Below are 109,897 nucleotides of genomic sequence, written 5' to 3'. Positions count from 1 at the left end.
CGGCCCTCGAGCTGGCCCTGCGCCCCCTGGAAGCCGACTACGACGTCATCATCGTCGACTGCCCGCCCAGCCTCGGCATCGCCATGGACGCCGCCCTCTACTACGGGCGCCGGCGCCGCGGTGAGCCCGTCGGCGTCTCCGGGGTCGTCATCCCCGTACTCGCCGAGGACTCCTCCGCCACCGCCTACGGCATGCTCGCCCAGCAGATCGAGGACCTCTGCGAAGACCTCTCCCTCGAGATCGACTACCTCGGCCTGGTCGTCAACCTGTACGACTCCCGCCGCGGTTACGTCGCCACCTCGTCCCTGGACAACTGGAAGTCGCTCGGCGACCCGAAGGTCCTCGCCGTCATCGGCGATCTGAAGGAACAGCGCGAAGCGGTCCGCAAGCGGATGCCGCTGCTGACCTACGCGCCCCACAGTGACCAGGCCGAAGCCATGCGGCAGGTAGCGAAGGGAGCAACCCGTTGAGCAAGGCCGACACCCTCGGATCGGCACCCGCGTTCGGCGCGGCCCGCGGCGCCCGGTCCTCCCGGCGCAGCCTCATCGACAAGACCATCGCCGGCGAGGAAGCGACCGCAGCGGCCACCACAGAGCTGCCGGTCACCCTCATCAGCGACAACCCCGACAACCCGCGCAACCACCTGCGCAACCTCGACGAGACGGTACAGACCGTCCGCGAGGTCGGCATCATCATCCCCATCGCCGTGGCGACGGTCGAGGCCTACCTGCGCACCCGGCCGGACCGCGCCGACGAGCTGGACCCCGGGACGCAGTACATCGTCGTCGACGGCCACCGCCGTCTCGAGGCCGCCCGCCGCGTCGGAATGGCCACCATCCCGGTCCGCGTCGACAACGGACGGGTCGCCACCGACGAAACCCTCCTCGAGGCCGCGTTCGTCGCGAACTACCACCGCGACGACATGACGGACCTGGAGGAGGCCCACGCCCTCAAGGCCCTGGTCGACTACTACGGCTCCCAGACCAAGGCGTCCAAACGGCTGGGCATCCCGCAGAACACCATCTCCAGCAAGCTGTCCTTGCTGAAGCTCACTCCCGAGCTCCAGAAGGACCTGGTGACCGGGACGCGGAAGGTCGAGCACGTCCGCAACCTCGGCAAGCTGTCTCCCGAGGAGCAGAAGACCAAGGCGGACGAACGGGCGGAAGCAGCCCGCAGGAAGGCGGAGGCCCGACCGCAGGAAGTCGTCGAGCGCTCAGCGGGCCCCGCCGATTATCACGGCGTGATAATCCCGGAGGCGCCTGCCGAGCCGGCCGCTCCGCCGTCCCCTCCGGTCCGGCCCGATGCGGCCACGCCGCCCGTCGAGCGCGAGCAGGCTCCCGAGTCCATCCCGGAACCGCGCGCCGGAGCAGGGGAACCAGGGACGGCGAACGCAGAGGCAGAACAGCCGAAGCAGCCGAAGCGGCTCCCCTACGACGACGCCTTCTACTGCGTGCACCATCTCCACCAGAAGATGAAGCCCGAGACGTTCGCCCAAGGCGCCCGGGTGTGGATGGACGTCCTGCGGGAGCAGCACCCGGACGAGTACAAGGCCCTGCTGACCGAACTGGGAACCCGATAACAGAACCCCACCCGTCGGCCCCGCTCGCCTTCCTCCGCGGCGGTGAGCGGGGCCGCGTCCGAGAGCGTTTCCCGTGCACGGGTGTCCTTTGAGAGCCAAGTTGGTCCGGTGCGATGTCCTGACCTGGGGCGACTGGGTTGGATGTCGAAGGACAGCTGTCGGGCGGGAGCAAAGTGAGGACCGCGACTGGGCGGTTCAGCGCTGGCCGGAACCGCGTACGCCACCTGTCACGGGCCTCCCCGCCCGCCAGAAGTCCGGCCACGCGACGTCGTCGATCGCCAGCCACGGCGCGACGGCGACAGCAGTCGGCGTGAGCCCCGTGAACGCCTTCACGTCGCGGTGCAGATGGGACTGGTCGACGTAGCCGCTCTCGGCGGCGACACCGGCGGGAGGGACACCCGCCGCGAGGAGATGGGCCGCATGGTCGAACCGCACCAACTGGGCGGCCCGCTTGGGGCTGACGCCGAGCTGCGCCCGGAAACGCGCCCACAGGCGCTTGCGGCTCCAGCCGACCTCGTCCGCCAGGCCGTCGATACGCACCCGGCCACCGCCGGCGACCGTCCGCCTCCAGAGGTGGGCGATCTCCGGATCGACCCGCGGGCCGTCCCCGATCCGTCGGCGGATGATGTCCGCCGCCATCGCGAACCGCTCGTCCCACGACCCGGCTGTACGCAGCCGCTCCTCGATGAGCCCGGCGTCGCGGCCCCAGACGTCCGCCAAGGATTCCACACTCCCGCTGACCCCGGCCGACGAGCCGAGCACCGCGGCCGCCACACCCGGTTGCAGCCGGACCTGCAGGCACTCGCCCACCCGGCCGGACGCCCGCAGCTCCCCGGGGGCCAGGCCGATCACGACACTGCCGTGTCCGTGCCGGCCCTGCGTGTCGTAGACCAGGCCGCCGTCGTCGCTCAGATCGATGAGCAAGGTGACGGACGGATGCGCGACCATCGCGATACCGGCGGGCGCGGGGACACGCTGGCGAAATCCGGCCATGCTGATTCCCGGCAGCCGGTCCGAAGCCACCGGTACCGCGATGTCGATGCCCGCCCACGCGGACAACACCCCCCGTGACGACACGCCACCATTCTAGGCCGGGTCTGCAGACGAGGTTCCGGCGCAGCGGGCCGTGAAGTCCAGCAGCAGCCGGCCCACTTGCTCGGGCGCTTCCAGCGTGGGCATGTGCCCGACGCCCGGCAGCATCTCGACCCGCACGCCCGGCACGACGTCGTACTGACCCGCCGACGTGGGATCCCACCGCGGATCGGCGGCGCCGAAGAGTACGAGCACCGGGACCCCGAGGACGGCGAGCCGCTCGGGCACGGGCTGTTCGGCGAGGTACGCGGTGTTCTCACGCAGCGCCTCGCGGAACGCGCGGTACGTGGTCCTCCGCGCGTCGGCGACCATGCCGGGCGGAATGGTCGCAGGCCCGGCGAGCGTGGCGCCGATGCCTTTGCGGATCATCGCGTCCGAACGCCGCCACCACAGCAGCGGCCCGAAGGGCGGTGCCAGCAGGGCACGCAGGATGGCCGGCTGCGGCAGCAGCGCGTCGAGGCGCGGCCCGGTGCTGATCATCGCCAGCGAACCCACCAGGTCGGGGCGCTGCTCCGCGAGCGCGGTGGCGACGTATCCGCCGCTGGAGTGGCCTGCCACGGTGACGGCGCGCAATCCGAGTTCGTCGAGCAGCGCCGCGACGCGGCGCGCCTGCGCCGGAACGTCGTAGGACGTGGCGGGCGGGGACTGGCCGCAGCCCGGAAGGTCTATCCGGACGACATGACGACGGGCGGCGAGGGCCGGGACCACCGGCCCCCAGGAGGCGCCCGAGGCCCCAGATCCGTGAATGAGCAGCAGCGGCGGCGCGTCCCGCGGTCCGTCGCGGTTTACATGCATCGGCTGCGCGTGCTGTGCGTCGTGGTCGTTCATAGGGCGATGGTGCGGGGGCGGCGGCTACCGGTCTTGTACGAATGTCGCCAACGGCCCGCGGCGGGCGCGCCCCGCGTCTGGATGTCAACGATTCTGCTCGTGCCGGCGCTGTTCGGGATCGTGGAAGAGACCCTGATCCTGCACGATCATCCACCGCGCCGGCCCCATGAAGCCGACGCGGAAACACGGTGGAGCCCGTTCCACCCCAACTGCCGCTCCTGAGCTTGAGTACAGCCGGGTCGTGAGGTGGCCCGGAGGGGAGTCACACGGTGAGGGCGCCGCCGACGAAGGTACGTTCTGGCGGTGACGCCACGAGTTCGACCATGGTGCCGGCGCGGAGGTCATCACCGACCACGCGCGTGATCGCGTCGGTGAGCGCAGTGCCGAGGCGCGCGGTGATCTGGGCGGCGTCGGGGCGGTCGAAGACGCCGGCGCGGACGCCCAAGGTCACCGAGGCAGTGGTGTCCACGGCCTTGCCCCCCTGCGCGAAACGGCCTGCGGGGACTCCGGCCAGGCGGACGCTTACGAGAGCGCGGGCCCACTCGCCGTAGACGTCGACGACAGCGTCGGTCAGTGCGGCGACGAGCAGGGGTTCGTTCCCGGTCAGCCTGTTCTCTGGAAGGTGGACGGTCAGATGAGGCATAGTGAACCTCGTTCCCTTTGAATCCAAAGCCTTTGTCTTTAAAGGTATCTGGAAGAGGTCGCTGATGTCCACGGAATCGGACGGTCCAGCCGTCGATGAGGCCGTCCGCACCCTGCTGTTGCTCATGCCACGGCTCGTGGGCCGCGCCAAGCGCCTGCCCATACCTCCGGCGCTCCAGGGTCTGGACCTGGCACCGCGACACCTCGCACTGCTGGCCCACCTGGAGTACGACGGCCCCACCAGCATCAACGAACTGGCCGCTCGGCTGGAGGTGGCCCCGACGACCGTCAGCCTCATGGTCAGCGAGCTGTCACGGCCAGGCGTCCTGCAGCGCACCGCCGATCCCGCCGACCGCCGCCGCCGCATCATCGCCATCGCCCCCGCCTACGCCGCACCGATCGGCGAATGGCTCTCTGGCAGCGCCTCTGCCTGGGAAGGCGTCATGCGCGGTCTCGCCCCTGCGGAACGCGCCACGGTCATCGCCGCCCTGCACGCCTACGAGGCCGCCTTGGAGCAGGCGGGCGACCAGCACCGGAACGCGCGGCTGCGTTAGCGGGCCGAGATTTGTCTCGGCGAACCAAGTCCCCGCGTCCCACCCGATCCAGTCCACGCGGGTCGGCTCAGGGATGGACGACCGACTTCGTCGACACAGGACATCTGTGCTACCCCAAGACCGGTGACGAAGCGGAACGGGTTCGCCGGTGTCGCGTCCCGCGGGCAGAACTGAAAGGCCGTCGCCAAGGTCGGGGTGCTGGGCGGTGCCCGGCTCTGCGGACGGTTCGCACCGACAGAACCGGAGCGACAGGCGGCACCAGCTCTGCGGTGGAGACCTCTACGAGGTGTGCGGGAACGACATCCCCGTCTTTCGGGGCGGTCACGTACTCGATGACCTGGGCGTGGGGGAGTGCCGGAACCCTCTGACGCAGGATGTGCACGGCATGGGTCCTCCCGCGAGCGTCCGCCACCGCCCGGACTTCATCGTGCAGATCGTCCACGGCGGTCCGTACTGCCTGTCCTCGGACACGGACTCGGCAGTCCGCCTCCCACGCGCCGGTCGCTGTGGTACGGCGGTGGTGAGCGGAGCCGGAGCGGTACGGGCCCAGCCGGACGCCCGGCCCCTCGCACCGGGGACGGCGGGCACCATGCATGGGAGACTCGGCGGCCGACTCGCTGAACCAGAAGGGACATGTGCCGTGTCGGACGCCGCACCGCCGCCGGTCCACCTCGACAAGGTGATGGAAGGACTCGCGGAGAACCCCGCGCTGCCGCCCGAGTTCATCCGCCGTCTCTTCGCCCACCGCAAGAGCCATCGCGGTGTCGCCGGGCGTCCGGATCTGACCGACGGCATGATCGCCGAGATCATCGCCCTGGACGAGCACTGGCTCACACACTCGCTCGCGCTCAACCGCAGCCTGCCGGACGCCTTCCGGATGACGCTCGCCGAGCACCCGGATCCGGCGATACGGGCGGCCGTGGTGGTCGGCGCGGACGGCGGCGGACCGCGCGAGCTGTTCGAGCGGCTGCTCGACGACGCCGACCCGACGACGCGCGAGTACCTGGCGCGGAACAAGCACATGCCGGCGGATCTGCGCGCCCGGCTGGCGGCCGACCCGGAGCCGAAGGTCAGGGCGATGCTCGCCCAGTGGTGGACGCGGGCCCCGGAACCGACACGCCGGCTGCTGCTGACGGACCCCGAGGACACGGTGCGCGCGGCAGCCTGCGCGACCTACTACCCAGGACGTCCCCATCCCGTCCCGCCCACCGACCTGCTCCCGGCACTGCTGGCCGACCCGGTCACGCGCGCCGGGGCGGTGCGCCACTGCGCCCTCGACACCGACACGGCCCGCCGACTGGCCGACGACCCGGTCCCTGAGGTGCGGGAGGAACTCGCCGGACATCCCGATCTCCCACCGCCGCTGCGCGACGTCCTCGCCGGAGATCTCAACCCACTGGTCGGACTCCGCGTCTTCACACGCCAGGACACCCCTGAGCCGACCCGCGCCACGATCCACGCACGGCTCCTGTCCGACGTGCCCCCGCGGGACTGGCTCACCGATCCGCACGCCGACCTGGACGACGACGTGCTCGAGCACCAGATCATGAGCGAGATGGCGCGTCTGCGGCTTCGGACACTGCGCCTGCCGTGGGTGACCGCCGATCCCCTGCCGTACGTGGACTCGCCCTACGCCTGCTTCCGCGCCTCGGCAGCGAGGTCCGACGACCTCCCCGCGCCGGTCGCGGCCCGGCTGCTCGACGACGAGGACAGCGGCGTCCGTACGACCATGGCCCTGCGCGCCCGGGACCGGATCGACGCGGCCACCGCCGAACGCATCGACCGCACCTACCGCCCGGCGAAGAAGACCCGGTGGCGTCCGGCCGACGACCTCCCCCTCCCGACGGACGTTCTCCGGCGCCTGGCCACCGACCCCGACCCGAGGATGCGACAGCTGGCCCCACGCGACCCCGATCTGCCGGTGGAACTCGTCCGCCACCTGGCCGCCGACCCCGACCCCACCGTGCGCCACACGATCGCGACCCATCCCCGGCTTCCGGTCCGCGAGCTGACGCAACTGCTGGCCGACCCGTCGGAACGGGTCGCGACCGCCGCGGCCGGCAACCCCGGCCTGCCGCCCGAACACATGCAACGGCTCCTCACCCTGGCGGGCCTGTGAGACCGACGTGTGCACTGCGAGCAGTTGGCCGAAGACCTTTTCTTTCAGGCCCCGGCTCGGCCTTTCACCGTTGCCTCCTCCCGTGCACCGTTTTGTCATCACAACCCGGTCAACTGCTCCCCGCACCCGCGGGGATGGTTTTCCGGTACGTCAACGGCGTGTTCTGTGCAGGACTGCTGCCCTGGCTGCCCAGGCCAGAGTGCTCTGGCCCCGCATGGACAGCCCGAGTCGGTTCCAGTGGAAGAGCACGTGGTAGCTGAGTACCTGCCGTAAACCGCGGTCGAGCGTCCCCGATTCGACCGCACTGCTGAGTTCCTGACCGGTGGTGCGGAAGGCGGTGGCCCACTCCGTGACGGGCTCAAGCCGACCGCCGGGGTGTAGCAGGACGTCGCTGTCGGCGCAGAGCAGGGGCAGGATTTCCTGGGCGAGGGCTTTCAGACGGTTCTCCGGGACATCGCTGAGGGCTGACCGGTGTTCGTCCGTGATGACGCGGTGCCAGACGTCCCCCTGTTCGTACCACTCCAGTCCAGCGGCACGCATCATGATCGTGCAGAGGAGGACGGAGAGTTCCCGGGGGCCCACCGCCAGGTTGCTCCGGTGCGGCAACTGCTGCGCCTCGCGGCTGTCGGCGATGAACAGGGCGTGCGCGGCCCTCATGCTGGTCGCGCCCCCGAAAGCCGCGGTTTCCGGCTCGTAGATGCCCGGCCACCACCTTTGCAGGTGCCGCTCGGCGACGAGGCGGTCGAAGCCGTCACCGATGGGCAGCTTGGCCCCGATACCAGGGCGCAGGCGCAGGCGCCAGCAGGGATGCTTCCTGGTGTACCACCAGCCCTCGATCGTGCCGGTGGCCTCCGCATCCCGGAGTACGGGCAGCACGTGTGTGGTGAAGGTGGTGTCTGCGTTCGCCCAGTCCGTGAAGTGGAGATATACCTGCCACCAGTCGGCGGTGGCGGCCTGACGAGCGAGGGCCTCCCGGCCGGCCTGGTCGTAGACCGCCACAGCCTCGGACAGGACCGCGAGGTCGATCCGGTACGGGCCGGCGACATCGGCAACCGGCAGGCCGGTGAGGACGGCGGACACCGCGCGCTGGACCGGGCTCGGCTTCGCCTGGATCAGTTGATCAAGAGACATGCGTCCCATCCGGTGGTCGGGGCCTGCTGAGAGGCGTACGTGGTGAGAGCGAGCGCAGTGCCGGCGTCACCGTTGATCAGCCCGGCCACCGGAAGGCTGCCGGGCCGGGCCTGCGCGGCGAGGATGCCGCCGAGTCGATCCGGAAGGGCCTGAAGGCGAGGGTCGAGGGCATCGGCGGCAGCGCGGACGGCCGTCTGGTAGACGCCCGCCCAGCCGTGGCACAGGCCGGTGTCGGTGATGTGGGCGAGCTGTGCGGGGTCGGTCAGGGCCCGGTACAGGGCGTCCTCGTAGAACTCCTGGAGGGCGGGGGAGTGGAGGGTGAGCCCGGCGAGTTGCCCTGCCCGCGCGATGCCCGTCGTTCCGTAACACCAGCTCGGCCGGGTGGGGGTGTCGTGGTGAGGGCGCCCGCGGTCGAGGTCGCGGCGCGAGATGTGCTCGGGCCACCAGGGGCCGGTGGGCCCGTACTGGCACCATGCCTCGAGGTGCGCACAGATCGCCCACATGGCGTCTTCGTGGCCGCTGACGGTGATGCCTCGGCGCAGGGCCTGGGCCAGGAGGAGGAGCGGGCCGGTGATGCCGTGCGCGGCACCGAAGTTGCCGTGTCCGCCGGGGAAGCGGGGTGATTCGCCGCGGGCTGGGTCGTGACGGACCCACCAGCCGGGCAGGCCGCGACCACCGGGCGCGAGCGGGCGGGTCAGAGCGACGAGGTACCGCAGGACCCGTTCCAGGTCGAGCCCCTCGGGGTCGGTACGCAGAAGGTAGGCCCCGATGCCGGTGAGACCGTAGAACAGGTCGTACTCGGCGAACGTGGGGAGGTCGCGCTTGCGGATGCGAGTGAGCGCGGCGTCCACACGGCGGTGGGCGAGGTCGGTGATGTGCCGGTGGAGAGTCTTCTGCGCCGGCTCGTAAAGGTGTTGGTGGGGCGGCGGGACGGTGGTGAGGAGGAAGCCGACGGCCGGGGCACCGAGGAACAGCCCGGTGGTGTCGGCCGCGCTGATGTGTCCGGCTGCCGCGGCGGTGATCCACCGGTGGGCGGGCAGCCAGGAGCCGCCGTAGCGGCTGGCCATCTCGACGTGCAGCAGGCTGATCCCGGCAGTGCCGTCGGCGAGGGACTGCACCGCCCAGGGCTCGTCCGGGGGTGGAGGAGCGGGTTCCGCCAACTGGGCGATGTACTGCTTCAGGATCGCTGCGGCGGCGGTGGCGGCCGGCGCGGTCATCGGTTTGCCATCCGGTGCTGGAGGGCCACGGTCCGTACGAGCCGCAACGTGGTCACCTCGGCGCTCGGGCTCACGCCCAGTGTCCGGACGTGATGTTGGTGCAGCAGAGTCCGGGCGACGGCGAGCGGGTCGCGCTCCCCGGCCAGGGTGTTCCGGTAGGTGCTCAGGGCCGAGGTGCGGGCCTGCCACGCATCAGCGACCTGGGAACCGCCTGGAAGGGGCGTGAGAGCAGATACACCGCCGGGGGCGGCGAGCTCGAGCACTTGGTTGCGCAGTACCCGGTCCAGCCGGCCCTTGCCTCGGGGAAGGTTGCGCACCAACCACTCCTCGGCATCGGTGACGCTCGCGGCGAGGTGGGTGACGAGGTGCAAAGCGCCGGCTGCGGCGAGGGCCTGCGGGGCGAAGGCGTCGGTGCGCTCGGTGAGCTGGATCTGCGCGAGCGCGGCGGCGGAGTCCGCAGCGAACACCCGGTACGCGGCGGCCATGGCCGCTCCGTGGCCGAAGCGTCCGGTCTGCGGCTGGTGGGGAGCCAGGAGCAGACCGGACGCCAGGCCGAGTCCGTGGAGGCTGTCCGCCCAGGCACGGGCGTGCTCCGCCCCGATGCCGTACGTGCCCGGAGGTAGGTGCAGGGTGACATCGAGATGCTGGTCGGCGTCCGGGCGGGCCATCTCCCGGTGTCGGATGAACCACCAGGTCGGCGGGGTCTCGCCGAAAGCGGCCAGCAGGCGGGGCAGGTGCCGGCTCAGGATCTCGTCGTAGCGGCGCGGGTGGGCGTGGAGCTGTGCGTGGAGAATGTCGTCGGCGCCGGGAAGATGCCGCCCGGTAGGGGCCGGGGGTACGGCGCGCGGCCGGGGCATGTCGACGGTCTCGGGCCGGGACCGGCCGAGGGCGAGCCAGATCTCGTGCGCGCGCCCGATCCAGCCGTGGGCGTCGCCTTCCGGGACCTCTCGCAGCTCCAGGCGCCGGGTGTTGTCGAGGTGCGCGCGCAGCACCCGGCGGTGGACCGGGTGGGACAGGTCGAGGGGAAGGCGCTGGTCGTACTCGATCATGGCGACCTGCATCGGGACCCGCAGCCGGTTCCGCCAGGCGTCGAAGGAGTGCTCCCACTGTTCCATCGGGGCTTTGCGGCCGGGCAGCTCGTCGGCCATCAGCAGCCACCGGGCATGAGTGAGGATGGTGCGGCGGTAGCGCACCCGCGGCAGGAACGGCAGCCGGGACCCGGCACCGAAGTCGAACGGCTTGTAGGCGGCGTACCGCGCGTGGGCCACCTCGGCGAGGAAGCGGGCCAGCGGCGGGGTCTGGGTCCCGCCTTCCAGGGCGTGCAGGACCCGTACGTCGATGCGTCGGCCGGTGGAGAACCGCACCAGGTGGAAGCTGCGGGCGTCCGCGGTGACGGCGATGTCGGCGAGCGGGATCACCGCCTCTTCCGCCTCCCGGTGGCCGGACAGCTCGATGACGTTCGGCAGCAACCGCCGGGTACGGGTGACGTTCTCGCTGCGGCGGCGGCGCGGCGGGAACACGAGCTGCGTGAGGAGTGCGTCCGGAGCTCCGAGGTACGCGGCGGCGAGAGCATCCTGTTGTTCGGGCGGCAGGACATGGGCGAACCGGCCGGCCATGCTGCTCCCGGGCCGCGGCACCGCGGTCAGCAGCACGTCGAAGGCGCCGCGCGCCAGATCCGTGGTGCTGGGGGAGTGGACTTCGAAGGCGACCTCCACCCGGGGTACGAACAGCCGCTCGTCACTTCCCGCGGCCCTCTTCAGGGCATCGACCATTGCGTCCGTCAGCCGGAGTTCGTCGCGGCCGTCCACGAGAACTTCCTGCACCAGGGCGAGCAGGAGTTCGTCGCGGTCGGTGAGCGGCTTCGGAGCGGCGCCGCGCTCCGAGCCGAGGTAGCCGGCGGGCAGGCCCAGGCCGCTGTCGGAGACCAGATCCCTCACCGGCACCAGGGCGCCGACGCCGTACCGGGCCCGGAACCGGTGGTGGTAGTCCCGCCAATGCCGGTAGCCGTAGGGCTGCGGGGTGGTCCGGTACAGGGCCGACACGGCTGCTTGAACTTCCGCGATCACGGACTGCGGGAGCTGCACGTCACAGTCGAGGACGGTGTCGACGAGCAGTGGTGTGGGGGTGACGGGCGTGAGGTCGCGCATCCGCGCGGCGACCGCGCTCACGCTGGTGTCGGAGAGCGCCGGCTGATGTGCGGACATGTCCTCGCGCACCGCGTACAGCGCGTGGACCAGGTCCCGCACCTCCGGGACGCTGTCCGCCTGGTGCCGGTCCAGTTCGTCGCACAGGTGCTGGAAGGAGTCCACGGTGGTCGCGGACGCCCACAGGCTGCTGATGAGGAACTGCTGCTCGACCAGGCCCGTGAGGAGAGTGTCGATCTTCTCCGCGGTGGCCTGCGGGAAGTTGTCGCGCAGGTGTGCGTGGAGGTCACCGTAGGTGATGGGTGTGTCGGCTGCGTGCATCGTGGCGGCCACCGGCCGGGTGTTGCGGACGGACACCTCGACCGGGGCCAGGAGGTGGGCGTGACCGTCGGAGGGTGGGCCCGGTGCCACGAGCCGGTCACCGCGGACGCGCGCGGCGTTGTTGGCGACGAGCGGCAACCGCCTCAGTAACGCGGGACTGCGCTGGAGCCGCAGGACCATGTCGGTGACCCATTCGGCATCCGGCCGGATCGTCGCGCGGTGCTTGTCGCGCCATCGCACGTTCGCCCGCGGCCCGACGGACACGGGGGCGGTGCCGGCGAACAGACCGAGCGGGGTCGGGCGGTGCTGCCACCGCAGAAGGTAGGAGACCACCGACAGCGCGGTGCGGCGAACCTGACGAGGCTCGGTCTGCCGGCCCCGGAGGACGGCCTCGATGGCGTCGGAGAGGACGGGGGTGGCCAATTGCAGCGCGTGGCGGAAGTCTTCGCGCTGCCAGACGCGGTTCAGCCATCCGCGGGTGACGGCCACGTCGTCCAGATTGAGCGTGCGGGGTACGTCTGCCGGTCCGGGGCTGGTGGTGGCGCGCAGCATCGCGGCGCCCTGCCACTGGTAGTCGGCGACTGCTCGGGAAGCCATGAGGCCCTTCCTTCAGGCGGCGCGCGGGAGGGGAGGGAGGCGGCTGGTGGGCCGAACGCAGCGCTACGTCCGGCCCACCAGCCAGGGGGCCTGGATCAGGCCGGGTCCTCCACGAAGGAGTTGCAGGCGGAGGAGCCGGTCGCGCAGGTGGTGCCGCAGCCGTCGCCGGTGGTGCACATGAGCTTGCCGTGTGGGTACTCCGCGACGACGACCCTCACGTCCAGGGGCGCGAAGTCGTCGTCCACATCCGCCGGCGCGGCGGGCGGGGTCAGAGTGGCGCTCGTCATGATGGTGTCCTTCCTCTTCTTCGGGTGGTGCGGGACGGCCTGACTCCCGGCGTTACGCCGAGGGCCAGGAGAGCGAGATCCGGCTGTGCACCTTGTCGATGACCCGGGCGGCGCGGATCCGGTCGTCGGGGGTGCCGGCCGGATGGACCCGGATGACCGGGCCGGGGCCGCCGCGGCGGTTGGTCTGCCAATCACGGAGCACGTCGGCGACCTTGTCGGCGAGCTGCTCCGCGCTCGGGCCGAGGGCGTGCACGCCGTACTCGACGTGCTTGTTGTCCTCGGTGCGGCGGGTGACGAGGTAGGCGAAGGTGTCGTTCTCGACGGCAGCGAGAGCGAACCGCTTGTTCGAGGGGGCGACCAAGCCGGTGTCCAGGTCGTCATCGACGGCCATCGTGCAGAAGCCCGGCAGGCTGATCGCCATCGTCATCTGGAGGGTGTCGAGGAGCTCCTGAAGACCGATGGTGACGCCGGTCCACAGCTCGTGGCGCGATGTCGTGACGGCGTTGTCCAGCCGGTGCGGATCGGCCGGCAGGCCGTCATCGAACCGCAGGCCGATCTCCGGGGTGCCGTTGACCAGCAGAAGTTCTTCCCGGTGGGCGGTCGAGCCCTGCATCGGGACGAAGCCGCAGATCCGCGCCGACTCACTCTCCAGGTAGGCGCCGTGCTCGCCCGCGACCTGTACGAAGGCGACCGAGCGGGTCAGACCCCGCATCCTCAGCGGCACCACGAGCCGGCCGCCGTCCTTGAGCTGCGCGGTCCAGGCCGGGGAGATGTCCCAGGCTCCGGCGGTCACCATGACGACATCGACCTCACCGAGGTCCGGGATCGGTTCGGCCGCGTCCGCGGTGACGACGCGAACCCTGGCGTAGCCGTGCTCGTCCAGGAGCCGCCGAGCGCGCTCGGTGACACCGGGGTCGATGTCCACCGTGACGACTTCACCGTCCTCACCGACGAGTTCGGCGAGGTAAGCCGCGTTCAGCCCGCCCGAGCCGATCTCCAGCACCCGCATCCCGGGCCGCACCCGGGCCTGCTCCAGCATCATGGCCTGGATCTGCGGGGCGGAGACGGAGCTGAGCTGCACGCCGTGCTCGTCCGTCTTGGTGATCACAGCGGTGTAGGTGTCGTACGCCTTGTCCAGCGGCGTGTCGGGGGTGAACTCATGGCGGGGGACCTTGCGCATCGCCGCTTCGATCTCCGGGGAGGAGAGTGTGCCGTCCGCACAGAGTTCGTCCACCACCTTGTTCCGAAGACGGATCGCCTCGTCGGGCTCGACGGTCGTATGGGTCATGAACTTCCTTGTCTTTCGTTGGGGAGCCATCGGATCGGTTGTGCAGGGAGGTGGGAGCTTGGCGTTCAAGCACGGTCCCTCGCAGCGCAGTACTGCCACACCATGTGATCCAGCTCGGCAACGCAGGTTGCGCAGCCGTGGAGAGGAGCCTGTAACCCGGAGGAGACGACGGGACCGATCCAGGCCACGGTGACGTTCGAGCGCCGGCAGTACAGCCAGCACGTGCCGGTGCTCCAAGGGCTGACCTCCCGTCGGCGGCCCTCAAGGGCCGGGCCGTCGCATGCGATGAGTCCGGGAGCGCTCATCGGGGTGCGGCGGCAAGACCGGGGAGACGGTGCAGAGGACATCTGCAGGGCGGCCAGTTGTCGGTGAGCGGGATCGTCTTGATCGGCGTCACTTCGTGCTCCTCGCGGATCACGATCCTCTTGCCGTCCGGAGTCACCCGGTACACCGCCATGGTCATCATGTCAGTCCTCAGCTCGCGGACGTTCCGTTGTTCGCTGTCTGTAACCAGTCAACGACACACTGAGTGAGTGAAGGTGCACAGGAAGTACACAAGAGCGTCGCGTGGGTACTCGTGGCTGAGAACATGAGGAGCGGAGCATCCGACTGGGAAGACATCACGTATGAGCGCGGAGAGCACCACGCCTGGGCCGGGCGCCAACGTCAAGGTCCTGCGCGTACAGCGCGGCTGGCTGCAAGACCATCTGGCCGCCAGGTCAGGCATGTCGAAGTCCATGCTCGGCAAGATCGAGCGGGGTGAGCGCCCGCTGACGCAGGGCATGGGCGCGGCGTTGTCGAACGCTTTCGGGATCACGCTCGACGAACTACTCGGCCAGAGCCCGGTTGCCCCTGGTGAGGAGGACCGACTGAAGGAGCTGCGGAGCGTCATGCGGCGCTTCGATCTGCCCACGGACGAACCGGTGCGCGCCGAACTCCTGGAGCAGGGCCTGACGGAACTCTTCCGACTCCGCGGTGACGCCGATCTGGCCGGGGTGACGCAGCGGTTGCCCGGTCTGCTGCGTCGGGTGCAGGACCACGCACATGCGACGGGTCTGCCGGAGCACTGGGCGCGGGTGGCCGACGTCTACAGCGCGGTCTACTGGCTTGCCGCGCGGCACCGCTGGATGACGCTGGCGGAACTGGCGGTGGTCAAGCAGCGGCAGGCGGCGGAGCGGGCGGACGCGTTGACTCGCGCCGTCGCGGCCCGGGACGAGGCCGGTACGTTCCTCAACGGAGGAGACTTCGCGGGCGGTCTTGCCGTGGTCGACCATGCGGTGGTGGAGGTCGAGTCGACGCTGTCGGGCCGGGCCCGCAGCCTCGGGCTCGGGCTGCTGCATCTGCGGGGGATGACACTCGCCGGCCGGCTGGCGGACAGGAAGACCGCGCAGCGGCACATCGTGGCGGCGCTGAAGGCGGCCGAAGTCGTCGACACCGATGTGAACGTCAACGGCATGCACTTCGGGCCGGAGAACACCGCGACGCATGTGGTGGCGACCAACGCGGACCTGAACAGGCACGCGGACGCTCTGGAGGCCGGGGAGAGGTACCTACGAGAGGGCCCCACGCTGCCCGCGACGCGTATCGGACCGCTGCACATGAACGTGGCCCGGTCGAAGCTGGCGCTCGGGGACCGCGACGGGGCAGTGGACTCTCTCGCCGACGCGTGGAAGGCGACGCCTCAGATGGCGAAAGTGCACCCGACCTTCCAGGAACTGAGCCGGGTGCTGGTATCGCTGCACAAGCGAAGCAACCCGAAGGTGAGTGCGCTGGCGAAGCGGGCGGGGATCGCCCTGTAGGGCACGGTCGACCGCCGAGGCGTTGGCCGAGGGCGGAGTGAACCGTTCCGGCTTCGATCGAGACTCCGGAGTGCTCTGAGTTCGGTGGAACCGTGCAGCCCCTGGCAGTGGGGCACGAGCGAGAATTCGTAGAAGTCCCAGGCGCGGCCGGCAGCCGTACTCGATGTGCGGGCACCTGACGACGATGTCCTCGGTCCAGCGGCGGAAGAACTGAACGCCTTGACGGCCATGGACGACACCAGGGGAGGTCACGAAGACCTGGGGCGGGCCGCGTCGGTCGGGGCCGCCGAGGCCCTGGAGAAGCAGAAGTTCGGTGCCGCGCAGCGCATCCGCCTCCGGATCTTCTCTGTCGCTACAGGACTCGTAGGGCCCGGCGGGCTGTCGGCGTGCTGGCGGTCAGGGGACGTTGCGGCTGGTCAGGCCGGGCGGGCTAGGGTGCTCGCCATGGCATTGGACCAAGACGGCGTGATGTTGCCGCGGCTGCGGCCGGCCGACGTTGCACGGCGAGGCGTGACCTTCGGTCTGCTGGGCGTGGTGCCGCTCATGGTGGCGGCTTTGAGCATCAGCGGCCACAGCGACCGACGAGATTTTCTGTCCGTCGTCAGTGCTCTGGCCCTCTTCGGTGCGATCTTCCTTGTGATCGGTGCCGGTTTTTGGTGGGCCAGTGCGGGGGACATCCGACGTGTGCGGGACTGGCGCACCCTCACGGGACAGGCGGCCTCAGTCACCGTCGTGGGTCCGGTGTTCCTGCGCTCCGGGCTGTTTCTCCTTGTCCTCGGAGCTGCCGCTCTCGGGCTGTACCAACTCGTGGACGCTGCGTCGTACGGCAGCTGGTTGTACAGCTAGAACCTGCCCTCGACCACTAGGCCGGCGCTCTCGGCGAGGGCCTGCGTCTGGGGGCTTCAGCCTTGCTGCGGGGTGACTCCAGGTGTGACCCGCACAGTGTCCGTCTGCTCGATGCTGCGGCCCAGAAGTCTCCTGCGGGGTCCGGCAGGTGCACGGGTGCGGGTCACCGAGCCGCAGGTCGGTTTCGCTCCGGTCCGTCCCGGGAGTGCGGGGCCGACCATGGATCCCCTGATGGCTGAGCAGCGTGGTACCAGGGGCCTTCGCCGGCCCCTGGACCCCGCTGCCCCGCCGCTTCCCGGCGCGAAGCCCTTTCGTCGTGGTGCGGACCGTGCGCGCCGGGAAACGGCGGGTACGGGGTGCGGTGTCCTGCGAGGCGGGGGAGTCCCGGCCCCACGCGGCTTCGAGGTCGGCCGCAGGTCGTGAAGGGGTTCCGCCATGGGGCTGAGGTTCGCTGGTGCCCCATGGCCGTCGTCGTGAAGTGGCAACAAGGTGAGGGCGGATCGGCGGAGCGTACAGGGCTCACCTCGGAGGCTTGTGCGGGGTGAGGACGGCGCTTCCTGTTGAAGTAAGAGAGCGCGCCTTCCGATACGCCGCTGACCTGCGCAGATACCTCGAACCACCACGATCGCAGGAACTGCCAGGCAGTTCCTGCGACAGCACAGGGCGATCCTGTGGACCGGGTGCCCGGTTCCTGGGAACCGGGCACCACGATCCTGTAGCAGCGGCACATTGACGTGACGTACATGAGGACGGTTCCTGGAGACCGTCTTCCCGGGGGTTCGAGCCATGAGCACGGGGACAGGAGACACGGCCTGCAGGCGGGGTTGATTGACTTCCTGCTCATGTACGTTAAGTTCATCTGGTCGGCCTAGCAGCCGTCCCTCGCGAACCAGCCAGCAAGTATTTCCCCGCCTACGGAGGGCCCGTTGGGAGCATTACGCAGACTGGTCGACGCCGACACCGGTGAGCCGGTCCCTTATGCGCCGTACGCCTTCGCGGGCAGGCACACCCAGGTCGACAAGGCGCGCGTCGAGGCGATCACCGAATCGAAGGCCTTCACGCCCAGCCAGAAGTTCCTCGTCCTGTGGTGGATCGGGGTCTCGCCGGAGGGTATGGACCCACTGAGAGCCACTGGAGCGGACATCGCCCAACGAGTGGGGATGTCCACGGATGCGGTCGGGAAGATCAACCGGAAGCTGGCCAAGCACCGCATCCTGATCGTCCGGGGACGCATCGGCAACTACAACTTCTACCGGATCAGCCCTTACATCGCCTTCCACGGGACAGGGCTGGAACAGCGCGAAGCGGTGAAGACATGCAACCCACCGGACATCCCCGGATTCAACGAGAACGCCCCTGCACGGTGGGAGGCCCAGTGAACGGCAACGACGACAAACAGAAGAACCTCGAACTGCTCGAGAAGACCGCGGGCATGACCGCCAACCAGCGTCTCGTCGTCATGTTGTACGCCCTGCATCCGACCGACCGGTCCGGCGCCATCCTCGAGACGGCCGCCACCTTGGCGAAGCTCGTCGGCATGGCCCCTCCCGTCTTCTCCCGCACCCGCAAGCAGGTCATCGAAGCCGGCTGGCTGGAGGAGACGGAGCGGATCGGGCACATCAAGTACTACCGCCTGGATCCCAAGCGCATGGGCGAGAACGTCGTCGTTCCCCTTCGCCGCGCAACGTGACGTCCTGACGACCGCACCTCATTGACGTGACGTACATGAGGTGCGGTCCGAGGAACCGTGACGATTCACCCACGGGTCATCGGCAGCCGGCCTCGATGTCGAACAGGCAGCGGCCCGGGAAGCCGATGTGCCGGTTCTTGAACGGGCAGAGCCGGGGGACGCCGTCGCTGCCGGCACCCTCGACACTCGCAAGGCGGCGACGGACTACGTCATCAACTCGAGGTGGGGGTGCTCGGGCGCCGCGGGGCAGATGTAGAGGTGCTGCCGGTGGCCGCGGCCGATCTGGACCGCGGTGGGCCGCCCGGGGTCGAAGTGGTCCGAGCCGGGGGACGGTTCGGCGGCGGGGTTCTCGTACGGGGACCAGCTGCGCCCCTCGTCGTCCCCTTCTTCGAACGTGGCGATGGTCAGCAGGACCTCCATCCCGGTGCCGCATTCAGGGCAGGGCCGCGGGCAGGGGTCGGTGGAGTCCCAGGCGGCCCAGCCGCCGACCTTCCAGCCGGGTGCGTTGGACAGCACGCAGTCGTAGTACGTCTGCGGGTCCATGTCCTCTTCGTCCGCCTGGGGCACACTCCACTGACTGAGCTGCTCCTGTAGTTCCGTACTCAGTTCCAGGTGGTCGGGATACTCGGTGATCTGTTCCGGGTGGAGCAGGCACGGCTCGGGCAGGTAGGCGTCGAACTGCATCGCGGGTGGTTCGGGGGGTGTGCCGAGGATGTCGGTGACGGTGGCCGCCGACCGCCAGAACAGCGCGGTCCTGGGCATGATCGGATGGTCGAAGGGGCACCACAGAACCTGCAGCAGGTCCGTTCCCTTAGGCGCGCGCAGATCGGGCACGTCCCGTGCGTACAGTTGCGCCACGGGCAGCATCGCCATGGAGCCGTCGTACGGCTGGACCGCCGGCCTCATCGGAAGCTTCCGAGGAGGCCGGATCCGCTCGAGGGTCTTTTGTTCCTGCGGGGTCATCTCCCTGCCGTGCGAGGCGGCACGGATCCGTCGTTCCAGCCGTACGTCCGCCGGGGACAGGACCGGGTTCATTCCGTCCACCTCATGAGGGCCTTCGCAGTGGGGCCAGGGCTCGTCGGCGGGCCACAGCAGTGGTCCGCCGATCGAGCTGTCGTACCACGTCGGCGCCCCGGGCCGGGGGTGCAACCGGGTCGCCGTGCGTGCCAGCGGGACCAGTTGAGGAAAAACCGCGGCGACATCGAGCGGCCGTGGCGGAGTGACAGGAGCGACATTCATGGCCAGGATCCTGTCAACTGCCTCTGACAAAGGCTCCCGCAGCCGCACCGGCGCCACCGGGCGCGGTACCCGGGACGCGCACGCCCCCGCGTGGCTCAGCGCGGGAGCCGCAGCAGAAGGGCGGTCAACTCCTCGGGGAATCCGTTCGTGTGACGCTCCGCGGAATACCGCACGGTGCAGGCCGCCGAGACCAGCTCCACGTCCGAGTACCCGCCGTCCTCGAGCATCCCGGCGGCCATGCCGAGCGGCACGGCGAAGTCGGCTCGGGCCTCCGGCGACATCGCCTCGACGACGCCGGACTCGTCCTCGACGAGCACCAGGTCCACGATCCGGCGGAGCGTCTCCGCCACGGCCGGCAGGTCCACCTCCCGGACGATGCCGGCCATGTCGTGGTACTCCGCGAACCCGAACCGATTGATCCGCTGGTGTTCCGCGCTCATGTCGTGCCCTTTCGAGGCTTTGTCGGAATGCCGGATTCTTGCGGGCGAGGGTCCCATGCAGCGGGCGAGCCGGAGGAAGACGTCGTGCCTGCCGTACGTGGGGTCGGAGGCGGGCTCGCCCCGGCGGGGTGGCGCCGAGGCGCAGCAGGGCGTGGGCGGTGACGTACGGGGAGCGCGCCTCGCGCGGCATCCCGGCGTACCGGTCGCGCTCGGCGGGGGTGAGCAGGTCCAGCAGGGCCTCCTCCCGCGCCGCGGGGCGGTCGGCGCGGGCCGAACAGACGCGGACGCCGGGGGCCGGGGCGCCGTCAGATCGGGCCAAGGCGCACCGCCCCGTCCAGCCGGATGACCTCGCCGTTGAGCATCGGGTCGTCGATGATGTGCGCGACCAGCGAGGCGAACTCCTCGGACCGGCCCAGCCGGACGGGAAGCGGGGTCTGCGCGGCGAGCGAGGCGCGGGCCTCGTCGGCGAGCCCCGCGACCATCGGCGTGTCGAACAGTCCAGGAGCCACGGTCACCACGCGGATGCCGGGCCAGGTCCCGGGCCAACGGCAGGGTCATGCCGGCCACCGCCGCCTTCGAGGCGGTGCAGGCGACCTGGCCCTCCTGACCTTCGTACGCGGCGATCGAGGAGGTGCGCACCATCACTCCGCGGTCGCCGTCCACCGCCTCGCCGTCCGCCATCACCCGGGCCACCTGGCGGACCACGTCGAAGGTGCCCAGGAGGTTCACCCGGACCACCTCCGCGAAGGTCTCCAGCGGCAGTGGGCCGCGCCTGCCCAGGGTGCGGCCGGGCACCGCGATCCCCGCGCAGCTCACCACGGCGCGGGCCACGTCCTCGGTGCGGGTGATGTCGCAGGGACGGCTGCCTGCGCCCCGACTGTTCGCCGCAGGCGGCCGCCCGCGTCATCGTGGCGGCGTTCTTCGGGATCCAGCACATCTCCGACACGCTGCACGGGCGCCGGGACATCCTCGAGCGCTGGGACGAGGTGAAGCGGCTGGTGTTCCCGGGCATCTGCGCCCCGGGCGTCGGGATCCCCTGACGGGGACCGCACGGCACGGCCGGCGCCGTGCCGTGCGGGGCCGTCGGAAGCCCCCTCGGCGGGCGGGGGGCCTCCGCGTCCTTCGTCAAGCCCGGGCCGGCCGTACGGCGGCGGCTTCGGGGCCGCACCCCTGACGGACCCTGTGACGGGACCCGTCCGCCACGGGACCGGCGGAGCGGCACGGGCGCCGGCTCACTCGTCGATCGACGCACCGAAGCGCGCGTCGGTTCCGGGAGCGCCGAGTGAGCCTCCGCCGTACGACCACGATCCGGTGCTCACCGTCCCGGTGGTGGAGGCGGCGAGCCACCAGACCACCCCGTCGTCGGTGTTCTCGCCGGGTGCCGCGGCCAGCAGCTCGCAGCGGCCGTCGGCGTCCGTGTCGGCGAGCCGGACCTGTCCGCCCCAGCGGTCGCCCTTCTCCGCCGTGCCGGGCACGCCCGCCGAGTTCTGGTCGAAGGACTTCGCGCCCACCGCGGTCAGCCCGGCGGCCGAACCGCGCAGGATCCGCACCCCGCCCGCGTCCGCCACGGTGCCGACGTCCTCGCCGGGCACGCCCACGGCCAGGTCGGCGTGGCCGTCACCGTCGATGTCGGCGAGGGAGACGTCGGCGCCGAAGCCGTCGCCCAGTTCGGCGGTGCCCGGCACGCCGGCGGTGTACTGGGTCCACACCTGCGCGGGAGTGCCGAGTTCGTCCACGTTCTCCATGCCGTCCTCGGAGCCCAGGTAGACGCCGACGGTACCGCCCGTGAGGGGTTCGTGCTCGTCCTCGGGCTTGTCGGGCCTGCCGTAGACCAGGTCGTCGTATCCGTCGTCGTTGATGTCGCCGGAGGCCGTGGCGGAGCCGCCGGCGAGGTCGCGGGTGTAGGCCGGCCCGTCCGCGGCGCCCATGTACAGGGAGGAGCGTGGCCTGGGGTCCTCCTCCAGGCTGCTGCCGGACACGAGCAGGTCCGCGTATCCGTCGCCGTCGTAGTTCCCGGTGGTCAGGGAGACGGGCTGTATCGAGTCGCGGCCGGGGACACCGGCGGTGTCGAGCCGGCCCGTTCCTTCCAGGGAGCCGGCGCCGTGGGCGAACAGGGAGGCGCCCCCGCGGTCGGCCACGGCGAGGACGTCGCCCGGTGTGGTTCCGGAGAGCCGGGCGGCGGCGACGGCCAGGCCGAACCGGGCGTCCGCCGCGGGTGTCTCCGACCTCAGGGTGACGCTGCGGGCGGAGGTCAGCCCGGCCGGGGATCCGTAGAGGACCGTCACCCGGCCCGCGTCGCTCACGGAACCCTCGTCCTCACCCGGCGCGGCGACGACCGCGTCGTCGTAGCCGTCGGCGTCGAGGTCCCCCGTGGCCACGGCGGTGCCGAAGCCGTCACCGGACTCGGCGGAACCCGGCACCCCCGCGGACGCCTGACCGAAGACGGCGGTGCGGACCCGGGGGACGCTGGTGGCGGTCCCCATACCGCTCGCGGCGCCGTACTGGACGGTGACGTACCCCGCCCCCTTCCTGCCGCCGTCGGTGCCGCCCGGAGCACCGGTCAGGACGTCGTCGTAACCGTCGCCGTCGAAGTCGCTGTCGCGGTCGTCGGCGTAGGTGCCTTCGGGCATGCCCGCGAAGGCCGTGGGCGCTGCGGTGAGGGCCACACCGCTCAGCAGCAGGAGCGAGGCGGCGGCGACGGCCGTGGAACGTCTGTGGGTCAAGATCTGCTCCCATGCGCGGGGTGACGGTGGGTCGCGGTCACAGGTTGGATCCACGGCGCGGAGGGAAGGTTGCGGCCCGCCGGTCTTCTGTGACAGAGGACAGAGGGGGAAGCAGCGCCGGGACCCGCGACTCATGGACAAGGCCGGCGGGGTGTCACACTCGTCGCCGTCGGGCTCCTCTCATAGGGCAGGACCGGCCCGGACGACGACACCGTGTGCGTTCCCGACGCCCACCGGAGTCGTCCGCAGGAGAGGGGAGACACATGAGAATCGTCGTGTTCGGAGCCAACGGGCCGACCGGACGACAGGTCACGGAGCAGGCGATCGCCGAAGGGCACACGGTCACCGCCGTCACACGCCGCCCCGCGGAGTTCCCGCTGAGCGGCCCGTGCCTGCGGGTGGCCGGTGCGGACGTGCTGGATCCCGGCGCGGTCGAACGCGCCGTGGCCGGGCAGGACGCGGTGATCTCGACGCTCGGGGTGCCGTACAGCCGAAGCCCCGTCACGGTGTACTCCGAGGGCATCACCCACATCACACGGGCCATGACCAGGCACGGCGTCCGACGCCTGGTCTGCGTGACCTCGACCGTGCTCTTCGACGTGCCGGCACCCGGCGAGACCCTCTTCTTCCGGAAGGTGCTCGAACCCCTCATCGCGCGCACCATCGGGCGCACCGTGTACGACGACATGCGCCGCATGGAGGAGACCGTGCGCGACAGCGACCGCGCGTGGACGGTCCTCCGCCCCGCCGGTCTCTTCGACACGGACGCCGTCAGCGACTACCGGGTCGCCACCTCGCGCCTGCCCGGCCGGTTCACCTCGCGCGCGGATCTGGGGAACGCGCTGCTGCGTGAGGCGGTCGGCGACCGTCATGTGGGTGCCTTCGTCGACGTCCGCACCACGGAAGGCGTTCCGGGCTTCCTCGACGTCATCCGGAAGGAGGCGTTCGGCGGCAGGAAGTGAATACCGAGGGGGAGCCTCTCCCCGCCGGAGGTGACGGTGCCCCGTCCCCTCCGGTTCTCCGGCCGGAGGGACCGGAGCCGGAGAACCGGAGGGGCACACGGGTACGACCTCGGCGGCCGTGGGGCGAAGGTACGGCCGGCTCGGACGAGTACGGCTCCGAGGAGCCGGCCGGTGACCCGTGTCACGCTCACCGGGTGGATGTCACACTCCGGCTGCCTCCTCCCTCTGGTCAGTGAGTGCCGGACAGGAGGACGACCCATGGCAGCCATACCCGACGACGGCCCGGCAGCGGGCGGGACAGGACCGGTGCGGGACGCGCCGCGCGGGCCGGGCACGGGAAACCGGCGGGACGGCCCGGCGCAGGACGCGACGCGGCTCTTCGTCGATCACCGCGAACTGCTGTTCTCCGTCGTCTACAACATGCTCGGCAGCGTCGCCGACACCGAGGACGTGCTCCAGGAGACCTGGCTGTCCTGGTCCGGCAGGAACCGTCGGGCGCAGGCGGCGGAGATCGGCAACCCGCGCGCCTACCTCGTACGCATCGCCGTGAACCACGCGCTCGCCCGGCGGACCGCCATCGCCTCCCGCCGTGAGACGTACGTCGGTCCCTGGCTGCCCGAACCCCTGGTCGCCGATGCCGCCACCGGCCTCGCCCCGGACACCGCGGACCACGCGGTGCGTACGGACTCGCTCTCCATGGCGATGCTGGTGGTACTGGAGACCCTCACACCGCTGGAACGGGCGGTGTTCGTCCTCCACGAGGTGTTCGGCTACCCCCACACCGAGATCGCCGGCATGCTCGACCGCAGCCACGCCTCCGTACGCCAGCTCGCCCACCGGGCCCGCGCCCACGTCCACGCCCGCCGCCCCCGCTACCGCGCCCACCCTCGCGTCCGGCGGGAGGCGACCGAGCGGTTCGTCGCGGCCGCCCTCGGCGGCGACATCCACGCGCTCATGGAGATCCTCGCCCCGGACGTGACGGTCTGGATCGACGGCGGAGGCGCGCGGCAGGCGGCCGGGCTGCGCCCGGTCCACGGCCGGGAGAAGGCCGCCCGCATGCTGGCCGGCTACGCCACCCGGCGCATCGAGGATCCGGACATCCGCTACCGGCGCGTCAACGGCGACGACGCGGCCGTGCTGTTCACGGGGGACTCCCCGTACGCCGTGATGGTCATGGACCTCACCCCGGACGGCGACCGGGTCTCCGGCGTCTACGTCGTCACCAACCCCGCCAAGCTCACCCACGTGCGACCGGACGACGGGCGGAACCCGCCGGGCCGGGACACGGCCCCGGGTCGCCCCGACGCCCGCTGACGCGCGGATCCGCCCGTGGGGAAGGGAACGGGCCCGGCTCCGGCAGACGGGGCCGGGCCCGTCCGGCCCCGGACCGTGGCCGGGTACCGGCCCCGGGGCCGGACGAGGAGGCCCTCCCGAGGGCGCGGACCGGGCGCCTACTGGTCGGGGTGGACGGCCTGGACGCCGGTTCCCGCGTACGCCTTGGGCGTCAGGGTGAGCAGGAAACGGCCGGTGGGGTGGGCGGGGGAGGGGCGGGCGGCGTGGATGGCGTGGACGGCGGCCCAGGAGTGTCCGAAGCGCAGCAGCTCGGTGGCCGTGACCGCGGCGTCGGTGTCGAAGGCCTCGATGCGGACGAACCGCAGTCCTTTGACGTAGCCGAGGAGTCCGGGCCGCTCGGCGTCGCCGGCCGTCAGCGACAGCACCGGTGCGTACAGGGTTCCCAGACCGCCGGAGGCCTGGACGTAGAACGCCGCGACCGCCTCGTTGAACGGGTCCTTCGGGTCGTACAGCGCCGCGGCGGTCGTGTGGTCCAGGACGACCGGGATCGCCCCCACTACGCGGCCGCCCGGGGGTCGTGCCGCGTCCCGCCCAGGCGCTCCAGCAGCGCCCGCGCCTTCGCCTCGGCCTCGGCGCTCGGTGCGGTGCCGAGGGCGGAGGCCAGCTCGGCGCGGGCCAGCTCGGCACGCTCGGCGTACTCGGCCCGGGTCGGGGTGCCCTGCGCGAGGTCCTCGACCAGGGAGCGGATGGTCGTGCCGTGCTCGGCCGCCAGCGTGGCCAGCCGGTCACGCGCCGCCACGCTCACCTTGATGCTCGTCTCGTCTGCTGCCATGCCCCTACCGTACCGCGGTCCTCTACCCACGGTAGAGGACCGCGGCCGTCCCGCCGCCCCGCGGCCGGTGTCCGGGTCAGGACGGGGCGGCGCCCCGACGTGCGCAGGACGGCCGTGCCCGGGAGCCGTCGTTCCGGTCGTGGTCCGTGCGGACGGGCAGGGCGGGCGCGGTGGCGCGGGGGGCGCGGGCGCGGGCTTCCCACGGTGGGGTGGTGGTGAGGAGGAAGTCGATCCTGTCGGCGAACCGGGGCTCGGGAACGGGCAGTTCGATGTTCGGGTGGCGGTCGTAGTGAGGAGTGACGGCGTCGGCGACGTAGTTGGTCAGGGCGTCGATGCGGTGGGGCCGGTGGCGGCGGCCCGGGGCCGCGAGTTCGCTGAGGATGCGGAGCACGGTGGGGAGTCCGGCGTCGAAGCGGATGTCCGTGGGCGGGCAGGTGCCGGCGACGGCGAGGGGTTCCGCCGCCCCGGCCTCGGGGGTGAGGTCGAGGCCGGTCTGCTGGGCGTAGAAGGCGGCGGCGTGCTGTTCGCCGCGGACGCGGTGGTGCAGGGAGAGGGTGTAGCAGGCCGGGGGGTGGCCGTCGCCGGCGGCGTACTGCCACCAGAAGCGGGCGCCGTCCTCGATGCCCGCGAGGTGGAGGGCGCAGCCCAGGAGCCAGGCGCTGTGGTGGTCGGGGACCTGGTCGGTGAGGAAGGCCAGGACGTCGGGGGTGAGGGCGGTGACGGCGGTCTCGCACAGCGTGTGGAGCTGCCGGGCCGCGGCCGGGTCGGTGGGACCGGTGCGGTCGGGGCCGGCGGGCGGGGGGGCGGCCGGGAGGTGGTCGGGGCAGGTGCCGTCGTCGTGGGGGACGGTGTCGTCGGGGACGTCGGGGTGGTGGTGCAGGCGGGCTCGGGCGAGGAGCTGGTCGATGGCAGACATGGCGGGCGGGGTCACTCCCGGGTGTCGGGGGCGCCGAGGAGGGCCTCGACGGTGGCGCGGGCGTGGTGGTCGACGGCGTGGGCGATGGCGGGGCTCAGGCCGAGGACGTGGGGGATGCGCTGGTCGGGGATGCCGCACAGGTAGTGCAGGACGGCGACGTCCATCTGGTCGTCGGGCAGGCGGCTGATGGCGTCGAAGAGATCGATCAGTTCGGACAGGGCGATCATGTGTCCGGGGTCCTGGCCGGCGCGGATCTCGCGGGTGGAGAAGACGGCGGCGCGCAGATCGGGGTGGCCCTCGTGGCGGGGGGTGCGGAGCATGACCCGGGAGCGCAGCAGGAGCCAGGCGTAGCGGTTGAGGTTCGCGCTGGCGGTGGCTTCGCTCCAGGAGAGCCACAGGATGTCGTTGGCCTCCGCGACGACGCCCCGGGCCCGCCGTTCGGTCAGGAGGAAGGCGCGGGCGTATTCCAGGTAGGGGTGGTACATGGTGTCGGTGAACGCCTGGTAGGGCAGTGGGGGTCCTTCGGCTTCATGGGCGACCTGCTCGATGCACTGGCGGATCCACTCCGGGCCCTTGCGGGCTTCGCGGGCGGCGGCCGTCCACAGCCGGCGCATGGGTTCCGTGGGTATGCCCAGGACGCGGATCACGCTGAAGGTGATCTCCCAGGCGGGGTAGTAGCCGTTTCCGCGCAGGAGTTCGCTGATCCGGGTCTTGGAGTAGCCGGACCGGTCGACGAGGTCGTCCAGGGTCAGGCCGCTGGTGCGGTGCACGCTGCGGACGGGTTCGAGCCAGGCGCGGTGCAGCGGGCCCGCTTCCGGGGAGATGGGGGCCGGCGGGCGGCCCCGTCTGACGCTGTGTGGTGGGGGCTGGGCGGCATCGGACGACGGCATCACCGCGGCGCCTCCTGACCGTCCCGCCGCCCGGCCGGGCCGTCGGCGCGGGACGGTGTGGCGTCCGCGGGACGGGACCGTCCGTCGGACGCCGTGAGCGCCTGGACGACCTGCTGCGCGAGCAGGCCCAGGGAGGGCAGCAGGACCGCCGCGGCGGCCGCGTGTCCCAGCACGGTCATCACCGTGCTCCACGTGAGGGCCGCCGTCAGGACGACAGCGGCCACCACCTTCTTACTCGACATCGCACTCTGTTTCTGTGAGCGAACGGCACCAACGGGCCCTCCGTCAGGCGGTGCTGAAGCGCCATCAGGAAGGGACCGCCAGAATGGCCGCACACGGCCGCCCGACGCCATGTGATCATGGGATTACGGAACAATAAGAAGATCCGCCACCTTCCGCTACGCCCCGCCACCCGTCCCGCGGGCCGCATGACGCGCGGGTTCATCCCTTTGAGGAGAAAAACAGCACTTCCGCTCTGCAATTGCACGCGATCCCTCATCATGGATGCTCGCAAGGCGCCACTCGACGCCGCACCACGTGCGGCCCCCTGTGCTGAAGAAGGAAGAGGGGGCCGCACGTCCCACCGCCCGTGCGCCTCGGCCCCATGCGGCGGCCGAGGTGACGGCCGGTCAACTACCGTTCTGCGTACGGAACTTGGCGCGCGCGGCGTGCAGCGGGTTGTTCGTCTTGCCCCGGGCGGGCTCGATGTAGTGCTTGAGGACCGTGGGGGAACCGGGCTTCCACCGGCCCTGGGCGGTCGGGTCTCCTCCTGCTTCGGAGATCTCCTGCGCCGGGCCCCGGCGCAGGCCGTGCGCGGTCACCGCACGGCCACCGGGCGCCTTGACCCCGGCGAGCCGGGCACGGGTCTTGACGATGTTCCCGATCGCGTCGGGGCTGAGGAAGTCGCCGCGCGGCCCGGAGCGCGGGCGGATGGTGCCGCCGCGGGTGATGTGCCGGAACAGCGGGCCGGACGTGATGCCGTGGCGGCGCAGTTCCTCCAGCCACGCGCGGACGCGGACGACGGGGCAGAGGGACGGAGCCTCCGGGTCGGCCGGTACGAACGTGTCCTCGCCGCGGGCGGCCTGGTCGGTCTTGGAGAACGCCACGCGCACGGTCACGCCGTCGTCCTCCACGGCCAGGTGCTCGACCAGGAGGTTGGCGAGTTCGCTGCGGCGGGACAGCATCCCCCATCCGAGGGTGAGCAGCGCGGCGTCCCTCAGGGCCTTCGGCTGCTCACGCTCGTCGGCCGCGGTGCAGGTGGCCACCATGGCGGACAGGGCCGCGGTACGGATCGGCGGTGCCTTCCTGGGCGCGCGGCGCCGGGCCCAGTCCCGGGCGTGCCTGCGGAGGACCTGCCGGGCCTCTTTCGTTCCGGGCTGCTGTCCGTCGGGGTGGGCGGAGCGGATCGCCGACATGTGGACCTGGACGGACGAGGGCGCCAGGTCCCGTTGCACCAGGTGTCCGACGTACTCCACGAATGTCGCCGTGGTGCACGGCATCGGCACCCGGCCGTTCTCGGCGCACCAGGTGGTGAACTGCCCGAGGGCGGAACCGTACGTACGGGAGGTGTTGGCGGGCGGCGCCCCGTCGATCAGGTCGGCCGTCTCCTGCGAGATCCGGAAGTCGGCTTCGGTGTACGCCGGCCGGTCGGCCGTCGTCGGGACCGGGGCGTTCGGCCGGAGCAGCGTGTGCCGGCCGATGAGGGGCCGGTGTGCCGGTGTGTCCGCGAGGGCGGGGAGCGCCCGGTTCTCGTCCTCGTCGACCAGCTCGGCGTCGACCACTTCCACGGCGGCGGGGTCGGCCATGTGCCCCTCCCTCAGGACAGCCCTGTATAAGGGAAATTATAGGGGGGTATTCTCCCGCGAGCTGCCGGCACCCGGGCCGCGTGAGCACGACGCTGCTACCGTCTCCTCCTCAATACACGTCTGTTGGTACGGGAGCCATGTTGCGTATCACCGTCACGGTCGACGATCCCACCGACGACTTCAGGGACAAGCTCCTCGCACTCCTCGAGGAGCACGCCGCGCACGTCGACGTCGACGCCACATGGACCGTCGAACGCGCCGTGCGGTACTACCGGACCCTGCCCGCCCGGGCGCGCCGCATCGTCCGCATGGCCGCTGTCAACGACGGCTTCGTCGACGACGATGAACTCCGCACCGACGGCGGCAGCCTCCGCGGCCACAGCGGCGCCCTCAAGCGCGTCCTGGAACGCGGCGCCCGCGAGGGCTGGTGGCCGGCCGGGATGCGGCCGCCGATCCAGGCACAGGGTCCGGGCTTCGGAAAGGTGAAGGGTTACTCCATGCCCACCGAGCTCGTCGATGTCTTCCTCGAAGCCGTCGACCGGCACGACAAGCAGAGGTGAGGCCAGTCGCCGTTGGCCCGGCTGGTCGGCGTGCAGCGCCGTCCGCCCGAAGAGCACGCCGTAGACCGTGCGGACGAGTGCGCCCGGCGCCGCCGCGCCGGAACAGGGCGCAGACCGACTGGTCCGGCTCGCCGAGGGTCGTCCCGGGCATCGGGCCGGCGTTCAAGCGCCCGCCGACCCGGTCGGGTGCGGTCAGGGAGTGAGTGCGACGGTCTTGCCGGGCAAGAGCTGAGCGATGCCCCCCGGGGCACCGTCATGACTTCAGGAGCGGTCCAGGACGAGGTGATCCGGTGCGTGAGGCGGGTGACCCGGGGAAGGAGCCGAGCACCCGTGTCGGTCGCCCGCCCGCCGGGACGGTGCGTCAGAGCACGGCGAGCCGGTCCACCAGCAGTTCCACCCTCCGTTCGGCGTCCTCCGGTGGCAGCCGTCCCGCCCGGGTCAGGGTGGCCAGGCCGTGCAGGGCCGCCCAGAACACCTCGGTGAACAGCGCCGGGTGGACGCCGTCCCCGGCGACCTCGCCGAGGCTCTCCAGCAGGGCGGCGAAGCCGTCCTTCAGCGGCTTCGGGGTGTCCTCCCGCGCGAACGCCAGGCCGCCGTCGAGCCGGAACATGGCGTCGTAGACCGCCGGGTTGCGCTCGGCGAAGTCGAGGTAGGCGCGGGCGAGGGCGGTGACCCGGGCGCGCGGGTCACCGGCGGGGGAGGTCGCGGCCCGCAGTGCCACGGCCATCTCGGCGGCGCCCTCGAGGGCGACGGCGCCGATGATCTCGCGCTTGCCGCGGAAATGGCTGTAGAGGACGGGCTGGCTGTACTCGATGCGCTCGGCGAGCCGGCGGGTGGTGACCGCGTCCCAGCCCTGCTGCTCGGCGAGTTCGCGGGCCGTCGTCACGATGAGGCGCTCGCGGACCGCCCGTTCGCGCTCCTTGCGTTCCTGTACCGACATGGATCGATCCTAGCACCGCTAGACAACCGAGCGGCAGAAGGTCTAGCGTTGCCTCATCGGCTAGCAACGCTAGATCCCGGGAGGGACAGTCATGCTCACCGCGCTCGAGGTCTTCACCACCGTGATCGTCGGCCTGATGGTGGGGGTGGAGTTCTCCGTCGCCTTCGTCATCAACCCGATCCTCAACGCACTCCCCGGTGACAGCGGCCAACTCGGCCGCGCCCACGGGGGCCGGATGCTCGGCACCGTGATGCCGTTCTGGTACATCGGCTCGCTCGTCCTCGTCGTGCTCTGGGCCGTCGCCGGATGGCACCACCAGGGCGCCGGCCTCGTCGTCACCGCCGCCGCGCTGCTGATCGTCAGCGTGATCATGTCGATCCTGCTGCTCGTCCCGATCAACAACCGGGGCAGGACGTGGACCCCCGAGAACCGGCCCGCCGACTGGAAGGAGCAGATGAACCGCTGGGACCGCTACCACTACGTCCGCGTCGCCGTCATCGTCGCCGCCTTCGCCCTGCTGGCCACCGCCCTCGCCTGAGCCCGCGGGCCGAGACCGCGCCTCTGAATACGTCATGTGACGCATTGACCCCACAGCACCGTCACGGTTGCATGCTCGTGGTCCTCCGGTGGGGAACCGGAGGAGGGACCGTGTCCTGACTGGGGGGAAAATGAGGGGAAACACGAACCGGGGCATCACCAGACGCGTACGGGCCGCCCTGAGCACGGCGGTCGCGGTCTGCGCGGTCACGGCGGTGCTGCCCGCGGCCGCCTCGGCCGAGCCCGCGGCCGTGGCGGGCGCCGCGAGCGACAGCGGAGCCGGGGTCGAGCGGATCAGCGTCGCGACCGACGGCACCCAGGGCGACGGCGACTCCGCCGGCGCCACGATCACGGCCGACGGCCGGCGTATCGCCTTCTCGTCGTCCGCGCAGAACCTCACCTCCGCGGCCCCGGTGACGGGGGAAAGGGTGTTCGTCCGCGACCGGCGGACGAGCCGGACCGTGCGGATGCTCACCAACACCTCCCCGATCGAGCGCCCGGTGATCAGCGGTGACGGGCAGTACGTCGCCCTGTGGGGGCGGTTGTTCAGGGACACGAAGACCTTCCTGTCCCAGGTGAGCTCGGAGAGCACGATCGGCATCAACTGCCCGGGCCTCAACTGCAGCCAGCCGTCACTGAGCACGGACGGCCGCTACATCGCCCAGGCCGCCACCTTCAACCGGCCGGCGACCCGGCAGCGCGTCGAGGTACGGGACTGGCACGCCGGCACCGCGGAGACCGTCGCCGAGTTCGAGCACACCGTCTCGGCCCGGCCGTCCATCAGCGGCGACGGCCGTTTCGTCGCCTACCAGGACGGCCAGGCGCAGGACGTCCTCGTGTGGGACCGGACCGACGGCACCACCTCCGGCCCTGTCGAGGGCCCGTCCAAGGCGGCGGAACTCGTCCAGCTCAGCAAGGACGGCAGCAAGGTCGTCTACCTCTCGGGCTCCGACACCTACGTCCACGACATGGGCTCGGGCACCGACCTGCTGGTGCCGGGCGTGCGGGGCGTGGCCATCGATCCCACCGGCCGCTATCTGCTGTACGCCCCGCACGACACGAGCGGGCCCTCGCTCCTGCTGCGCGACCTGGCGACGGGCACCGACGAGACCGTCTCGGACCGGCCCGCCTCGGCCGGGATCGACGCGGTCAGCGCCGGTGGACGCGACGTGGTCTTCCACTCCACGGCCGACGACATCGTGCCCGGTGACACCAACGGCACGTCGGACGTCTTCGTCCGCCACTACTACTGACCGTCCCGGCACCCGGCGGCGGTGAGCGCGTCGATCCCGTTTCGATCATGCCCAGGACACTGGCCACCGCCGCCGTCGACCGGCTCCTGCACCACGCCCACATCCTCCTGACCGAAGGGTCCTCGCTGCGGCTGACCCAGGCCACCAGCGGTCAGGGCGTCGTCCCGCCGAACCGGACGAGCTGATCCCCCATCTCCTCAGACGGGCTCCGGAAGCGGACCAAGACGCTTGCTCACACGCTCACGCAGGAGGAGGTACTCCTCCCAGCGGCGAGGCAGCGGGCCCGGAGGGCGCTCGACGACACGGGCAGCCATGACCGTCTGTCCGCGCTGGAACTGTTCGAGTGTCAGGTCGAGTTCCACACCGCTGGGCAGCCGGTTCCACCAGTGGAAACCGTGCTGGGTTCCGTCAAGGTCCACCTCCCCGACCATGAGGTCACCGCCGAAGACGTCGTTGACGATCAAAGCGGTGATGTCGCAGTGCCCCCGGGCCGGGTTGCCCGGCTGCCAGTCGGCCTGGTCGTCGGGCGAGCAGGTGTCGAAGGCCCAGCCGGCACGCAGGGCCTTGTCGAGATCAAGCAGGTTCCAAGGGGTCATGCCGCCAGCATCGCAGCCACCACTGACACCACAGACGGCGCGGGCGCCAAGGCTCACGACCGTTCCGAACCGCACGAGTGCAGAGCCGAACAGGGGACGAACAGTCATACCGGACAGGGAGATCAGCTGTCCGTCGGCAGCCCGCGCGACATCCGCCCGGACACCGGGCTCGCCCGCCTCTCCTGCGGGCAGGCCCGGATGCTGCTGGACGAGCACGCGGCCCTCGGCGGTGAGCCGGGCACGGGCTGGGACCTGCATGAGTGGCGGCACTCCGGGTCGACCCGCCTCGGCGAGGGAGGGGCGAGCCTGCCGACGCCGACGGCAGGCGGGGTGACTTCCCGGAATGGGCACCAGCGGTACAGCCGCAGGCTCTGGCCCGATCACGAGCCCAGATTATCGCAGCGCTGTTATATTAGCGCTGTGACATCTTCAGATCCCACAGCGCTGCCCGATCCCTGGCATTCCCTGCACGAGCTTCTGGCAGCCATGGACGCCGAGATCGAGCAGGTCTACGTCGAGCGCGGCATCGAGGGGGTGCGGCCTCGGTTCGCGTATCCGCTGATCCGGCTCGCCCACACCGGACCGCTGACCATTCGCGAGCTTGCGAAGTCCCTGGACCGCTCGCACTCCGCGATCAGCCAGACCGTCGCCGCCATGCGCAAGGAGGATCTGGTCACCTCCGAGCCGGGGCCTGACGCCCGCACCCGGCGGATCGACCTGACCGAGCGCGGCCGGTCGCTGGTGCCGTTTCTGGAGGCGGAGTGGCGCGCCACCCACGAGACGGTCGCCGAGCTGGACGGCGAGGTCCCGTACGCGATGACCACCGTTGTCGAGGAGGTGCGGCGGGCGCTGGAACGACGGTCGATGCGGCAGCGGATCCTCCACCACCTCGTCGAGCCACCGCGATGAGGGGGCGTGTCCGAGTCCGGTTCCTCGACACCCGCCCGCTGCGTGGCAGTCAGTCGTTTCGCGACCTGTGGATCGGCACCTCGGTCTCCCAAATCGGTGGGCAGACAGCCAACGTGGCGGTGCTGGCTCAGGTCTGGGACCTGACCGGCAGCCCAGTGGGCACCGGCGCCATCGGGCTCGCCACCGGCCTGCCGATGGTGCTGTTCGGTCTGCTCGGCGGCACGTTGGCCGACACCTTTGACCGCCGTACGGTGGTACGGGCCACCACCGCGGGCCAACTGCTGGCCTCCGCAGGGCTGTGCGCCCAGGCCCTGGCGGACAACCGCGACGTGCTGCTGCTGCTCGCCCTGGTAGCCATGGGGACGGGCTGCAGCGCTCTCGGAGCTCCTGCCCGGCGCACCTTCCCGGTCCGGCTGTTGCCGGGCGACCAGGTGGCGGCCGGTCTTGCGCTGACCAACGTCTCCTTCCAGGCAGCGATGCTGGCCGGGCCCGCGATGGCCGGGCTGATCATCGCCCGCTGGGGCTTCCCGGCCGCATACGCGACCCAGGCCGTGGCCATGGTCGTCTCGATGCTCGCGGTGATCCGCCTGCCCGCCATGAGGCCCGAAGGCGCCGCCGCGGCAGGCGGCAGGCGCCGGCCGGAGCGTGGCGGTTGGCGGGTCGTCCTGCGCCGCCCGACGCTGTGGGGCTCGATGGCCACCGACCTGTCCGCAACGCTGCTCGCCATGCCCATCGCGCTCTTCCCGCTGGTCAACGAGATCCGCTTCGGGGGTGACCCGCAGACCCTGGGACTGTTCCTCTCGGCCGTCGCGGTCGGGGGGATCACGGCTGGTCTGCTCTCCGGTACGGTGACGCGCTGGCGCCGTGGCGGCCTGGTCCAGCTTTCCGCAGCCGGTGTCTGGGGCCTGGCGCTGGCCTGTTTCGGTTTGGCGGGGCCGTTGTGGCTGGCGCTCGGATGCCTGGCCGTGGCGGGAGCTGCCGACACCGTGTCTGTCGTCACCCGCAGTGCCCTGGTCCAATGGGAGACCCCGGACGCGTACCGGGGACGGGTTTCCTCGGTGGAACACGTCATCGGTGTCGCGGGCCCCGAACTGGGCAACTTCCGTGGTGGCCTGTTGGCGTCGGCGACCTCCGCCTCCTTCTCCCTGGTCCTCGGCGGACTGTCCGCCATTCTGGCGATCGCCGCCGTGGCCGTGACCAACGCGCCCCTTCGCGCCTACCGCACGCCGCCTGCTGCCGCGAAGCCGACCGTCCCCGGGGTCGCCGGCGCGGCGACCGCTGGTCAGGTTTCCTGATTCGTCTCCGGCCCTGAGCCCGGTGAGAGGGGTCGTCAGCGTCCTGCCGGCTGACGGCCCCTCACCGAGGGGCATTCCTTGTCGGCGGCGTCCGGACCGTGCGGCGGACGCAGGCTCCCGGGCGGCTCGGGGAGGTGGAAGGAACACCGGCCGAGCATGTTGACGTGATGGCGGACGAACGGGGAGAGGCGGGCCGCGTCTTCGTCGCGGACTTCGGTCCGGGCGAGGTCGGCCCGGCCGCGGGCTGTGTCCTGGAAGGCTCCGTCAAGCCCAGGGAGCCACCAGCGGGTTACTTGCCTCCTGGTGTCCGGGCTAGGGCTTCGGGGCCGTCACGGGCAGGCACTCGGTGAGCAGGTCGACGACGTCGCGCCAGGCTCGCCGCGCGTGCTGTGGGTGGTGGCCGACGCCGGGGACCGTGGGGTGGTCGACCGGCGGGTGGTGGAAGGCGTGCAGGGCGCCGCCGTAGATTGTGAGGCGCCAGTCGACGCCCGCGGTCTGCATCTCGGCGGTGAACGCGTCCCGTTGCGCGGGCGGCATGATCGGGTCTTCCGATCCGACCCCGGCCCACACCGGGCAGCGGATGCGGGCCGTCTCGTCCGGTCGGCCCGTGGTCAGTGCGTTGACCGTCCCGATCGCGCGCAGGTCGACGCCGTCGCGCCCGAGTTCCAGCGCGATTGCGCCCCCGGTGCCGTAGCCGACGGCGGCGATCCGCTCGGGGTCGGTGCGCGGCTGGGCGCGGAGCACGTCGAGCGCCGCGTGGCCGATGCCTCGCATCCGGTCGGGGTCGGCGAGCAGGGGCAGGCAACGGGCCAGCATCTCCTCGGGGTCGCCCAGATAGCGCCCGCCGTGGAGGTCGAAGGCCAGCGCCAGGTATCCCAGTTCGGCGAGGGCATCGGCCCGGCGGCGGTCGACGTCGCCGAGTCCCACGCCCTCCGGTCCGAGCAGCACCGCGGGCCGGCGGCCGGTGCCGGCCGGGAGCGCGAGGTGTCCGATCATCGTCAAACCGTCCGCCGGGTATTCGACCGTACGCGTCGTGATCGCCGTCATGAGACGGGACTGTAGTGATCGTCGAGCCCGGTCCGGCCGCTGTTCTGCCGGCGGCAGAACAGCGCGGGTGTGTCCTACGGCGGTGTGCACCAATCAAGTAGAGGCATAACAGCAAGAAGCCGGAGATCACGACGACCGGGCCGGGCCAGGCGGACCGGAGCCCTCCCGAGGAGGCCCGGGGGCCGTACTGTACGTACCGGACCGGCACGTACGATTCGGTTCGACACGAGCCGGAACGATGGGCTTGCCGGAAGAGGAAGTGGAATGATCGGTAGCTACTTGCTGTTATTTAATAACACTGCAGTCGGACACGGCCAAGGAGAGACGTTGTCGAAGCCGGCCCCCGCCGTCGAGCCGGGCACCCCATGAGCGTCCCCGCCCGCGGCACCGCCGCCGTGAACCGGTTCCTGGACACGCTGCGCTCCGAGGCCACCCGGCGCCAGCGCCGCGCCTACCTCGAGGAGTACACCTCCTGGCTCGCCGCACAACGCCGGTGCGACACCGGCCACCTCACCACCGAAGACCTGCTGGACCAGGACAACGCCCTCGCCTGGCTCACCGCGGCCCGACGCGGCACCACCCGGCGCCGCCCCGGACTGCACGGCCCCACCGCACCCGCCGCCGCCAACTCCATGGCCGCACGCACCAGCTCACTGAACACCTTCTCCCGGTACTGCGGACACCCCCTCGAACTACAGCCCCCCGCCCCGCAATTCGCCCAACGGCTCACACCCACCGAAGCCCACCGCACACTACGGCTCCTCGCCGGCCACCACCCCGCCGGAACACTCGAAACCACCTGGCAGCGCTCGGTCGCACTCATCGCCCTCGCCGTCTGCACCGGACAGGGCATCAGCACACTCCACCCCATGCGGCTCACCGACCTGGAACTGGAACGCCCCCTGCCCCGCGCCCGGGCCGCCGGAGACTGGTACCCCCTGGACACCGTCTCCCGCGACGCCCTCACCCGCTGGAAGAACACCCACCAGGCCCTGACCACCGGACACCTCAAAGCCCTCCAGGGCGGACGGGTCGAAGAACTGTGGATCACCACCGCACCCGGCCGCCCCCGCAACGGACAACCCGCACTCCCCGCGGGCCTGCCCGCAGCCGTACGCACCCTGGAAGCCGCACACCGCAAACTGACCGCCACAGCCCTGGGCACACCACTGCTGCTCGAACAGTTCTGCGGAACCGCGGCCGACGACGAACCCCCGGCCGCCCGGCCGCGGCGCAACAGCAAACACACCCGACCCGACCCGGCCTGAGGACACGTCCGAGCCCGGGGCCGTGGCGCGACGACGCTCACCGCGTCCCGATGTCGTACGTGGTGCCGTCGGCGACGGCCCGGAGTTTGTCCGGGTTGGCCACGTTGTGGATGGCCGTGATGCGGCCATCGGCGCCGAAGTCGAAGGTGACGGTGGCGATCACGCGCTCCGGCGCGCTGAACACCACGCCCGGCCCGCCGTTGATCCCGACGAGCTCGGCTTTCATGTCGGCGGGCTCGACACCCTGGTAGGTGACGGTGCCGACGGCCGCGAACCAGGCGGCGACCGTGGCCGCGCCCACGACCGGGCGCAGGGCCTGGCGGACCTTGCCGCCGCCGTCGGTCCACAAGGTGACGTCCGGGGAGAGCAGTTCCATCAGGGCGTTGACGTCCCCGCCGGTCGCGGCGGCGAAGAACCGCTCGGTGACCTCGCGCTGCCTCGATCGGTCGGCGGAGAAGCGGGGACGACGGGCCCGCACGTGCTCACGGGCACGGTGCGCGGCCTGCCGCACCGCGGCCTCGGAACGCTCCACCGCCTCCGCGATCTCGGCGTGGCTGAAGCCGAAGACCTCCTTCAGCACGAACACCGCGCGCTCCAGCGGGCTGAGCGTCTCCAGCACCACCAGCATGGCCATCGACACCGACTCGGCCTCCGTGACGGCCTCGGCGGCGTCCCCGCCGGTGAGGATGGGCTCCGGCAGCCACGGCCCCACATAGGTCTCCCGCTTGTGCCGGGTGGAGCGCAGCCGTTCCAGCGCCAGGTTCGAGACGATCCGCGTCAGGTACGCCTTGGGGTCGGCCACCCGCGAACGGTCCGCGGCGGACCACTTGATCCAGGCGTCCTGGACCGTGTCCTCGGCGTCGGCCGCGGTGCCGAGGAGACGGTAGGCCACGGAGAACAGCAGATTGCGGTGCTCGTGGAAGACCCGCTGGTCGAAAGGGGCGGTCGGATGGGTCATCGGGTCTCCCGGACACGGGTGAAGCGGCCCCCGCGGGGCCAGAACGCGCCCGAGGCGGGCATCTTCTTCATACGGCCGTAGGTCGGCCAGGGCGAGGCGGTCACCGTCTCCTTGTACCGAACCGCCGTGCGGCCCGTCAGGCAGATCCGGCGCGGACTGTCGTCGGGGCGGGTGAACTGCACCACCGCGTCGTTCCGCCCCAGGCTCACGGGCGTGTGGTAGTAGCCGAAGCGGAACGGCTTGGGCTGCCTGCCCCTGAGCACGCGGTCGATCGACAGCGCGGCGTGCACCCCGGTCGGCATGCCGCCCTGGCAGGTGCCGTGCATGACGCCGTAGCCCTGGCGGATCGCGGCCGCGTCGCCGACCGCGTACACCTCGGGGTGGGACACCGACCGCAGCGCGGCGTCGGTGACGACGCGCCCGCGCTCGTCGACGGCCAGCCCGGCGGCGGCCGCCAGCGGTGACACGCGCGTGCCGCTCGTCCACAGGACCGCGTCGGCGGCGATGCTCCCCCCGTCCGCCAGCTCCACCGCGTCGGGCAGCACCTTGGCCACCTCGACGCCGGTGCGCACCTGGACGCCCAGCCGGCCGAGCGCGGCCCGTACGTACGCCCTGGCCCTGGGGTTCATGTCCGCGCCGGGTTCCCGCCTGCCCAGCAGCACGACGTTCAGTTCCGGGTGCCGCTCGGCGATCTCCGCGGCCGACTCGACACCGGTCAGTCCGCTGCCGGCGACCACCACCGTGCCGCCGCCGAGCCGCTCCAGCCGGTCGGCCAGCAACTCCGCGTCCTGCGCACCGCTCAGGGTGTACGCGTGGTCCTCGGCCCCCGGCACCGCTGACGTGTCGGCCACCCCGCCCAGCCCGTACACCAGCGTGTCGTAGGGCAGCACCCGGTCGTCGTCGATCCGTACGGTCCTCGCGTCCGCGTCCACCGCCGTCACCCAGCCGCGCACGAACCGCGCGCCCGTGCCCTCCAGCAGTCGGGGGATGCTCAGCTCGGCGAGCGGCTGCCCGGTCGCCGTCATGTGCAGCCGCATGCGTTCGGTGAACCGCTCCCGCGCGTTCACCACGGTCACCCGCACGTTCCCGTGCCGCCTGGTCCGGGCCGCGAGCTGGACGGCCGCGGCCATGCCCGCGTATCCCGCCCCCAGGATCACCACGCGGTGCGCGGTCGCCGTTCCGGTCTCCTGCCGTGCGCTCATCGTTCCGTCCTCCTCGGTTCGCCTGCTGACGCCCACCAGATGGGAGCAGGCGGCCCGGACGTGACATGGGCCCGATGTGGCGTGCGTCACCATGCGGATCGGGGGGGGTACGGGCGAAGCGCCGTCCGGCGGCGAGTGCGGGAGGCGGTCGCGGACGGCGTGCGAGCACGCGTGGGTGGGCCGGGACGAGCCCCGGCCCACCCCGGCCTCACAGATCGAGCTGGTACTCGAGCGCCTGGTGCGTCGGTTCGTAGCCGAGCACGTCGTTGATGTTCCTCATGGGCCGGTTGTCGTCGGCGGTGTCGGTCAGCAGACCGCCGAGTTCGGGATGGCGCGCGCGAGCCTGCCGGACCGACTCGGCCTTCATCCAGAGGCCGAGGCCGTGTCCACGGTGTTCGGGCAGGACACCGGTTCCGTAATGCCGGCCGTCGCCCTTGCCGTCGCCGGGGACGACCAGCTCGGTGAAGCCGGCGATCGAGCCGTCCGACGCGTCGACGGACACGACCGTGTGCAGCAGCTCGCCCCGCTCTTCGACGGCCCGCGCGGCGGCTCTGACCCGGTCCACGTCCCAGGTGACCGTCCCGTAGTCGATGTCGCCCATCGGCATGTCGTCCATGGCCCGGCGCGATGCGGCGAACGTGTGGGCGAGGTCGTCGGGGACGGTTCCGTACCACGAGGCCAGCCGGTATCCGGGGTGCGGCCGCTCGATGATCTCGTCGAGGGCCGTGGTGTCCACTCCGGTGAGCGGCAACCGGGCGAACGTCAGGGTGAGGGCCTTGCGGAAACCCCGGGCCGGCAGGAAACGGGCGCCGGGGGATCCGGCCTCGGCCCGGGCGAGAACGCGGCGTCTGCGGTCCTCCCGGGCGGCGGCCACGGCTTCGTCGAGCAGCCGCGAGCCGATGCCTCGGCGTCGCTCGACCGGATGGACCTGGAGTTGCAGTTCGGCCAGGTGCTCCTGCCCGGCACGGGTGAACAGGCGCAGGAACGCCGATCCGACGGGAGTGCCGTCGGCGTCGGACGCCAGCCAGGCCAGACGGTGGCCGGACGGACCGCGGTCGGGGTCGGTCAGAGGGGTGATACGAATCGACAAGGTGTCTCCGTCGTGAGGAGGTGGCACGTGAGGGAACTCGGGCTCGACCGCTGGGCACTCCTGCGCATCTGCTGCACACCTCCTTGTCGACGGAGCCGGTCCGGTGGCACTCGGACGGCCGGGAGAACCTAACCGTTCCCGCGGGCCGATGACAAGGCGCGCCTGCCCCGTGCCGGGCGTGGATCCCCGTCCGGTCTCGTCAAAGGCCGTCGACGCGTGGTGCGGCGTGCGGTGTGCGGGCCGGCCCGCCGGTACCGGGGGCCGGCCGGGATCCACCGGCCGGTGCCGAGGCCGGGGCGCGCCACCAGCGGCGGGACGCCAGTGCGGCCAGGGCGGCGCCGGTGGTGTTGACCAGTACGTCGTCCACGGAGGACACCCTGTCCAGTCGCAGGACGTACTGGAGGGTCTCGACCAGGGCCGAGCAGCCCGCCCCGAGCGCCAGGATCCGCGGCACCGACGCCGACGCGGTGAACCGCATCGGGGCGAAGAAGCCCAGCGCCGCGAAGACCAGCAGGTTGCCGAGAATCCCGAGCGGCCCCATCGTGAGCAGGTCCGTCACCGGGACCAGGCTGAGGCGGCCGGGGACCTCACCGGCCCGCGCCCCCGGCATCAGGATCAGCCATACCCACGGCACCGTCCCGTGGACCAGGCCGACCTCGGCCAGCGACCTGCGCCGTGCCCAGCCCGGATCGGTGCCGGCGGCCCTCCGGCGGCGCGCCAGGAGCCACACCACCAGCGCGGACAACGGCAGCGCGGCCACCATGGCGAGCATCACACCGTTGAAGGTGAGGAACCAGGCGCGCCACCCGCCCCGCACGACCATCGGCACGGACACCAGGAACATCCGCAGCACGAACACGGCGACCGCCGCGCCGACGATCCCCAGGGCGACGAGCGCGATCCCGCGGACGGTCCTCCGCGCACGACCGGCCGGGGCTGACAGTGGTGTGTTCTGGTGCATGCCTTCACCGAACACGGAGGACCGTTGCGGTGGCGTATGCGATTTTCGATACGCTCGCGATACGCGCCGGGCCCTTCCGTGCGCGGGGGCCCGACGCTACCGCGACCACCGCGGCGTCGTGTCGGTCGCGAGGGGCAGTTCCACGGTGATGCGGAGTCCGCCGGCGGAGCGCGGGGTGAGGACGAGTGTTCCGTCGTGTGCGTGGGTGATGGTCTTGACGATGGCCAGGCCGAGGCCGACGCCCGCGTGGTCGGTGTGCACACGCTCGGTGCCGCGCTGGAACCGTTCGGTGAGGGTCGAGACCAGTTGCGGGCTGAGCCGCTCGCCGGTGTTCTCGACGGTGAGCACCGCGGTGTCGGCGTGGGCGCCGGTGTGGATCCACACGGTGCCCCGTCCGGGCAGGTTGTGGACGATCGCGTTCTGCACGAGGTTGGTGGTCAGCTGCAGCAGGAGCGCCTGCGATCCGCTGGTGGGGGTGATGTCGCCGGACGTCTCGATGGTGACGCCGTGCTTCTCCGCGAGGGGGAGGAGCGTTTCCGCGGTCTCTTCCGCCACGAGGGACAGGTCGACGTGTTCCGGGGTGAAGGACCGCTGCTCGGCGCGGCTGAGCAGGAGCAGCGCCTCGGTGAGGTCGATGGCCCGGGTGTTGACGGCGTGGAGGCGTTCGACGAGCGGGTCGGTGGCGCGGTCCGGATCGGTGCGGGCCGCGTCGAGGAGCGACTTCGAGATCGCCAGCGGGGTGCGCAGCTCGTGGGAGGCGTTGGCCGCGAACCTCTGCTGTTCGGCGACGTGCGCTTCGAGCCGCGCGAGCATGGTGTCGAAGGCGTCGGCGAGTTCGCGGAACTCGTCCTTGCGGCCCGGCAGCCGGATCCGGTGGGAGAGCGATCCGTTCGTGGCCGTGCGGGTGGCGTTGGTGATGCGGGTCAGGGGGGCGAGCATGCGGCCGGCGAGGATCCATCCTCCCAGGAGGCCGAACACCAGCAGGAACGCCAGTACCGCCGCCGCCCTCGGAGCGAAGACGTCCAGGAGGACGCCCCGGACGGGAAAGACGCCGTTGTCGAGTCTGTCGTCGGCGTTGATGAGCATCGCGCGTTCGGGGACGTAACGCAGGAGGAACACCCACACCGCGCCGAGCATCAGGACGCCGGCGAGCATGAGGAACCCGGCGTAGCTGAGGGTGAGCTTGAGGCGCGCGCTCGGTCCAGGTGCCCTATCCACGGTCTCCTCCCTTGCCGCCGGCCTCCGGCTGCGTGTCGATGCGGTAGCCGACGCCCGGCACGGTGGCGATGATCCAGGGTTCGCCGAGCCGCTTGCGCAGTGCCGAGACGGTGATGCGTACGGCGTTGGTGAACGGGTCGGCGTTCTCGTCCCACGCCCGTTCCAGGAGTTCCTCGGCGCTGACCACCCCGCCTTCCGCGGCGACGAGGACTTCGAGCACCGCGAACTGTTTGCGGGTGAGCGCCACGTAGCGGCCGTCCCGGTAGATCTCCCTGCGGAACGGGTCCAGGCGCAGGCCCGCGATCTCCCGCACGGGCGGCCTGGTGTGCGCACGCCTGCGGTCGAGTGCTCTGAGCCTGAGCACGAGTTCCTGCAGCTCGAAGGGTTTCGTGAGGTAGTCGTCGGCGCCGAGTCCGAACCCGGAGGCCTTGTCGTCGAGACGGTCGGCCGCGGTGAGCATGAGGATCGGTGTGCCGCTTCCGGAGGCGACGATGCGGGTGGCGATCTCGTCGCCGGACGGTCCGGGGATGTCACGGTCGAGGACGGCGATGTCGTAGGTGTGGACGCTCAGCATCTCCAGAGCGGTGTCGCCGTCACCCGCGATGTCGGCCGCTATCGCCTCCAGGCGCAGGCCGTCGCGGATGGCCTCCGCCATATAGGGTTCGTCCTCGACAATCAACACACGCATACATGTGATGCTACGAGTCGGCACATATCGTCCGCGTATCGAGAACCGCATACGTGCCGGCAACACCGCGCCGCCTTGACTGGCGGCATGTCCTACAGCGAACCAGCACGATCCGCGGTCCGGCCCCGGTGGTATCCGGGGCGCACCGGCGCCGCGGGCGGGAACCTGACCGTCCGGCCGATCGGCGCCGCCGAGCACTTGGCGTTCGTGCGGGCACAGCGGTCGGTCAGCTTCCTGCAGACCCCGGCCTGGGGACGCGTCAAGACCGAGTGGCGCGGCGAGTCCCTCGGCTGGTACGACGGCCGGCTGCTGGTCGGCGCCGGGCTCGTCCTGCACCGGCCGGTGCCGCGGTTCAACCGCTTCACGCTGGCCTACCTGCCCGAGGGCCCGGTCATCGACTGGAGCGGCGACATCGACGCGTGGCTCGACCCGCTGGCGGCCTTTCTCGAGGCACGCGGCGCGTTCGCGATCCGGCTCGGCCCTCCGGTGCGCACCGACACCTGGAGCGCCGCCCAGGTCAAGGAGGGCATCGCCGATCCCGGCGTCAGGCGGCTCACCGAGATGTCCGGCCAGTGGTCCGACCCGGTCGGCGCCCGCGTGACGAGCCGGCTCAGGGACGCCGGCTGGCTGCCGCAGAGCCCCGAGGACGGCTTCGGGGTCGGTCATCCACAGTTCAAGTACGAGATCCCGCTGGCCGGTAAAACCGAGGAAGCCCTGTTCAGGGGCATGAACCAGCAATGGCGCCGCAACATCAGGAAGGCGGACAAGGAGGGAGTCGAGGTCACGGTCGGTGAGGACCTGAAGGCGTTCCACGACCTCTACGTCCACACCGCCGGGCGCGACCGCTTCACCCCCCGGCCGCTGCGCTACTTCGAGACCATGTTCGCGGCGCTGAGCGCCGAGGACCCCGAGCGGATCAGGCTCTACCTGGCCCACCAGCGGGGCGACCTGGTCGCCGCCGCCGTCCTGGTCCGCGTCGGCGCCCACGCGGTGTACGCCTACGGCGCCTCCTCCACCGAGAAGCGCGAAGTGCGCGGCTCCAACGCCTGCCAGTGGGCGATGATCCGCGACTCGCTGGCGGCCGGCTGCGACGTCTACGACCTGCGCGGCATCACCCCCACCCTCGACGCCGACGACCCGCACGCCGGGCTGATCCGGTTCAAGACCGGCACCGGGGGCCGGGCGGTGAGGTACGTCGGGGAGTGGGACCTGCCACTGCGGCCGATGATCTACCGCGCCTTCGACCTCTACATGAAGCGGCGCGGGCGATGAGCCCGCATCCCACCGGTGTGTCCGCCGCCGGTCACCACCGCGTCGGCGTTCACTCGTAACGCAGGCGCAGTGACTCCCGTTCGGCCTCCTCGATCTGGTCGACGGTCAGGCCCGGCAGGTTCAGCTGGGCCAGCGTCACCTCGGCGCTGGTCGGCTGGGCGTCCGCGGGCACCCACCGCTCCGGCCGCCAGGCGTCGGCACGCATCAGTGACTTCGGGCAGTGCGGATAGACCTGCTCGACCCGCACCACGATCGCCGTGACCGGCGGCTTGCCGACGGGAGTGAGCCGGGCGAGCAGCTCCGGGCGCGCCGAGACGCAGGCGCGGCCGTTGACGCGCAGCGTGGTCGGGCGGCCGGGGACGAGGAAGAGCAGTCCGACGCGTCCGGTCTCCTGCACGTTGTGCAGGGTGTCGAGCCGCTTGTTGCCGGTCGCGTCGGGGATGACCAGGGTCTGCTCGTCCAGCACCGAGACGAACCCGGCCGGGCCGCCGCGCGGTGTCACGTCCGCCCGGCCCCCGGCGTCCGCACTGCCGATGAACACCAGTGGGGAACAGCCGATCAGCGCCCGGGTCTCCTCGGTCAGGCGGTCGGTCTCCTTGCGGAGCGCGTTCGGGTTCGGCTGCGGGTAGAGCTCGCGCAGCTGGTCCGGGCTGGTGAGGGCGTCCGCCCGGAGGGATTCGAAGAGCAAGCCGGCGGACCCCGTGTCGATCGTCATGGGGACGACCCTAGGAGACGGCCGGGGCGGTGCGCGGGCCGGTGCGTGATCCCGCCCTCGTCGGCCGGTCGCCGCTCCTCGGCACGGGACGACGGACGCGCGCCGGGCGGCTGCCTGGGACTCCGGGATGCCCGGACGGTCCCCCGGTTCACGGACACAGGACCGGGAAGTCGGCCTTGGCCCAAAGAGCACGGATGGCGGCGGAGTCGTCCCGGGCGGAGTCGTCCTCGGTGCTCCACGTCCTGGCCCGGGCGGCGAAGTCGTCGACCGGTGGCCAGCCCGGGTCGCCGGTGGCGGCGAAATCGGCCCACGCGCGCACCATGCGGCGTGCCAGCCCGCGGTCCGCGGGTGTGGGTGCTCCGCCGATGAGGAAAGCCAGGCAGTCGGTGTCGAGGTTGCCGAAGGCGAAGGGGATGTCCGCACAGTGCCAGGCCCGCACGACCCCGTCCGGGCCGGTGCGCCGACGGTCGAAACGCGAGAGGAACGCCCGGCCGCCGGCTCGGGCGTGGATCTCGGCGAGCCGGTTGCCGTACTCGCCGAACAGGAGGTCCCCGAAGACGGCGAGGTAGACATCGAGCACCGGGGCGTGGGGCATCGCGGCGCGATAGCCGGCCACCAGGCCGTCAGGGAGGCGGAAGTCCTCGGCGAAGCGGGCCAGCCGCTCCTCGGTGGTGACCTTCGCGCTGCTGCCGACGGCGTCGAGCAGCCAGTACTCCTCGGTCGTGTGGCAGACCAGCAGGTCCACGTCCCGGGCCGCACCGGATGCCATCCCCGTGAGGGGGTCGGTGGGCAGTACGGCGCCGTCGAGGACGGGGGCGTAGAGCGAGGGGTCGTAGTGGCGGGACCCGGAGGCGGGGTCACGCCGGTAGGCGTCGACCACCTTGTCGGATGCGACGACCAGGTCCTGCGGAGTCGCGGATGCCAGGCCCTCGGGTGTGGCGGGGCAGCCCGCCGCCGCGGCGATCTCACGGGTGGTCGCCGCGGCGATCTCGAGCGTGTAGCAGGGACTGGCGGCGCTGTGGGCGATGGCACGGCGGAACAGGCCGCGGGCGCGGTCCATCACCATCAGGCAGGCGACCGAAGCGGCTCCGGAGGACTGGCCGGCGACCGTGACGTTGCCGGGATCGCCGCCGAAGGCCGCGATGTTCTCCCGGACCCAGCGCAGGGCCGCGACCTGGTCGAGCAGGCCCCGGTTGTCCGGACGGGCGGTCGCCCCGGCGGCGGGGACGTGGCCGAAGCCTTCGAAGCCGAGCCGGTAGTTGAGGGTGACCACGACCAGTCCGGCGCGGGCCAGCTCGGTTCCGTCGAAGTCGGGCTGGGCCGAGGATCCGAAGGTGTAGGCACCGCCGTGGAGCCAGACCAGGACGGGCAGACGGCCGCCCTCGGGGGCCGGGGTCCATATGTTGACGGTGAGGATGTCCTCGTCGCCGGGCGACCACACGGGTGCGCCGGGCAGCTCCGCCGACTGCGGAGCGACCGGGCCGAAGGCCGTGCAGTCCCGCACTCCGCTCCACGCCGGTGCCGGGAGGGGTTCCCGGAACCGATCGGCGCCGAACGGCGGGGCGGCATAGGGGATGCCGAGGACCGCGACGACGTCGGCGGAGGCCCGGAAACCCCGGACCGGACCGTTCTCCGTCTTGAAGGTGTCCATCGGAAGACCGCCTTTCGGTACGCGCCGGATCGCCGGGGAGGGCGGGGCCTCAGCTTCGCATCGGGCGGCGTCCGAGGACCAACACCAAGATCATGTCGATTGACGCGCCGGTGATGTCAATTCCCGTCGAGCGGGCCGCGCGCAGGCCTCGGAGAACGGGGGCGGGAAAAGCGGAACCGGATGAACGATCGACGTGGCCATGTGCTCGACGCCACCGGCCTGTTGCATATCGTCGGCGTATCGAGAACCGCATACGCTCCGGCGACACCCCGTCTTCTTGACTGTCGGCATGACCTACAGCGAACCAGCCCGGAAAACGGCCGGCCGCCCTCGATCCCCGGCGATCCCTTCTTCTCCGGCCGTCCCTGCGACGGGTATCACCGTCTACGGATGCGGGCGGGACGAGGCCGCTCTGTTCCGGGAGATGGCACCCCGCTTCGGTGTGGTGACCACCCTCACGGACGCGCCGGTGTCCGAAGCCAACGCCGAACTGGCCTCCGGGAACCGGTGCGTCAGCGTAGGCCACAAGACCCGGATCACCCGTCCCACGCTTCTCGCCCTCGGCCGGGCCGGTGTGTCGTACATCTCCACACGGAGCATCGGCCGCGACCACATCGACGTGGACTACGCGGCAAGCGTCGGCATCTCCGTCGAGAACGTCGCCTACTCGCCCGACAGCGTGGCCGACTACACGCTGATGCTGATGCTGATGGCGGTACGGAACGCGAAAGCGACCGTCCGCCGCTCGGACCACCACGACTACCGGCTGGACGAGGTGCGCGGAAGGGAACTGCGCGACCTGACCGTCGGGGTCGTCGGAACAGGACGCATCGGCACGGCGGTCATGGAAAGGCTGCGGGGTTTCGGCGGTCGGACACTCGCCCATGACCGTCGCTCCGAGACGGCCGCCGGCCACGTCCCCCTCGACGAACTGCTGCGCCTGAGCGACGTGGTGACGCTCCACGCACCGCTCACCACGGAGACGCGTCACCTCCTCGACCGTCGACGGATCGAGCGGATGAAGCACGGCGCTTTCGTCATCAACACCGGACGCGGCTCCCTGATCGACACCGAGGCCCTCGTTCCGGCACTGGAGAGCGGACGGCTGGGCGGCGCGGCACTGGACGTCGTCGAAGGGGAGGAAGGGATCTTCTACGCCGACTGCCGCGACAGGCGCGTCGAAAGCAAGGCGTTGCTGCGGCTGCAGGAGATGCCGAACGTGCTCATCACTCCGCACACCGCGTATTACACGGACCACGCCCTGAGCGACACGGTCGAGAACTCCCTCACCAACTGCCTGGAATTCGAAAGAAGGAATCAGCATGGGTAAGCTGAAGATCGGCATCATGTTCGGCGGCTGCTCCGAGGAGCACCCCGTCTCCGTCAAGTCCGCGCGAGAGATCGCGCGGAATCTCGACGCCGAGAAGTACGAGCCGTTCTACATCGGGATCACGCGGAGCGGTGACTGGCGGCTCTGCGACGGGCCCGACGCGGACTGGGAGCGGGGCGACCACCGCCCGGCCGTGCTGTCACCGGACCGGGGCGTCCGCGGACTGCTCGTGCTGGACCGGGGGCGGTACGAGACGATCGCCCTGGACGTCGTGCTGCCGGTGCTGCACGGCAGGCTCGGCGAGGACGGCGCGGTGCAGGGTCTCCTCGAGCTCTCCGGCATCCCCTACGCCGGCTGCGACATCCAGAGTTCCGCGCTGTGCATGGACAAGTCCCTCACCTACCTCGTCGCCCGGAGCGCGGGAATCGCCACGCCGGATTTCTGGACCGTCACGGCGGACGAGGACGTCGATCCCGGCCGGATCACCTATCCCGTCTTCGTGAAGCCGGCCCGTTCGGGGTCGTCCTTCGGCGTCAGCAAGGTGTCCCGGAAGGAGGAACTGCCGGGTGCGGTGGAAACCGCCCGGCGGTACGACTCGAAGGTGCTGATCGAAGAGGCCGTCGACGGCAGCGAGATCGGATGCGCCGTCCTCGGGGACGGACCGGACCTGATCGCGGGGCAGGTGGACCACATCGCGCTCTCCCACGGCTTCTTCAGGATCCATCAGGAGGACCGGCCCGAGACCGGTTCCGACAACTCCGTGGCCGTCGTTCCCGCCGACATTCCGGAGGAGTCGCGCACGCTCGTCCGGGAGAAGGCGAAAGCCGTCTACCGCGCCCTGGGGTGCCGGGGACTGTCCCGGGTGGACATGTTCCTCAAGGAGGACGGCGAAGTGGTCCTCAACGAGGTCAACACCTTCCCCGGCATGACCTCGTACAGCCGTTACCCGAGGATGATGGCGGCCGCGGATCTGCCGCTCACCGAAGTGATCGACCGGCTGGTGTCGCTCGCGCTGACGGGGAAGCTCCGATGAACGAGGACTTCGTCTTCGTGGACGAGTTCGTCCCGGGAATACGCTGGGACGCCAAGTACGCCACCTGGGACAACTTCACCGGCAAGCCGGTGGACGGCTACCTGGCGAACCGCATCGTCGGCACGAAGGCCTTGTGCGCGGCTCTGGAGAAGGCGCGGGAGAAGGCCGGGTCCCTCGGCTTCGGCCTGCTGCTCTGGGACGGCTACCGCCCGCAACGCGCCGTGGACTGTTTCGTGCGCTGGTCGCGACAGCCCGAGGACGGCCGGACGAAACCACGGCACTATCCGAACATCGACAGATCCGACATGTTCGAGAGGGGGTACGTGGCCACCAGGTCGGGCCACAGCCGGGGCAGCACCGTGGACATGACGCTGTATCACCTGGACACCGGTGAGCTTTCCCCCATGGGCGGTGGTCACGACCTGATGGATTCCCTCTCCCACCATGGGGCGACGGGCATCGGGCAGGTCGAAGCGCGGAACCGGGAACACCTGCGTTCCCTCATGGAGGACTGCGGTTTCCGCTCGTACGAGTGCGAGTGGTGGCACTACACGCTGAAAGGCGAACCCTATCCGGACACCTACTTCGACTTTCCCGTCACGTAGGCGGTCCCGGGCGGGCCGCGGCACGGGCGGGGTGCCCGGGCGGCCGGTGCGGTCAGAGGCGGAAGATCTCCGTGAAGCGGGTGAGGAGGGACTCCGGTCCCTCGACGGCGATGCTCCGGGCGGCGAGTGCCTCGGCGGGGGTCAGGGTGGCGCGCATGAGGTCGAGGACGGGGTGGCCGGAGCGGGTCTCGATGACCAGGTCCGGGTCCGGGTGGGGGCCGTGTGCGACGGTGAGGCGGTCGCCGGCGACGGACAGGGCGAAGGTCACGTCGGCCATGCGTATCTCGTAGCCGAGGGTCGCTCCGGCGGCGGCTTCGGGGCGGAAGGCCGTGTGGAAGGACAGGGCACGGCTTTCGGTGGTGGTGATCTCGCCGGGGCGGGGCTCGGTCATGGTGCGGGCGCCCCAGCGGCCGAGGGCGGTCAGGGCCGGCTGGAGCCGACGCCCGTGGTCGGTGAGTTCGTAGACGACACCGCGGTCGGGGTGGGGCAGGGCACGGCGGACGGCGACGCCGTGGGCCTCGAGTCGTCTGAGGCGGGCCGCGAGGATGTTGGTGGGGATGTTCGGCAGACCGTTGCGCAGGTCGGTGTAGCGCTTGGGGCCGAGCAGGAGGTCCCGGACGATCAGCAGGGTCCAGCGCTCACCGACGACCTCCATCGCACGGGCGAGGCCGCAGAACTGGCCGTACTCCTTCACCGTCATGGTTCACATTCTAGTTCTCGCACCACAGTGCGAACATCACTTGCCTTTCACAAGTATGCTTCACGCTGCTCAGTTGATTTCAACGGCACGCATCACGAAGGAAGTTGGGAGAGGACGTGTCCTTCCAGGCGTATCTGGACAAGATCGAGGACAAGACGGGCCTGACGCCCCGTCAGTTCATCGCGCTCGCGCAGGAGCGCGGCTACGACAGCGCGGACACCAAGGCCGGCGTCATCCTGGAGTGGCTCAAGCAGGACTACGACCTGGGCCGCGGGCACGGGATGGCGCTCGTGCACGTCATCAAGAACGGCGCGAAGATCTCCGACAAGCACGTCGGCTCGGGCGGGACCCACCAGGACGAGTCGGACACGCTCTGGCTCGACGGCAAGGCGAACCGTCCCTGAGACGGGCGCGGGGCCCCTCCGGCAGGCCGGTGTCCGCGCTCCGGAGGTCCGTGGGAAGACCGCCGCTCCACCGGGAGCGGCGGTCTTCCCGCGTCCGGGGAGCGGGACGGACCGGCGGGTCGTCCGATCCACCGGTCACCGCGGTCACCAGCGGACTTGGCCGAGTCGGCGCGACGGGCACGGTTCGCGGCGGCTTGCGCAACTCCGCATGGACAGCGTCGGGCGGGCACGAACATTCTTCCGATGGCGGCATCCCCTTTTCAGGAAGGCTGTGCCATGGAAAGCCATCGCTCGGCGTCGCTCCTTTTCGGGGAGAAGGGCCGGCAAGGAGAAGCCCGCTCGCTGTTGTTGCGCGTTCTGGACGGCTCCGTGCGTTCCGATCCGTATCCGGTGTTCGACCGGATACGTGAGGCCGGACCCTTGTGGTGGGACGAGTCGACCGTCGTCTTCTCCTCGTACCGGCACTGCGCGGCCGTTCTGCGGGCGCCGGAGGCCGTCGTCCCGCGGGCCGGTACGTGTCCCGCCGGGCGGGGCGGCCCGCCGGCGGGGTTCGCCGTCGCCGTGGCGGGCTCGGCGGAGCACGGGGCGCTGCGCCGGCTGGTGGCGCGGGTGCTCGCTCCGGAGCGGCTGCGCGCCCTGCTGCCCTTCGTGCGCGGTCTCGTCGACGACCTCCTCGACGGGGTGGCGGCGCGCGGGCGGCTCGAGGTGGTCACGGACCTGGCGTATCCGCTGCCGGCGGCCGTGCTCTGCCGTCTGCTGGGCCTGCCGCAGCGGGACGCGCCCTGGCTGCACCGGCAGGCGCTGCTGCTCTCCCCCGCGCTGGACCCGCATCCGCTGCTGACCGGCGCCGACCCGCCGGGGGGCGAGGCCCGTCGGCGGGCGGAGCAGGAACTGGACGCCTACCTCGGCGAACCGGCGCGCTCGCGGGGTGGCGAGGATCCGCTGCCGGTGCCCGGGGGCGCGGACGGGCCGTCCTCGGCGGCGCGGTTCGCCGCCGCGTGCCGGGCCCTGCTCGTCGCGGGGCACGAGACGAGCGTCGACCTGGTCTCGGCCGGCGTCCTGGCGCTGCTGCGGGCTCCGCACGTACGGGATGCGGTGCGGCGGGACGCCCGGTACGCGGGCCAGGTGGTCCAGGAGGTGCTGCGCCTGGATCCGCCGGTCCAGCTGCTCCACCGTCACGCCGTCGCCGATCTCGACGTCTGCGGCACGCGCGTGCCCGCCGGGACCACCCTGCTGCTTCTGCTGGCCGCGGCCCACCGGGACCCGCGGGTGTGGGACAGCCCCGAGGTGTTCTCCCCGGACGGGACCGGGGCGCCGCACGCCGCCTTCGGGCTGGGGCCGCACGCGTGTCCGGGCGAACCGGTGGCCCGGCTGATCGCCGAAGCGGTCCTCACCCGGTTCGCCCAGCGGGTCACCGGTGCCCGCTTCGCCACCGGCACCCCGTCCTACCGACCGAACGTCACCCTGCGCGGCCTGCGGGCGCTGTGGGTCGATGCCGACGGCTTCGGCGACCGCGGTCTGCCATGGCCGCCCGAGTGACGCACCCGCCGCTTCGCTTCGCAGCGCTCACCCATGGGAGCAGACTCGTGACAGTCCTTCACACCGCTTCGCGCACACCGACGCTGGACTGCGTGTTCGACACGCCCGCCGGCGAGGACCGGGACGTCCTGGCCGGCCGGCACGTCCTGGCCCGCGTCGTGTACGGGCACCACGGCGGACGGCCGACGCTGTACCGGGGATCCCCCCGGATCGACGTGCACATGATGGCCGCGCCCGCCGTCCCGTTCACGGAGACCTGGGTCACCGACCGTCCCGTGCGCTCCGGACTGCAGGACGACCTGGTCTACGCGGAGGACGGCGAGCACTTCTTCTGCGCGGTGCGCGTCGAGGAGAGCGGCGTGTACCGCGACGCGGTGCACGCCGCCTACGGCGCCGCGTTCCGGACGGCCTGGCGGCTGGGGTACACCGATCTGTTCCGCGTGTGGAACCTGATCGGCGACATCACCGGCGACAACGCCGAGGGCACCGAGATCCACCAGGACTTCCGCGCCGGCCGGGCCCTGGCCTTCGACGAGTGGTCCGGACGCCTGGAGGGCATCCCCGCGGCGACCGGCACCGGTTCCCTGGGAACGGGCATCGACCTGTACTTCCTGGCCTGCCGCCCCGGGCGCGCGACCCATCTGGAGAACCCGCGGCAGACCCCGGCCCACCGGTACCCCGACCGGTACGGGGCCCTGCGGCCGGGTTTCGCGCGCGGCACCCACCTGGCGTCCGAGGGGTACGGGACAGGGGCCCTCTACGTGTCGGGCACGGCCGGCGTCCTCGGGGACGACACCGTGCACCCCGGCGACATCGAACGGCAGCTGGACGTCACGCTGGCCAACATCGAGGCGCTGGTGAGCGGGGAGAACCTGCGCCAGCACGCCGTCGACGCCGGGTACGGGCTGGCGGAGCTGGACAGCGTCAAGGTCTACGTCCGTGACGCGGAGCATCTGCCGGCGGTGCGGGCCCGGTGCGCCGAGGTGCTCTCCGGTGCGGCGGACGTGGTCTTCCTCAACGTCGGTCTCTGCCGGCCGGACCTGCTGGTCGAGATGGAGGGGATCTGCCGGTGACCACCGCCCCGCCCCGGCCTGCCCGGCCGGCCCCGTCCACCTGGAGTGAGAGCGTTGACAACAGCTGACACCGGCGGCGCCACGGTCACCTTCGACGGCGAGAGCCTCACCACCGACGCGGTCGGCCGCGTCGCGGAACCGGGAACGCCGGTGCGGGTGTGCCCCGGTGCCGTCGCCAAGGTGCTCAAGAGCCGCGCGATGCTCGAGGACCTGGTGGAACGGAACATCCCCGTCCACGGCGTGACCACGGGCCACGGCGAGAGGGCCCGCACGCGGATCGACAAGGCGGAGGAGGTCGGACTGCAGACGAACCTGGTGCGCAGTCACAGCGCCGGGGTGGGCCCGCTGTTCGCCGAGGACGAGGCCCGGGCCATCATGGCGGCGCGTCTGAACACGCTCGCCAAGGGGTACTCCGCGGTCCGCCCGGAGGTCCTGGACCGCCTGGCGCTGTATCTGAACGAGGGGATCACACCGGCGATACCGGAGATCGGTTCGCTCGGCGCCGGCGGTGACCTCGTGCCGCTCTCGCATCTCGCCGGCACGCTCATCGGCGAGGGCCGGGTGCTGCGCGACGGCAAGCGGCGGGAGACGGGCAAGGTCCTGCGCGAGCTGGGCATCGCCCCGCTGCGGCTGCGCTTCAAGGAGGGCCCGGCGCTGATCAACGGGACCTCCGCCGTGACGGGTCTCGGCTCCCTCGTCGTGGAGCGGGCCTTCACCCAGGTCCGCCAGGCGGAGACGGTCTCGGGCCTGCTCCACGACGTACTGCGCGGGTCCGGGAGCCCGTTCCTGGCCGAGGGCCACGACGTCGCCCGGCCGCACCCGGGGCAGATCGACTCGGCGGCCAACATGCGGACCCTGCTCGCGGGCAGCCGTCCGGCCCCGGACCACGCGGACCCGCGCGGCGCGCCGGCGGAGGCGTACACGCTGCGTGCCGTGCCGCAGATCCTCGGGGCGGTGCGGGACACCCTCGGGCACGCGCGGGGGCGGCTGGAGACCGAACTCAACTCCGCCAACGACGACCCCCTGTTCTTCGAGGGCGAGGAGATCTTCCACGGGGCGAACTTCCACGACCAGCCCGTCGCGTTCGTCATGGACTTCACCACGATCGCGCTCACCCAGCTCGGGGTGCTCGCCGAGCGGCAGGTCGACCGGCTGCTCGACCGGCACCTCGGCCACGGTCTGCCGGAGTTCCTCGTCGCCGCAGATCCGGGCCTGCACCGCGGTTTCGCCGGCGCGCACCACCCGGCGACGGCCCTGGTGGCGGAGAACCGGACCATCGGGCCCGCCAGCACCCAGAGCGTGCCGTCCGGCGGCGGCCACCGGGACGTCGTGGGCATGGGCCTGATCGCGGCCCGCAACGCCCGGCGGGTGCTGCAGAACAACAACCGCGTCCTCGCGGTGGAGTTCCTCGCCGCCGCCCAGGCCGTGGACGTCTCCCGGCGGTACGACGACCTGGGTCCGGCGAGCCGGGCCACGTACGACGCGGTGCGGTCCCTGGTGCCCGCCCTGGGCGTGGACCGCTCCATGGCCGACGACATCGAGCTGATCGCCGCGGCGCTGTCGCGGGGCGAGTTCCTGCGGTCCCTGCGCCAGGAGGGAATCGCGCTGCGCTGATCCGGCGTACGGCGGTGGGGGGGACGGGCACGACCGGTGCGCCGTCCCCCGCACCGCGTTCGGGGGCCCTTCGGGGCCCGGAAACACCGCACGTCCCCTGTTCCGTCCTCTTCGGTGAAAGGCGTTTCCATGACTCAAGTGACACAGCGTCCCTCCCTGGACGCCCCGGCCCCGCCGCGGACCGGCACCCCGCGTACGCCCTCGTTCTTCTTCAACGGCCACGCGCCGCGACGGCGGCTGCTGGTCGCCGTGGTCAGCGCGCTGTTCGGTTTCGCCCTGACGGTGGTGTGGTCGGCGGAGTTCGTCGACAGCACCATCGGCGACAACGTCGCCGACACCCTGCTCGGACACCACGCCAAGGACAGCCCCATCGCCGGCGCCCTGGCCGGCCTGGCCTTCGCCGTGGCGACCGGGGTGGCGGGCACGTTCACCGCGTGCAACGTCGCCGTGTTCAGCGCGCTGGCCCCGCTGACCGGCGGCCCGTCCTCACCGCGCCGGCGGCTGACCGCCGCCCTGCAGCCGCTGAGCAGACTCGCCCTGGGCGCGATCGTCGTGTCGGCGCTGTACGGGGTGCTCGTCGCGCTGGTCGGCACCGGGATGCCGCAGTTCGACGAGAGCCCGTCGGGCGGCGGGCTGTCCGGCCGGCTGATCCAGGCGATGGTGGTGTACGGGCTCATCGGCCTGTGCATGCTGGTGCTCGGGCTCTCCGCGCTGGGGGTGGTGCGGGACCCGCTCGCGCGGCTGTCGCGCCGCTTCCCCGGTGCGCCGATGCTGTTCATGGGCGCCCTGGTCGGGGCGTTCCTCATCGGGCGTCCGTTCCCGCTGTTCCGGCAGCTCTTCCGGGACGCGGCCGAGAGCGGCAACCCGCTCTACGGGGCGGCGGTGTTCGTGCTCCAGACGCTCGGCAACCTCGTCGTCGTGGCGGTGCTGTTCCTCCTGGTCACCGTCGCCTTCGGGGAACGGCTGAGCCGCTGGCTGACGGCCCGGCCGAGCCGCGCCTCGGCGCTGATGGCGGCGGCGTTCATCGCCGCCGGCGTCTTCATGCTCCTGTACTGGGACCTGCGGATCCTGGCCCGCCGCGATCTGATCTGGTACCCGATGGCCCCCTGGGCGCACTGAGGCACCGGCGGTGTGCGAACGGGCCGGGTGCGCGGGGCGCGTACCCGGCCCGTCGTCCTCCGGGCCGACCGGGGCCACGCACGCGGCGGGCCGCGCTCAGGGCGCTCCGGCGGCCTCGCCGGAGCCGGCCGTTTCCTCCCGCGCCATGCCGAGGAAGCGCCGGATCGCTTCGACCGGCATGTCGAGCCCCTCGGACGCGGACTGCTCGTCCCCGAACACCTGCACGGCCTCGGCGACCGCCCCGGCCAGTTCCACCTCTGCCTTGCGGACCTTCGCCTCGGCCTTGTCCACGGTGTCGACCACCGCCAACTGGCGGCGCTGCTTCTCCTGGAGCCGCTGCTTGCGGGAAAGGGCCTTGTCAGAACTCTGCACAGACATGACCAAGATCATAATCAGTCCACGCGCACCCGCCGCCCCCTCGCCCGCGCTCCCGCCGGCGGCTCCTCAGACGGGCAGCTTCGTGTCGACGACGAAGGCGATCTCGACGAGCTGGCCGGGCAGGGTCAGTTCGGTGACGCCCACGACCGTGCTGGCCGGGCGGTGGTCGCCGAAGTACGCCAGGTTGCCCTCCGCCGTCGCCGTGGCGTTCCGCCGCAGGTCCACCACGTACAGGGTCTGCGAGACGATCTGGTTCCGGGTGGCGCCGTAGTGGTCCAGGACCTTGTCCATGTTGGCGTGGGTCCGCCCGAGCTGGGCGGCGAAGTCGCCCGCGTGGAGGAACTCGCCCGCGTCGTCGAACGCGAGCTGGCCGGAGACGTGGACCAGCTCGCCGGACCTGATCGCCTGTGCGTAGCCGAAGTCGCTCTCGGCCGGCACGTCGTAGCTGAAGACATCAAGGGTGGTCATGGAGCTCGCCCTTCCGATCTGCTCTCTTGTGGTTACTCGGGAACTGTAGGAGAGTGAGGGCTGACCTGGAAGAACGCACTTTTCGGTGACTGGGGAACCTCATGGTGACCAAACAACTGCTCAAGGGCCTGCCCGAGGACGCCGACCTGCGGCGCGCGGACTCCCTGGCGCGGGAGATCTTCTCGGACGTCGCCAACAAGTGGGCGCTCCTGATCATCGAGGCGCTCGGCGAGCGCACCCTGCGCTTCAACGAGGTGCGGAACGAGGTCGAGGGCATCAGCCACAAGATGCTCACCCAGAACCTGCGCATGCTGGAGCGCAACGGCCTGGTCGACCGGAAGGTGCACCCCACCGTGCCGCCGCGGGTCGAGTACACCCTCACCGAGCCGGGCCGGGCCCTGCGCACCGCGGTCGACGCCATCTGCGGCTGGACCCACCAGCACCTCGCTCACATCGAGAGCGCACGCGGCAGTTTCGACGCCTGACGCACACGCGCCGGCCCCGCCCCGGACATTCCGGGGCGGGGCCGGCGCGTGTGCGGGGCCGGTGCTCCGGCTCCGGCTCCGGGGAGGTTCAGACCGCCGCCACCTTCGGCGCCGGCTCCCCCGCGGTCTCGCTCTCGTTCTCGTTCTTGCTCTCGTTCTTGCTCTCGTTCTCGGTTCCGGCTTCGGGCTCCGGCGGGGCCTCCTCCTGGCCGACCGGCGGGATGTGCCGCATCAGGACGACGAAGAAGGCTCCGGCGACGGCGATGAGGGCCGCGCCGACCCCGGCCACCGTGTGCAGGCCGCTGGTGAAGGCCACGCGCACGGGCTCCATCAGCGTCTCGGCGAGCGGTCCGGACAACCCCTCGGTGGCGGCCGCGGCACCGGCGACGCTGTCGCGGGCGGCGTCGGCGGCGCCCGCGGGCACGCCCGCCGGGACGGTGTCGGCGATCTCGCTGCGGTAGACGGCCAGGCCCGCGGTGCCCAGGGTCGCCACACCGAGGGCGGCCCCGAACTCGTTGCTCATCTGGGACAGGGCCCCGGCCGAACCGGCCTTCTCCGCGGGGACGGTGCCCACCACCATGTTCGTGCCCAGCGCCACGATCGGGGCGCCGCAGAAGGAGAACACGGCGAACCCGGCGATCAGCACGGGCGTACCGGAACCGGCGTCGAGCTGGGTGAAGGTGAGCAGGACGGCGGTCACGCCCGCGATGCCCGCGCCGATGACGTACGCGGGACGGACCTTGCGGGCGATGATCGGGCACACCGCGAAGGAGACGGTGGCCGCGGCCATGCCGGGCAGCATGCCCAGGCCCGCCTCGAACGGGGACATGCCCTGGGCGGCCTGGAAGTACTGGGTCATGAAGAGCATGACCGTACCGCCGATGAGGCTGTAGGCGAGCAGGCTGAGCAGCGCGGCGGTGAACCGGCCGTGGGCGAACAGGGTGACGTCGAGGAGCGGGCTGCTCAGCCGGCGCTGGCGCTGGACGAACAGCACGCCGATGACGAGCCCGGCGACCAGCACGACGACGGGCAGGGCCTCCCAGCCGTCGCGGGCGAGTTCCTTGATGCCGAAGATGACCGGGACGGTGCCGCCCAGGCTCAGCAGGACGCTCGCCGGGTCCAGGCGGCCGGCCTCGGGGTTCTTGAACTCGGGCAGGACACGCGGGCCGACGACCAGGGTGAGCACCATCACCGGGACGCCGATCAGGAACAGCGAACCCCACCAGAAGTACTCCAGCATCACGCCGCCGAGCAGCGGGCCGACGATCGCGCCGATGGTGAAGCAGCTCGCCCACAGGCTGATGGCGACCGTGCGCTGTTTGGCGTCCTGGAACATGGTGGTGATGAGGGCCAGGGTGGACGGCGTCAGGCTGGCGCCGGCGATGCCCAGGAGCACGCGTGCGGCGATGAGCATGCCCGGACTGGTGGCGAAGGCCGCCATCAGGGACGCGGCACCGAACGCGGCCGAGCCGATCAGCAGCAGCTTGCGGCGGCCGATGCGGTCACCGAGGGTGCCCATGGTGACCAGGAAACCGGCGACCATGAAGCCGTAGATGTCCATGATCCACAGCTGCTGGTTGGAGTCGGCGCCGAGATCCGCGCTCAGGTGCGGCAGCGCCAGGAGCAGTACGAAGACGTCGAGGGCCACGAGGAGGGTCGGCAGAGCGAGGATGCCCAGCCCGATCCACTCCTTCCGCCCGGCTTTGGGAGCACCGCCTGCAGTCATGTGCCTGTTACTTCCCCTCGTCATGGGCCGTGCGCGTGTGGGTGTGGGTGCGGTGGCGCCCGTGTGCCGCGTGTACCGCGTGCCTTCGGGCCCACCCGCCACCGTCCTCCGGGGCCTGCCGCGGCCGCATCTCCCTGCGTGCTGAGTCCGGATGCGGAATCCGCGGGCCGCACGAAGCGCCTCGGAAGACGCCCAGGCCGAAGCGGGGCCCGTGACCTCACGGGCACAACAGCCGGAACGCCCGGCTCGCCACGGTCCGCGGGAAGTCGAGGACATGACCGTCAGGAACGAGCCCGGACTCTTCTCCTGACACCGGGACCCGCATCGGCCGCCTTCCGGGACGCGGGTCGGCTCACTGACGCCGGCCCGCCACTGCCTCCCCCCTCCGGGACGCGGTGGCGGGGGTGGAGGGCCGCTTCATCTCCGCGGGTCGGTACCGAGACGGTGGCCGTGCCGGCGCGGGGCGGGACGGGGCCGGCGCCGTACGGGGCAGGACTGGACCTCCGGCGCGGCGACGGCGGGAGATACGGGGGCGGGCGGCGCCGGTGTGTCCGGGGAAGCGGGCCGCGGGACGACAGGTGCCCTCGGCGGTCTCCCGGTCTCCGGCACGCCTTTCGCGTCCGGCGGTCTCCCGGTTCCCGACGGACCTTCCGCATCCGGAAACCCCCCGGACCTCGGAAACCCCACGGTCCCCTGAAACTCCTTGGCCCCCGGCAGCTCCTCGGGATCCGGCAGCCCGATGTCGAAGCTGCGCCAGGCCCACGCCCATGCGGCGGCCCGCCGGAAGGGCCCGTCGGGGCCGTCGTCGAGGCGGGTGCCGGCCGGCGTGCTCATCGTCCGGCCGTCGTCGGGGAGCCGCCGGCCGCGGTGCGCGCCGGCGCGAGGCCGTAGCGCACGCCGGTCAGCGCCTCCGACAGTTCCCACAGACAAAACCGCGCCGAGGCGTCGCGCGACGCGCGGCTGGAGGAGGCGGGAGCCGGCGCGCCCCGGCTCTCGAACCGTTCGCCGGGTCCGAGATAGGCCCCTCCCGGCAGGTGGGGGTCGGTGGCGGCGCGCAGCACCGGCAGCATCGCCCGCTCGGGCGGCTGGGCCAGCAGCCGCAGCGCGACCCCGCTCACCGGGCGCAGCCACGCGGGTGCCTCCCCCTGCCACAGGGCGGTCGCCGACAGGCCCGGATGCGCGGCGACGGAGAGGGTCTCGGCTCCGCTGCCGGCCAGCCGCCGCTGCAACTCCCGGGCGAACATCAGATTCGCCAGCTTCGACCGGCCGTAGGCGCTCAGCGAGCGGTGGCCGGCGCCGTCACGGGCCCGTGGTCCGTCCATGGCGCCCCGGCCGGCCCGGTGGGCGAGGCTGGCCACCGTCACCACGCGGGAGCCGGGAACCCCGTGCATCAGGTCCAGCAGCAGTCCGGTCAGGGCGAAGTGCCCCAGGTGGTTGACGCCGAAGTGGGGCTCGAAGCCGTCCTCGGTGCGCGGGCGGGAGGGGAACATCACCCCCGCGTTGTTCACCAGCAGGTCGAGCCGCCGGTGCCGGCGCCGTATCCCGTCCGCGGCCCGGCGTACCGAGTCCAGGGAGGCGAGGTCGAGACGGACGACCTCGGTGCTCCCTCCGATGCGGGCCGCGGCCGCCCGGCCGCGTGCGGTGCTGCGGCAGGCCAGGACGACGTGCGCACCGCGTTCGGCGAGTGCTCGGGCCACCTCCAGGCCGAGGCCGCCGCTGCCGCCGGTGACCAGGGCCGTTCTGCCGTACTGGCCGGGGACACCGGCCGGGGACCAGTCCATGTGAGTCCTCCTCGGGTGGCGGCGCGCGCCGCGGAAGGTCAGGCCGCGGCTCCGTAGCCGTACCGGACGATGAAGTCCGCCGTGACGTCGTAGTAGGCCGGTTCGGAGGGCGCGTCGGTGGCCAGGCCGCTGACGTAGCGGTTGTACATGCAGAAGGCCGCCGCGATCAGCACCGTGTCGTGCAGGTGGGCGTCGGTGGCGCCCTCGGCGCGGGCGGCGCGGACCGTCTCGTCGGAGACGGGACGGGCGTGCGCCTGCACCTCGGCGGCGACCCGCAGCAAACTCTTCAGCAGTGCGGGGACCGGGGCGCCCTCCGGGTCGGCGAGGACCGCCCCCACCACATCGGCACCGCCCTCCAGCTGGGCGGCGGCGAACGCGCTGTGGGAACGGGCGCAGAACGGCGTGCTGTTGAGGTGCGAGACGTAGGCGGCGATCAGCTCGCGCTCGCCACGGGTCAGCGGAGAGTCGCCGCTGCGCAGCAGCGTCTCCGCGAGCTGGTTCAGCGGGGCACCGGTGTCGGGACGCTGGGCCATCAGGCCGCTGATACCGGGCAGGTCGTTGTCGAGCGTGATGTGCGCCATCGGAGCACCCTTCACTGGGGCGGGCTCGGTCGGTGCCATCGTCGTCAGCGGGCCGGAGGGCGGCCAACTCCGAGGGTGCGCACCCCTCAAGGGCCCGCGGCGGGCGGTCGTCGAAGGTGCGCACGCTCGGAGTTGGCCGGAACCCGTCCCGCTTTCCACGATGGGCACCGGCCGGTCGCCCCGGACGGCGGCGGCCGAGGCCCCCTGCCCAGCGCCGCCCGACAACTTACGGAGCACCATGCCCGCATCCATGCCCGCGTCCGTGCCCGCGCACGGGAAGGCCCACCGGCGCTCGGTCGCCGCGACGGTCGTCGGCAATTTCATCGAGTCCTTCGACTGGCTGGCGTACGGGCTGTTCGCGCCGCTGTTCGCCACCCGGTTCTTCCCCTCCGACAACGCCCTGACCTCCGTACTGGGAGTGTTCGCGGTCCTCGGCGCCGGTGTCCTGATGCGGCCGCTCGGCGGCCTGCTGCTGGGCCGGTTCGCCGACCGGCGCGGCAGGAAGCCGGCGCTGATGCTGGCCATCTCCCTCATGGCGGGCGGCTCGTTCCTCATCGGGATCACCCCGACGTACGAGCAGATCGGACTGCTCGCGCCGCTCGTGCTGCTCCTCGCGCGGACCGCTCAGGGCATCTCGCACGGCGGCGAGTGGCCGGCCGCGGCCACCTATCTGATGGAGGTCGCGCCGGAGCGGCGCAAGTGCACGTACGGCAGCCTGTTCTCGCTGACCACCTGCGCCGGCGCGTTCACCGCCTCCCTGCTGGGCGGCGCGCTGACCGCCGCGATCGGTTCCGAGGCCATGGCGGCGTGGGGGTGGCGGGTGCCGTTCCTGGTCGGCGGCGTCCTCGGTCTGGTGCTGCTGGTGCTGCGCTCCCGGCTGGCCGAGACCGACGTGTTCCGCCGCGAGGTGAGCAGCCGGGCGGGCCGCGGCTCGGTGCGCCGGGTCCTGGGCGCCCACCGGCGCCAGGTCCTGCTCACCGTGCTGTTCGTGGCCGGTACGGGCACCGTCGGCGGTACCTGGACCGCGGTCGTTCCCGCGCTGGGCGGGCGGATGGCCGAGGATCCCGGCACGATGATGTGGGTCGCCGTGACCACCACCGCGTTCCTCATGGTGATCAACGTCCCGCTCGGTCTGCTCGCCGACCGGATCGGGGCCGCCCGCTTCCTCGCCGGGGCGAGCGTGGTGTTCGCGGTGGCGGGCTCCTGGTCGTACCTGACCATGCGGGGCACCTTCACCAGTCTGCTGCTCGCCTACGGCTCCGGCGTGCTCTATCTGACGTCCGCGACCACGGTGCTGCCCAAGCTCCTGACGGAGATCTTCCCGCCGCAGGTGCGCGCCCTGGGGATCGGGCTGCCCAACGCCGTGACGAGTGCGGTGCTCGGAGCCGTCATGCCGGTGTCGGCCACGTTCGCCGCCGAGCGGGACGCCTCCGGCTGGTTCATCGCCGCGGTGATGACGGCCGTACTGCTGTCGCTGCCGGCGGCGGTGCTCTCCCGCCGCCCGGACGCCGCCCGCCCGGTGCTGGACCGGGCCGAACTCACACTGACCAAGTGACATCCTTCCCCGCCTGGCCAGGCTCCGGACGTGATGGAGACCATCGTGTTCGACGTCGGCGAGACAATCACCCGGGACGACCGCTACTGGTCGTCGTGGGCCGACTGGCTGGAGATTCCCCGCCACACCCTGTCCGCGCTCGTTGGTGCCGTGGTCGCCCAGGGCAAGGACAATGCCGAAGCCCTTCGTCTGGTGCGACCGGGGATCGACATCGCCGCCGAGTACCGGGCCCGTGAAGCCGCCGGCCGCGGGGAGTACCTGGACGAGAGCGACCTGTACGCCGACGTCCGCCCGGCGTTGTCCGAACTGCGCCGGCTGGGCGTTCGAGTGGTCATCGCCGGGAACCAGACTCCACGTGCGGGGCGGCTGCTGCGGGGCCTGGACCTCCCGGCGGACTTGATCGTCACATCGGGGGAATGGGGTGTTGCGAAGCCCGACCCCGCTTTCTTCCAGCGGGTCATCGAGGTCGCACAGGCGCTCCCGGGCGCGACCGTGTACGTCGGTGACCATCCGGCCAACGACGTGTTCCCCGCGAAGGCGGCGGGGCTGCGGACGGCACATATTCGCCGCGGCCCGTGGGGACACCTGTGGGCGGACGCAAGCGACGTCCGGGCGGTCGCGGACTGGCAGATCGACAGCCTCACCCAGCTCACCGACATCGTCCGCGACTGACCGGCATGCTGACGCAACAGCAACTCGCCGACACCGCCTCGCCACTCGGCACCATCGGGAAGATCGGGCAAATGAGCGAGGCCTGACCACCGTCAGCCCGCGGTCACGCCCAGGTGAGGCGTTGGTGCTCGGGTCTCGATGCCTTCCCACTCACCGAGGGCGCTCTCGTGCACGGCGTCGGACAGTCGGCGCAGGGCGGCGCGGTCGCCCTGGTCCATGCCCCGGCGCGGCGCCTGCTGCCCCAGGATCACGGATACGTCCGTGTTCAGCGCGTGGGCGAATTTGAGCAGCGAACCCACCGACAACTCTCCGCGGTCCTGCTCGGCTTTCTGCACCAAGGCGAGGGAGACCCCTGCCGCATCCGCGAGCCCCTGCTGCGTCAGATCGGAGCCCCGTAGGTGTGTGATGCGCTTGCCGTTCGTCAGGCCGGCCCAGTTGCTCACGATCACCCCAGTGCGTTTGCCGCTGTACTCCGATGGTAGGCCCAGACGCCCGGACTCCCCGGGCGAGCGGATGCGGAAGGGGCGCCCCCGGACGAGGGGGCGCCCCTACGAGCGTGTCCGGTGTCAGCCGTTGCTGCCGCGCACCGCGTTCTCCAGCTGTGCGCCCGTGTAGGCCTCGGCTCCGGTGAAGTACTCCACGCGCAGGCTCTCGGGGCTGCGCACGCCGTTGTCGACGCGGTCGCGCTCGTAGGCGTCGAGCAGCGACTGGGCCTCCGAGGTCGCCTCGGCGAAGCGGGAGGCCGGGTCCGCGCCGTGCAGAAGTACGTCGCCCATCGCGCGGGTCATCACGTCCTGCGCGCCGGCGAAGTCGCCGAACAGCGCGCCCCGGCACGGCGGCACGCCCTCGCCCTCGCCCTCGGGGTGGCTGCCGAGCTGGGCGCTGGCCAGCCGGTGGTAGGGGTTCGCCTCGAACCAGCCCTCGTCCTCCAGCAGCCGGTACGAGGAGCGGGTCACCGGCACGAAGCTGCTCGCGATGTGACGGTCCGCCGCGTTGCGCGGGTTGTTCAGGAACTGCATGAACGCCAGCGCGCCGTCCTGCGTCACCTCGTCGAGACCGGCGGTCAGCCACAGCGAGGTGCCGGCGATGATGTTCCCGCCGTACGGCTCGCCCGCCCGGCCGGGGAAGCGGCCGACCGTCATGCCGAACCCGGCGTGCTCGGCCGCCTGGGCCATGTAGTTGAGGTCGTTGGACGAGGTGATGCGCAGCGCCACGTCCTGGTCGGCGAACGCCTTGAGGTTGCCCTCCCAGTCCGGGATCTTGCCGGTGTACAGGTAGTGGCCCTCCTGGTGCAGCCGCTGCCAGTACTCGACGAAGGTGAGCATCTCCTTGGACGCCAGGTCCAGGCGGGAGGCCCGGCCCGAGCGGCCGTTGTCGTGGTCGGCGAGGTGTCCGCCCTGGACGGCGAGCGCCTGCTGGAAGAACAGGCCGTGGTTGGCCCAGGTCACCGCGTGGCTCGGGCCGTCCGGGAGCGCGGCGACCGCCTGGCAGGCCGCCTCCAGCTCCTCCCAGGTGGTGGGCAGCCGCTCGACGCCGGCGGCGCGCAGCAGGTCCTGGTTGCCGTAGATCAGCATCGCCGTCACCACGGCGGGCATCGAGACCAGGTCGCCGTCGCGGGAGTAGTGCTCGCGCACGGCCGGCAGGAGGTCGTCGACGACGACCGGCTCGCCGAGGATCTCGGTGCGCCCGGCGATCGCCTGCTGCACCGAGGTGAACAGCGGCTTGCCGTCACGCCCGCGCATGTCGTACGCGGCCTGGGTGACGGCGAAGTAGAACTCGCCGATCGCCGGCGGGCGGCCCGCCTCGGCGGCCTCGGCGATCTCCTTCGACAGGTTGCGGAAGTCCCGGCCCTCGATGTTGATCCGGTACTCGGGGTGGGCCTTCTCGAACTCGGCGCCCAGCCGGTGCAGCCGGTCCATGTAGCCGGGGAAGGTCAGGTCGCCCAGCCAGACGTCGATCACGGTCGGGGTGGTCATGTACGGCCTCTTCTCTGTCTGAACGGATGTCGGCTCAGGCGGCGGCGGTGGCGGAGGTGAGGGAGCGGGCGAAGGCGCGGATGTCGCCGGTCAGGGCGGCCGGCTGCTCCATCGCGGCGAAGTGCCCGCCGTGTTCGAACTCGGTCCAGTGCATGAGGTGGGGCAGGTCGCGCTCGGCGAGGCTGCGGATGGGCACGAAGATGTCGTCGGGGAAGACGGCGACGCCCACCGGCACCGTCAGCGGCGGCGGGACCGCGCCCGCGGCGGCGGCCCGTACTCCCTCGGCGCCCTCGAAGTAGAACTGGGCCGACGAACCGGCCGTGGCCGTCAGCCAGTAGATCGACACGACGGTCAGCAGCAGGTCGCGGTCGACCGCCTCCTCGGGCCGCCGCTCGGCCGAGGTCCAGTCCAGGAACCTCTCCACGATCCAGGCGAGCTGGCCCACCGGCGAGTCGGTCAGCGCGTAGGCCAGCGTCTGCGGGCGGGTCTGCTGGACCTTCATGTAGCCCGACAGCTCCGCGTCGAAGCGGGCCAGCTTGCCCAGGCGGGCCTGGTCGGCCGGGCCGAGCCCGGCGAGCTCGGCCGGATCGCCCGAGGGGAAGGTCATCAGCATGTTCACGTGAACGCCGATGACGTGCTCGGGGTCGATCCGCCCGAGCTCCAGGGAGATCACCGCGCCGGCGTCACCGCCCTGCGCCAGATAGCGGTCGTACCCCAGACGCTCCATCAGCGTGGCCCAGGCGCGGGCGATACGGCCCGTGTCCCAGCCCTTCTCCGGCAGCGGACGGGAGAACCCGTAGCCCGGTATCGACGGGATGACCAGGTGGAACGCCTGCGCCGGGTCGCCGCCGTGGGACCTCGGGTCGGACAGCGGGCCGATCACGTCGAGGAACTCGGCGACGGAACCCGGCCAGCCGTGCGTGAGCAGTAGCGGCGTCGCGTCCGGCTCGGGCGAGGTGATGTGCAGGAAGTGCACGGGGGCGCCGTCGATCTCGGTGACGAACTGCGGGTGCGCGTTCAGGCGGGCCTCGGCCGCACGCCAGTCGAACGACGTGCGCCAGTACTCGGCGAGCTCCTTCAGATAACCGAGCGGCACCCCGCGGCTCCAGCCGACACCGGGCAGTTCGTCGGGCCAGCGGGTCGCCTCCAGCCGTCGGCGCAGGTCGTCGAGCTGGTCCTGCGGGATGTCGATACGGAAGGGATGCATGAAGCGCTCCGAGGAGAGTCGGTCCGCGCGTGAAGGCCGCGGCTCACTGAAGGAGGTCACAGGGCTCGCCCGGTGGGACGGATCCCGAAACACGTGCGTCCAGCCGTATCGTGCGCCGCCGCGGAACGGCCCCGCATCTTGTCGATTGCTCCGTGGCCACCGGTGTTCCGCGGGCGCGGCCCGGTGGCCTCGCGGGCGCCGGAAGGAGGGCAGTCCAGAAGATGCGGCGGCGCGGGCGGCACTGGCAGCATCCCCACGACCGGCCCTTTCGTCGCAGGTCAGCGCGCAGGTGAGCGCGCAGGTCGGCGCGCCGGTCACGCAGGGAGCCGGGTGATGCCGGTGACGCCGCACCGATGCAGGAAGGACGCCCCGTGAACGCAGCCACCGCCCACGCCACCGACGCCCTGATCGACGCCTTCGTGAACGCCGCGCCGGAACAGGCGGAGCACCACTACCGCACGCTGGTCGAGGCGGTGTGGGACGACGGCGAACCCACCGCGTCGGCCCTCGACGCCGTACCCGCCCTGGCCGCCGCCCTCGAACGGGCCGGCGACGGGCGCCGCGGGCACCTGGCGATCCTGCTCGGTCTGCTCGCCGAGTCCGAACACCCCACCGCCGCCGGGCCGGTGGCCCGCGCGGTCCGCGTCCACCTGGACACGTACCTGGGGCTGCTGCGCACCGAGGGCATCGGCACCCCGCTGACCCTCGCCCTGCTCTACCTGCTGTCGCACTTCCCGGCCGACCGGGACCGGATCCTGGCCGCCGTCTCCGGTCTGGAACTGGACCCGGCCGACCTATCCCGCCTCGACCGCGCCCTGAGCGAACTCGACCCCGGCCGGCCCGGACTGGGCCGGGTGTGGCCCTCGCCGTCCGTGTGGACCCTCAACGAGGACGAGGTCGCCTTCGACCAGAGCTGGGTGAAGGCCCTGAGCCCGCAGCAGCTCCTGGCCGCCTGGGACAACGACACCCGCACGGTCCTCGGCTGCACCGGGGCCCGCGCCTACTGGGCGGTGTGCCACGGCGACCCGGCCGACGCCCCGGCCGCCGCCGTCCCCGACCGGGCCCGCGCCACCGCCCCCGCCGCGGGACCCGAACTGATCGCCGCGCACACCGCCGCGCTGCGCTGCCCCGCCTGCCACAAGGAACTCGAGCCGGGCGACGGGCGCTTCACCTGCACCGGCTGCGCCGCGGACTATCCGGCCGCGGGCGGCATCCTCGACCTGACCGCCCCCGTCGGCGAGGAGGCGGGCGTGGACGACTTCCTGGAGAAGCTGTCCCAGGTGCCCAGCATGGGCCTGTTCTACGAGGCCGTGGCCCGCCCCTCGTTCCTCCGGGTCGCCGGCTCCAACTGGGGCGGCGACGTCACCCCCGACGACGAGGACCGCTACATCGCCGAGCACGTGACGCCCGTCGACGGCCCCGTCGTCGACCTCGCCGCCGGGGCCGGCCGGTGGACCACCGTGATCGCCGAGGCCGTCGGCGCCGACCGCCTCGTCGCGGTCGACAGCTCGCTGCCCATGCTCAACGTGCTGCGCGGCCGGCTGCCCGACGTGCCCGCCGTGCTGGCCGGCGCCGCCGACCTGCCCTTCGCCGACGCCTCCGTCGGTGCGGTCGTGTGCTGGAACGCCCTGCAGGCCTTCTACGACGAGGCGCCGGCCGCCATCGCCGAGGCCGGCCGGATCCTGCGGCCCGGCGGCACCTTCACCGCGATGACGTTCCGCCGTTCCGAGGACCCCGTCTACCGCTACTTCCAGTCGGCCCACCGCTTCCCGCAGCACGAGGGCGGACTGCGGCTGTTCGAACCGGAGGACCTCAGGCGCTGGCTGACCGAGGCGGGCCTGACGGTCCGCGAGGAGAGCGGGCCGGGCACCTTCGTGTTCCTCACCGCCGTCAAAGAGGCCTGACGGCCCGTCGGCCCCGCCCGGCCGCCGCTACGGAAGCCCGCTACGGAAGGAATTCGTCCATGTCCCTCTCCGACGTCCGGGAGGCGGACCTCGCCCGGCCCGGGAGCCCGGAGTACGAGCGGGCCACCGCCGCGTTCAACCTCGCCGCCCCGCCCCGCCCGGCCGCCGCCGTCACCGCGCGCACCCCCGGTCAGGTACGGGCCGCCGTGCGCACCGCGGTCCGGGCCGCCCTGCCGGTGCGCGTGCACAGCACCGGGCACGCCTCCGGCGCCGTGCGGCCCGCCGACGGCGCCCTGCTCATCCGCACCGAACTCGAGGGCGGCGTCGAGATCGACCCCGTCCGCCGCACCGCCCGCGTCCCGGCCGGCACCACCTGGGGCGAGGTCGTCCGCGCGGCGGCCCCGTACGGGCTCGCCGCCGCGCACGGCTCGGCCGAGGGCGTCGGTGTCGTCGGCTACCTGCTCGGCGGCGGCGTCAGCTTCTACGGCCGTAGTACGGGACTCGCCGTCAACACCGTCCGCGCCGTCGAACTGGTCACCGCCGACGGGGAGTCGGTGCGCGCCGACGCCGAGAACGAACCCGAGCTGTTCTGGGCGCTGCGCGGCGGAGGCGGCGGGTTCGGTGTCGTCACCGGCGTCGAGATCGGCCTCTTCCCCGTCGCGCGGGTCGTCACCGGCGCGAGCTACTGGTCCGCCGCCCACGCCCGGCCGCTGCTGGACCGCTGGCGGGCGTGGATGCGCCGCGCGCCGCGCGAGGCCACCACGTCCCTGCGCCTCATGAACCTGCCCCCGGTCCCCGGCGTCCCGCCGCAGCTCGCCGCCGGCCCGGTGCTCTGCGTCGACGGCGCCGTCCTCGCGCGCCGCGAGGAGGACACCGCGACGGCCCACGAGACGGCGGCGGGGCTCCTCGGCCCGCTGCGCGAGGTCGCCGAGCCGCTGCTGGACACCTGGGCGCCGACCGGACCCGCCGGGGTGCTGGACGCCCACATGGACCCGGCGGAACCGGTCCCCTTCATCGGCGACCACCTGCTGCTGCGCGAGCTGGACGACGCCGGCGCCGCGGCCTTCCTGGGCGCCGTCGGCGAAGGGTCGGGCTCCCCGCTGGCCGTGGCCACGCTGCGCCAGCTCGGCGGGGCGTTCGCCGAGGCCCGCCCGGAGGGCGGCGCGCTGTCCGAGGTGGACGCGGCCTACGCGTACATGGGGTCGGGCCCGCCCTTCGGACCGGTCACCGTCCAGGCCCTGCACGACCACTGCGCCACCGTGCGGGAGGCGCTCGCCCCCTGGGACACGGGGAGCACCGTGCCGTCCCTGGTCGAGGGGTACGGGCGTCCGCAGCTCCACCTCGACCAGGACCGCGCGGCCGCCGTCGGCCGGGTGCGGGCCCGCGTCGACCCGCACGGTGTGTTCGCCGGGGACGTCGCCCCCGGCGCGGCCGGTCCGGTCCGGCGTGAACCGCGGTAGGCGGGCCGGCGGCCCGGTGCCCGCGAGGGTGTCCGAGCAAATCGTTTCTTCACCGGGCGGGCGCCCCCGCCACGGCGGACACGGCGCCTCCGAACGGCGCTCGCTCGGCAGACGGGGACAATTCCCGCACGTCACGGAGGCAGAGAGCAATCTGGAAGAACATCCGGAACCACTTCGCCAAGTAGCATCCGACTACGCCGAAGGGCATTGGCCGGAGCGAAGGGCGGTGAGGTGCCATGGCGTTCGACGGACGCCGTACCGGCGCCTCGTGCCGAGTCCCGGCCGCCCCCGCGCGGCGTTCGTGCCTCTGCCCCGGCGCCTTACCCGGACGAGCGCCCGGCACGGTCCGGATCTCCACCGGATCGCTGCCCGCCCGCACCGGACGACGCAGACGCTGACGGCTCCGTACGGCCCACGGTGTGTCCGGCGATCCCGTTTCCGCCGACTCCGCGACCAGGAAGGGGCGCCGCCGCGCCCCCGGCCCTCCCGTCCGCGCCGTCCATTCGTTGCCGACCGCCCCGGGCGATGACCCGCCGACCCACGATCGATCCCCCAGGAAGGGGCACGAATTTCCATGACCGTGCCGGGAGAATTCGTCCTCAGACGCTCCGCGGACGTCTCCGTGGACACGCTGGTGCGACTGGTCAGGGCGTACGAGGAAGGCAGCACGGGCACGGCCGCGTGCACCCACGAGGACATCCTGCTGACGCTCTCGCACCCCCACTACGCGGACAACAGCTGGTGCCTGACCGGCCCCGGCGACGAACTGCTGGCCTGGGCGTCGTTGGCCCTGGGCGGCGGCGCCGCCGCCGAGGCGGCGCTCACGGTCCCGCCGGGCCCGCGCAGCGCCCCGGCGGCCCGCTTCCTGATCCTGCACCTGCTGGACCGCACGGACACGCTCGGACTGGCCGGGGGCACCCCGCTGGGCCTGGACGTCGGCGGGATCCTCGAAGGCGACCCGGTGCTGCCCCGCGTCCTGGAGGAGACCGGCTTCGTACGCGGTGCCACGCTCACCCAGTACGACGTCGACCTGTCGCACGGGGCGCCGCCGGCGGCCCTGCCCCCGGCCGGGCACATCCGGCCGGCCGTGCCGGACCAGGACGCCGAGGTGCTGCACGGCCTGCACCTGCGCAGCCGTTCCCGCGTCCCCAAGACGTACGACCCCGCCCTCTTCCGGGCCCGGATCCGGCGGCTGGGCGAGTTCTCCGGTTTCGCGCTGCTCCTGGAGGTCGCCGGACACCCCGCCGGTCACGTCCTGGCGCACGCGGCGCGCGACCGGGGCCGCGTCCTGGAGGCCGCCGTCGCCCCCGCCCTGCGCGGGATCGGCGTGGGTCTCGCCCTGGTGGCGGCGGCCCTCACGGAACTGCGCCAGCGCGGGTGCGCACAGGCCCTCGTCGCCGTCGACACGGCTCAGCTCCTCGACCCCGACGCCCTGCGCCGGGACCTCGGGGTCCGCGGTGAACGGGCGGTGACCTACTTCCACCGCGAACCCGAGCTCTGATCCCGCCTCTCACCGTGTTCCCCCGGGACAGCGCCGGGGCGCACAACATCCGCCACCGCTACGTACGGCTGTCGTCAACTCCCCCTGGGTGACGATCGCTCGAGATGGGCCGCCACCCCGGGGAGGGCGGCAGGCATGACTCTGGAGGGTGCGGACGTCGCCGCCCGCCGGCCCGGTGGCCCGTGGACAGCCAGTCCGCGTGGCCGCCTCTCGGGAGCGCCGGACATACGAGTCCGCTGACGCTCCCGCCAGTCGCGCCGTCGGCGCCCGGCGTGCCCGCGCGCCGGCATGCCTGCCGGGCAGGTGTCCCCGTGCCCGGACGAGCCGCGCGTCCGGACCACGGACCGGCGCGTCCAGCTCGCCGCATTCCCGGTGGTCGGGCCGCAGGGTGGGGAGACGGGCGTCAACTCCCCCGTGCACGTGATGGTCTACGACCTTCCGGACGATGTGACGAGCGCGCAGGGGTGGACGGGCCGCGCCGTGGACACCAGCCACTTCACCGTCGTGCACGGCGTGGTGGAGGACCGCTCCCCTGGCACCCCGCGACCGGACCGGGAGTCGTTCCTGCTCGCCTCCGGCGAGGGGATCAGCCGGCTGGGCCCCGGACCCGGGCCGGCCCCCGAAAGCCCCTGGCAGCACTGCACGATCGGCACGGGCGTGCCGTCCCGGAAGTCCCAGGGGCTGGACCGCTGGTTCCGCGGCAGCGGAAACCTCGCGGTCGGGAACACCATCGCCGCCTGCGTGCGGCCGAACGGCACGGCCTCACCCTTCGCCAAGCCGTGGCGCCGCACCCGGCTGAAGGTCTTCCCGCGGCCCAGCGCCGAGTACGACGCCGTCGGGCACCACGTGGTCGTGGCGGACTTCGACAACGACGGGGACGACGGGTTCCTGATCGGCGTGCGGGGCCCCGCCCCGGCGCAGGGCGTCTTCTCCTACGAGCTGGACGCCCAGGGGAACGTGCTCGTCGAACAGCAGGTCGGCACCGAGTCCACGGCCCGTATCGCCGTGGCCGACTTCAACGGGGGCGGCCGGCTGGACTCCGCCACCACCTCGTACGACACGGCCGGCCACTGCACGACCGAGGACCCGAAGGCGCGGCTCTACGCCAACACCTTCGCCTGACCGAGCCCGGTCACACCCCCGCCCGGGGGCGACGGCTGACCGCCCCACCGACCCGTGCTCCCGCGCCACGCTGAGCGGGAGCACGGCTCCACTCCGAGGCGCCGTCAGGCCACGAGGACGCGGGTGGGCTCGCGGTAGTAGTCGAAGTCGACGGCCTGGCCGTCGAGGGCCAGGCGCAGTTCGGCCAGGCAGGCCCGTACCGAGGCGAGGACCGCGGGCACCTGGACGGTGTCCGCGAGGTGCGTCAGGGTGCGGTAGCTCTCGATGAGGTGGAGCTCCTGCTCAGCCGTGAGAGACGAGGACACGTTCGTCATGGAGTCGTGCCGCCTTCCATTGTGATCGGGGCAGGCTGCCGGCGGGGGCGAGCTCCACCACGGGACGGATGCCGATCTCGCGCTTGAACTCCTCCGCGATACGGCCGCACAGCGCGTCGGCGGCCGGTCCGGCGAGCTCGCCCGCGTCGACCCTGACGTGGACGGTGTCGAGCCCGCGTACGGTGCGGATGGACGACTGGAACTCGTTGACCTCGTCGAAGGAGCGGACGACGTCCTCGATCATCACCGGGGTGACGGACACCCCGCGGATCTTGCGCATGTCGTCGACGCGCCGCAGGATGCCGCCGTCGTAGAAGTCCCAGGTGCGGCCGCAGCCGCACTCGGTGTGCGGGCGTCTGACGACGACGTCCTCGGTCCAGTGGCGGAAGAGCTGGATGCCCTCGCGGGAGAGTCCCGTGGTGACGCGGACGCCCTCCTCGCCGTAGCCGACGGGCTGCATGGTCTCGGGGTGGAGGACCTCGTCGAAGCAGGACTGCTCGTTGATGTGGCAGGCGTTGCGCCGCGAGGGGCACTCGAACATGAAGACGCCGCCGAACTCGGTGGTGCCGGCCGCGTTGAAGACGCGGGCGCCGAAGGCCTCCTCGATGGTGCGGGTGGTGAAGTCGGAGCGCGGCTCGGCCCCGGCGAGGATGATCCGCACGTTCGCCTCGCGGGCGAGGTCGACGCCCATCTCGCGGGCCGTCTCGATCAGCCGCATGGCGTAGCTGGGGGTCAGGCCGAGGACCTCGATCCGCTGGTCCACCAGCAGGCGGACGCGGGTGCGGGAGTCGAGGCCGCCGGAGGGGAAGACGGTGCAGCCCATGCGCTCCAGCGCGTAGTGCATGCCCCAGAAGCCGGCGAGCAGGCCGTAGCCGAAGCAGACCATGCCCTTGTGGTGCGGGCGCACCCCGTTGGCGTACAGGGCGGTGCAGAAGGTGTCCACGCACCACACCCAGTCCCGCTCGGTGTCGAAGGTGCGCACCGGCGGGTTGCCGCTGGTGCCGCTCGTCTGGTGGTGGCGCACGCCCAGCGACGGGTCGAGCGAGGGCCAGGTGCCGTACGGCGGTGCCTGCTCCTCGGCGGCGAGCAGGTCCGCCTTGTACAGCAGCGGCATCCGGGCGGTGTAGTCGGCGAGCGAGGTGATGCCCTCGGGTATGCGGGCGTTCCAGAACGGTGAGGAACGCCGGGCGTGGTCGAGAGCGCGGCTGAGGCGCCGCCACCGCCAGGACTCCAGCCGTTCGCGCGGCATGGTCTCCGCTGTGCTGTTCCAGTAGTCCACGTATGTCTCCCCATGTACGCCCGGCGGTCGGTGACACCGGGAATCCTGACGCCCGCCGGCCCGGCGGCGCATCTTTGCGCGTGCGGTCCGTGGCCGGCGCCCCCAGGCGGTCCCGGGCGGTCTCAGGCGGCCGTGACGGTGGCCGCCCGGGTGCTGAACTCCCGTACGGCGCTCAGGTAGTTGGTGATGATGTCCATGCCGTGGTCGGTGCGGAAGCTCTCGGGGTGGAACTGGACCGACTCCACGGGCAGGGTGCGGTGGCGCAGCCCCATCACATAGCCGTCGTCCACCGAGCGGGCGGTGACCTCCAGGCAGTCCGGGACGCTCTCCCCGGGCACGACGAGGGAGTGGTAGCGGGTCGCCTCGAACGGGTCGGGCAGGCCGGTGAACAGGCCGTGTCCGTCGTGGCGGATCCGGCTGGTCTTGCCGTGCACGAGGTGCTCGGCGGGCACCACGCTCGCGCCGTAGGCACGGCCGATGGCCTGATGTCCCAGGCACACCCCGAGCAGCGGCAGACGCCCGGCGAAGGCCCGTACGAGTTCCACGTGGCCCGACTCGTCCGGGTGCCCGGGGCCGGGGCCGAGGAGGATGCCGTCAAGTCCCATGGCGGGCACGTCGTCGGGGATGAGCGCGTTGGAGCGGACCATGAGGGGGACGGCGCCCGCCGACATCAGGTACTGGCGCAGGATGTCGACGAAGCTGTCGAACGCGTCGACCACCAGGATCCGCGGGGGCGGACCGGAGGCGGGCCGGACGGTGAACATCCGGGTCACAGCAGTTCCTTTCCGGTGACCGCCCAGTGTGCGGCGCTCATCTTGGCCAGCGTCTCGCGCCATTCGGCGCGGGGCTCGGAGTCGGCGACGATGCCCGCGGAGGCGCGGGTGCGGTACACGCCGTCGCGGTGGAACAGGGTGCGGATGCACAGGGCGAGGTTGGTGTAGCCGCCGACGTCGAGGACGCCGAGGGCGCCCGCGTACAGGCCGCGGCGGCTGCGCTCGACGGACTCGATGATCTCCATGGCCCGGATCCGGGGGGTGCCGGTCATGGTGCCGGCGGGGAAGAGGGCGGCGATCGTGTCGAAGGCGTCCTTGTCCGGTTCGGCCTCCCCCAGCACGGTGGACACCAGGTGCAGCACGTGCGAGTAGCGCTCGACGGTGAGCCGGTCGGGCACCTGGAGGGTGTCGGCGCGGCAGATCCGGCCGATGTCGTTGCGGCACAGGTCGACGAGCATGGTGTGCTCGGCGATCTCCTTGGGGTCGGAGGACAGCCGCCGGGCGCCGGCCTCGTCGTCCCCGGTGCGCGGCAGCGTGCCGGCGATGGGCCGCATGGTGACGGTGCCGTCCTCGATCCGCACGAACAGCTCGGGGCTCGCGCCGATGACGCACTGGCCCGCCAGGCTCGCGAGGTACATGTACGGCGAGGCGTTGCGCCGGCGCAGCCGCTGGTAGACGTCGGCCGGGCGGGCCGGGGAGCGGATGGTCAGCTCGTGCCCGATCTGCACCTGGTAGATGTCGCCGGCCGCGATGTGCTTCAGGCAGCGTTCGACGTCGGCGGCGAACAGGTCGGGCTCGCTGTCGTCGGTGACGACGGATTCGGGGAAGGTGTCGGCGGCCGGCTCGGGATGGGTCCGTTCGGCCCGCGCGAGCAGGCCGAGGACGCCGCCCTGGTCGAGGGGTTCCCAGTGCGCGGACTCGTGCAGCAGCAGCTCGGCCCCGCCGCCCTCCAGATCGGCGACGACACAGCCCTGGTGCAGGACGAGGTGGACGTCGGGCAGGTCGGGGCGCTCCTCGATGAGGTGCGGGAGGTCCTCCACGTAACGGACGGCGTCGTAGCCGAAGTAGGCGAGGAAGCCGAAGCGGAAGCGGGTGGCCGAGCCCTCGGCGTCGAACATCCGCTGGGCGGTGCGCAGCAGCGCCCACAGGTCCTTGAAGGAGCGCAGCCGCACGGTCGCGTGCCCCGTCCCGTCGGCCGTGTCCGACGCGTCCGCCGCGTCGTGCGCGAGCAGCGGCCGGGCGCGCTGAAGCAGCAGCCGGACGAGGCCGGGGCGGCCCGCGACGCGCACCGTCCCGTCGGTGACGGACAGCGACAGCAGGGTGCCGAAGCCGGCGAACTGGTAGCGGCGGTCGCGCAGCGGGCCGGCGGCGGACTCCAGGAGGTACACCTGGTCGGGTCCGAAGCGTTCGGCGAGGGCGCGGTAGGCGGGGAGCATCGCCGGCTGGGGCAGGGCCCGCGCGTGTGTCGTCACGCGGACCGGGGCGGGCGCCGCCGGGTGCGGATCGGTCATGGCAGGTCCTTACGGTTCACGTGGTGATCGCGTAGCGGTGCGCGACCTGTCGGGCGGTGCGCGCCGCGCCGTCGGGTCCGAAGCGGCGGTCCAGGACCCGGGCCGCCTTCCAGCTGACGAACGAACCGGTGTGGGTCACGGGGTCGATGTCGGTGTCGACCACGACGGTGCTGTGCGCGCCGGTGCGTTCGCGCAGCCGGGCGGTGACGGCCGCGGCGACCCGGTCGGGCCGGGCGGTGCCGGGGAGGAGGTCCATGCGGACGGTGACCCGGTCGCCGCCGTCCGGTGCGCTGTCGACGACGACCTGGTAGCCCAGGCAGCCGCGGACGTCGGTGAGCACCGCCGCCTCCAGTTCGGCCGGCCACAGCAGGCCGTCGCCGAGCGGGATGCGGTCGCCGGCGCGTCCGACGACCTCGACGACCGGGCCGGGCAGGGCGGAGCCGGGCGGGGCGGGGGTGAGCCGGACCAGGTCCCCGGTGCGGTAGCGGATCAGCGGCTTGATGCCGTCGACCAGCATGGTCAGCACCAGTTCGCCGGTGCCGTACGGGCCGAGCGGGGCGCCGGTGTCCGGGTCCACCAGTTCGGCCAGGTAGTTGGGCGAGGACAGGTGCAGGGCGCCGCTGTCGGCGCCGGAGGCGATGCACAGGGCCTCCTGCGAGCCGTACAGGGCGGGCCGTACGACGGCCTGCGGCCAGACGGTGGAGACGTTCGCCGCGAACTGCGGGGTGCAGATCTCGCCGAGGACGAGGAACAGCTTCACCGGCAGCGCGGCCGGGTCGTAGCCGTGGTGCAGGGCGGCCTTGGCCAGGCTCAGGCACAGCGCGGGCGCGCACACGACGACCTCGACGCCGAGTTCCTCGATGAGGCGCAGCGCCTTCTTGAAGCCGACGCGCGGGGACTCGGGCCAGATCTTGACGTGGCAGAGGTCGAGGGTGGCGGCCACGTCGGTGAACACGTCGCCGAACGCGTACAGTTCGGACGGTCCCATGAGGCCGACGACGGGCTTGCGGTCGCCGAAGCGGGTGCGCAGCAGATGCCGCCAGGACTGCTCCACGGCGGTGTTGGAGGCGGCGATGTCGCGGGCGCCGCGCGGGCAGGGGGTGGCGGCCCCGGTGGTGCCGTTGGTCTCGTAGTAGATCCGCGCGTCGGAGAGCGGGCCGGACAGGACGTCGTACATCTCGCGGCGCAGGTCGTCCTTGGTGGTGAAGGGCAGCGCCGTGAGCGTGGCGGGGGTGACGGCCTCGACGTCCACGCCGGCCAGGTGGCGGCGGTAGAACGGGGAGCGGGCGGTGACGTGCCGCAGTACGGCGGTCAGCCGCTCGGCGTGCCAGTCGGCCAGCTCCCGCTCGGTGAGGGTGCCGTCGTGGAAGGAGTCGCTGATCCGGCGGTGGGCGGCGAGGAAGGCGTCGGTGCCGTCGGCGGTCACGGCCGGGCCTGCGCGGAGAGGGCGGGCTCGGGGGTGTCCTCGAACTCGGCGGCGTTCAGGGCGAGTCCCACGCGTTCGTTGGCCTCGCCGGTGTGGATCGGGCCGTCCTGCCCGGTGAGCCTGCGGTGCTCGGCCAGCAGCTCCATCATGTCGATCATCCGGTCCACGAGCCGGGAGACGTTGGTCAGCCCCTCGTCGTCCTTCAGCGCGTCGCCGCGGTGCAGGGCGTGCACGGTGGCCGGGAACCCGCTGCCCACCACGATCATCCGGTTGAGCAGGGCGTTGACGGTGAGCTGCGCCCACACCTCGCCGGCGCTGTAGCGGCGGGCGACGGAGACGACGCCGGCGACCTTGTTGGTCAGCGGCCGGTCGAAGCGCAGGTGGCCGACCCCGGCCCGCTCGATGAAGGTCTGCATGAGGCTGGCGGTGCCGAAGCCGTGGACCGGCGCGGCGAAGACGATGCCGTCCGCCTCGATCATCCTGGCCACCACGTCGGCGACGCCGTCCTCCACCGCGCAGGGGACCGTACGGGTGTTGCAGTCGCCGCACGGGCCGCAGCGGTCCATGCGGACGGAGCGCAGATCGACCGTCTCGAACTCGACCCCGCGCCGCGCCGCGACCCCGGCGGCGTACCGCAGGACGTCGGCGGTGTTGCCGTCACGCTCCGATCCGTTGATCGCCAGGATCCTGAGTGGTGCTGTCACGGGATGACTCCTTCGCATGCGAGGATTCGGCGGTTCCGGCGCAGTCGGCGGTGGGCCGCCGGAGAGCAGGGCGCGGAGGGCTCGGCTTCGCCAGGTCGTCGTGGGGGCCCGCCGACTTACCTGAATCGTCACGTCCGCGGGCGTGAAGGCGCATCTCTCTAAATGCTGTGCGAAAATCCCCGCCCCGCGGGCGCGCGGGAGGGGCGGCGGCGCAGGTCAGGCGCCGAGCACGAGGGGATAGGTGTCGAGTCCGCGTACGACCCACCGGTCGCGGTAGACGGGGGACGCGGCGGCCGTCAGGCGCGGGAAGCGGCGCAGCAGCCGGGGCAGGGCGATCCGGGCCTCGAGGCGGGCCAAGGGGGCGCCGAGGCAGTAGTGGGGGCCCGCGCCGAAGCTCAGGGGTCCCGGGGCGCCGCCGCGTGCGGGGTCGAAGCGGTCCGGTGCGGTGAAGCGGCGCGGGTCGCGGTTGGCGGCGGCCAGGATCAGGGTGAGCCGGGTGCCGCGCGGGACGGCGGTGCCGAGCAGCTCGGTGTCCCGGGTGGCCCAGCGGCTGGTGACGTGGACGGGCGGCTCGTAGCGCAGGATCTCCTCGACGTAGGCGTCGGCGAAGTCCGCGTCGTCGCGCAGCCGGTGCGCGTACGGGGCGTGGTCCAGGGCGATCATCAGGCCGTGGCCGATGAGGAAGCTGGTGGTCTCGAAGCCGGCGGTGAGCAGCACCATGAGGTTGCCCATCAGCTCTTCGTGGCTGAGCCGCTCCGGTTCGCCGTCGTGGGTCGCGACGAGGAGGGTGAGGAGGTCGTCGGCGGGCTTCCGGCGGCGTTCCCCGGCGAGCCGGCCGAAGTAGCCGGCGAGGGCGTCCATCGCGGCGTCGGCCCGGTTCAGGGCCGTGGGGTCGGAGAGGCCGTCGGTGGACACGGCGATGGTGGAGGCCATCTCCCGGAACCAGACCTGGTCCTCCTCGGGGAAGCCGAGCAGGGCGCCGATGACGGCGATGGGCAGCCGGGAGGCGAACTCGGCGATGACGTCGACGGGACCGCCGCCGGCGCCGAGGCGCGCCATGCGGTCCAGCAGACGGTCGGCCATGTCCTCGACGACCGGGGCGAGTTCGCGCACCCGGGGCGGGGTGAAGGCGAAAGCGGCCAGGGACCTCAGACGGGTGTGGTCGGCCCCGTTGCTGTAGAGCATCGAGCTGGTGAAGGCGCGCAGGGAGGAGTGGGCGCGCCAGGCCGGACCGGCGGCGTCGTAGGCCGTACGGTCCTGGACGTGCAGGCTGTTGTCGCGCAGGGCGCGGGCGCACTCGTCGTACCCGGTGACGACCAGCCGGCCGGGTCCGCGCCGGGCGAGGTCGCCGTGGGCGCGGATCGCCTCGTACAGCGGGTAGGGGTCCTGCCGCCCCCGCGCGGTGCCCAGGGCGGCGAACGCCTCCGTCAGGGACAGGGGGGCGGGCTCGGCCATCCGGGGTCTCCTCTGCGGCGGGCCGCTCGGTGCGGCCGGGCGGGCCGGTCACGCGGCACGGGCAGGCGGGCCGGCCCGTGGCGTGGACGGCGGCGGTCACGCGGTGCGGTCACGCGGTGCGGTCGGACGGGCCGGCCGTGGCGTGGCGTGGCCGACGGTGGTCACTCGGTGCGGTCGGCGGCGGTCAGTTCGATGATCGCCGAAGGGCCGGCGGGATGGACCGCGGCCACCTTCAGGCCGGCGTCGGCGGCGAGCGCGGCGAACTCGGGCACGCCGCGCTCCTGGGCCCCGTAGACGCACAGCATCCGCAGGTCCATGCCGGTGTGCGGGGCGTCCCCCTGAGGGCCGACCGACTCGATGACGAAGACGGAGCCGGTGCGCCCTGCGGCCTCGGCGCAGCGGCGCAGGATCGCGGTCGCCGCGGTGTCGTCCCAGTCGTGCAGGATCAGCGAGAGCACGTAGCCGCCGGCTCCGGCGGGCAGCGGGTCGAAGAAGCTGCCGGTGACGGCGTCGGCGCGGTCGTCCAGGCCCGAGGCGGCGAAGGACCGTTCGGCGCCGAGCGCGGCCTCCTTCAGGTCCACGACCGTGCCGCGCAGGCCGGGGTGGGCTTCGAGCAGGGCGGTCAGCAGGGAGCCGTCGCCGCCGCCCACGTCGACGACGTGGCCGAGGCGGCCCCAGTCGTAGCCGGTGACGATGTCCGGGGCGCGGACGGCCACGTCGGCTCCCAGCAGGGAGTTGAAGGCGGTGGCCCGCTCGGCGTCGGCGGTCAGGTCGTCCCAGTAGGAGCGCCCGTAGCGCACCGGGAAGGCGGCCTCGCCCGTGGTGACGCTGTGCAGCAGTTCCACGAAGGAGAGCTCGCCGCGTCCGCCGGTGTGGATGTCGAACCAGGCGCGCAGACCGGCCGGGTGGTCCTCGCACAGGGGCCGCCCCAGGGCGGTGAGGGCGTACCGGCCGTCCTCGTCACGCTCGAACACCCCCCGCACGGCCAGGTAGCGCAACAGCCGCTCCAGGGCGCCGGGGTGGGCGCCGACGGCCTCGGCCAGGGCCGGTGCCGTCCGGGTGCCGGCGGCCATGTGGTCGGCGATCCGCAGGGTCGCGGCCACGCGCACGGCCATCGGCGTGCCCAGGTTCGCCATCCGCCACAGCGCGGCGGCACTGCCGTCCTCGTCACCCAACACAGCGATGTCCTCCTTCACCGCGGGCACAGCGGGGCCCGCGGTGCCATCCTCGCGGAGCGGTGGGCCCGGCCCATCTCCTGGATTGCGCTCCTGGAACGCCGGGTCGTACGGGGGGCGGCGGGCGGTCCTCGGCGTCGCACCGCGAACGCCGTCTCGTACGCCCGCCCGCCGCGCGGGAACCACCGGCGCGCGTGCACCGACCCCGGTGGGCCGGGACCGGAGCCCCGCCGTGTCACTCCCGCAGAACCGTCCGCCGGCCGCTTGCCTGTCCTTGCGCCCATGACCACCCGGCCTCCCGAGCCTTCCCCGCGCCCTGCTCCCCCGGGAGGGCTCCGCGCCTCCCACGACGACCGGGAAGCGGTGGTGGAGCGGTTGCGCGACGCGGCGGCCGAGGGGCGCATCGATTTCGACGAGCTGGACTCGCGCCTGGAGCAGGCGCTGACCTCCAGGACCCACGCCGAACCGGCCGTCCTGACCACCGGCCTGCCGCCGGCGGACTCCCCCGCGAGCCTGCCGCCGCCGGTGCTCAAGGGCGGCGTGCACGGCGCGTCCCGGGGTCCCCCGCCTCGGGGCGGCGTGGTGGCGGTTCTAACGAAGCGGGATGTCGGCTCCGTGTTCGTCCCTGAGCCTGGGGCCGTGGATACGACGATCGGCTTCGGGGATGGCGACGTCGTTGATGCTCGCCTCACGGCGTCGCATGAGGCCGCGCTCGTCGAATTCCCACAGTTCGTTGCCGTAACTGCGCCACCAGCGGCCTTCCGCGTCGTGCCACTCGTACTGGAACCGGACGGCGATCCGGTTCTCGTGGAACCCCCAGAGGCTCTTGCGCAGCGCGTAGTCGAGTTCCCGCTCCCACTTGTGTGTCAGGAAAGCGACGATCTCCTCGCGCCCGCTGATGAACGTGTCCCGGTTCCGCCACCTCGAGTCGGGCGTGTAGGCCAGTGCCACCCGGTGGGGATCGCGGGTGTTCCACGCGTCTTCAGCGGCCTGGACCTTCTGCAGGGCGGTTTCCCGCGTGAACGGTGGGTAGGGCGGTCGGTCTTCCGGCACTGCTGCCTCCCGCATCGAGAACGATCGTTTCCTATCGGCCGGGGCTACGATAGGGAACGATCGTTCTCGACGTCAAGGAGTGCCGGATGCCAGCCCCGATCACCGACGAGCAGAACCGCCTGGACCGTGAGGCACTGCTCGACGCGGCGGAAAGGCTCTTCTACGAGCGCGGCATCCAGGCGGTCGGCATGGACGAGGTCCGTACGGCATCAAGCCTGCCGTTGAAGCGGATCTACCGGTTCTTCGCGGCGAAGGAGGACCTGGTGGTGGCGGTGCTCAAGCGTCGCGATCAGCGATGGCGGGGGAACCTGACCGCCCACGTGGAGCAGGTTCCGGACCCCCGCGAGCGCGTGCTCGCGGTCTTCGACTGGCTGGCCAAGTGGTTCGCGGAGCCCGGTTTCCGCGGATGCGCCTGGGTCAACGCCCATGGCGAACTCGGCCCTTCGTCCGAGGCGGTGCTGGCTGAAGTCCGGTCGCACAAGCAGGCGTTCCACGACCAGATCGCGGGGTGGGTCCGCGCCACCGGGCTGCCGGTGGCCGAACCGGTCTTCCTGCTGGCCGAAGGAGCCATCGTGACGGCCGGTATCAGTGGCGACCCGGCCCCGGCCCGTCATGCGCGTGCAGCCGTCGCGACGTTGCTCGGGACGCCTTGACCCCCTGGCCGCAGCGCCGACGACCTCATGGCCCGCGACACCTGTCGTGCCGTCCCGGAACGTCGGTGACATGCGCGCCGGATGAAGGCGGCGCGCGATTCGCCGGTGGGCGGTGCCTTGACCGCGGGACCCGACCGGGATCGGATATTCGGTGTCCTGCCCGCCCCATGAGGACACACGATGGTGCGCATGACTTTGGCCACCCCCGTACTGCACACCGCTCGCCTGCGCCTGCGGCCCTTCACCGACGCCGACGCGGATCCCCTCTTCGCCCTGCACAGCAGCGCCCACGTGCTGCGCTACTGGGACTCCCCGCCGTGGACCGAACGGGCCCGCGCCGAACGCTTCATCGCGATGTGCCGGAAGACGGCGGACGAGGGCACCGGAGCGCGGGTGGCCATCGACCGGGCTTCCGACGGGGCCTTCGTCGGCTGGTGCGGCCTGGTCGAATGGAACCCGGTCCACCGCAGCGCGTCGTTGGGCTATGTCCTCGACGAGGCGATGTGGGGCCACGGCTACGCGACGGAGGCCGCCCACGCCCTGCTGCGGTGGGCCTTCGACACGCTGGACCTGAACCGGGTCCAGGCCGAGGCGGACACGCGCAACGTGGCGTCCGCCCGGGTGTTGGAGAAGATCGGGTTCGTGCGGGAAGGGACGCTGCGGGAAGACTGCGTCGTCAACGGCGAGGTGTCCGACTCCTGGGTGTTCGGGTTGATCAGACGCGAGTGGCGGCCGACGGCCGTGCCGGTTCCAGTCCGCTGAGCGAGCGTCAAGTCCCTTCTCCCTCGGTTGGTGATCGCCCGACAGCGGTACCGATCGCGGGGTGCGCTCGCCGGCGGGAGGCCGCCACCGGACGTCTGCCGGGATCCGGCCGAACCCGGATGTCCGTACCGTGGGTAGTGCGCTTCCGGGGTTGGCCGACAGCTCTCCCAGAAGCGCCCTGCGTTCTCAGGCCTTGGCCACCGCTACCTCGCGCACCCGGCCGGACAGCTCCCGTACCGCGCGCGTCTTGGCGTACGGCGTGAGTTCCTTGCGCATCGTGGTGAAGTGGTCATCGCCCCGGACGGACGACACGTGCTCGTACTCATCCAGGAACCGCCCCCACGACTCGCACGACGCCTCGCCATGCCCGCACCGGAGCTGCCGCTGCGCCAGAAGCGCGTAGGCGTGGACGGGGTATGACCGCGCCCGCCCCGCTGCCGGACCCGACGACGAACAACGCGGTCGAACTCGCGCAGCTACGAGGGGAGACCCAAACGGGGCTGGAGCAGATCAAGGGCACCCTCGGTGTCCCTGTGGAGAGGACCCAACGCACCGATGCCGATGTCCGCCGGCTGCGTACCGACATGGAGAAGGAGATCGACGAGTTGCGGACCGAGGTGAACGAGCTGAAGAAGGGCCGCTGGCCTCTCGCGCAGATCGGCGCCTCGCCGCCGTGACCGGTGTGGTTGCTGCGGTGGTCGCCGTGTTCGTCAACTGATCCGTCCGCAGACGTCTACAGATCCCCCGCCGCCTTCGGGCGGCGGGGCCCCGTCACGCCAGAAGAAAGGGGAGCTGCGCAAGGCGCTCACATGGAACCGGCCTTGCCCCCTACCCTGGCAGTGACGAAGCTGCTGGGAGGGGCAAGGCCGTGATGTCTCGAGATGCTACCCCGGATCCGTACGCCGACCCGCTGAAGTTCGGCCAGAGAGTGCAGATCCTGCGTGAGCGGCGCGGCATGACGCAGGCGCAGCTGGCCGACCTTGTCGGCCTCTCGCCGCACACCCTCCGGAAGATCGAGAACGGACAGCAGAAGGCGCCGGGGCTCGACATGGTGATGCGCATCGCTGAGGCGCTGCGGGTGCGCGACCTGGCGGACCTGACCGGTCGGCCGGACGGGCACGTCGACCTGTTCATCGGGCCCGGGCACCGGCGCCTGGCCGCGGTGAAGGCCGCCGTCGACTCCTTCCCGCTCACCGGCAGCGTGGAGCCTCCACCGGTCGCGCACCTGGAAGCACGCCTGCATGCGGCCTGGCGGGAGCGGCACGCCTCGAAGAACCACCGTGAGGTGCTCGGCAAGCTGCTGCCGGACCTGGTCCGGGACGCGCAGGTTCTTGTCCGGCATGCCGACTCGGCGGCAGACCGCCGCCGGGCGCAGGCGCTGCTCGCAGAGGTCTACAGCCTGAGCCAGTTCTTCATCGCCTACCAGCCGGACAGCTCCCTGCTGTGGCGGGTCGCAGAGCGCGGCATGATCGCCGCGCAGGAGAGCGAGGACCCGCACGCCATCGGTGTCGCCTCCTGGCTGCTCGCCCAGGCCCACCGCGACAGCGGGCCGCGCCACTTCGACGCCGCCGACGCCGTGAACCGTGAAGCCGTGGCCTACCTCAAGCCCCTGCTCCCCGACGCCGGCGAAGACGTCCTCGCCATTGCTGGCGCGCTGCAGTTCGAGCTCGGCTACACCGCGGCCCGCCGCCGGGAGACCGGCACGGCGTGGCGGCACTGGGACCAGGCCAACGACATGGCCAAGCGGCTGCCCGCCGACTACTACCACCCCGTCACGTCGTTCTCGCGGGCCGTCATGGGCGCGCACGCCGTCACGGTGGCGGTGGAGCTCCACCAGGGCGGCGAGTCCGTACGGCAGGCCGCACGCGCCGACCGAAGCGTCATCAAGTCCCGCCCGCGCCGGGCCCGCCACCGCATCGAAGAGGCCCGCGGCTACCAGCTGGACAACCAGCCGGATACGGCTGTCGCCTCGCTGGAGAAGGCGTTCGAGGCCGCGCCCGAGACGATCCGCTACAACGGCTACGCCCGCGCGATCCTCCTGGAAGAGGTGGAGTCAACTCAGGCCGCACGTCGGCGTCGTGCCGCTGACCTGGCCACGAAGGTCGGCATCCTCGCTGCCTGAGCGTAGCGACCGGATTACGGTCGGCGGTTGAGTAGCAGCGCTCCTACGGTCTTGAGCCAGGACCCCGGCGACCGCGCGAACGGTCCCGGGGCGTGGCCAACGCTACTGAGGAGCGTCAACACCATGAACGCTACCGCCCCGCCGAAGACCGGCGTCAAGATGACGATCCAGGTCTACACCGTGAACGCGCAGGGGACCGTCATCGAGGACCGCGGCGAGCTGGTCGCCGTCGGGTTCGCGGAGGACCCGGCCGTGCTCGCCCCCGGCTCCTTCGGATTCCCGCCCTGCCGGTGCCCCCGCCACCGCGCCCGCCAGGCGGTGGCCCGGTGAACGCCACCCGCCCCAACACGCAGACCACGCCGGTCGACCTCGCCACGATGCGCGAGACCGTGAACCGGCTGCTGGACCCCGACGCCGTCCCCGAAGCCCTGCCGCCCACCGGTGACGAGCTCCAGGCGCTCACCGAGACCGTGCGCGGTCACATCGAGCTGCTGGTCCTCGAGGTGGAGGCGGCGGCCCGCCCGCTGGACGAGGACAGCGTCCGCCGGTACACCGTCCTCGGCTGTGTGTGGGAGGCCCGCAGCAGGCTGGAGACGCAGCCGTCCCTCCGCTTCGGCGGCGCCCCCGGCTACGCCCGGCGCCTGGCCCGCGCCCTCAACGCCCTGTGCGACCACTACGAGACGCTGACCAAGGCCGTGCGGTGACCGCGCCCGCGCCCGTGTGCCGCGCCTGCCACGAGCCGATCGAGGACCCCGACGACGCCGTCTACCTCGGGCACGAGGAAGGCAACAGCGGGCCCGGCTGGGACATCCACGCGCACCGCGCACACGTCGACCAGGCCGGCCCTGACCCCGTGGCGGCCCGTGCCATGGCCCGCGTCCTCATCGTGAAGGCCCTCGAACAGTGAGGGGCATCGTCGGGATGCTCGTCCACGTGGCGGCCGTGACCGGCCCCGTTCTCGCCGTGGTGCCGGCGCGGACCCCCAGCTGACGCACCCCCATGGCGACCGCAGGGTCAGGGTCGCACCCCAGGACGCTCGTCCCACCGGAGGAACGCAAGCCTCTGGCGGGGCGGGCAGCGGCCCCTTTCGCAAGCGGGCCGCGACACGCAACCATCAACTGCAGGTGAAGGGAACGCACATGAAGCTGCGATCGATTCTGGCGGCCGGCGGCGACGGAGGCGACGGCCTGCCGGGCGAGCCCTGGCCGGGCCCGGAAGAGCCCCCGTCCCCCGACGGCGGCCCTCGGGTCACCCGCTGATGGCGGCACCAAGTCTGTCGGAGGAGCGGTCCGAACTGGGCCGCTCCCTCCTTGCGCGCAACGCCATGAGCCCGGACTGGGTGGACGCCTTCCGGGCCGTGCCGAGAGCCGCCTTCCTGCCTGATGTGATGTGGCCCTTCGACATGGCCACCGGCCAGAACGTCCGGGTCGACCGGCGAGAGGACCCCGAGGCGTGGCTCAGGTACGCCGACGAGGACGTCCCGATCGTCACCCAGTGGGACGACCACGACGGCGACGACGCCGGAACGGTGCCTACATCGTCGGCGTCCATGCCGTCCGTCGTCTTCCGCATGCTGGCCGCACTCGACATCGAGCCCGGCCACCGCGTGCTGGAGATCGGCACCGGGACCGGATGGACCGCGGCGCTGCTCAGTCACCGGCTCGGACGCGAGAACGTCGTCAGCATCGAGATCGACTCTGCGGTGGCGGCCGCGGCACGGCAGCGGCTGGCACAGTTCGGGGCGCCCGTCCTGGTCCTCGAACGTGATGGTGAGGAAGGCGATGAGCCCGGGGCGCCCTACGACCGGGTCATCGCCACCGCGGGCGTGCGGCGGATCCCACCCGCATGGATCCGCGACACCGTGCTCGGTGGAAAGATCCTCGCGCCGTGGGGGACGCACTTCAGCAACGCCGATGCCCTCGTGCGGCTCACTCTGAGCGAGGACGGCAAGAGTTGCTCGGGGAACTTCCTGGGCCCCGTGGAGTTCATGAAGTTGAGAGCCCAGCGCTCCCCGTTCGCCGGCCATGACGCCTACGTCCGCGAGGGCACGGCCGGCGCTGACCGGTCGACGACCGATGCGGCCGGGAAGCGGATCATCGGCGAAGGGCGCTTCGATCCGGCCACGTTCGCGGTCGGCCTGCGGGTCCGCGACTGCCGCCGCTCGGTCGCTGCCGCGCGCGGTGGCGCCCGCCCGGTGTGGTTCTACGGGCTGGACGACCGGTCCTGGGCGTGCGTCATGTTCCGCGATGGCCAGGAGGCCGACGTGTGGCAGGACGGCCCCCGGCGGCTGTGGGACGAAGCCTGTGACGCCCTGGACTGGTGGCGTGCGGCTGGTGAGCCGGGCTTCGAGCGCTTCGGCCTCACCGTGACTGAAGTCGGTGCTCAGCGCGTCTGGCTGGACTCTCCCGAGGACAGCTGGCCAGTCTGACCGGCCCTCGTACGGCCCCGTCTGTCTGTTGCCCCCGTGGCCGATGGGCGGGGTCTTCTACGGTCGGGGTCAGTCGGGCAGGCCGCTGGTGTGCCGCCGCAGGTACGAGTGCGACGGGCGGGACGGCGTGTGCGGTCGTCCCGTCGACGCCCGGGGCGACCGGTGCCCCGTGTGCGCGGGGATTCCGGAGCCCTTGTGGTGACGGCCCCCGCACACGGCACCGCCCGCCGCCGGAGGGTTCCGGGGCGGGTGGCGGTGGACCTCCCGGGACGGCGAACCGCTTCCGGGAGCGGGCCGTGTCCTTCCCGGCCCGCACGGGCGCGCGGCCGAAGAACGCGGTGCGCGGCGACTGCCCGCCACCTCCGTCACCAGGTGAGTTGCACGGAGCAACTTGGAAGATGCCGCCGCTTTCCAAGGTCACTAACTTCATATGTGGGCGCTACACGAAGCCCTCACCAACCCCCACGATTTCAAATGGAGTTGACTGTGACTGCCACGAAGAAGCTCGGTCTCATCACCCGTCTCGGCGCCACCGCCGTCATCGCCACCGGTCTGGCTCTCGCCACCCAGTCCTCGGCCATGGCCGCCCCCACGGTCTCGGTTTCGCCGGCCTCCGGCCTCTCCGACGGTCAGACGGTCGCCGTCTCGGCCAGCGGCCTCACCCCGAACACGGTCTTCCACATCGGCCAGTGCGCGCAGGTGGAGCCGCAGAAGTTCGGGTGTGACAAGTCCACCTCCACGGACGTCACCACGAACGCCCAGGGCGAGATCAACACCTCCCTGGTCGTCCACAGCTCCTTCGAGGCGGTCGTGAGCGCCGACGGTCCGGTCTGGGGCACCGTGGACGCCAAGACCACGCAGACCCAGGTGGTCGTGCTCAGCGACACCGGTGAGGGCGGTGGTCAGGCGATCACCTTCAAGTGATCGCGGGTTGCCCCCCCCACCACAAGCGGCGGAACCCCGGCAGGCCGATGGGGCCGGGGTTCCGCCGCTGTGCGGATCCACGCATGCGCCGATCACCCCACGCGGCGAGTGCGTCCGGCGGCTCAGGACGCGACTGTGCCGGGACCGACGCGCGGTTCCGCGAGGGCACTACGCAGAGCCACCACGCCCTGCGGGCACCGGGCACTCCTGGGCCGGTGACCGCGGGGCGTGGTGGCTCTGCGCATTCGGCGTTCCTGGTCGGGCGTGAGCCGCGAGCCGTTGTTCGTCGTGACTCCACCCGCGGCCGAAGTCGCGGGTGGAGTCACATGAGTTGTGTCCTGGTCGCGCTGCGGGACGCGATCCGTCGCCGCGGGATCCGCGTCGAGGGCGGGCTGCGGGCGCTCAAGGACGAGGCCGTACGCCGCCGGGCGTCCTCGGCCTCCTGGACGTGTTCGAGAACGCCGGCTTCGGCACCGGCTTCACCGACGAGTTCGCCTCGGTCGCCGCGTACGAGCGCGTCGACCGTGACGTCCTCCGGCGCCGTCCGCCGCTCGCGCCGCCCGCTGCTCGCATTGTTCGCGCCGGGGACGGACATGGGCGTCCGCGCGATCGTGGCGGCCGGCGGGACGGAGGCCGCGCCGCGGCACGTGCGCCGGCACTTCATCGCCGTCGACGGCCCGCGGGCCGACGTGACCGGGCTGGTGGACGCCACCTTCGCGGCCCGGGGGCACCGCGTGCGCATCGGGCTCGAGGAAGCGAGCATCGACCCGTACGGCGCCTTCCGCCTCGATGCGGGCCGGCGGCCGGCCCTCGGGCCGTCGGTCGCCGTGCCCCGTTCCCGTCCGGCCGGGGACCGGACAAACACCGTGGTCTCCCGCGATCGATCACGCGGGAGACCACGGTTGGCCCCTGTTCGAGGTCGGGCGCGTTTCACCTTCCGCTTCCGCTGTCCTCGGCGAGGGTGTGCGCGACGAGCGCGTAGGCGTGGCCGTGCGCGAAGCCGTGCTCGGTCTTGAGCCAGGAGACCAGCTCCATGTGCTTGGTCAGCGGCGAGGAGCGGATCAGGTCCTTCCACTCGGCGACCGGGCGGCCGTACTTCTCCTCGATCGCGGGGAAGTAGCTGGCGGGGTCCTTCATTGTTCTGGCCATGATGCTGAATCCCGTCCGTTCGTGTTCGGTGATCTTGGATGGTGGATGGAGTGGCTACCGCTGCGCCGGGGGCGCCACGGTCATCAGCCGGGCGGTGACCGCGGTGAGCCAGAGAAGTCCGAGCCCGGCTCCGGCGGTGAACGCCAGGACGGCGGCGGCCGAGGCGGCGAACCCCGCGAGGACTCCCACCGGCACGATGCGGCAGGCCACGGCCCACCCGCGTCGGTTCTGGGCGGCGAAGTGGCGGGCCAGTACGAAGAACGCGGCGCACAGCGCCAGGTAGCCCACCATGCCGCTGAGCATGTGGACGGCGCCGTGCGCGCTCACGGAGGCGACGTGGTCCTCGGGGGTGCCGGCGGGGAACCCGGCGGCCGGGTCGGCGGTGAAGGCGCCGGCGAGCAGGAACGAGACGCCGAACACGCCGATCAATCGCGGTGCCCAGGTGCCGCCGGGTGCGTCGCGCAGCACCTGGCGCATCCCGACCGCGCCGGCGATGACCAGAGCGCCGGTGAGCATGAAGGCGGTGATCTGGATCCATCCGAGGTCACCGAGGCTCAGCTGGCTGAGGGCGTTGCGGGTGAAGTCGAAGCCGTCCCGGGTGAGGCCCTGTAACAGGCCCGCGCCCAGGAACAGCGGGCCCGCCGCGGTGGCGACGGCCAGCAGGGTCCGCTTCGCCGGCCGGGCCGGGGCGGACACGGTGGTGGGGGGACTGATCGTCTGGGTCATGTGATGTCTTCCTCGACGGAGAGAGCCGATTCTGGAACTAGACGGTGTGGTACTGCGTGGAACTGGACGGTACAGTACCCAAGTGAGAACTGGACTGTCCAGTACTTGATTCGGGAGGCGGCATGGAAGCAAGCGAACTCGGCCGGTCGGCACTCAAACGTCAGGCGATCATGGAAGCCGCGACCAGCGCGTTCATGAGCAAGGGCTACTCCGGCACCAGCATGGACGACATCGCGAAGCTGGCCGCGGTGTCCAAACAGACCGTCTACAAGCACTTCTCCGACAAGGAGAAGCTGTTCGCCGAGATCGTCCTGGCCACCACCGACCGGATCGACGGCATGATCGACCTGGTGGCCCACATCCCGGCCGACGCCGACACCCTGGAGGAGAACCTGACCCATCTCGCCCGTCAGTTCCTGGCCGCGCTCACGCAGCCCCAGGTCCTCCAGCTGCGGCGCCTGGTCATCGCGAACGCGGACGCCTTCCCCGAACTGGGCGCCAGCTGGTACGAGCAGGGCTTCGAGCGGGTCCTGGCCACCCTGGCGGCCACCTTCCAGCGCCTCACCGACCACGGACTGCTCCGGTGCGACGAACCGCTCCTGGCCGCCAACCACTTCTCCGGCCTGCTGCTGTGGACCCCCGTGAACAAGGCCATGTTCCACGGCAGCCCCCAGCACACCGAGGCCGAGCTCGACCACTACGCCACCGCCGGCGTCCGTACCTTCCTCGCCGCCTACCGCCGGCCACCGCGGACGCGCCGCACCCGCAGCGCCCTTGAGGGAGCCGTATGACCTGGTCCGAGCGCACCGTCGTACGCGACGGCGCGCACCTCTCCCGCCGCGGCCGGGGCGGAGGGGGACACCCGTCGTCCCGCCGCACGGGCTCGCCGAGCCGCAGCGCGAGCTGACCGTGGCGAACACCGCCGACGGACTCGCTTCCGCACGCGGCCGCGCCGGCGGCCGCGGGCCGAAGCCCACCGCGGACCGGGCCGCGCCCGCCCGACGGCTCCACGACGAACGGGAGAAGACCGTCCGGCGGACCGCCGGCACGAAGCCCTGAAACCCACCGGCGGACGCCCTCCTCGTCCTTCGGGGCGTCGGCGGCCGGCCGAACTGCGCACGATGGAAGATGCGTACGCGGTCGCGCCTTGGAAGGCTGGGCCGGACGCCCACCCCCACAGAAACTCAGGGAGACTCAGTGGCGCAGTCCGCGACCACCGACACGTTTGCGGCCGCCCTCACCGAGGGCCCGTGCTTACAGGGCTTCGGCGAACCCACGCTCACGCGCGTCTTCGCCGCCCCACGGGAACTGGTGTTCAGGGCATTCATCGAGCCCGAGCAGTTCGTCAGATTCTGGGCCCCCGCCGGCTCGGCGGTTCCCCTGTCCAGCGTGACCATCGAGCCCTGGGCCGGAGGGCGGCTGGAGTACACCACGGTGACGGACACGGGAGTCGGACATCCCACGATGTGCACCTTCCTCGCCGTGGAGGAGCCGGAGACGCTCACCTACGCGGATCACGTCTCGGGAGTCGACGTGAGCATGGTCCTCAGCGATCTCGGTGACGGGAGGACCCGGGCCTCGCTGTTCCACCGGGTGAGCCGGACCGTCCCACGGCTGTAGGGCGGCTCTCACCGGCAGGTGACACCCCATCAAGAACCGCACACGAGGAGATGCGTCCGGGCGGCCGCCGCACCGAAGCTGGGGCGGCCGAACGAACAGGAGGTAGCCGCTATGACGGCACTCGGAACCGGGCGCACTCCCGGGACCCGCGACAAGAAGCGCATCGCCAACCTCGACGGGGTCCGCGGGCTCTGCGCGATGATCGTTGTCATCGTCCACGTCGCATTCAGCACCGGAGTGGTCCTCGGCTCCGAATCCGGACCGCCTCAGGAGGGGGTCTGGTCCGTCCTGGCGGTGGGTCTGGAGGTGGGCCTGGGGCCCTTCTTCATCCTCTCCGGCATGCTGCTCTACAAACCTTTCGCCCGCATGACCCTCATCGGCACCCCGCGGCCGACCCTGGGGAAGTTCTTCCTGCGGCGCGGACTGCGCCTCCTGCCGGGCTACTGGCTGCTGACGGCCTTCTGTCTGCTCCTGCTCAACTTCAGCAGCATCGACTCGGTCTGGTACGTGCTGCGTCCGATCGTGCTCCTGCAGAACTACGACTACATGTGGTACGCGGGCATGGATCCGACGTGGACCATCCCGACCGAGGCCCAGATGTACCTCGTTCTGCCGCTGCTCGCGCTGCTGATGCACCGGCTGGCCGGCCGGGTCAGCGATCCGGCGCGGAAGGTGCGCCGGATGATGATCCCGCTCGGCGTCATGGTGGTGGCCGGCTGGGCCTTCGCCGGGTACATGCACATGGAGCACCTGGGGCCCTGGCCGCCCGAGTACTGGTGGCCGTTCAGCCGTTTCGGCCTGTTCGCCATCGGCATGGGGCTGGCGATCCTGTCGGTGCGCGCCGAGAGCGAGCCGAACGCGGTGCCCGCGGTCTACCGTGCGGCCAGGAAGCGGCCCAACCTGTTCTGGGTCGGCGCTCTGGCCTCCTACCTCGTGGTCTGCGCGGCGCCTCTGGGTGAGCCGGGCACCTGGGACTACGGGACCCCGCAGTTCGCCATGGTCCAGCACGTCGCCTTCGTCGCCTTCGCGTTCTTCCTCATGGTCCCGCTGGTCGCGCCGAAGGCCAGTTCCCCGCTGATGGACACCGTGCTGAGCAACCGTCCGACACGGTTCCTCGGCCGCATCTCCTACGGCATCTACCTCTGGCACTTCGTGGTGATGTACCTGTGGTGGCAGGACGGCAGCGTCTTCGGCGCTCCCCCGCAGTTCGCCAACGCCCTGATCGACAAGGCCGGCTTCTGGGAGTTGCTGGCCGTGGTCGTGGCCGGCTCGATCGCCATCGCGACCGTGAGCTTCTACTTCTTCGAGCGTCCCCTGATGCGTCTGGGCGAGCGCTGGATCCGCCGCAGGGAGCAGGCCGTCGCGCCCGTGAGCCGTACGGCCGAGACACCGCTGCCCGAGAAGCAGTCGGCGTCGGTCTGACCCTGCCGGGTCAGCCCCTGGTCCGGAACACCGGTTCGTCTCGATCCGTGTTCCGGACCAGGGGCTTTTCGCCCGTCCGACGAGGCCGCCGCCACGCGTCCGGACCTCCCGCGGAGCGCGGCCCACGCCCGGCTCCCGCCCGACCGCCACCGGGAACCGGCCGCGCCCCGGAACGACCGGCCGGTCGCGGCAGGCCGCGGCACCGGCGGAGACGAGGACGGTAAAGCGGCGCGGCGGCACGGGCGACGCGATCCCGGCCTCCGCACGGGCGAGTGGCGCGCCCGCCCGGAAATGGGCACCGGCACCGAAGCCCGACAGCCGGATGCCCCGCCGGCCGGGGTCTCGTGGTCGCACCGTCGTCGTCCGCCACCGTATTTCCCTCGGCATTTCCCTCGGCCGCGGTGCACCCGGGGCGCACCGGCCCGTCCGGCGCCCGTCGCCGACGGCGTGGCGGCGGGCACACGCCCGTTTCACCGGGGTGGGTGGGACCACAAGACGTGGCCCCCGGTCCCTCCGCGGTGATTCCGCGGACGGACCGGGGGCCACCCGGGTACCGGTCACTGGCCGGCGGCGAGCACCTTGCGCAGCTGCTCGGCGAACGGGGCGCTGTGCGTCAGGAATCCCTGGTGGTCTCCGGGGAAGTCCACGGCCTCCGCTCCGATGCTGTCGGCGAGGGCGAGACCCGCCTGCTGGACGGGCTGCCCCTTGGACGCCTCGCCCGCCGCGCAGACGATACGGGTCGGGGCCGACTTCAGCGCCTCGGCGTCCGGAGTGAAGCGGCTGAACGGCAGCATGACATTGCCGACGAAGAACTCGGCGTTCGCCGCCATCCGGCCCATCATCTCCATCATCTCCGGGCTCGGCGTACCCATCTCCGGCGGGGCCGGCGGCGGGGCGTCCTCCCCCTCCACACCGGCGATGAACTTCTGCATCGCCGGGCCGACACCGGCGGCCTGGTAGGTGTCGTAGACGTCCTGGAAGTGCTCGCGCCAGCGGTCGCTGTCCGGCAGCAGCTCCATCACCGGCGGTTCGTGCACCACCAGGGACTTCACCTGCTCGGGGTGGCGGGCGACGAGGTCGAGACCGACCAGGGCGCCGCCACTGCTGCCGAAGACGTGGGCGGGCTCGTCCGTCACCGCCGCCAGCAGCCGGTGGGCGTCGTCGCTGTGCGCCTCGATCCGCTGCTCCTGCGGCGTCCCGTCAAGACCGCTGCGCGAGTTGCCCCGCGGGTCGTAGGACACGACGGTGTAGTTCTCGGAGAGCGTGCCGACCAGCCCCGCGTAGATCGCGGCGTCGGTCGGCCCGCCGCAGATGAGCAGCAGCACGGGGCCCTCTCCGGTGACCTCGTAATGCAGCTTCGCACCCGGGACTTCCAGGTTCTTCACGTTCGTCGAATGCATCAACTCGTCCTCTCGGTCTCGGCCGTCTCAGTTGTCTGGAGCCGTTCTGGAAGCGTCAGGCCGGGGGCTCTGCGCGCGATATCGCTGATGAAGCGGCGTTTCCCTGCGGTGGACACCCTTGACGGGTGCCCGCCCCTGGAGACACACTAAACCATCTGGTTAATCAAGCACTAGGTTGAATACGGATGTCAAGCGACGAACTCAGCACCACCTTCTCGGCCTTGGCCGATCCGACCCGGCGAGCCATCCTCGCGCGCCTGGCCGTCGGGGAGGCGACGGTGAACGAGCTGGCCGAGCCCTTCCCCATCAGCCTTCAGGCGGTCTCCAGGCACCTGAAGGTGCTCGAGCGAGCCGGTTTGATCTCCCGGGGCCGCGACGCCCAGTGGAGGCCCTGTCGGCTCGAGGTGTCACCGCTGGGCGACGCGGCGGAGTGGATCGAGCGTCAGACGCAGGTCTGGCAGTCGAGGTTCGACCGTCTTGACCAGCACCTGCAGGAAATCCAACGACAGCGAAGAGAGGCACAGCCATGAGCGTTCCGAGCACGGCCGGATCCGACCTCGGCGAGGTCACCCTCACCCGTGTGTTCGACGCGCCCCGGGAGCGGGTCTTCAGGGCGTTCGTCGAGCCCGGTCAGCTCTCCCGCTTCTGGAGCCCCGCCGGCACGTCCCTGCCCGTCGAGAAGATCACGATCGAGGCCCGTCCCGGCGGGGCCTTCGAGACGGTCATGGTGGCCGACGAGGACGGCGCCGAGTACCCGATGAGTGCCACCTACCTCGAGGTGGCCGAGCCGGAGAAGCTCAGTTTCACGGTGAACGGGGCGGGCCTGACCTCGACGCTGACCTTCGCCGACGTCGACGGCAGGACGGAGCTGACCGTCCACCAGACCGACGTTCCCGCGATGCTCCGCACCCCCGAGGCGGTGGCCGGCCTGCACAGCAGCTTCGACCAGCTGGTCGTACACCTGGCGCGGACCGCCTGAGGGCGAGACGCCCGCGGCACCCGGCCGGGTGGCGGTGCCTCACACCGCCTCCCGGTGGCCGGGGAGAGCCTCCGGCGAGTGCGGCCGTACCAGCGGGGCGGCGTCGCCGAGCACGGACCTCAGGTGGGCGGGGTCGAAGTTGACCGCGCTGCACCAGCGGCCGTCGGCGAACTTGAACCAGACGGAGCTGACGATCTCGCCGACCGGGTTCTCCCCCTCGACGACCTCGTCGCCGAGGGTCCAGCCCTCGGCGGTGTGGGCGGTGACGCCGTCGGGCAGCAGCAGGTCGACGACCGGGCTGTCCAGCGAGGGCCCGCTGCGGACGTTGGCGTCGCGCCAGACCGGGCCGGGGGTGCTGGGGGCCGGGCGGTAGGAGGTGGCGGTCATGGACGTTCCTTTCGGTGGGGCGGACGGGTGGGCGGGGCGGGTGGTGGCGGACCGTGGGACTCCGAGGAGCGGAGGCGGGCCGTCCTGAGGCCGTGGGGCCCCGGTGAGTGGGAGGGCGGGGCGGTGGCAGGCGGCGGCCGGAACCGTGCCGGTGCCGCCGGGCCCCGGTGAGTGGGTCGGGCTGGTGCCAGGCGACGGCCGACCGCCGCCGGCCCCCGGCAAGCGGAGGCCGGCCGGTGTCAGGCCGCCGCCGGGACGCTCCCCGTGCCGCCGGACGCCGCCGCGCGGACGCCGGCCAGCCACAGCACCTGGTGGACCATCTCGTCCAGGCGTGCCTCGTCCGGTGCCTGCCGGTGGTCCACCGCCGCCGGTGCGGGTGCCCGGGTGACGGCCACGCCCAGCGGGGCGGGCCAGCCGCGCAGCGCGTGGGCGATGGTGCGCAGGGTGGTGAGGGTGGTGGCGGCGCCCTGGGGGCCCGCGCCGACGGCGACCGTGCCGATGGCCCGCCCGTCGAGGAGGGGCTGCGGCCCGTCGATGTCGTTGACCGCGTCGAGGGCGTTCTTCAGCAGGCCGGAGATGCTGGCGTGGTAGGTCGGGGAGACGAGCACCACGCCGTCGGCGCGGCGCAGTTCGTCGAGGAACTTGGCGACGCCCTCGTGGCAGGCCGCCAGTCCGGGCCGGTAGGCGGGGAAGTCCAGCTCGGAGCCGGTGAAGACCCGGGCGGTGGCGCCCTTGGCCGTGACGCGCCGGGCGCACCACTGCGCCACCCGGTCCGAGGTGGAGCCGGCCCGCAGGGAGCCGCTGAGCAGGACGACGTGGGGGGTGTGCACGATGTCGTCACCCTTCCGTGGGACGGGAGCGGGTGCCGGGTCGGCGGCCACGGGTGCCGGCCGCCACGCGGCGATGTCGAGCGCGTCCTGGTCCTTGCGGCCGGCCGCCCGCATACGGGCGTTGCGCCGCTGTTCGCCGTCCCGGTCGGCGCCCTGGTCGAGGGCGCCCTGGCGGCGTGAGGACAGGACGACGGCGGCGGTGCGGTCCATGCGCTCGCGGGCGTAGGCGGCGAGCGCGGTGGGGATGCGGTCGTGGGCGCCGAGGCGGTCGGCGAGCACGGCGGCGTCCTCGAGCGCCATGTTGGCGCCCTGGCCGAGGGCCGGGACCATGGGGTGGGCGGCGTCGCCGAGCAGCGCGACCCGGTGGTCGGTCCAGCGTGCGGCGGGTTCGCGGTCGTGGATGTCGGTGACGACGACGTCGCCGGGGTCGGCGGCGCGCACCAGGTCGACCACGGGCGGGTACCAGCCCTCCAGCGCGGCGAGCAGGGCGCGCCGGGCCTCCTCGGGTCCCTTGGCCGGCCACTCCCCCTCCGCGGCGGTGATCTTGGCGGTCCAGTAGAGGGTGTCGTCGCCGACGGGGGCGACGAAGAGCTGGATGCCGCGGCCGTTGACGACGTGGCCGCGCTGTCCCAGCACGGAGCCGCGGGTGCGTCCGCGCACCGAGGTGTAGCCGCGGTAGACGGGGGGTCCGTCGCCGAGCATGCGGCGGCGCACCGCGGAGTGGATGCCGTCGGCGCCGATCAGGGCCTGGCAGGTGGCGGCGGTGCCGTCGGAGAAGCGGACGGTGACGTGGTCGTCGTGGCCGGTGTAGTCCTCGACGGTGGTGGCCATCCGCAGGGCGGCGCCCGCGGTGACGGCCTCGTCGAGCAGGACCCGGTGCAGCGCCGACCGCAGGACGGGCATCGGCGGGCCGCCCACCGGCCCGTCGGCGGCGCCGACGGGCTCCTCGGCGAGCACCGTCCCCCGGGCGTCCATCAGGACGCGCACCTCGTCGGGGGCGGTGGCGTGCCCGGTGGCCCGGACGCGGGCGCCGACGCCCGCGCCGAGCGCGTCGGCGGCGCGCAGGCCGTTGGGCTGGATCATGAGTCCCGAGCCGCCCTCCCGGAGGGTGGCGGCCCGCTCGATCACCGTGACGTCGAAGCCGCGCGCGGCGAGTCCCGCGGCGGCGGCGAGGCCTCCGATGCCGCCCCCGGCGATGAATACGGTCTGGCGTTGCGTCATGGCGTCGGGGCCTCCGTTCCGGCCGTGCCGGCCGAGGGGGTGGGGGCGGCGGGCGCCGCGCCCAGCAGACGGCCGTCGTGGGCGCCGTAGGAGCCCGTGGACGCGTCCCACACGGTGCGGCCCGCGCGCAGGGTCCGTTCGATCCGGCCGGTGAAGGTCCATCCCTCGTACGCCGACCAGCCGCACTTGCTCTCCACGTCGCCCGCGGACAGCATCCAGGGCACGTCGGGGGCGAGGAACACCAGGTCGGCGTCGGCGCCCGCCTCCAGCCGGCCCTTGCCGGGCAGCCGGAACAGCTCGGCCGGCCGGGCGGACAGGTGGCGGACCAGCCGTACGGCGGCCACATCGGGGTGTTCCTCGGGCCAGCGTCTGCGCATGCCCGTCCAGACGGCGACCGCCAGTTCCTGGACGCCGGGCAGTCCGGGCGGCGACTGGGCGACGCCGCGGGTCTTCTCCTCGACGGTGTGCGGGGCGTGGTCGCTGCCCAGGGTCGCCACCTGGCCCTCGCGCAGCGCCCGCCACAGCCGGTCCTGGTCGCCCGCGGCGCGGATGGACGGGGAGAGGCGGGTGCGGGCGCCCAGGCGGCGGGTGTCCTTGTCGGTGAACGACAGGTGGTGTCCGGTGACCTCGAAGGTGACGGGGAGTCCCGCCGCCCGCGCCGCGCACACCAGGTCGGCCTCCTCGGCGCTGGACAGGTGCAGGATGTGGGCGCGGGTGCCGTGGCGGCGCACCAGCTCCAGGACCTTGGCGACGGCGACGATGCCGCCGGTGCGCGGGCGGCGCGCCTCGTACTCCAGGTAGCTGCCGGGCTCGCCCCACCAGGAGTCCAGCAGGGCGAACAGTCCGTCGTCCTCGGCGTGCAGGACCAGTTGGACGCCGCCCTGGGCGGCCGCGGCGAACGCCTTCTCCAACTGGTCCGGGTCGCGCACCACGGTGGGTGCCGTGTGGTGCCCGGCCATGAAGATCTTCACGCTGGTGGCGACCCGCGCGTCCAGGTCGGCCAGCAGTTCGGGGCGGTCGGGGTCGAGTCCCAGGTGGAACCGGTAGTCGACCAGGGAGTGCCCGTCCACGAGGGCCGCCTTGGCGGACGCCGTCTCGGGGGTGAGCGTGGGCGGCACCGTGTTCGGCATGTCCATCACGGTCGTGACCCCGCCGCGTACGGCGGCCCTGCTGCCGTGTTCCCAGTCCTCCTTGTGGGTCAGGCCGGGGGTGCGGAAGTGGACGTGGGAGTCGATGAGTCCGGGCAGCACGTAGTGCTCGCCCGCGTCGAGGCGGGCGGCGGCGGGCCCGGGGTCGGTGTCCGTGACGGCGGTGACGCGTCCGCCGGTGACGCAGACGTGGCCGGGGCGCACGCCCTGCGGGGTGACCAGCCGGCGTCCGCTGACGACGAGTTCGGGGGTGGGGGTCAGCCGGTCCACGACACCGCCACCAGTTCCCGGCACAGGTCGTTGGTCGGGCCCATGAGGGAGACGCCGCGCGCGTCCGCGAGCAGCCGGCCGATCCGCGCGCCGTCCCGGTAGCCGGCCGAGCCGAGCATGCGGGCGACGTCGAGGCAGATCTCCTCGGCGGCCTCGGTGGCGTGCAGCTTGCTGTGCAGGGTGGTCAGTCCCGGGTCGGCGGAGGTGCGCGCCCCCGCCCGTTCCACCACCGCGCGGGCCGCCTCAAGCCGGGTGGCCAGGCCCACCAGCCGGTGCCGTACGGCGGGCAGGTCCATGAGCCCGCGGTCGTGGGCGTGCGCGACGGCCAGGTCGAGGGCGGCCTGCGCGGTGCCGACGGAGACCGCGCCGAGGCTGGCCCCGCTCTCGCGGACCGAGGCGATGACGGCGGCGGCCTGCCCCTCCGGGCCGAGCCGGTCGGTGTCGGCGACGACGGCCCCGTCGAGGGAGACCAGCCCGGTGGCGGAGCCCCGCATCCCGGCCAGGTCCAGGCCGAGTTCGGGGACCAGTCCGGGGTTGTCGGCGCCGACGAGGAAGAAGGTCTGTCCCGGCGCTCCGTAGCCGGACGCCGGTGCGGCGTCGGGCCGGGCGGTGCGGACCAGGACCAGGTAGAGGTCGGCGACGCCGGCGCCGGTGGTGAAGGCCTTGGAGCCGTTCAGCACCCAGGTGCCGTCCGTGCGGCGTTCGGCGGTGGTGGACAGGTTCTGCTTGGCGGCGCCCGCGCCGCTCTCGCTCCACGCGGAGGCGGCCAGCCAGGTCCCGTCGGCCAGTCGCGGCAGCCAGCGGGCCTGCTGCCGCGCGGTGCCCCAGTCGGCGATGCGGGCGCTGACGGCGAAGTGCTGGAACGCGATGATCGCCATGGACGGGCTGACGGCGGCGATCTGTTCGACCAGCGCGTTCACCGCGGCGGCGTCCTGGCCCGCACCGCCGTGTCCGGTGGGGACGGCGGTGGCGAGCAGGCCGCTGGTGCGCAGCGCCGTCAGCGCCTCGCGGTCCACCTCGCCGGCCTCTTCGGCCCGTTCGGCGCCCTCGCGCAGCAGTGCGCGCAACGCGGGCGTGAGCCGTGGGCTCATCCGGCTCCCGACAACGCCAGGCATTGGGCGACCTCCTCGAATTGAAGGTGACTCAGGGGTGCCAGGGCGAACGAGCCCTGGAAGGTGACGTGCTTGCCGGCGACGGAGGACCACAGCAGGGCTCCGTCGCCGTCGGCGGCGCCGGGCGGGGGGACGGCCGCGGTGCCGGGCAGGGAGACGACCGCGGTGACGGCCGTCCGGCCGCCCGGGGTGGTGATGGCCAGGGGCCCGTCGCCGGCGTCCGCCTCACGGGTGATCCGCCAGGGCACGGTGCCGGGGATCCGCGCGGCCGTGCCCAGGCACACGGCCCCGGTGAGGGCGAGGGAGGGGTGCCAGCCGGGCACGGTCAGGGCGCGTGCCGCGATGCCGCCGTCGGCGCCGGGCAGCACGGCTGCGATCTTGGGGAAGGCGCCGCCGGGCGGCCAGCCGAGCAGCTCGGCCGCGGCGGCGCGCAGCGACTCCAGGCTCCGGAGCAGGTCACCGCCGGCGGCGAACAGGGCGGTCTCGTCGGGCACCTGGAGCGAGCGCGCGTCGACGAAGGCGTAGGTGTTGGCGCTCGCCACCATCGACACCTCCACGCGCCGCCCGTCGGCCTCCAGCAGCGTCCGGGTCCGCCCGGTGGGCAGCAGTTCGGCGAAGGGCACCGGGCGCGGCTGGACGAAGGTGACGGTGAAGCCGACCTCGTCGCGTTCGGCCCGGTCGACCTCGCACACCACGCTGTCGCCGTTGTTGCGCACCCGTATCCGCACCCGGGTGCCGGGCACGAGCCGCGGCAGCATGCCGGAGCGGGCGGCGGCGACCACCGACGCGAGCGCCGAGTGGCCGCAGGAGCCGCGCAGGTCGAACCGGTCGGGCGCGCCGGGCAGGGCCTGCACGAACCGGTAGTCGAGGTCGAACATCGGGTGCGCGGACGGTTCCACCAGGGCGATCTTCAGTACGTGGGCGCCGCCCGCGGAGGTCAGGTAGCGGCGGGCCTCGGTCAGGTGACCCAGCAGCGCCGTCTCCTCGTGCGGCAGCCGGGCGGCGTCCAGCACGAACGTCGGGCAGGGGGCGCCGGCGGCGTGGGCGAGGTGGCCGATCATGCCGCCACCGCCATGGCGGGTGGTGCGAGGTCGCCCGCGGCGCCCTGGAACCGCTCCCGCCACACCTCGTGCACGAGCAGCGCCCACAGCGTCGACGACGTGGTGTCGTCCGGGCGGTGGGCCTGTACGTCGAACAGGGCGTCGACGGCGTTGCCGTCGAGCCGTCCGTCGGCGGCCAGCCGGGCGGGCGCGAGCAGGTCCCGCGCGTGCTCCCACAGGGCCGTGCCGGGGGTGAGCATCGCGGTCACCGGCAGGGTGAAGGGCTGCTTGGGCCGGTCGAGCACACTGTCGGGCAGCAGCCCCCGGGCGGCCGCGTACAGGGTGCGCTTGACCTGGTCGCCGTCGATGCGCAGCGCGTCGGGCAGCGCCCGGCCCAGGGCCACCACGGACCGCTGGCAGAACGGCAGCCGCACCTCGATGGAGCCGGCCATGCTCAGGTGGTCGACGCGGCGCAGGTGGTAGGCGGGCAGGCGGTGGCCGAGTTCGAAGCGGGTGATGCGCTCCAGGACGCTGCCGGGCCCGTGCAGCAGGTCCTGGCGGGCCGCCTCGGGCAGCGGGGGGACGTCCCGCAGGTGGTCGCGGTAGGCGTCGGTGTAGAGCCCGGCGCGCGTCGCGGCCGGGGCGGCGGAGAGCGCGTCGAGGTAGGCGGTGCCCCAGTCGCCGCCGGCCGCGGCCGTCCCGGCGGCGGCGCGCATCCGCGCGTAGCCGCCGAACACCTCGTCGGCCGCGTCCCCGGTCAGCGCGACGGTGAACCCGGCCTGCCGTACGGCCCGGAACAGGGCGTACGTGCTCAGGGTGATCGGGTCGGCGTTGGGCTGGCCGAGGTGGCGGACGGTCTCCTCCAGCAGGGCGGGGAAGCCGGCCGGGTCGATCTCGACCTGGTGGTGCTCCGTGCCGGCGTGCTCGGCGACGGCGCGGGCGAAGTGCCGCTCGTCGAACGGCCAGTCGCCCCGGTAGGCGATGTTGAAGGAGTGCACGGGGCCGTGCTCGGCGGCCAGGGCGGTGACCAGGCTGGAGTCCAGGCCCCCGGAGGTGATCAGGGCGACGGGCACGTCGGCGACGAGCAGCCGGCCGACCTCCTCCCGCAGCCGTTCGCGCACCCGCTCGGCGGCCCGGCCGGGCTCGGGCAGTTCGGCGGCGGCCGGCACGCGCCGCCTGCGGCGGGGCGTGCCGCCCAGGTCGCACACGAGCGTGGTGCCCGGCGCCAGCACCTCGATGTCCTCGAACATGGTCCGCTCGCCGAAGGGCGTACGGGTGGCCAGGTAGGCGTCCAGCGCGGTGTCCCGCATCCGGGCGCCGACCGGGCCGAAACCCAGCAGGGCGGGGATCTCGGAGGCGAAGTACAGGGAACGGGCGGCCTCGTCCCACCGGAGGTAGAGCGGCTTCATGCCGATCTCGTCGGTGGCCAGCAGCAGCCGGGGCACCTCGCCGCGCCGGTCGACCAGCGCGACGGCGTACATGCCGTCGAGGTGGTCGGTGAAGTCCTCGCCGTACTCCAGGTACAGGGCGGGGACGACGTTGCCGTCGCAGCGGTCGGCGAAGACGTGGCCGCGGGCGCGCAGCCGGCGGCGCAGCTCGTCGTGGTTGTAGATCTCCCCGTTGAACACGGCCTGGACGGGGCCCCCGAGCCCGTACGGCTGCTGTCCGCCGTGCGGGTCGACGACGGCGAGCCGGTCGTAGCCCAGGCCCCAGCCGGGGGCCCGGGTCATGCCGGTCGCGTCCGGGCCGCCGTGCCGCTGGAGGGCGGCGACGGTGCACATCTCGTGCGGTGTGGCCACCGCGTTGAAGTAGCCGTGGATCCGGCACATGTCTGCCTGTCTTTCCGTGCGGGGACGACGGGTCAGCGGGGCGTCGTCGACAGATAGCGCTCCCCGCTGTCGGGGAAGACGGTGACGACCGTGGCGCCCGCCCAGCGGGGGTGCGCGGCCACGGTCCGGGAGGCCCACGCGGCGGCCCCGGAGGACACCCCGACGGGCAGGCCGGTGGCGCGCACCACGTCGCGCACGGTGGCGGCCGCCGCCTCGTCGGGCACGGCGAGGACCTCGTCGACGAGGGTGAGGTCGGTGATCTCGGAGACGTAGCCGGCGCCGATGCCGGGGATGCCGTGCGGGCCCGGCTCGCCGCCCGACAGCACCGCGGAGCGGGCCGGTTCCACGGCGACGACGTGCACGTCGGTGCGTTCCTTGAGGTAGCGGGCGGTTCCGGTGAGGGTGCCGCCGGTGCCCACCCCGCACACCAGGACGTCGACGCGGCCGCCGGTGGCCTCCCAGATCTCCGGTCCCGTGGTGTCGTAGTGGGCGCGGGCGTTGGCCGGGTTGGTGTCCTGGTGCGGCACCCACGAGCCGGGCAGGGAGCGCTGGAGCTCCTCGGCGTGCGCCCAGGCGGCCATGAGACCGTCCCCGTGCGGGACCAGGACCACCTCGGCGCCCAGTTCGCGCAGGATCAGGCGGCGCTCCTCGGTGGCGTTGTCGGGCATGACGATGACGCAGCGGTGGCCGCGCCGGGCGCACAGGGCGGCCAGCGAGATGCCGGTGCTGCCCGAGGAGCACTCGATGACGGTGCCGCCGGTGGCGGGCAGCCGCCCGGACTCCTCGGCGGCGCGCATCATGGCGAGCGCGGCCCGGTCCTTGACGCTGGAGAGCGGGTTGAGCATCTCCAGTTTGGCGAGCAGGGTCACGCCGTCGGTGAGGCCCGGCAGGTCGACCCGCAGCAGCGGGGTGCCGCCGACCAGGTCCTCCAGCGACCGGGCGATGGAGGCGGGCCGGGCGGGCCGCAGGTCCGTGTCTGTCGTCACTGTTCCCCCAAGTCGGTGGGTGCGGCGGCCGGAGTCGGTGGGTGCGGCGGCCGGTTCAGGCTGCGAGGTGCCCTCCGGCGGCCGTCAGGTGACGGGCCGCGGCCTGCTGCAGGTGGGTGATGTCGCTGGAGACGGTGGCGAAGGTGAACCCCTCGGCGAGCCGTTTGGCGGCGCTCTCGCCGTCCAGGACGTGGATGCCGCAGGCGATGCCGGCCCGGCCGGCGGCGTCGGTGACGCGGACCAGCGCGGCCTCGAGCGCGTCGGCGGCCGCGGGGTCGCCGAACCAGCGGGCGCCCAGGGCCGCGGAGAGGTCCGCGGGGCCGACGTAGACGGCGTCGAGTCCCTCGGTGGCGCAGATGGCGTCCAGGTTCTCCAGCGCGGCCGCGGTCTCGATCATGACGATGCAGGCGACCTGGTCGTCGATCTCGGCGGGCACGTCGCCCAGGCGCAGCCCCGCGCGCACCGGCCCGGCCAGACTGCGGGTCCCCGCCGGGTGGTGACGGCAGGCGCGTACGACGGTGCGCGCCTGCTCGGGCGTCTCGACCATGGGCACGACCACGCCGCGGGCACCGGTGTCGAGGGCGACCCCGATGGCCACCGGGTCCGGCGAGGGGACCCGGATGATCCCGGCGGAGCGGCCGCGGGCGTCGACGGCGAGCATCGCGGCCTGCCAGCCCGGCTGGTGCATGACGCCGTGCTGGCCGTCGACGCCGAGGTAGTCGTAGCCCAGGCCGGCGATGCGCTCGGTGGCGGCCGGGTCGTTCAGGGCGATCCAGTAGCCGACGAGCCGTTCGCGGTCGCGCAGGCGCTGGGCGAAGGAGGCCGGCTCCTGGGCGCGGGGGCCGCTCATTCGCCCTCCTCGATGGCGTAGCTCCGCTTCCCGTCCAGGCCCACCGGCACGTCGCCGTTGATGGAGACCCGGTGCAGCACGCGCCGCTGGCGGTCGTAGTCGTTGACGGCGTAGTGCTGGGTGGCGCGGTTGTCGAAGACGAGGACGTCACCGGGGCGCCAGGTCCAGCGCGCGGTGTTCTCCGGGCGCCGTACGTAGGACTGGAGCACGTCGAGGATCGGGCGCGACTCGCGCGGCGTCAGGCCGACCAGCCACTGGGCGAAGCCGCCGAGGAAGAGGACCGGCTCGCCGGACTCGGGGTGGACCCGGACCACGGGGTGGGCGGTCTCGAACCGGCGGGCCAGGAAGGCCTTGCGGACCTCCTCGCCGCGCTCGGTGCCCAGGCGCGGCTGTTCGGCGTGGTTGGTGTGCACGGCCCACAGCCGGTCGGCGATCTCCCGCAGCTCGGCGGGCAGGTCCTTGTATCCCGCGGCCGCGTTGGCCACGAGGGTGTCGCCCCCGTACGGCGGGAGGACCACGCTGCGCAGCGTGGTGCCCAGGGAGGGGGTGGTGGTGAAGCTGATGTCGGTGTGCCAGTGGTCGGCGCGCTGGTCCTCGCCGTCGACCGGGATCACCTGCGCGGCGGCGTCGACCGTCCGCATCATGGGGTGCTTCTGCGTCAGCGGCCCGAACCGGCCGGCGAAGGCGAGCTGCTGCGCGTCGGTGATCTCCTGGTCGCGGAAGAAGAGCACCTTGTGCTCCAGGAACGCCTCGTGGATCTGGCCGAAGACCGAATCCGGCAGTTCCGTGGAGAGGTCGACGCCCGTCACCTCCGCGCCGATACGGCCGCCGATTCTGCGTATGTCAAAAGGGGACACCGGTTATCCTTCCGAACTCGTTCAGAAGTCCGCGTCTCCCGGGATGGGTCTCACGGTCCGTCGCCGCCCGGAGAGAAGGGGCGCGCGGACCGGCCACGGGAGCGGTTGCCGGCAGCACAGAGCAGGGGCGGCCGGACTGGACGGCACCGAGCAAAACACGGAGCGCTCGCTTCCGGCCATGGCTTCCCGTACGAGTGCGACGACTTGGCCAACTCGCCCGCCGGACCGCCCGGAGGGGCCGGCGGGCCCGACCTGTTCAAGTCGTCGGCAGCCCGGCCCTCCTCCTTGCCGCCCCGACGGCCGGCGTGGTGGGCTCGGGAACACCCCGCATCATCCGATCACCTGATCGCCTTGCGCCTCGCGCCTTTGCCGAACTCCCTTCAGCAGGCGGATCACCCGCGCGAAAGGGCCCCCATGAAAATCGGCGAGCTGCACCCCAACATCCGGCTGCGCATCGGCGTCGGATTCGTCCAGCGCCTGCTGGCCGTCATGCTGATGCCGCTGCTGGTGATCCGCCTCTCGGAGCTGTACGGGGCCGCCGCGGCCGGTGCGCTGACCCTGGCGGTCGCCGGTGCGGGCATCGCCGCGAACTTCCTCGGCGGCCACCTCGCCGACGTGTACGGGCGGCGCCCGGTGCTGGTGGCCGGCGAACTCGGCGCGACCCTGACCTTCGCCCTGCTGGCGCTGGCCAACTCGCCCTGGTGGTCCTCCGGCTGGGCGACGTTCGCGCTGTTCCTGCTGAACACCTGCTGCGCGCAGATGGCCACGCCCGCCGCCGAGGCGATGATGGTCGACGTCTCCACGCCCGAGAGCCGGCCGCTCGTCTACACGATCAACTACTGGTCGATCAACCTCGCCTTCACCGTCGGCGCGCTCATCGGCGGTTTCTTCTACGAGGGCCACTTCGCCCGGCTGCTGACGGGCGCGGCCGTGCTGAGCGCGCTGACCACGGCCGTGATCGGACGCTGGCTCAGCGAGACCGCGCCGCGCACCGGCAAGGACGTCGCCCGCGGTGTCGGTGCCATGCTGCGCGGCTACCTGGCCGTCGCCCGCGACACGGTGTTCCTGCGGGTGCTGGTCGCGGCGGCGCTGATCTCGTCCGTCGAGATGCAGATCGGCTACTACATCGCCGTCCGGCTCGCCGACGAGTTCCCCACCCAGGTCCTCACCGGGATCGGCTCCTGGGCGCCCGCCATGGACGGCACGGCGATGCTCGGCATCCTGCGGGCGGTCAACGCCGCCCTGGTGGTGGTGCTGGTGCTGTTCGCCAAGAGCCTGCTGACCCGGCTGAGCGACCGGGCGCGGCTGTACGCCGGCATCACCGTCTTCGCCGTCGGCTACATGGTCTGGGCGGTCAGCAACACCGGCTGGGTGCTCATCGCCGCGGCCGTGCTGCTCACCGTGGGCGAGATCGCCGCGGTGCCGGTACGCCAGGCGCTGCTGGCCGACCTCGTCGACCCCGAGGCCCGCACCAAGTACATGGCCGCCTACGCCCTCAACGCCCGGGTCGGCCTGCTCGTGGCCTCCCTGTGCGTCGTCCTGGGCGCCTTCGTCCCGTCCCTGGCCATGAGCCTCCTCTACGGCACGGCCGGCCTGGCCGCGATCCTGCTGTACCGCTCCCTGCTACGGGTACGCGAGGAACGCCGCTCCACCGAACGGGACCAGACACCTGTACAGACCGCCTGAGGACGCCCTCCGCGGGCAACCACGCCACATCCCCGCGCCCTCCGCGCGGGCATCCCGCCGCCGCCCCACCGCTTCCGCGGGCAATCGTGCCTCCCCCAGTGCCTCAAGGGCCTGGGAGGTACCCCCAGGGCGATGGGGGTCCCCCCGCTCGAGCGAAGCCGAGAGTGGGGGAGGGTGGG

At 72.3% G+C, this 109,897-nt stretch carries 108 protein-coding genes and 4 pseudogenes (1 of these 112 cut by a window edge); 51 read left to right on the top strand and 61 right to left on the bottom strand.

Annotated features, from left to right (window positions below; genetic code table 11):
* Both ACZ62B_RS30190 and ACZ62B_RS30185 read left to right on the top strand, forming a co-directional pair.
* Positions 1–470, top strand: the final stretch of a protein-coding gene (locus ACZ62B_RS30190; protein ID WP_344561349.1) for a ParA family protein. The gene continues 694 nt to the left of window position 1, outside the view; 470 of the gene's 1,164 nt are visible here — the last part of the coding sequence; its start codon lies off the left edge, out of view; the stop codon is at positions 468–470.
* Positions 467–1,579 (top strand): ParB/RepB/Spo0J family partition protein, encoded by a 1,113-nt coding sequence (locus tag ACZ62B_RS30185; RefSeq protein ID WP_468884037.1) that lies wholly within the window; start codon positions 467–469, stop codon positions 1,577–1,579. Before ACZ62B_RS30190 ends, ACZ62B_RS30185 begins: the two co-directional genes overlap by 4 nt.
* 195 nt (positions 1,580–1,774) lie before the next feature.
* On the opposite strand, the gene ACZ62B_RS30180 is transcribed toward ACZ62B_RS30185, so the two are convergent.
* From ACZ62B_RS30180 to ACZ62B_RS30170, 3 genes are all read right to left on the bottom strand, one after another.
* Positions 1,775–2,656 (bottom strand): helix-turn-helix domain-containing protein, encoded by an 882-nt coding sequence (locus ACZ62B_RS30180; RefSeq protein WP_469692809.1) that lies wholly within the window; start codon positions 2,654–2,656, stop codon positions 1,775–1,777.
* Between the two features lie 9 nt (positions 2,657–2,665).
* A complete protein-coding gene (locus tag ACZ62B_RS30175; protein WP_468884041.1) occupies positions 2,666–3,499 on the bottom strand; it encodes an alpha/beta fold hydrolase in 834 nt (277 codons plus the stop codon).
* 262 nt (positions 3,500–3,761) lie between these two features.
* Positions 3,762–4,214, bottom strand: a complete 453-nt coding sequence (locus tag ACZ62B_RS30170) for a tautomerase family protein (RefSeq protein WP_344561357.1) — start codon at positions 4,212–4,214, stop codon at positions 3,762–3,764.
* Between ACZ62B_RS30170 and ACZ62B_RS30165 the strand changes: the two genes are divergently transcribed.
* Together ACZ62B_RS30165 and ACZ62B_RS30160 are read left to right on the top strand one after the other, a co-directional pair.
* The gene (locus tag ACZ62B_RS30165) at positions 4,207–4,695 is read left to right on the top strand and encodes a MarR family winged helix-turn-helix transcriptional regulator (protein ID WP_344561359.1); all 489 of its coding nucleotides are present in this window, start codon (positions 4,207–4,209) and stop codon (positions 4,693–4,695) included. The two genes, ACZ62B_RS30170 and ACZ62B_RS30165, sit on opposite strands and share 8 nt — an antisense overlap.
* Positions 4,696–5,335: 640 nt before the next feature.
* Positions 5,336–6,814: a hypothetical protein gene (locus tag ACZ62B_RS30160; RefSeq protein WP_469692806.1), complete on the top strand. Its 1,479-nt coding sequence runs from the start codon at positions 5,336–5,338 to the stop codon at positions 6,812–6,814.
* A 150-nt stretch (positions 6,815–6,964) separates the two neighbouring features.
* Here the strand turns inward: ACZ62B_RS30160 and ACZ62B_RS30155 are convergent, their stop codons facing one another.
* From ACZ62B_RS30155 to fxlM, 5 genes are all read right to left on the bottom strand, one after another.
* Positions 6,965–7,945 carry a thiopeptide-type bacteriocin biosynthesis protein gene (locus ACZ62B_RS30155; protein ID WP_469692804.1) on the bottom strand — a complete coding sequence of 327 codons (981 nt, stop codon included), beginning with the start codon at positions 7,943–7,945 and terminating at the stop codon, positions 6,965–6,967.
* Positions 7,927–9,162: a lanthionine synthetase C family protein gene (locus tag ACZ62B_RS30150; RefSeq protein WP_344561365.1), complete on the bottom strand. Its 1,236-nt coding sequence runs from the start codon at positions 9,160–9,162 to the stop codon at positions 7,927–7,929. The genes ACZ62B_RS30155 and ACZ62B_RS30150 overlap by 19 nt, the downstream gene beginning before the upstream one ends.
* On the bottom strand, positions 9,159–12,224 hold the full coding sequence (locus ACZ62B_RS30145; protein ID WP_469692802.1) for a lantibiotic dehydratase: 3,066 nt from the start codon (positions 12,222–12,224) through the stop codon (positions 9,159–9,161). Before ACZ62B_RS30145 ends, ACZ62B_RS30150 begins: the two co-directional genes overlap by 4 nt.
* A 95-nt stretch (positions 12,225–12,319) precedes the next feature.
* Complete coding sequence (locus ACZ62B_RS30140) at positions 12,320–12,511, bottom strand: FxLD family lanthipeptide (protein ID WP_344561369.1); 192 nt, start codon at positions 12,509–12,511, stop codon at positions 12,320–12,322.
* Positions 12,512–12,563: 52 nt separating this feature from the next.
* The gene (gene fxlM, locus ACZ62B_RS30135; protein ID WP_344561371.1) at positions 12,564–13,799 is read right to left on the bottom strand and encodes a methyltransferase, FxLD system; all 1,236 of its coding nucleotides are present in this window, start codon (positions 13,797–13,799) and stop codon (positions 12,564–12,566) included.
* 626 nt (positions 13,800–14,425) lie between these two features.
* Here fxlM and ACZ62B_RS30130 point away from each other — a divergent pair.
* The 4 genes from ACZ62B_RS30130 (at position 14,426) to ACZ62B_RS30115 (ending at position 18,134) form a co-directional block, all read left to right on the top strand.
* Positions 14,426–15,598 carry a helix-turn-helix domain-containing protein gene (locus ACZ62B_RS30130; protein ID WP_344561373.1) on the top strand — a complete coding sequence of 391 codons (1,173 nt, stop codon included), beginning with the start codon at positions 14,426–14,428 and terminating at the stop codon, positions 15,596–15,598.
* A gap of 444 nt (positions 15,599–16,042) precedes the next feature.
* On the top strand, positions 16,043–16,444 hold the full coding sequence (locus ACZ62B_RS30125) for a DUF6336 family protein (protein ID WP_344561375.1): 402 nt from the start codon (positions 16,043–16,045) through the stop codon (positions 16,442–16,444).
* Between the two features lie 926 nt (positions 16,445–17,370).
* Positions 17,371–17,823 (top strand): MarR family transcriptional regulator, encoded by a 453-nt coding sequence (locus ACZ62B_RS30120; RefSeq protein ID WP_073937971.1) that lies wholly within the window; start codon positions 17,371–17,373, stop codon positions 17,821–17,823.
* A 53-nt stretch (positions 17,824–17,876) separates the two neighbouring features.
* The gene (locus ACZ62B_RS30115) at positions 17,877–18,134 is read left to right on the top strand and encodes a cyclic nucleotide-binding domain-containing protein (protein ID WP_344561482.1); all 258 of its coding nucleotides are present in this window, start codon (positions 17,877–17,879) and stop codon (positions 18,132–18,134) included.
* 204 nt (positions 18,135–18,338) lie between these two features.
* Here the strand turns inward: ACZ62B_RS30115 and ACZ62B_RS30110 are convergent, their stop codons facing one another.
* From ACZ62B_RS30110 to ACZ62B_RS30100, 3 genes and pseudogenes are all read right to left on the bottom strand, one after another.
* Positions 18,339–19,373: a hypothetical protein gene (locus ACZ62B_RS30110; RefSeq protein ID WP_382051872.1), complete on the bottom strand. Its 1,035-nt coding sequence runs from the start codon at positions 19,371–19,373 to the stop codon at positions 18,339–18,341.
* A 95-nt stretch (positions 19,374–19,468) separates the two neighbouring features.
* Complete coding sequence (locus ACZ62B_RS30105) at positions 19,469–19,813, bottom strand: hypothetical protein (protein WP_468884055.1); 345 nt, start codon at positions 19,811–19,813, stop codon at positions 19,469–19,471.
* Between the two features lie 305 nt (positions 19,814–20,118).
* Positions 20,119–20,608, bottom strand: a pseudogene (locus ACZ62B_RS30100) (SDR family oxidoreductase).
* 113 nt (positions 20,609–20,721) lie between these two features.
* On the opposite strand from ACZ62B_RS30100, the gene ACZ62B_RS30095 reads away from it, so the two are divergent.
* Positions 20,722–20,853 carry a hypothetical protein gene (locus ACZ62B_RS30095; protein WP_469692797.1) on the top strand — a complete coding sequence of 44 codons (132 nt, stop codon included), beginning with the start codon at positions 20,722–20,724 and terminating at the stop codon, positions 20,851–20,853.
* A 192-nt stretch (positions 20,854–21,045) separates the two neighbouring features.
* Here the strand turns inward: ACZ62B_RS30095 and ACZ62B_RS30090 are convergent, their stop codons facing one another.
* Positions 21,046–22,536: an FG-GAP repeat protein gene (locus ACZ62B_RS30090; RefSeq protein ID WP_469692796.1), complete on the bottom strand. Its 1,491-nt coding sequence runs from the start codon at positions 22,534–22,536 to the stop codon at positions 21,046–21,048.
* A 263-nt stretch (positions 22,537–22,799) separates the two neighbouring features.
* On the opposite strand from ACZ62B_RS30090, the gene ACZ62B_RS30085 reads away from it, so the two are divergent.
* The gene (locus tag ACZ62B_RS30085) at positions 22,800–23,498 is read left to right on the top strand and encodes an NAD(P)-dependent oxidoreductase (protein ID WP_468724141.1); all 699 of its coding nucleotides are present in this window, start codon (positions 22,800–22,802) and stop codon (positions 23,496–23,498) included.
* A gap of 258 nt (positions 23,499–23,756) precedes the next feature.
* Positions 23,757–24,812 (top strand): RNA polymerase sigma factor SigJ, encoded by a 1,056-nt coding sequence (gene sigJ, locus ACZ62B_RS30080; protein WP_344561385.1) that lies wholly within the window; start codon positions 23,757–23,759, stop codon positions 24,810–24,812.
* Positions 24,813–24,949: 137 nt separating this feature from the next.
* Here the strand turns inward: sigJ and ACZ62B_RS30075 are convergent, their stop codons facing one another.
* The 6 genes from ACZ62B_RS30075 to ACZ62B_RS30050 form a co-directional block, all read right to left on the bottom strand.
* Complete coding sequence (locus tag ACZ62B_RS30075; RefSeq protein WP_344561387.1) at positions 24,950–25,348, bottom strand: PIN domain-containing protein; 399 nt, start codon at positions 25,346–25,348, stop codon at positions 24,950–24,952.
* Positions 25,348–25,623: a hypothetical protein gene (locus tag ACZ62B_RS30070; RefSeq protein ID WP_344561391.1), complete on the bottom strand. Its 276-nt coding sequence runs from the start codon at positions 25,621–25,623 to the stop codon at positions 25,348–25,350. The genes ACZ62B_RS30075 and ACZ62B_RS30070 overlap by 1 nt, the downstream gene beginning before the upstream one ends.
* Before the next feature lie 76 nt (positions 25,624–25,699).
* The gene (locus ACZ62B_RS30065) at positions 25,700–26,539 is read right to left on the bottom strand and encodes a hypothetical protein (protein WP_344561393.1); all 840 of its coding nucleotides are present in this window, start codon (positions 26,537–26,539) and stop codon (positions 25,700–25,702) included.
* 11 nt (positions 26,540–26,550) lie between these two features.
* The gene (locus tag ACZ62B_RS30060; RefSeq protein ID WP_344561395.1) at positions 26,551–27,429 is read right to left on the bottom strand and encodes a sigma-70 RNA polymerase sigma factor region 4 domain-containing protein; all 879 of its coding nucleotides are present in this window, start codon (positions 27,427–27,429) and stop codon (positions 26,551–26,553) included.
* Complete coding sequence (locus tag ACZ62B_RS30055) at positions 27,429–27,671, bottom strand: hypothetical protein (protein WP_344561397.1); 243 nt, start codon at positions 27,669–27,671, stop codon at positions 27,429–27,431. The genes ACZ62B_RS30060 and ACZ62B_RS30055 overlap by 1 nt, the downstream gene beginning before the upstream one ends.
* 387 nt (positions 27,672–28,058) lie before the next feature.
* Positions 28,059–29,234 (bottom strand): site-specific integrase, encoded by a 1,176-nt coding sequence (locus tag ACZ62B_RS30050; protein WP_344561399.1) that lies wholly within the window; start codon positions 29,232–29,234, stop codon positions 28,059–28,061.
* Between the two features lie 137 nt (positions 29,235–29,371).
* Between ACZ62B_RS30050 and ACZ62B_RS30045 the strand changes: the two genes are divergently transcribed.
* Positions 29,372–29,794 (top strand): hypothetical protein, encoded by a 423-nt coding sequence (locus ACZ62B_RS30045; RefSeq protein WP_344561401.1) that lies wholly within the window; start codon positions 29,372–29,374, stop codon positions 29,792–29,794.
* A gap of 361 nt (positions 29,795–30,155) precedes the next feature.
* On the opposite strand, the gene ACZ62B_RS30040 is transcribed toward ACZ62B_RS30045, so the two are convergent.
* Positions 30,156–30,734, bottom strand: coding sequence for a TetR/AcrR family transcriptional regulator (locus ACZ62B_RS30040; protein ID WP_344561417.1), 579 nt, complete (start codon positions 30,732–30,734; stop codon positions 30,156–30,158).
* A gap of 91 nt (positions 30,735–30,825) precedes the next feature.
* Between ACZ62B_RS30040 and ACZ62B_RS30035 the strand changes: the two genes are divergently transcribed.
* The 3 genes and pseudogenes from ACZ62B_RS30035 to ACZ62B_RS30025 all read left to right on the top strand — a co-directional run.
* Positions 30,826–31,272 carry an anthrone oxygenase family protein gene (locus tag ACZ62B_RS30035; protein WP_468724150.1) on the top strand — a complete coding sequence of 149 codons (447 nt, stop codon included), beginning with the start codon at positions 30,826–30,828 and terminating at the stop codon, positions 31,270–31,272.
* A gap of 130 nt (positions 31,273–31,402) precedes the next feature.
* Positions 31,403–32,524 carry a WD40 repeat domain-containing protein gene (locus tag ACZ62B_RS30030; protein WP_469692792.1) on the top strand — a complete coding sequence of 374 codons (1,122 nt, stop codon included), beginning with the start codon at positions 31,403–31,405 and terminating at the stop codon, positions 32,522–32,524.
* A 44-nt stretch (positions 32,525–32,568) separates the two neighbouring features.
* A pseudogene (locus tag ACZ62B_RS30025) lies at positions 32,569–32,709 on the top strand (ATP-binding protein); the annotation flags it as partial.
* 12 nt (positions 32,710–32,721) lie between these two features.
* On the opposite strand, the gene ACZ62B_RS30020 reads toward ACZ62B_RS30025, so the two are convergent.
* Positions 32,722–33,120 carry a YunG family protein gene (locus ACZ62B_RS30020; protein WP_344561423.1) on the bottom strand — a complete coding sequence of 133 codons (399 nt, stop codon included), beginning with the start codon at positions 33,118–33,120 and terminating at the stop codon, positions 32,722–32,724.
* 132 nt (positions 33,121–33,252) lie between these two features.
* On the opposite strand from ACZ62B_RS30020, the pseudogene ACZ62B_RS30015 reads away from it, so the two are divergent.
* The 3 genes and pseudogenes from ACZ62B_RS30015 to ACZ62B_RS30005 form a co-directional block, all read left to right on the top strand.
* Positions 33,253–33,429: pseudogene (locus tag ACZ62B_RS30015) on the top strand (site-specific integrase); the annotation flags it as partial.
* 111 nt (positions 33,430–33,540) lie between these two features.
* Positions 33,541–34,029: a MarR family winged helix-turn-helix transcriptional regulator gene (locus ACZ62B_RS30010; RefSeq protein ID WP_361134848.1), complete on the top strand. Its 489-nt coding sequence runs from the start codon at positions 33,541–33,543 to the stop codon at positions 34,027–34,029.
* Positions 34,026–35,324 (top strand): MFS transporter, encoded by a 1,299-nt coding sequence (locus tag ACZ62B_RS30005; RefSeq protein WP_469692790.1) that lies wholly within the window; start codon positions 34,026–34,028, stop codon positions 35,322–35,324. The genes ACZ62B_RS30010 and ACZ62B_RS30005 overlap by 4 nt, the downstream gene beginning before the upstream one ends.
* 312 nt (positions 35,325–35,636) lie before the next feature.
* Here the strand turns inward: ACZ62B_RS30005 and ACZ62B_RS30000 are convergent, their stop codons facing one another.
* The gene (locus tag ACZ62B_RS30000; protein WP_468889634.1) at positions 35,637–36,371 is read right to left on the bottom strand and encodes a dienelactone hydrolase family protein; all 735 of its coding nucleotides are present in this window, start codon (positions 36,369–36,371) and stop codon (positions 35,637–35,639) included.
* A gap of 365 nt (positions 36,372–36,736) precedes the next feature.
* On the opposite strand from ACZ62B_RS30000, the gene ACZ62B_RS29995 reads away from it, so the two are divergent.
* Positions 36,737–37,639: a hypothetical protein gene (locus ACZ62B_RS29995; RefSeq protein WP_469692788.1), complete on the top strand. Its 903-nt coding sequence runs from the start codon at positions 36,737–36,739 to the stop codon at positions 37,637–37,639.
* A gap of 37 nt (positions 37,640–37,676) precedes the next feature.
* Here the strand turns inward: ACZ62B_RS29995 and ACZ62B_RS29990 are convergent, their stop codons facing one another.
* The 6 genes from ACZ62B_RS29990 to ACZ62B_RS29965 all read right to left on the bottom strand — a co-directional run bounded on the left by ACZ62B_RS29990 (position 37,677) and on the right by ACZ62B_RS29965 (position 43,756).
* On the bottom strand, positions 37,677–38,597 hold the full coding sequence (locus ACZ62B_RS29990) for an RNA polymerase sigma-70 factor (protein WP_344561434.1): 921 nt from the start codon (positions 38,595–38,597) through the stop codon (positions 37,677–37,679).
* The gene (locus ACZ62B_RS29985) at positions 38,594–39,799 is read right to left on the bottom strand and encodes an NAD(P)/FAD-dependent oxidoreductase (protein WP_344561436.1); all 1,206 of its coding nucleotides are present in this window, start codon (positions 39,797–39,799) and stop codon (positions 38,594–38,596) included. Before ACZ62B_RS29985 ends, ACZ62B_RS29990 begins: the two co-directional genes overlap by 4 nt.
* Before the next feature lie 208 nt (positions 39,800–40,007).
* Entirely contained in the window at positions 40,008–40,889 is an 882-nt protein-coding gene (locus ACZ62B_RS29980; protein WP_468724189.1) for a GNAT family N-acetyltransferase, read from the bottom strand.
* Positions 40,890–41,088: 199 nt separating this feature from the next.
* Positions 41,089–41,850 (bottom strand): VanZ family protein, encoded by a 762-nt coding sequence (locus ACZ62B_RS29975; RefSeq protein WP_344561440.1) that lies wholly within the window; start codon positions 41,848–41,850, stop codon positions 41,089–41,091.
* Positions 41,851–41,946: 96 nt separating this feature from the next.
* Entirely contained in the window at positions 41,947–43,068 is a 1,122-nt protein-coding gene (locus tag ACZ62B_RS29970) for a sensor histidine kinase (protein WP_344561442.1), read from the bottom strand.
* Positions 43,061–43,756, bottom strand: a complete 696-nt coding sequence (locus ACZ62B_RS29965) for a response regulator transcription factor (protein WP_344561444.1) — start codon at positions 43,754–43,756, stop codon at positions 43,061–43,063. The genes ACZ62B_RS29970 and ACZ62B_RS29965 overlap by 8 nt, the downstream gene beginning before the upstream one ends.
* Before the next feature lie 87 nt (positions 43,757–43,843).
* Here ACZ62B_RS29965 and ACZ62B_RS29960 point away from each other — a divergent pair, with 87 nt between their 5' ends.
* A complete protein-coding gene (locus tag ACZ62B_RS29960; RefSeq protein WP_469692785.1) occupies positions 43,844–45,028 on the top strand; it encodes a lipid II:glycine glycyltransferase FemX in 1,185 nt (394 codons plus the stop codon).
* A 49-nt stretch (positions 45,029–45,077) separates the two neighbouring features.
* Here the strand turns inward: ACZ62B_RS29960 and ACZ62B_RS29955 are convergent, their stop codons facing one another.
* Together ACZ62B_RS29955 and ACZ62B_RS29950 are read right to left on the bottom strand one after the other, a co-directional pair.
* Positions 45,078–45,743: an MSMEG_1061 family FMN-dependent PPOX-type flavoprotein gene (locus tag ACZ62B_RS29955; protein ID WP_344561448.1), complete on the bottom strand. Its 666-nt coding sequence runs from the start codon at positions 45,741–45,743 to the stop codon at positions 45,078–45,080.
* A gap of 148 nt (positions 45,744–45,891) precedes the next feature.
* Positions 45,892–47,394, bottom strand: a complete 1,503-nt coding sequence (locus tag ACZ62B_RS29950; protein ID WP_344561450.1) for a carboxylesterase/lipase family protein — start codon at positions 47,392–47,394, stop codon at positions 45,892–45,894.
* 289 nt (positions 47,395–47,683) lie between these two features.
* Between ACZ62B_RS29950 and vanH the strand changes: the two genes are divergently transcribed.
* From vanH to vanX, 3 genes are read left to right on the top strand one after another with little or no spacing between them, the layout of a single operon-like run.
* Positions 47,684–48,724 carry a D-lactate dehydrogenase VanH gene (gene vanH / locus ACZ62B_RS29945; RefSeq protein WP_344561452.1) on the top strand — a complete coding sequence of 347 codons (1,041 nt, stop codon included), beginning with the start codon at positions 47,684–47,686 and terminating at the stop codon, positions 48,722–48,724.
* A complete protein-coding gene (gene vanA-Sc / locus ACZ62B_RS29940) occupies positions 48,717–49,757 on the top strand; it encodes a D-alanine--(R)-lactate ligase VanA-Sc (protein WP_468724200.1) in 1,041 nt (346 codons plus the stop codon). Before vanH ends, vanA-Sc begins: the two co-directional genes overlap by 8 nt.
* Entirely contained in the window at positions 49,754–50,362 is a 609-nt protein-coding gene (gene vanX / locus ACZ62B_RS29935; RefSeq protein WP_344561456.1) for a D-Ala-D-Ala dipeptidase VanX, read from the top strand. The genes vanA-Sc and vanX overlap by 4 nt, the downstream gene beginning before the upstream one ends.
* A 52-nt stretch (positions 50,363–50,414) precedes the next feature.
* Here vanX and ACZ62B_RS29930 read toward each other — a convergent pair whose 3' ends face one another.
* Positions 50,415–51,062, bottom strand: a complete 648-nt coding sequence (locus ACZ62B_RS29930) for a winged helix-turn-helix transcriptional regulator (protein ID WP_344561458.1) — start codon at positions 51,060–51,062, stop codon at positions 50,415–50,417.
* A 116-nt stretch (positions 51,063–51,178) separates the two neighbouring features.
* Between ACZ62B_RS29930 and ACZ62B_RS29925 the strand changes: the two genes are divergently transcribed.
* The 5 genes from ACZ62B_RS29925 (at position 51,179) to ACZ62B_RS29905 (ending at position 56,811) form a co-directional block, all read left to right on the top strand.
* Positions 51,179–51,466, top strand: coding sequence for a DUF4287 domain-containing protein (locus ACZ62B_RS29925; protein WP_030871200.1), 288 nt, complete (start codon positions 51,179–51,181; stop codon positions 51,464–51,466).
* A 276-nt stretch (positions 51,467–51,742) separates the two neighbouring features.
* Positions 51,743–53,005, top strand: a complete 1,263-nt coding sequence (locus ACZ62B_RS29920; protein WP_344561460.1) for a cytochrome P450 — start codon at positions 51,743–51,745, stop codon at positions 53,003–53,005.
* Positions 53,006–53,097: 92 nt separating this feature from the next.
* The gene (locus ACZ62B_RS29915; protein ID WP_344561462.1) at positions 53,098–54,078 is read left to right on the top strand and encodes an FkbO/Hyg5 family chorismatase; all 981 of its coding nucleotides are present in this window, start codon (positions 53,098–53,100) and stop codon (positions 54,076–54,078) included.
* 54 nt (positions 54,079–54,132) lie between these two features.
* Positions 54,133–55,692, top strand: a complete 1,560-nt coding sequence (cmdF, locus tag ACZ62B_RS29910; protein WP_468724208.1) for a tyrosine 2,3-aminomutase — start codon at positions 54,133–54,135, stop codon at positions 55,690–55,692.
* Positions 55,693–55,821: 129 nt separating this feature from the next.
* Complete coding sequence (locus ACZ62B_RS29905; protein WP_344561466.1) at positions 55,822–56,811, top strand: hypothetical protein; 990 nt, start codon at positions 55,822–55,824, stop codon at positions 56,809–56,811.
* Positions 56,812–56,907: 96 nt separating this feature from the next.
* Here the strand turns inward: ACZ62B_RS29905 and ACZ62B_RS29900 are convergent, their stop codons facing one another.
* Both ACZ62B_RS29900 and ACZ62B_RS29895 read right to left on the bottom strand, forming a co-directional pair.
* Positions 56,908–57,189 (bottom strand): hypothetical protein, encoded by a 282-nt coding sequence (locus tag ACZ62B_RS29900; protein WP_468726797.1) that lies wholly within the window; start codon positions 57,187–57,189, stop codon positions 56,908–56,910.
* Positions 57,190–57,255: 66 nt separating this feature from the next.
* The gene (locus ACZ62B_RS29895) at positions 57,256–57,657 is read right to left on the bottom strand and encodes a RidA family protein (protein ID WP_468726800.1); all 402 of its coding nucleotides are present in this window, start codon (positions 57,655–57,657) and stop codon (positions 57,256–57,258) included.
* Between the two features lie 101 nt (positions 57,658–57,758).
* On the opposite strand from ACZ62B_RS29895, the gene ACZ62B_RS29890 reads away from it, so the two are divergent.
* Entirely contained in the window at positions 57,759–58,142 is a 384-nt protein-coding gene (locus tag ACZ62B_RS29890; RefSeq protein ID WP_344561472.1) for a winged helix-turn-helix transcriptional regulator, read from the top strand.
* Positions 58,143–58,230: 88 nt separating this feature from the next.
* Here ACZ62B_RS29890 and ACZ62B_RS29885 read toward each other — a convergent pair whose 3' ends face one another.
* The 3 genes from ACZ62B_RS29885 to ACZ62B_RS29875 all read right to left on the bottom strand — a co-directional run bounded on the left by ACZ62B_RS29885 (position 58,231) and on the right by ACZ62B_RS29875 (position 62,230).
* Positions 58,231–59,868: an MFS transporter gene (locus ACZ62B_RS29885; RefSeq protein ID WP_469692780.1), complete on the bottom strand. Its 1,638-nt coding sequence runs from the start codon at positions 59,866–59,868 to the stop codon at positions 58,231–58,233.
* A gap of 830 nt (positions 59,869–60,698) precedes the next feature.
* Positions 60,699–61,649 carry an oxidoreductase gene (locus ACZ62B_RS29880; RefSeq protein ID WP_344561076.1) on the bottom strand — a complete coding sequence of 317 codons (951 nt, stop codon included), beginning with the start codon at positions 61,647–61,649 and terminating at the stop codon, positions 60,699–60,701.
* 38 nt (positions 61,650–61,687) lie between these two features.
* Positions 61,688–62,230: a carboxymuconolactone decarboxylase family protein gene (locus ACZ62B_RS29875; RefSeq protein ID WP_344561078.1), complete on the bottom strand. Its 543-nt coding sequence runs from the start codon at positions 62,228–62,230 to the stop codon at positions 61,688–61,690.
* Between the two features lie 238 nt (positions 62,231–62,468).
* On the opposite strand from ACZ62B_RS29875, the gene ACZ62B_RS29870 reads away from it, so the two are divergent.
* Together ACZ62B_RS29870 and ACZ62B_RS29865 are read left to right on the top strand one after the other, a co-directional pair.
* Positions 62,469–63,785: an MFS transporter gene (locus ACZ62B_RS29870; RefSeq protein WP_468726807.1), complete on the top strand. Its 1,317-nt coding sequence runs from the start codon at positions 62,469–62,471 to the stop codon at positions 63,783–63,785.
* Positions 63,786–63,818: 33 nt separating this feature from the next.
* Entirely contained in the window at positions 63,819–64,457 is a 639-nt protein-coding gene (locus ACZ62B_RS29865) for an HAD family hydrolase (RefSeq protein WP_468726880.1), read from the top strand.
* Positions 64,458–64,549: 92 nt separating this feature from the next.
* Here ACZ62B_RS29865 and ACZ62B_RS29860 read toward each other — a convergent pair whose 3' ends face one another.
* The 3 genes from ACZ62B_RS29860 to ACZ62B_RS29850 all read right to left on the bottom strand — a co-directional run bounded on the left by ACZ62B_RS29860 (position 64,550) and on the right by ACZ62B_RS29850 (position 67,640).
* Positions 64,550–64,900, bottom strand: coding sequence for a helix-turn-helix domain-containing protein (locus tag ACZ62B_RS29860; protein ID WP_468884134.1), 351 nt, complete (start codon positions 64,898–64,900; stop codon positions 64,550–64,552).
* Positions 64,901–65,023: 123 nt separating this feature from the next.
* Complete coding sequence (locus tag ACZ62B_RS29855) at positions 65,024–66,433, bottom strand: extracellular solute-binding protein (RefSeq protein WP_344561114.1); 1,410 nt, start codon at positions 66,431–66,433, stop codon at positions 65,024–65,026.
* A gap of 34 nt (positions 66,434–66,467) precedes the next feature.
* On the bottom strand, positions 66,468–67,640 hold the full coding sequence (locus tag ACZ62B_RS29850; protein WP_469692776.1) for an epoxide hydrolase family protein: 1,173 nt from the start codon (positions 67,638–67,640) through the stop codon (positions 66,468–66,470).
* A gap of 371 nt (positions 67,641–68,011) precedes the next feature.
* Here ACZ62B_RS29850 and ACZ62B_RS29845 point away from each other — a divergent pair, with 371 nt between their 5' ends.
* From ACZ62B_RS29845 to ACZ62B_RS29830, 4 genes are all read left to right on the top strand, one after another.
* Entirely contained in the window at positions 68,012–69,544 is a 1,533-nt protein-coding gene (locus ACZ62B_RS29845) for a class I SAM-dependent methyltransferase (RefSeq protein WP_344561121.1), read from the top strand.
* A gap of 59 nt (positions 69,545–69,603) precedes the next feature.
* Positions 69,604–71,004 carry an FAD-binding protein gene (locus tag ACZ62B_RS29840; RefSeq protein WP_469692774.1) on the top strand — a complete coding sequence of 467 codons (1,401 nt, stop codon included), beginning with the start codon at positions 69,604–69,606 and terminating at the stop codon, positions 71,002–71,004.
* 574 nt (positions 71,005–71,578) lie between these two features.
* Entirely contained in the window at positions 71,579–72,505 is a 927-nt protein-coding gene (locus tag ACZ62B_RS29835) for a GNAT family N-acetyltransferase (RefSeq protein ID WP_469692772.1), read from the top strand.
* A gap of 288 nt (positions 72,506–72,793) precedes the next feature.
* Positions 72,794–73,627, top strand: coding sequence for a hypothetical protein (locus ACZ62B_RS29830; RefSeq protein WP_469692770.1), 834 nt, complete (start codon positions 72,794–72,796; stop codon positions 73,625–73,627).
* Between the two features lie 104 nt (positions 73,628–73,731).
* Here ACZ62B_RS29830 and ACZ62B_RS29825 read toward each other — a convergent pair whose 3' ends face one another.
* The 8 genes from ACZ62B_RS29825 to ACZ62B_RS29790 form a co-directional block, all read right to left on the bottom strand.
* Positions 73,732–73,941 (bottom strand): DUF6052 family protein, encoded by a 210-nt coding sequence (locus ACZ62B_RS29825; protein ID WP_468726820.1) that lies wholly within the window; start codon positions 73,939–73,941, stop codon positions 73,732–73,734.
* Positions 73,910–75,220 carry a phenylacetate--CoA ligase family protein gene (locus ACZ62B_RS29820; protein WP_344561131.1) on the bottom strand — a complete coding sequence of 437 codons (1,311 nt, stop codon included), beginning with the start codon at positions 75,218–75,220 and terminating at the stop codon, positions 73,910–73,912. Before ACZ62B_RS29820 ends, ACZ62B_RS29825 begins: the two co-directional genes overlap by 32 nt.
* Positions 75,221–75,342: 122 nt before the next feature.
* Positions 75,343–75,984, bottom strand: coding sequence for an anthranilate synthase component II (locus ACZ62B_RS29815; protein ID WP_344561474.1), 642 nt, complete (start codon positions 75,982–75,984; stop codon positions 75,343–75,345).
* A gap of 5 nt (positions 75,985–75,989) precedes the next feature.
* The gene (locus tag ACZ62B_RS29810; RefSeq protein ID WP_344561133.1) at positions 75,990–77,504 is read right to left on the bottom strand and encodes an anthranilate synthase component I family protein; all 1,515 of its coding nucleotides are present in this window, start codon (positions 77,502–77,504) and stop codon (positions 75,990–75,992) included.
* A 16-nt stretch (positions 77,505–77,520) separates the two neighbouring features.
* Positions 77,521–78,930 carry a phenylacetate--CoA ligase family protein gene (locus ACZ62B_RS29805; protein WP_344561135.1) on the bottom strand — a complete coding sequence of 470 codons (1,410 nt, stop codon included), beginning with the start codon at positions 78,928–78,930 and terminating at the stop codon, positions 77,521–77,523.
* The gene (locus tag ACZ62B_RS29800; protein WP_344561137.1) at positions 78,927–79,634 is read right to left on the bottom strand and encodes a flavodoxin family protein; all 708 of its coding nucleotides are present in this window, start codon (positions 79,632–79,634) and stop codon (positions 78,927–78,929) included. Before ACZ62B_RS29800 ends, ACZ62B_RS29805 begins: the two co-directional genes overlap by 4 nt.
* Positions 79,635–79,850: 216 nt before the next feature.
* Positions 79,851–81,089: a cytochrome P450 gene (locus ACZ62B_RS29795; protein WP_344561139.1), complete on the bottom strand. Its 1,239-nt coding sequence runs from the start codon at positions 81,087–81,089 to the stop codon at positions 79,851–79,853.
* 161 nt (positions 81,090–81,250) lie between these two features.
* The gene (locus tag ACZ62B_RS29790; protein WP_344561140.1) at positions 81,251–82,264 is read right to left on the bottom strand and encodes a methyltransferase; all 1,014 of its coding nucleotides are present in this window, start codon (positions 82,262–82,264) and stop codon (positions 81,251–81,253) included.
* A 282-nt stretch (positions 82,265–82,546) separates the two neighbouring features.
* Between ACZ62B_RS29790 and ACZ62B_RS29785 the strand changes: the two are divergent.
* A pseudogene (locus ACZ62B_RS29785) lies at positions 82,547–82,744 on the top strand (DUF1707 SHOCT-like domain-containing protein); the annotation flags it as partial.
* Positions 82,745–82,855: 111 nt separating this feature from the next.
* Here ACZ62B_RS29785 and ACZ62B_RS29780 read toward each other — a convergent pair.
* Entirely contained in the window at positions 82,856–83,332 is a 477-nt protein-coding gene (locus ACZ62B_RS29780) for a nuclear transport factor 2 family protein (RefSeq protein ID WP_469692766.1), read from the bottom strand.
* Between the two features lie 71 nt (positions 83,333–83,403).
* Here ACZ62B_RS29780 and ACZ62B_RS29775 point away from each other — a divergent pair, with 71 nt between their 5' ends.
* Positions 83,404–83,970 (top strand): TetR/AcrR family transcriptional regulator, encoded by a 567-nt coding sequence (locus ACZ62B_RS29775; protein WP_344561143.1) that lies wholly within the window; start codon positions 83,404–83,406, stop codon positions 83,968–83,970.
* Positions 83,971–84,159: 189 nt separating this feature from the next.
* Complete coding sequence (locus tag ACZ62B_RS29770; protein ID WP_468726830.1) at positions 84,160–84,732, top strand: GNAT family N-acetyltransferase; 573 nt, start codon at positions 84,160–84,162, stop codon at positions 84,730–84,732.
* A 186-nt stretch (positions 84,733–84,918) separates the two neighbouring features.
* Here ACZ62B_RS29770 and ACZ62B_RS29765 read toward each other — a convergent pair whose 3' ends face one another.
* Positions 84,919–85,044, bottom strand: coding sequence for a hypothetical protein (locus ACZ62B_RS29765; RefSeq protein WP_468726832.1), 126 nt, complete (start codon positions 85,042–85,044; stop codon positions 84,919–84,921).
* A gap of 104 nt (positions 85,045–85,148) precedes the next feature.
* Here ACZ62B_RS29765 and ACZ62B_RS29760 point away from each other — a divergent pair, with 104 nt between their 5' ends.
* From ACZ62B_RS29760 to ACZ62B_RS29730, 7 genes are all read left to right on the top strand, one after another.
* Positions 85,149–85,409 (top strand): hypothetical protein, encoded by a 261-nt coding sequence (locus ACZ62B_RS29760; RefSeq protein ID WP_468726834.1) that lies wholly within the window; start codon positions 85,149–85,151, stop codon positions 85,407–85,409.
* A gap of 194 nt (positions 85,410–85,603) precedes the next feature.
* A complete protein-coding gene (locus ACZ62B_RS29755) occupies positions 85,604–86,854 on the top strand; it encodes a helix-turn-helix transcriptional regulator (RefSeq protein WP_468726836.1) in 1,251 nt (416 codons plus the stop codon).
* 123 nt (positions 86,855–86,977) lie between these two features.
* The gene (locus ACZ62B_RS29750; RefSeq protein ID WP_468726839.1) at positions 86,978–87,184 is read left to right on the top strand and encodes a hypothetical protein; all 207 of its coding nucleotides are present in this window, start codon (positions 86,978–86,980) and stop codon (positions 87,182–87,184) included.
* Positions 87,181–87,558: a DUF6415 family natural product biosynthesis protein gene (locus tag ACZ62B_RS29745; protein ID WP_469692762.1), complete on the top strand. Its 378-nt coding sequence runs from the start codon at positions 87,181–87,183 to the stop codon at positions 87,556–87,558. The genes ACZ62B_RS29750 and ACZ62B_RS29745 overlap by 4 nt, the downstream gene beginning before the upstream one ends.
* On the top strand, positions 87,555–87,761 hold the full coding sequence (locus tag ACZ62B_RS29740) for a hypothetical protein (RefSeq protein WP_468726843.1): 207 nt from the start codon (positions 87,555–87,557) through the stop codon (positions 87,759–87,761). The genes ACZ62B_RS29745 and ACZ62B_RS29740 overlap by 4 nt, the downstream gene beginning before the upstream one ends.
* A 351-nt stretch (positions 87,762–88,112) precedes the next feature.
* On the top strand, positions 88,113–89,282 hold the full coding sequence (locus tag ACZ62B_RS29735; protein ID WP_469692759.1) for a methyltransferase domain-containing protein: 1,170 nt from the start codon (positions 88,113–88,115) through the stop codon (positions 89,280–89,282).
* 486 nt (positions 89,283–89,768) lie between these two features.
* Complete coding sequence (locus ACZ62B_RS29730; RefSeq protein WP_344561149.1) at positions 89,769–90,206, top strand: enediyne antibiotic chromoprotein; 438 nt, start codon at positions 89,769–89,771, stop codon at positions 90,204–90,206.
* Positions 90,207–90,528: 322 nt separating this feature from the next.
* On the opposite strand, the gene ACZ62B_RS29725 is transcribed toward ACZ62B_RS29730, so the two are convergent.
* The 3 genes from ACZ62B_RS29725 to ACZ62B_RS29715 form a co-directional block, all read right to left on the bottom strand.
* Entirely contained in the window at positions 90,529–90,801 is a 273-nt protein-coding gene (locus ACZ62B_RS29725) for a hypothetical protein (protein ID WP_469692757.1), read from the bottom strand.
* A 335-nt stretch (positions 90,802–91,136) separates the two neighbouring features.
* Positions 91,137–91,355, bottom strand: a complete 219-nt coding sequence (locus ACZ62B_RS29720; protein WP_344561151.1) for a DUF4287 domain-containing protein — start codon at positions 91,353–91,355, stop codon at positions 91,137–91,139.
* Between the two features lie 54 nt (positions 91,356–91,409).
* Positions 91,410–92,081, bottom strand: a complete 672-nt coding sequence (locus ACZ62B_RS29715; RefSeq protein ID WP_469692755.1) for a DUF998 domain-containing protein — start codon at positions 92,079–92,081, stop codon at positions 91,410–91,412.
* Positions 92,082–92,203: 122 nt separating this feature from the next.
* Between ACZ62B_RS29715 and ACZ62B_RS29710 the strand changes: the two genes are divergently transcribed.
* The 3 genes from ACZ62B_RS29710 to ACZ62B_RS29700 all read left to right on the top strand — a co-directional run bounded on the left by ACZ62B_RS29710 (position 92,204) and on the right by ACZ62B_RS29700 (position 95,123).
* Positions 92,204–92,872 (top strand): TetR/AcrR family transcriptional regulator, encoded by a 669-nt coding sequence (locus ACZ62B_RS29710; RefSeq protein ID WP_344561154.1) that lies wholly within the window; start codon positions 92,204–92,206, stop codon positions 92,870–92,872.
* 406 nt (positions 92,873–93,278) lie between these two features.
* Entirely contained in the window at positions 93,279–93,701 is a 423-nt protein-coding gene (locus ACZ62B_RS29705; protein ID WP_344561155.1) for an SRPBCC family protein, read from the top strand.
* Positions 93,702–93,812: 111 nt separating this feature from the next.
* Positions 93,813–95,123, top strand: a complete 1,311-nt coding sequence (locus ACZ62B_RS29700; RefSeq protein ID WP_468726851.1) for an acyltransferase family protein — start codon at positions 93,813–93,815, stop codon at positions 95,121–95,123.
* Positions 95,124–95,680: 557 nt separating this feature from the next.
* Here the strand turns inward: ACZ62B_RS29700 and ACZ62B_RS29695 are convergent.
* Positions 95,681–96,523: an alpha/beta fold hydrolase gene (locus ACZ62B_RS29695; protein WP_344561158.1), complete on the bottom strand. Its 843-nt coding sequence runs from the start codon at positions 96,521–96,523 to the stop codon at positions 95,681–95,683.
* Positions 96,524–96,708: 185 nt separating this feature from the next.
* Here ACZ62B_RS29695 and ACZ62B_RS29690 point away from each other — a divergent pair, with 185 nt between their 5' ends.
* Together ACZ62B_RS29690 and ACZ62B_RS29685 are read left to right on the top strand one after the other, a co-directional pair.
* Positions 96,709–97,053 carry an ArsR/SmtB family transcription factor gene (locus ACZ62B_RS29690; protein WP_344561160.1) on the top strand — a complete coding sequence of 115 codons (345 nt, stop codon included), beginning with the start codon at positions 96,709–96,711 and terminating at the stop codon, positions 97,051–97,053.
* Positions 97,050–97,502: an SRPBCC family protein gene (locus ACZ62B_RS29685; protein ID WP_344561161.1), complete on the top strand. Its 453-nt coding sequence runs from the start codon at positions 97,050–97,052 to the stop codon at positions 97,500–97,502. The genes ACZ62B_RS29690 and ACZ62B_RS29685 overlap by 4 nt, the downstream gene beginning before the upstream one ends.
* 39 nt (positions 97,503–97,541) lie before the next feature.
* Here the strand turns inward: ACZ62B_RS29685 and ACZ62B_RS29680 are convergent, their stop codons facing one another.
* The 9 genes from ACZ62B_RS29680 to ACZ62B_RS29640 form a co-directional block, all read right to left on the bottom strand.
* Entirely contained in the window at positions 97,542–97,889 is a 348-nt protein-coding gene (locus ACZ62B_RS29680; RefSeq protein ID WP_344561163.1) for a hypothetical protein, read from the bottom strand.
* A 239-nt stretch (positions 97,890–98,128) separates the two neighbouring features.
* On the bottom strand, positions 98,129–99,940 hold the full coding sequence (locus ACZ62B_RS29675) for an NAD(P)H-dependent oxidoreductase (RefSeq protein WP_469692752.1): 1,812 nt from the start codon (positions 99,938–99,940) through the stop codon (positions 98,129–98,131).
* A complete protein-coding gene (locus tag ACZ62B_RS29670) occupies positions 99,937–101,382 on the bottom strand; it encodes a dihydroorotase (protein ID WP_344561167.1) in 1,446 nt (481 codons plus the stop codon). Before ACZ62B_RS29670 ends, ACZ62B_RS29675 begins: the two co-directional genes overlap by 4 nt.
* Positions 101,346–102,449, bottom strand: a complete 1,104-nt coding sequence (locus ACZ62B_RS29665) for an acyl-CoA dehydrogenase family protein (RefSeq protein WP_468884177.1) — start codon at positions 102,447–102,449, stop codon at positions 101,346–101,348. The genes ACZ62B_RS29670 and ACZ62B_RS29665 overlap by 37 nt, the downstream gene beginning before the upstream one ends.
* On the bottom strand, positions 102,446–103,531 hold the full coding sequence (locus ACZ62B_RS29660) for a PrpF domain-containing protein (RefSeq protein WP_468884179.1): 1,086 nt from the start codon (positions 103,529–103,531) through the stop codon (positions 102,446–102,448). Before ACZ62B_RS29660 ends, ACZ62B_RS29665 begins: the two co-directional genes overlap by 4 nt.
* Positions 103,528–105,339: an asparagine synthase (glutamine-hydrolyzing) gene (gene asnB / locus ACZ62B_RS29655; RefSeq protein WP_344561173.1), complete on the bottom strand. Its 1,812-nt coding sequence runs from the start codon at positions 105,337–105,339 to the stop codon at positions 103,528–103,530. Before asnB ends, ACZ62B_RS29660 begins: the two co-directional genes overlap by 4 nt.
* Positions 105,340–105,371: 32 nt before the next feature.
* Complete coding sequence (locus ACZ62B_RS29650; protein WP_344561175.1) at positions 105,372–106,325, bottom strand: PLP-dependent cysteine synthase family protein; 954 nt, start codon at positions 106,323–106,325, stop codon at positions 105,372–105,374.
* A gap of 55 nt (positions 106,326–106,380) precedes the next feature.
* The gene (locus ACZ62B_RS29645) at positions 106,381–107,175 is read right to left on the bottom strand and encodes an HpcH/HpaI aldolase family protein (RefSeq protein WP_344561177.1); all 795 of its coding nucleotides are present in this window, start codon (positions 107,173–107,175) and stop codon (positions 106,381–106,383) included.
* A complete protein-coding gene (locus ACZ62B_RS29640; RefSeq protein ID WP_469692750.1) occupies positions 107,172–108,032 on the bottom strand; it encodes a TauD/TfdA dioxygenase family protein in 861 nt (286 codons plus the stop codon). The genes ACZ62B_RS29645 and ACZ62B_RS29640 overlap by 4 nt, the downstream gene beginning before the upstream one ends.
* A gap of 414 nt (positions 108,033–108,446) precedes the next feature.
* Here ACZ62B_RS29640 and ACZ62B_RS29635 point away from each other — a divergent pair, with 414 nt between their 5' ends.
* The gene (locus ACZ62B_RS29635) at positions 108,447–109,718 is read left to right on the top strand and encodes an MFS transporter (RefSeq protein WP_469692748.1); all 1,272 of its coding nucleotides are present in this window, start codon (positions 108,447–108,449) and stop codon (positions 109,716–109,718) included.
* Positions 109,719–109,897 lie beyond the last annotated feature (179 nt).

The sequence above is a fragment of the Streptomyces sp. NPDC053426 genome (genome assembly GCF_055585405.1).
The sequence above is the reverse complement of the archived record's forward strand: the minus strand, read 5'-3'. Positions and strand labels throughout refer to the sequence as shown.

What these genes read in the sequence shown, in the direction of transcription:
- ACZ62B_RS30175 (WP_468884041.1), bottom strand. Translation starts at nt 3,499, where the DNA reads ATGAACGACCACGACGCACAGCACGCGCAGCCGATGCATGTAAACCGC.
- ACZ62B_RS30165 (WP_344561359.1), top strand. Translation starts at nt 4,207, where the DNA reads ATGTCCACGGAATCGGACGGTCCAGCCGTCGATGAGGCCGTCCGCACC.
- ACZ62B_RS30155 (WP_469692804.1), bottom strand. Translation starts at nt 7,945, where the DNA reads ATGTCTCTTGATCAACTGATCCAGGCGAAGCCGAGCCCGGTCCAGCGC.
- ACZ62B_RS30150 (WP_344561365.1), bottom strand. Translation starts at nt 9,162, where the DNA reads ATGACCGCGCCGGCCGCCACCGCCGCCGCAGCGATCCTGAAGCAGTAC.
- ACZ62B_RS30145 (WP_469692802.1), bottom strand. Translation starts at nt 12,224, where the DNA reads ATGGCTTCCCGAGCAGTCGCCGACTACCAGTGGCAGGGCGCCGCGATG.
- ACZ62B_RS30140 (WP_344561369.1), bottom strand. Translation starts at nt 12,511, where the DNA reads ATGACGAGCGCCACTCTGACCCCGCCCGCCGCGCCGGCGGATGTGGAC.
- fxlM (WP_344561371.1), bottom strand. Translation starts at nt 13,799, where the DNA reads ATGACCCATACGACCGTCGAGCCCGACGAGGCGATCCGTCTTCGGAAC.
- ACZ62B_RS30130 (WP_344561373.1), top strand. Translation starts at nt 14,426, where the DNA reads ATGAGCGCGGAGAGCACCACGCCTGGGCCGGGCGCCAACGTCAAGGTC.
- ACZ62B_RS30125 (WP_344561375.1), top strand. Translation starts at nt 16,043, where the DNA reads ATGGCATTGGACCAAGACGGCGTGATGTTGCCGCGGCTGCGGCCGGCC.
- ACZ62B_RS30115 (WP_344561482.1), top strand. Translation starts at nt 17,877, where the DNA reads ATGACCGCCAACCAGCGTCTCGTCGTCATGTTGTACGCCCTGCATCCG.
- ACZ62B_RS30110 (WP_382051872.1), bottom strand. Translation starts at nt 19,373, where the DNA reads ATGAATGTCGCTCCTGTCACTCCGCCACGGCCGCTCGATGTCGCCGCG.
- ACZ62B_RS30105 (WP_468884055.1), bottom strand. Translation starts at nt 19,813, where the DNA reads ATGAGCGCGGAACACCAGCGGATCAATCGGTTCGGGTTCGCGGAGTAC.
- ACZ62B_RS30085 (WP_468724141.1), top strand. Translation starts at nt 22,800, where the DNA reads ATGAGAATCGTCGTGTTCGGAGCCAACGGGCCGACCGGACGACAGGTC.
- sigJ (WP_344561385.1), top strand. Translation starts at nt 23,757, where the DNA reads ATGGCAGCCATACCCGACGACGGCCCGGCAGCGGGCGGGACAGGACCG.
- ACZ62B_RS30070 (WP_344561391.1), bottom strand. Translation starts at nt 25,623, where the DNA reads ATGGCAGCAGACGAGACGAGCATCAAGGTGAGCGTGGCGGCGCGTGAC.
- ACZ62B_RS30065 (WP_344561393.1), bottom strand. Translation starts at nt 26,539, where the DNA reads ATGTCTGCCATCGACCAGCTCCTCGCCCGAGCCCGCCTGCACCACCAC.
- ACZ62B_RS30060 (WP_344561395.1), bottom strand. Translation starts at nt 27,429, where the DNA reads ATGCCGTCGTCCGATGCCGCCCAGCCCCCACCACACAGCGTCAGACGG.
- ACZ62B_RS30055 (WP_344561397.1), bottom strand. Translation starts at nt 27,671, where the DNA reads ATGTCGAGTAAGAAGGTGGTGGCCGCTGTCGTCCTGACGGCGGCCCTC.
- ACZ62B_RS30050 (WP_344561399.1), bottom strand. Translation starts at nt 29,234, where the DNA reads ATGGCCGACCCCGCCGCCGTGGAAGTGGTCGACGCCGAGCTGGTCGAC.
- ACZ62B_RS30045 (WP_344561401.1), top strand. Translation starts at nt 29,372, where the DNA reads ATGTTGCGTATCACCGTCACGGTCGACGATCCCACCGACGACTTCAGG.
- ACZ62B_RS30040 (WP_344561417.1), bottom strand. Translation starts at nt 30,734, where the DNA reads ATGTCGGTACAGGAACGCAAGGAGCGCGAACGGGCGGTCCGCGAGCGC.
- ACZ62B_RS30035 (WP_468724150.1), top strand. Translation starts at nt 30,826, where the DNA reads ATGCTCACCGCGCTCGAGGTCTTCACCACCGTGATCGTCGGCCTGATG.
- ACZ62B_RS30030 (WP_469692792.1), top strand. Translation starts at nt 31,403, where the DNA reads ATGAGGGGAAACACGAACCGGGGCATCACCAGACGCGTACGGGCCGCC.
- ACZ62B_RS30020 (WP_344561423.1), bottom strand. Translation starts at nt 33,120, where the DNA reads ATGACCCCTTGGAACCTGCTTGATCTCGACAAGGCCCTGCGTGCCGGC.
- ACZ62B_RS30005 (WP_469692790.1), top strand. Translation starts at nt 34,026, where the DNA reads ATGAGGGGGCGTGTCCGAGTCCGGTTCCTCGACACCCGCCCGCTGCGT.
- ACZ62B_RS30000 (WP_468889634.1), bottom strand. Translation starts at nt 36,371, where the DNA reads ATGACGGCGATCACGACGCGTACGGTCGAATACCCGGCGGACGGTTTG.
- ACZ62B_RS29995 (WP_469692788.1), top strand. Translation starts at nt 36,737, where the DNA reads ATGAGCGTCCCCGCCCGCGGCACCGCCGCCGTGAACCGGTTCCTGGAC.
- ACZ62B_RS29990 (WP_344561434.1), bottom strand. Translation starts at nt 38,597, where the DNA reads ATGACCCATCCGACCGCCCCTTTCGACCAGCGGGTCTTCCACGAGCAC.
- ACZ62B_RS29985 (WP_344561436.1), bottom strand. Translation starts at nt 39,799, where the DNA reads ATGAGCGCACGGCAGGAGACCGGAACGGCGACCGCGCACCGCGTGGTG.
- ACZ62B_RS29975 (WP_344561440.1), bottom strand. Translation starts at nt 41,850, where the DNA reads ATGCACCAGAACACACCACTGTCAGCCCCGGCCGGTCGTGCGCGGAGG.
- ACZ62B_RS29965 (WP_344561444.1), bottom strand. Translation starts at nt 43,756, where the DNA reads ATGCGTGTGTTGATTGTCGAGGACGAACCCTATATGGCGGAGGCCATC.
- ACZ62B_RS29960 (WP_469692785.1), top strand. Translation starts at nt 43,844, where the DNA reads ATGTCCTACAGCGAACCAGCACGATCCGCGGTCCGGCCCCGGTGGTAT.
- ACZ62B_RS29955 (WP_344561448.1), bottom strand. Translation starts at nt 45,743, where the DNA reads ATGACGATCGACACGGGGTCCGCCGGCTTGCTCTTCGAATCCCTCCGG.
- ACZ62B_RS29950 (WP_344561450.1), bottom strand. Translation starts at nt 47,394, where the DNA reads ATGGACACCTTCAAGACGGAGAACGGTCCGGTCCGGGGTTTCCGGGCC.
- vanH (WP_344561452.1), top strand. Translation starts at nt 47,684, where the DNA reads ATGACCTACAGCGAACCAGCCCGGAAAACGGCCGGCCGCCCTCGATCC.
- vanA-Sc (WP_468724200.1), top strand. Translation starts at nt 48,717, where the DNA reads ATGGGTAAGCTGAAGATCGGCATCATGTTCGGCGGCTGCTCCGAGGAG.
- vanX (WP_344561456.1), top strand. Translation starts at nt 49,754, where the DNA reads ATGAACGAGGACTTCGTCTTCGTGGACGAGTTCGTCCCGGGAATACGC.
- ACZ62B_RS29930 (WP_344561458.1), bottom strand. Translation starts at nt 51,062, where the DNA reads ATGACGGTGAAGGAGTACGGCCAGTTCTGCGGCCTCGCCCGTGCGATG.
- ACZ62B_RS29920 (WP_344561460.1), top strand. Translation starts at nt 51,743, where the DNA reads ATGGAAAGCCATCGCTCGGCGTCGCTCCTTTTCGGGGAGAAGGGCCGG.
- ACZ62B_RS29905 (WP_344561466.1), top strand. Translation starts at nt 55,822, where the DNA reads ATGACTCAAGTGACACAGCGTCCCTCCCTGGACGCCCCGGCCCCGCCG.
- ACZ62B_RS29900 (WP_468726797.1), bottom strand. Translation starts at nt 57,189, where the DNA reads ATGTCTGTGCAGAGTTCTGACAAGGCCCTTTCCCGCAAGCAGCGGCTC.
- ACZ62B_RS29895 (WP_468726800.1), bottom strand. Translation starts at nt 57,657, where the DNA reads ATGACCACCCTTGATGTCTTCAGCTACGACGTGCCGGCCGAGAGCGAC.
- ACZ62B_RS29890 (WP_344561472.1), top strand. Translation starts at nt 57,759, where the DNA reads ATGGTGACCAAACAACTGCTCAAGGGCCTGCCCGAGGACGCCGACCTG.
- ACZ62B_RS29885 (WP_469692780.1), bottom strand. Translation starts at nt 59,868, where the DNA reads ATGACTGCAGGCGGTGCTCCCAAAGCCGGGCGGAAGGAGTGGATCGGG.
- ACZ62B_RS29880 (WP_344561076.1), bottom strand. Translation starts at nt 61,649, where the DNA reads ATGGACTGGTCCCCGGCCGGTGTCCCCGGCCAGTACGGCAGAACGGCC.
- ACZ62B_RS29875 (WP_344561078.1), bottom strand. Translation starts at nt 62,230, where the DNA reads ATGGCGCACATCACGCTCGACAACGACCTGCCCGGTATCAGCGGCCTG.
- ACZ62B_RS29870 (WP_468726807.1), top strand. Translation starts at nt 62,469, where the DNA reads ATGCCCGCATCCATGCCCGCGTCCGTGCCCGCGCACGGGAAGGCCCAC.
- ACZ62B_RS29865 (WP_468726880.1), top strand. Translation starts at nt 63,819, where the DNA reads ATGGAGACCATCGTGTTCGACGTCGGCGAGACAATCACCCGGGACGAC.
- ACZ62B_RS29855 (WP_344561114.1), bottom strand. Translation starts at nt 66,433, where the DNA reads ATGACCACCCCGACCGTGATCGACGTCTGGCTGGGCGACCTGACCTTC.
- ACZ62B_RS29850 (WP_469692776.1), bottom strand. Translation starts at nt 67,640, where the DNA reads ATGCATCCCTTCCGTATCGACATCCCGCAGGACCAGCTCGACGACCTG.
- ACZ62B_RS29840 (WP_469692774.1), top strand. Translation starts at nt 69,604, where the DNA reads ATGTCCCTCTCCGACGTCCGGGAGGCGGACCTCGCCCGGCCCGGGAGC.
- ACZ62B_RS29835 (WP_469692772.1), top strand. Translation starts at nt 71,579, where the DNA reads ATGACCGTGCCGGGAGAATTCGTCCTCAGACGCTCCGCGGACGTCTCC.
- ACZ62B_RS29830 (WP_469692770.1), top strand. Translation starts at nt 72,794, where the DNA reads ATGCCTGCCGGGCAGGTGTCCCCGTGCCCGGACGAGCCGCGCGTCCGG.
- ACZ62B_RS29825 (WP_468726820.1), bottom strand. Translation starts at nt 73,941, where the DNA reads ATGACGAACGTGTCCTCGTCTCTCACGGCTGAGCAGGAGCTCCACCTC.
- ACZ62B_RS29815 (WP_344561474.1), bottom strand. Translation starts at nt 75,984, where the DNA reads ATGTTCACCGTCCGGCCCGCCTCCGGTCCGCCCCCGCGGATCCTGGTG.
- ACZ62B_RS29810 (WP_344561133.1), bottom strand. Translation starts at nt 77,504, where the DNA reads ATGACCGATCCGCACCCGGCGGCGCCCGCCCCGGTCCGCGTGACGACA.
- ACZ62B_RS29795 (WP_344561139.1), bottom strand. Translation starts at nt 81,089, where the DNA reads ATGGCCGAGCCCGCCCCCCTGTCCCTGACGGAGGCGTTCGCCGCCCTG.
- ACZ62B_RS29780 (WP_469692766.1), bottom strand. Translation starts at nt 83,332, where the DNA reads ATGCGGGAGGCAGCAGTGCCGGAAGACCGACCGCCCTACCCACCGTTC.
- ACZ62B_RS29775 (WP_344561143.1), top strand. Translation starts at nt 83,404, where the DNA reads ATGCCAGCCCCGATCACCGACGAGCAGAACCGCCTGGACCGTGAGGCA.
- ACZ62B_RS29770 (WP_468726830.1), top strand. Translation starts at nt 84,160, where the DNA reads ATGACTTTGGCCACCCCCGTACTGCACACCGCTCGCCTGCGCCTGCGG.
- ACZ62B_RS29760 (WP_468726834.1), top strand. Translation starts at nt 85,149, where the DNA reads ATGACCGCGCCCGCCCCGCTGCCGGACCCGACGACGAACAACGCGGTC.
- ACZ62B_RS29755 (WP_468726836.1), top strand. Translation starts at nt 85,604, where the DNA reads ATGTCTCGAGATGCTACCCCGGATCCGTACGCCGACCCGCTGAAGTTC.
- ACZ62B_RS29750 (WP_468726839.1), top strand. Translation starts at nt 86,978, where the DNA reads ATGAACGCTACCGCCCCGCCGAAGACCGGCGTCAAGATGACGATCCAG.
- ACZ62B_RS29735 (WP_469692759.1), top strand. Translation starts at nt 88,113, where the DNA reads ATGGCGGCACCAAGTCTGTCGGAGGAGCGGTCCGAACTGGGCCGCTCC.
- ACZ62B_RS29725 (WP_469692757.1), bottom strand. Translation starts at nt 90,801, where the DNA reads ATGTCCGTCCCCGGCGCGAACAATGCGAGCAGCGGGCGGCGCGAGCGG.
- ACZ62B_RS29720 (WP_344561151.1), bottom strand. Translation starts at nt 91,355, where the DNA reads ATGGCCAGAACAATGAAGGACCCCGCCAGCTACTTCCCCGCGATCGAG.
- ACZ62B_RS29715 (WP_469692755.1), bottom strand. Translation starts at nt 92,081, where the DNA reads ATGACCCAGACGATCAGTCCCCCCACCACCGTGTCCGCCCCGGCCCGG.
- ACZ62B_RS29710 (WP_344561154.1), top strand. Translation starts at nt 92,204, where the DNA reads ATGGAAGCAAGCGAACTCGGCCGGTCGGCACTCAAACGTCAGGCGATC.
- ACZ62B_RS29700 (WP_468726851.1), top strand. Translation starts at nt 93,813, where the DNA reads ATGACGGCACTCGGAACCGGGCGCACTCCCGGGACCCGCGACAAGAAG.
- ACZ62B_RS29695 (WP_344561158.1), bottom strand. Translation starts at nt 96,523, where the DNA reads ATGCATTCGACGAACGTGAAGAACCTGGAAGTCCCGGGTGCGAAGCTG.
- ACZ62B_RS29690 (WP_344561160.1), top strand. Translation starts at nt 96,709, where the DNA reads ATGTCAAGCGACGAACTCAGCACCACCTTCTCGGCCTTGGCCGATCCG.
- ACZ62B_RS29685 (WP_344561161.1), top strand. Translation starts at nt 97,050, where the DNA reads ATGAGCGTTCCGAGCACGGCCGGATCCGACCTCGGCGAGGTCACCCTC.
- ACZ62B_RS29680 (WP_344561163.1), bottom strand. Translation starts at nt 97,889, where the DNA reads ATGACCGCCACCTCCTACCGCCCGGCCCCCAGCACCCCCGGCCCGGTC.
- ACZ62B_RS29675 (WP_469692752.1), bottom strand. Translation starts at nt 99,940, where the DNA reads ATGACGCAACGCCAGACCGTATTCATCGCCGGGGGCGGCATCGGAGGC.
- ACZ62B_RS29665 (WP_468884177.1), bottom strand. Translation starts at nt 102,449, where the DNA reads ATGAGCCCACGGCTCACGCCCGCGTTGCGCGCACTGCTGCGCGAGGGC.
- ACZ62B_RS29660 (WP_468884179.1), bottom strand. Translation starts at nt 103,531, where the DNA reads ATGATCGGCCACCTCGCCCACGCCGCCGGCGCCCCCTGCCCGACGTTC.
- asnB (WP_344561173.1), bottom strand. Translation starts at nt 105,339, where the DNA reads ATGTGCCGGATCCACGGCTACTTCAACGCGGTGGCCACACCGCACGAG.
- ACZ62B_RS29645 (WP_344561177.1), bottom strand. Translation starts at nt 107,175, where the DNA reads ATGAGCGGCCCCCGCGCCCAGGAGCCGGCCTCCTTCGCCCAGCGCCTG.
- ACZ62B_RS29635 (WP_469692748.1), top strand. Translation starts at nt 108,447, where the DNA reads ATGAAAATCGGCGAGCTGCACCCCAACATCCGGCTGCGCATCGGCGTC.